The 112,371-nt window shown below is 66.4% G+C and carries 103 protein-coding genes and 1 pseudogene (2 of these 104 only partly in view); 46 read left to right on the top strand and 58 right to left on the bottom strand.

Features of this window, described 5'->3' with window-relative positions; translation table 11 throughout:
- A protein-coding gene (locus C1926_RS06925) for an NAD(P)H-binding protein (RefSeq protein ID WP_108758699.1) crosses the window boundary here: on the top strand, positions 1-36 show its end. 603 nt of this gene lie to the left of the window's left edge; 36 of the gene's 639 nt are visible here — the last part of the coding sequence; its start codon lies beyond the left edge, outside the window; its stop codon occupies positions 34-36.
- 93 nt (positions 37-129) lie between these two features.
- The gene (locus C1926_RS06920; RefSeq protein WP_108758698.1) at positions 130-1,032 is read left to right on the top strand and encodes an MBL fold metallo-hydrolase; all 903 of its coding nucleotides are present in this window, start codon (positions 130-132) and stop codon (positions 1,030-1,032) included.
- Between the two features lie 189 nt (positions 1,033-1,221).
- Here C1926_RS06920 and dinB read toward each other — a convergent pair whose 3' ends face one another.
- Positions 1,222-2,316 (bottom strand): DNA polymerase IV, encoded by a 1,095-nt coding sequence (dinB, locus tag C1926_RS06915; RefSeq protein WP_108758697.1) that lies wholly within the window; start codon positions 2,314-2,316, stop codon positions 1,222-1,224.
- A 191-nt stretch (positions 2,317-2,507) separates the two neighbouring features.
- Here dinB and fabA point away from each other — a divergent pair, with 191 nt between their 5' ends.
- Together fabA and fabB are read left to right on the top strand one after the other, a co-directional pair.
- Positions 2,508-3,023, top strand: coding sequence for a 3-hydroxyacyl-[acyl-carrier-protein] dehydratase FabA (gene fabA / locus C1926_RS06910; protein ID WP_079220498.1), 516 nt, complete (start codon positions 2,508-2,510; stop codon positions 3,021-3,023).
- Positions 3,023-4,231 (top strand): beta-ketoacyl-ACP synthase I, encoded by a 1,209-nt coding sequence (gene fabB / locus C1926_RS06905; RefSeq protein ID WP_079220497.1) that lies wholly within the window; start codon positions 3,023-3,025, stop codon positions 4,229-4,231. The genes fabA and fabB overlap by 1 nt, the downstream gene beginning before the upstream one ends.
- A gap of 165 nt (positions 4,232-4,396) precedes the next feature.
- On the opposite strand, the gene C1926_RS06900 is transcribed toward fabB, so the two are convergent.
- The 3 genes from C1926_RS06900 to C1926_RS06890 are packed head-to-tail and all read right to left on the bottom strand — an operon-like array spanning position 4,397 to position 6,845.
- Positions 4,397-5,080 carry an HAD family phosphatase gene (locus C1926_RS06900; RefSeq protein WP_108758696.1) on the bottom strand — a complete coding sequence of 228 codons (684 nt, stop codon included), beginning with the start codon at positions 5,078-5,080 and terminating at the stop codon, positions 4,397-4,399.
- The gene (locus tag C1926_RS06895; RefSeq protein WP_108758695.1) at positions 5,077-5,778 is read right to left on the bottom strand and encodes a pseudouridine synthase; all 702 of its coding nucleotides are present in this window, start codon (positions 5,776-5,778) and stop codon (positions 5,077-5,079) included. Before C1926_RS06895 ends, C1926_RS06900 begins: the two co-directional genes overlap by 4 nt.
- The gene (locus tag C1926_RS06890; protein WP_108758694.1) at positions 5,775-6,845 is read right to left on the bottom strand and encodes a class I SAM-dependent methyltransferase; all 1,071 of its coding nucleotides are present in this window, start codon (positions 6,843-6,845) and stop codon (positions 5,775-5,777) included. The genes C1926_RS06895 and C1926_RS06890 overlap by 4 nt, the downstream gene beginning before the upstream one ends.
- Before the next feature lie 159 nt (positions 6,846-7,004).
- Between C1926_RS06890 and C1926_RS06885 the strand changes: the two genes are divergently transcribed.
- Positions 7,005-7,268 carry a hypothetical protein gene (locus C1926_RS06885; protein WP_079220493.1) on the top strand — a complete coding sequence of 88 codons (264 nt, stop codon included), beginning with the start codon at positions 7,005-7,007 and terminating at the stop codon, positions 7,266-7,268.
- Between the two features lie 116 nt (positions 7,269-7,384).
- On the opposite strand, the gene C1926_RS06880 is transcribed toward C1926_RS06885, so the two are convergent.
- On the bottom strand, positions 7,385-7,678 hold the full coding sequence (locus C1926_RS06880; RefSeq protein WP_108758693.1) for a DUF3247 family protein: 294 nt from the start codon (positions 7,676-7,678) through the stop codon (positions 7,385-7,387).
- Between the two features lie 45 nt (positions 7,679-7,723).
- Positions 7,724-9,712 (bottom strand): ATP-binding protein, encoded by a 1,989-nt coding sequence (locus C1926_RS06875; RefSeq protein ID WP_108758692.1) that lies wholly within the window; start codon positions 9,710-9,712, stop codon positions 7,724-7,726.
- 244 nt (positions 9,713-9,956) lie between these two features.
- On the opposite strand from C1926_RS06875, the gene C1926_RS06870 reads away from it, so the two are divergent.
- Positions 9,957-10,523 carry a DUF3016 domain-containing protein gene (locus C1926_RS06870; RefSeq protein ID WP_079220490.1) on the top strand — a complete coding sequence of 189 codons (567 nt, stop codon included), beginning with the start codon at positions 9,957-9,959 and terminating at the stop codon, positions 10,521-10,523.
- Between the two features lie 54 nt (positions 10,524-10,577).
- Here the strand turns inward: C1926_RS06870 and alr are convergent, their stop codons facing one another.
- Both alr and C1926_RS06860 read right to left on the bottom strand, forming a co-directional pair.
- Positions 10,578-11,648: an alanine racemase gene (gene alr / locus C1926_RS06865; RefSeq protein ID WP_108745895.1), complete on the bottom strand. Its 1,071-nt coding sequence runs from the start codon at positions 11,646-11,648 to the stop codon at positions 10,578-10,580.
- A complete protein-coding gene (locus tag C1926_RS06860) occupies positions 11,627-12,931 on the bottom strand; it encodes a D-amino acid dehydrogenase (RefSeq protein ID WP_108758691.1) in 1,305 nt (434 codons plus the stop codon). Before C1926_RS06860 ends, alr begins: the two co-directional genes overlap by 22 nt.
- Before the next feature lie 149 nt (positions 12,932-13,080).
- Here C1926_RS06860 and C1926_RS06855 point away from each other — a divergent pair, with 149 nt between their 5' ends.
- Positions 13,081-13,560, top strand: a complete 480-nt coding sequence (locus C1926_RS06855; protein ID WP_108747755.1) for a winged helix-turn-helix transcriptional regulator — start codon at positions 13,081-13,083, stop codon at positions 13,558-13,560.
- Between the two features lie 99 nt (positions 13,561-13,659).
- On the opposite strand, the gene C1926_RS06850 is transcribed toward C1926_RS06855, so the two are convergent.
- Both C1926_RS06850 and C1926_RS06845 read right to left on the bottom strand, forming a co-directional pair.
- A complete protein-coding gene (locus C1926_RS06850; RefSeq protein ID WP_079220487.1) occupies positions 13,660-13,848 on the bottom strand; it encodes a lana protein in 189 nt (62 codons plus the stop codon).
- Positions 13,849-13,963: 115 nt separating this feature from the next.
- Positions 13,964-14,347: a classical arabinogalactan protein 4 gene (locus C1926_RS06845; RefSeq protein WP_079220486.1), complete on the bottom strand. Its 384-nt coding sequence runs from the start codon at positions 14,345-14,347 to the stop codon at positions 13,964-13,966.
- Between the two features lie 140 nt (positions 14,348-14,487).
- On the opposite strand from C1926_RS06845, the gene msrB reads away from it, so the two are divergent.
- The 5 genes from msrB to C1926_RS06820 all read left to right on the top strand — a co-directional run bounded on the left by msrB (position 14,488) and on the right by C1926_RS06820 (position 17,831).
- Positions 14,488-14,955, top strand: coding sequence for a peptide-methionine (R)-S-oxide reductase MsrB (msrB, locus tag C1926_RS06840; RefSeq protein WP_108745894.1), 468 nt, complete (start codon positions 14,488-14,490; stop codon positions 14,953-14,955).
- Between the two features lie 91 nt (positions 14,956-15,046).
- Entirely contained in the window at positions 15,047-15,901 is an 855-nt protein-coding gene (motA, locus tag C1926_RS06835; protein WP_079220484.1) for a flagellar motor stator protein MotA, read from the top strand.
- 3 nt (positions 15,902-15,904) lie between these two features.
- Positions 15,905-16,861, top strand: coding sequence for a flagellar motor protein MotB (gene motB, locus C1926_RS06830; RefSeq protein ID WP_079220483.1), 957 nt, complete (start codon positions 15,905-15,907; stop codon positions 16,859-16,861).
- A gap of 174 nt (positions 16,862-17,035) precedes the next feature.
- Positions 17,036-17,542, top strand: coding sequence for a hypothetical protein (locus C1926_RS06825; protein WP_108758690.1), 507 nt, complete (start codon positions 17,036-17,038; stop codon positions 17,540-17,542).
- Positions 17,543-17,555: 13 nt separating this feature from the next.
- A complete protein-coding gene (locus tag C1926_RS06820) occupies positions 17,556-17,831 on the top strand; it encodes a DUF4031 domain-containing protein (protein ID WP_108758689.1) in 276 nt (91 codons plus the stop codon).
- A 164-nt stretch (positions 17,832-17,995) separates the two neighbouring features.
- Here C1926_RS06820 and C1926_RS06815 read toward each other — a convergent pair whose 3' ends face one another.
- Entirely contained in the window at positions 17,996-18,538 is a 543-nt protein-coding gene (locus C1926_RS06815) for a hypothetical protein (RefSeq protein WP_079220480.1), read from the bottom strand.
- Positions 18,539-18,627: 89 nt separating this feature from the next.
- Between C1926_RS06815 and C1926_RS06810 the strand changes: the two genes are divergently transcribed.
- Positions 18,628-18,876: a DUF3297 family protein gene (locus tag C1926_RS06810; RefSeq protein ID WP_079220479.1), complete on the top strand. Its 249-nt coding sequence runs from the start codon at positions 18,628-18,630 to the stop codon at positions 18,874-18,876.
- Positions 18,877-18,977: 101 nt separating this feature from the next.
- On the opposite strand, the gene C1926_RS06805 is transcribed toward C1926_RS06810, so the two are convergent.
- From C1926_RS06805 to C1926_RS06790, 4 genes are all read right to left on the bottom strand, one after another.
- Complete coding sequence (locus C1926_RS06805) at positions 18,978-20,627, bottom strand: Na+/H+ antiporter (protein WP_108758688.1); 1,650 nt, start codon at positions 20,625-20,627, stop codon at positions 18,978-18,980.
- A 110-nt stretch (positions 20,628-20,737) separates the two neighbouring features.
- Complete coding sequence (locus C1926_RS06800) at positions 20,738-21,391, bottom strand: phospholipase (protein WP_108758687.1); 654 nt, start codon at positions 21,389-21,391, stop codon at positions 20,738-20,740.
- Positions 21,388-22,194 carry a class III extradiol ring-cleavage dioxygenase gene (locus C1926_RS06795; RefSeq protein WP_079220476.1) on the bottom strand — a complete coding sequence of 269 codons (807 nt, stop codon included), beginning with the start codon at positions 22,192-22,194 and terminating at the stop codon, positions 21,388-21,390. The genes C1926_RS06800 and C1926_RS06795 overlap by 4 nt, the downstream gene beginning before the upstream one ends.
- A gap of 31 nt (positions 22,195-22,225) precedes the next feature.
- Positions 22,226-22,636, bottom strand: coding sequence for a DoxX family protein (locus C1926_RS06790; RefSeq protein WP_108758686.1), 411 nt, complete (start codon positions 22,634-22,636; stop codon positions 22,226-22,228).
- A 95-nt stretch (positions 22,637-22,731) separates the two neighbouring features.
- Between C1926_RS06790 and C1926_RS06785 the strand changes: the two genes are divergently transcribed.
- Entirely contained in the window at positions 22,732-23,613 is an 882-nt protein-coding gene (locus C1926_RS06785) for a LysR family transcriptional regulator (protein ID WP_108758685.1), read from the top strand.
- 93 nt (positions 23,614-23,706) lie between these two features.
- Here the strand turns inward: C1926_RS06785 and C1926_RS06780 are convergent, their stop codons facing one another.
- A complete protein-coding gene (locus C1926_RS06780) occupies positions 23,707-26,658 on the bottom strand; it encodes an EAL domain-containing protein (protein ID WP_234458520.1) in 2,952 nt (983 codons plus the stop codon).
- 288 nt (positions 26,659-26,946) lie between these two features.
- On the opposite strand from C1926_RS06780, the gene C1926_RS06775 reads away from it, so the two are divergent.
- Positions 26,947-29,058, top strand: a complete 2,112-nt coding sequence (locus C1926_RS06775) for a M13 family metallopeptidase (RefSeq protein WP_108758684.1) — start codon at positions 26,947-26,949, stop codon at positions 29,056-29,058.
- 144 nt (positions 29,059-29,202) lie between these two features.
- Here the strand turns inward: C1926_RS06775 and C1926_RS06770 are convergent, their stop codons facing one another.
- Positions 29,203-30,132 (bottom strand): oxygenase MpaB family protein, encoded by a 930-nt coding sequence (locus C1926_RS06770; protein ID WP_108758683.1) that lies wholly within the window; start codon positions 30,130-30,132, stop codon positions 29,203-29,205.
- 309 nt (positions 30,133-30,441) lie between these two features.
- Between C1926_RS06770 and C1926_RS06765 the strand changes: the two genes are divergently transcribed.
- Positions 30,442-31,056, top strand: coding sequence for a hypothetical protein (locus C1926_RS06765; protein WP_079220468.1), 615 nt, complete (start codon positions 30,442-30,444; stop codon positions 31,054-31,056).
- A 74-nt stretch (positions 31,057-31,130) separates the two neighbouring features.
- Here the strand turns inward: C1926_RS06765 and C1926_RS06760 are convergent, their stop codons facing one another.
- The 8 genes from C1926_RS06760 to C1926_RS06725 form a co-directional block, all read right to left on the bottom strand.
- A complete protein-coding gene (locus tag C1926_RS06760; RefSeq protein ID WP_108758682.1) occupies positions 31,131-31,901 on the bottom strand; it encodes a LytTR family DNA-binding domain-containing protein in 771 nt (256 codons plus the stop codon).
- Positions 31,891-33,150 carry a histidine kinase gene (locus C1926_RS06755; RefSeq protein WP_108758681.1) on the bottom strand — a complete coding sequence of 420 codons (1,260 nt, stop codon included), beginning with the start codon at positions 33,148-33,150 and terminating at the stop codon, positions 31,891-31,893. The genes C1926_RS06760 and C1926_RS06755 overlap by 11 nt, the downstream gene beginning before the upstream one ends.
- A gap of 163 nt (positions 33,151-33,313) precedes the next feature.
- On the bottom strand, positions 33,314-34,963 hold the full coding sequence (locus C1926_RS06750; RefSeq protein ID WP_108758680.1) for a M28 family metallopeptidase: 1,650 nt from the start codon (positions 34,961-34,963) through the stop codon (positions 33,314-33,316).
- 311 nt (positions 34,964-35,274) lie between these two features.
- Positions 35,275-36,561 carry a sigma-70 family RNA polymerase sigma factor gene (locus C1926_RS06745; RefSeq protein WP_108758679.1) on the bottom strand — a complete coding sequence of 429 codons (1,287 nt, stop codon included), beginning with the start codon at positions 36,559-36,561 and terminating at the stop codon, positions 35,275-35,277.
- 45 nt (positions 36,562-36,606) lie between these two features.
- Positions 36,607-36,963: a DUF1428 domain-containing protein gene (locus C1926_RS06740; protein WP_108758678.1), complete on the bottom strand. Its 357-nt coding sequence runs from the start codon at positions 36,961-36,963 to the stop codon at positions 36,607-36,609.
- Positions 36,964-36,987: 24 nt separating this feature from the next.
- Entirely contained in the window at positions 36,988-37,398 is a 411-nt protein-coding gene (locus tag C1926_RS06735) for a VOC family protein (protein WP_079220462.1), read from the bottom strand.
- Between the two features lie 40 nt (positions 37,399-37,438).
- Entirely contained in the window at positions 37,439-37,861 is a 423-nt protein-coding gene (locus C1926_RS06730; protein ID WP_079220461.1) for a VOC family protein, read from the bottom strand.
- A gap of 61 nt (positions 37,862-37,922) precedes the next feature.
- Positions 37,923-38,336: a YciI family protein gene (locus tag C1926_RS06725; protein ID WP_108758677.1), complete on the bottom strand. Its 414-nt coding sequence runs from the start codon at positions 38,334-38,336 to the stop codon at positions 37,923-37,925.
- Positions 38,337-39,048: 712 nt separating this feature from the next.
- Between C1926_RS06725 and C1926_RS06720 the strand changes: the two genes are divergently transcribed.
- Positions 39,049-39,456 carry a YciI family protein gene (locus tag C1926_RS06720; RefSeq protein ID WP_079225071.1) on the top strand — a complete coding sequence of 136 codons (408 nt, stop codon included), beginning with the start codon at positions 39,049-39,051 and terminating at the stop codon, positions 39,454-39,456.
- Here the strand turns inward: C1926_RS06720 and C1926_RS06715 are convergent.
- Positions 39,434-41,518 (bottom strand): gluconolaconase, encoded by a 2,085-nt coding sequence (locus tag C1926_RS06715; RefSeq protein WP_108758676.1) that lies wholly within the window; start codon positions 41,516-41,518, stop codon positions 39,434-39,436. The two genes, C1926_RS06720 and C1926_RS06715, sit on opposite strands and share 23 nt — an antisense overlap.
- 240 nt (positions 41,519-41,758) lie before the next feature.
- Between C1926_RS06715 and C1926_RS06710 the strand changes: the two genes are divergently transcribed.
- Positions 41,759-43,168, top strand: coding sequence for a hypothetical protein (locus C1926_RS06710; RefSeq protein WP_108758675.1), 1,410 nt, complete (start codon positions 41,759-41,761; stop codon positions 43,166-43,168).
- Positions 43,169-43,171: 3 nt separating this feature from the next.
- Here C1926_RS06710 and C1926_RS06705 read toward each other — a convergent pair whose 3' ends face one another.
- The 3 genes and pseudogenes from C1926_RS06705 to cycA form a co-directional block, all read right to left on the bottom strand.
- Positions 43,172-43,936 carry a lytic transglycosylase domain-containing protein gene (locus tag C1926_RS06705; RefSeq protein WP_108758674.1) on the bottom strand — a complete coding sequence of 255 codons (765 nt, stop codon included), beginning with the start codon at positions 43,934-43,936 and terminating at the stop codon, positions 43,172-43,174.
- A gap of 128 nt (positions 43,937-44,064) precedes the next feature.
- A pseudogene (locus tag C1926_RS06700) lies at positions 44,065-44,244 on the bottom strand (D-serine/D-alanine/glycine transporter); the annotation flags it as partial.
- An 86-nt stretch (positions 44,245-44,330) separates the two neighbouring features.
- Complete coding sequence (cycA, locus tag C1926_RS06695; RefSeq protein ID WP_108758673.1) at positions 44,331-45,701, bottom strand: D-serine/D-alanine/glycine transporter; 1,371 nt, start codon at positions 45,699-45,701, stop codon at positions 44,331-44,333.
- Positions 45,702-45,926: 225 nt separating this feature from the next.
- Here cycA and C1926_RS06690 point away from each other — a divergent pair, with 225 nt between their 5' ends.
- A complete protein-coding gene (locus tag C1926_RS06690) occupies positions 45,927-47,546 on the top strand; it encodes an EAL domain-containing protein (RefSeq protein ID WP_108758672.1) in 1,620 nt (539 codons plus the stop codon).
- A gap of 308 nt (positions 47,547-47,854) precedes the next feature.
- Here the strand turns inward: C1926_RS06690 and C1926_RS06685 are convergent, their stop codons facing one another.
- On the bottom strand, positions 47,855-49,039 hold the full coding sequence (locus C1926_RS06685) for an MFS transporter (protein ID WP_108758671.1): 1,185 nt from the start codon (positions 49,037-49,039) through the stop codon (positions 47,855-47,857).
- Entirely contained in the window at positions 49,036-50,214 is a 1,179-nt protein-coding gene (locus C1926_RS06680; protein ID WP_108758670.1) for a serine hydrolase domain-containing protein, read from the bottom strand. Before C1926_RS06680 ends, C1926_RS06685 begins: the two co-directional genes overlap by 4 nt.
- 224 nt (positions 50,215-50,438) lie before the next feature.
- Between C1926_RS06680 and C1926_RS06675 the strand changes: the two genes are divergently transcribed.
- Complete coding sequence (locus C1926_RS06675; RefSeq protein WP_108758669.1) at positions 50,439-51,338, top strand: LysR family transcriptional regulator; 900 nt, start codon at positions 50,439-50,441, stop codon at positions 51,336-51,338.
- Positions 51,339-51,554: 216 nt separating this feature from the next.
- Positions 51,555-53,162, top strand: coding sequence for an ATP-binding cassette domain-containing protein (locus tag C1926_RS06670; RefSeq protein ID WP_108758668.1), 1,608 nt, complete (start codon positions 51,555-51,557; stop codon positions 53,160-53,162).
- A gap of 89 nt (positions 53,163-53,251) precedes the next feature.
- Here the strand turns inward: C1926_RS06670 and C1926_RS06665 are convergent, their stop codons facing one another.
- Positions 53,252-54,577, bottom strand: a complete 1,326-nt coding sequence (locus tag C1926_RS06665; RefSeq protein ID WP_108758667.1) for a GTP-binding protein — start codon at positions 54,575-54,577, stop codon at positions 53,252-53,254.
- A gap of 96 nt (positions 54,578-54,673) precedes the next feature.
- Entirely contained in the window at positions 54,674-54,958 is a 285-nt protein-coding gene (locus C1926_RS06660) for a metal-sensing transcriptional repressor (protein WP_079220449.1), read from the bottom strand.
- Positions 54,959-55,008: 50 nt separating this feature from the next.
- Between C1926_RS06660 and dmeF the strand changes: the two genes are divergently transcribed.
- Positions 55,009-55,995 (top strand): CDF family Co(II)/Ni(II) efflux transporter DmeF, encoded by a 987-nt coding sequence (gene dmeF / locus C1926_RS06655; protein ID WP_108758666.1) that lies wholly within the window; start codon positions 55,009-55,011, stop codon positions 55,993-55,995.
- Positions 55,996-56,091: 96 nt separating this feature from the next.
- On the opposite strand, the gene C1926_RS06650 is transcribed toward dmeF, so the two are convergent.
- Entirely contained in the window at positions 56,092-56,367 is a 276-nt protein-coding gene (locus C1926_RS06650; protein ID WP_108758665.1) for a hypothetical protein, read from the bottom strand.
- An 88-nt stretch (positions 56,368-56,455) separates the two neighbouring features.
- Between C1926_RS06650 and C1926_RS06645 the strand changes: the two genes are divergently transcribed.
- The 3 genes from C1926_RS06645 to C1926_RS06635 all read left to right on the top strand — a co-directional run bounded on the left by C1926_RS06645 (position 56,456) and on the right by C1926_RS06635 (position 58,093).
- Positions 56,456-56,872, top strand: a complete 417-nt coding sequence (locus C1926_RS06645) for a hypothetical protein (protein ID WP_108758664.1) — start codon at positions 56,456-56,458, stop codon at positions 56,870-56,872.
- A 66-nt stretch (positions 56,873-56,938) separates the two neighbouring features.
- Complete coding sequence (locus C1926_RS06640) at positions 56,939-57,172, top strand: hypothetical protein (RefSeq protein ID WP_108758663.1); 234 nt, start codon at positions 56,939-56,941, stop codon at positions 57,170-57,172.
- A 78-nt stretch (positions 57,173-57,250) separates the two neighbouring features.
- On the top strand, positions 57,251-58,093 hold the full coding sequence (locus tag C1926_RS06635; RefSeq protein WP_108758662.1) for an MnmC family methyltransferase: 843 nt from the start codon (positions 57,251-57,253) through the stop codon (positions 58,091-58,093).
- Between the two features lie 17 nt (positions 58,094-58,110).
- On the opposite strand, the gene C1926_RS06630 is transcribed toward C1926_RS06635, so the two are convergent.
- Genes C1926_RS06630 through C1926_RS06620 form a run of 4 tightly spaced genes read right to left on the bottom strand, consistent with a single transcriptional unit; the run spans position 58,111 to position 60,932 of the window.
- Complete coding sequence (locus tag C1926_RS06630) at positions 58,111-59,079, bottom strand: polysaccharide deacetylase family protein (RefSeq protein ID WP_108758661.1); 969 nt, start codon at positions 59,077-59,079, stop codon at positions 58,111-58,113.
- Positions 59,080-59,112: 33 nt separating this feature from the next.
- Positions 59,113-59,730 (bottom strand): hypothetical protein, encoded by a 618-nt coding sequence (locus C1926_RS21430; RefSeq protein WP_159095043.1) that lies wholly within the window; start codon positions 59,728-59,730, stop codon positions 59,113-59,115.
- On the bottom strand, positions 59,727-60,272 hold the full coding sequence (locus tag C1926_RS06625; RefSeq protein ID WP_108758660.1) for an RNA 2'-phosphotransferase: 546 nt from the start codon (positions 60,270-60,272) through the stop codon (positions 59,727-59,729). Before C1926_RS06625 ends, C1926_RS21430 begins: the two co-directional genes overlap by 4 nt.
- Positions 60,273-60,323: 51 nt before the next feature.
- On the bottom strand, positions 60,324-60,932 hold the full coding sequence (locus C1926_RS06620) for a hypothetical protein (protein ID WP_108758659.1): 609 nt from the start codon (positions 60,930-60,932) through the stop codon (positions 60,324-60,326).
- 177 nt (positions 60,933-61,109) lie between these two features.
- Here C1926_RS06620 and C1926_RS06615 point away from each other — a divergent pair, with 177 nt between their 5' ends.
- Positions 61,110-61,829: a hypothetical protein gene (locus C1926_RS06615; RefSeq protein WP_108758658.1), complete on the top strand. Its 720-nt coding sequence runs from the start codon at positions 61,110-61,112 to the stop codon at positions 61,827-61,829.
- On the opposite strand, the gene C1926_RS21660 is transcribed toward C1926_RS06615, so the two are convergent.
- Both C1926_RS21660 and C1926_RS06610 read right to left on the bottom strand, forming a co-directional pair.
- Positions 61,826-61,996, bottom strand: coding sequence for a hypothetical protein (locus C1926_RS21660; protein WP_174208929.1), 171 nt, complete (start codon positions 61,994-61,996; stop codon positions 61,826-61,828). The genes C1926_RS06615 and C1926_RS21660 overlap by 4 nt on opposite strands.
- 23 nt (positions 61,997-62,019) lie before the next feature.
- A complete protein-coding gene (locus tag C1926_RS06610; protein ID WP_108758657.1) occupies positions 62,020-62,832 on the bottom strand; it encodes an alpha/beta hydrolase in 813 nt (270 codons plus the stop codon).
- 301 nt (positions 62,833-63,133) lie between these two features.
- On the opposite strand from C1926_RS06610, the gene C1926_RS06605 reads away from it, so the two are divergent.
- The 4 genes from C1926_RS06605 to C1926_RS06590 all read left to right on the top strand — a co-directional run bounded on the left by C1926_RS06605 (position 63,134) and on the right by C1926_RS06590 (position 69,749).
- Positions 63,134-66,106, top strand: coding sequence for a type VI secretion system Vgr family protein (locus C1926_RS06605; protein WP_216822048.1), 2,973 nt, complete (start codon positions 63,134-63,136; stop codon positions 66,104-66,106).
- Positions 66,103-67,527: a hypothetical protein gene (locus C1926_RS06600; protein WP_108758656.1), complete on the top strand. Its 1,425-nt coding sequence runs from the start codon at positions 66,103-66,105 to the stop codon at positions 67,525-67,527. Before C1926_RS06605 ends, C1926_RS06600 begins: the two co-directional genes overlap by 4 nt.
- Positions 67,528-67,534: 7 nt before the next feature.
- Positions 67,535-68,578: a PoNe immunity protein domain-containing protein gene (locus C1926_RS06595; RefSeq protein WP_216822047.1), complete on the top strand. Its 1,044-nt coding sequence runs from the start codon at positions 67,535-67,537 to the stop codon at positions 68,576-68,578.
- Positions 68,579-68,876: 298 nt separating this feature from the next.
- On the top strand, positions 68,877-69,749 hold the full coding sequence (locus C1926_RS06590; protein ID WP_108758655.1) for a PoNe immunity protein domain-containing protein: 873 nt from the start codon (positions 68,877-68,879) through the stop codon (positions 69,747-69,749).
- A 98-nt stretch (positions 69,750-69,847) separates the two neighbouring features.
- On the opposite strand, the gene C1926_RS06585 is transcribed toward C1926_RS06590, so the two are convergent.
- Positions 69,848-70,990 carry a YncE family protein gene (locus C1926_RS06585; protein WP_108758654.1) on the bottom strand — a complete coding sequence of 381 codons (1,143 nt, stop codon included), beginning with the start codon at positions 70,988-70,990 and terminating at the stop codon, positions 69,848-69,850.
- Positions 70,991-71,306: 316 nt separating this feature from the next.
- Here C1926_RS06585 and C1926_RS06580 point away from each other — a divergent pair, with 316 nt between their 5' ends.
- Positions 71,307-72,440, top strand: coding sequence for a hypothetical protein (locus C1926_RS06580; RefSeq protein ID WP_159095042.1), 1,134 nt, complete (start codon positions 71,307-71,309; stop codon positions 72,438-72,440).
- A 492-nt stretch (positions 72,441-72,932) separates the two neighbouring features.
- Positions 72,933-73,580, top strand: coding sequence for a HEPN domain-containing protein (locus tag C1926_RS06570; protein ID WP_108758652.1), 648 nt, complete (start codon positions 72,933-72,935; stop codon positions 73,578-73,580).
- A gap of 19 nt (positions 73,581-73,599) precedes the next feature.
- Here C1926_RS06570 and C1926_RS06565 read toward each other — a convergent pair whose 3' ends face one another.
- The 3 genes from C1926_RS06565 to C1926_RS06555 are packed head-to-tail and all read right to left on the bottom strand — an operon-like array spanning position 73,600 to position 78,557.
- Complete coding sequence (locus C1926_RS06565) at positions 73,600-74,598, bottom strand: WYL domain-containing protein (RefSeq protein WP_108758651.1); 999 nt, start codon at positions 74,596-74,598, stop codon at positions 73,600-73,602.
- Positions 74,595-76,298 carry a LeoA/HP0731 family dynamin-like GTPase gene (locus tag C1926_RS06560; protein WP_108758650.1) on the bottom strand — a complete coding sequence of 568 codons (1,704 nt, stop codon included), beginning with the start codon at positions 76,296-76,298 and terminating at the stop codon, positions 74,595-74,597. The genes C1926_RS06565 and C1926_RS06560 overlap by 4 nt, the downstream gene beginning before the upstream one ends.
- A gap of 12 nt (positions 76,299-76,310) precedes the next feature.
- Complete coding sequence (locus tag C1926_RS06555; RefSeq protein ID WP_108758649.1) at positions 76,311-78,557, bottom strand: hypothetical protein; 2,247 nt, start codon at positions 78,555-78,557, stop codon at positions 76,311-76,313.
- Positions 78,558-79,367: 810 nt separating this feature from the next.
- Between C1926_RS06555 and C1926_RS06550 the strand changes: the two genes are divergently transcribed.
- From C1926_RS06550 to C1926_RS06520, 7 genes are all read left to right on the top strand, one after another.
- Entirely contained in the window at positions 79,368-81,422 is a 2,055-nt protein-coding gene (locus tag C1926_RS06550) for an AAA family ATPase (protein WP_108758648.1), read from the top strand.
- Positions 81,423-81,424: 2 nt separating this feature from the next.
- Entirely contained in the window at positions 81,425-82,726 is a 1,302-nt protein-coding gene (locus C1926_RS06545) for an McrC family protein (RefSeq protein WP_108758647.1), read from the top strand.
- A gap of 154 nt (positions 82,727-82,880) precedes the next feature.
- Positions 82,881-83,294, top strand: a complete 414-nt coding sequence (locus C1926_RS06540; protein ID WP_108758646.1) for an energy transducer TonB — start codon at positions 82,881-82,883, stop codon at positions 83,292-83,294.
- Between the two features lie 41 nt (positions 83,295-83,335).
- Entirely contained in the window at positions 83,336-83,551 is a 216-nt protein-coding gene (locus tag C1926_RS06535; RefSeq protein ID WP_174214084.1) for a hypothetical protein, read from the top strand.
- 209 nt (positions 83,552-83,760) lie between these two features.
- Positions 83,761-84,675, top strand: a complete 915-nt coding sequence (locus C1926_RS06530; protein WP_108758644.1) for a hypothetical protein — start codon at positions 83,761-83,763, stop codon at positions 84,673-84,675.
- Between the two features lie 101 nt (positions 84,676-84,776).
- Positions 84,777-84,992, top strand: coding sequence for a hypothetical protein (locus C1926_RS06525; RefSeq protein WP_174214083.1), 216 nt, complete (start codon positions 84,777-84,779; stop codon positions 84,990-84,992).
- A 486-nt stretch (positions 84,993-85,478) separates the two neighbouring features.
- Entirely contained in the window at positions 85,479-85,847 is a 369-nt protein-coding gene (locus C1926_RS06520) for a hypothetical protein (RefSeq protein ID WP_108758642.1), read from the top strand.
- Positions 85,848-86,168: 321 nt separating this feature from the next.
- Here the strand turns inward: C1926_RS06520 and C1926_RS06515 are convergent, their stop codons facing one another.
- The 7 genes from C1926_RS06515 to aceE form a co-directional block, all read right to left on the bottom strand.
- Positions 86,169-86,624 carry a very short patch repair endonuclease gene (locus tag C1926_RS06515; protein WP_216822046.1) on the bottom strand — a complete coding sequence of 152 codons (456 nt, stop codon included), beginning with the start codon at positions 86,622-86,624 and terminating at the stop codon, positions 86,169-86,171.
- A gap of 2 nt (positions 86,625-86,626) precedes the next feature.
- Complete coding sequence (locus tag C1926_RS06510; RefSeq protein WP_108758640.1) at positions 86,627-88,288, bottom strand: DUF2357 domain-containing protein; 1,662 nt, start codon at positions 88,286-88,288, stop codon at positions 86,627-86,629.
- Positions 88,289-88,291: 3 nt separating this feature from the next.
- Entirely contained in the window at positions 88,292-89,968 is a 1,677-nt protein-coding gene (locus C1926_RS06505) for a hypothetical protein (RefSeq protein ID WP_108758639.1), read from the bottom strand.
- The gene (locus C1926_RS06500) at positions 89,934-91,439 is read right to left on the bottom strand and encodes a DNA cytosine methyltransferase (RefSeq protein ID WP_108758638.1); all 1,506 of its coding nucleotides are present in this window, start codon (positions 91,437-91,439) and stop codon (positions 89,934-89,936) included. The genes C1926_RS06505 and C1926_RS06500 overlap by 35 nt, the downstream gene beginning before the upstream one ends.
- 616 nt (positions 91,440-92,055) lie before the next feature.
- Entirely contained in the window at positions 92,056-92,955 is a 900-nt protein-coding gene (locus tag C1926_RS06495) for a hypothetical protein (RefSeq protein WP_159095041.1), read from the bottom strand.
- A 3-nt stretch (positions 92,956-92,958) separates the two neighbouring features.
- Positions 92,959-93,987, bottom strand: a complete 1,029-nt coding sequence (locus C1926_RS06490) for a hypothetical protein (RefSeq protein ID WP_108758636.1) — start codon at positions 93,985-93,987, stop codon at positions 92,959-92,961.
- Between the two features lie 150 nt (positions 93,988-94,137).
- On the bottom strand, positions 94,138-96,825 hold the full coding sequence (gene aceE, locus C1926_RS06485; protein ID WP_108758635.1) for a pyruvate dehydrogenase (acetyl-transferring), homodimeric type: 2,688 nt from the start codon (positions 96,823-96,825) through the stop codon (positions 94,138-94,140).
- Between the two features lie 637 nt (positions 96,826-97,462).
- Here aceE and C1926_RS06480 point away from each other — a divergent pair.
- Positions 97,463-98,029, top strand: coding sequence for a PadR family transcriptional regulator (locus C1926_RS06480; protein ID WP_108758634.1), 567 nt, complete (start codon positions 97,463-97,465; stop codon positions 98,027-98,029).
- A 66-nt stretch (positions 98,030-98,095) separates the two neighbouring features.
- On the top strand, positions 98,096-98,893 hold the full coding sequence (locus tag C1926_RS06475) for a siderophore-interacting protein (protein WP_108758633.1): 798 nt from the start codon (positions 98,096-98,098) through the stop codon (positions 98,891-98,893).
- 224 nt (positions 98,894-99,117) lie between these two features.
- On the opposite strand, the gene C1926_RS06470 is transcribed toward C1926_RS06475, so the two are convergent.
- Complete coding sequence (locus tag C1926_RS06470; RefSeq protein WP_108758632.1) at positions 99,118-99,948, bottom strand: hypothetical protein; 831 nt, start codon at positions 99,946-99,948, stop codon at positions 99,118-99,120.
- Positions 99,949-100,110: 162 nt separating this feature from the next.
- Here C1926_RS06470 and C1926_RS06465 point away from each other — a divergent pair, with 162 nt between their 5' ends.
- Entirely contained in the window at positions 100,111-100,512 is a 402-nt protein-coding gene (locus tag C1926_RS06465) for a hypothetical protein (protein ID WP_108758631.1), read from the top strand.
- Between the two features lie 326 nt (positions 100,513-100,838).
- On the opposite strand, the gene C1926_RS06460 is transcribed toward C1926_RS06465, so the two are convergent.
- Positions 100,839-101,549, bottom strand: coding sequence for a YceI family protein (locus tag C1926_RS06460; protein WP_079220406.1), 711 nt, complete (start codon positions 101,547-101,549; stop codon positions 100,839-100,841).
- A gap of 83 nt (positions 101,550-101,632) precedes the next feature.
- Positions 101,633-102,223, bottom strand: coding sequence for a malonic semialdehyde reductase (locus tag C1926_RS06455; RefSeq protein ID WP_108745798.1), 591 nt, complete (start codon positions 102,221-102,223; stop codon positions 101,633-101,635).
- Between the two features lie 126 nt (positions 102,224-102,349).
- Here C1926_RS06455 and C1926_RS06450 point away from each other — a divergent pair, with 126 nt between their 5' ends.
- The 3 genes from C1926_RS06450 to C1926_RS06440 all read left to right on the top strand — a co-directional run bounded on the left by C1926_RS06450 (position 102,350) and on the right by C1926_RS06440 (position 104,879).
- Complete coding sequence (locus C1926_RS06450) at positions 102,350-103,309, top strand: mitochondrial fission ELM1 family protein (RefSeq protein WP_108758630.1); 960 nt, start codon at positions 102,350-102,352, stop codon at positions 103,307-103,309.
- 133 nt (positions 103,310-103,442) lie between these two features.
- The gene (locus C1926_RS06445; protein ID WP_108758629.1) at positions 103,443-104,006 is read left to right on the top strand and encodes a queuosine precursor transporter; all 564 of its coding nucleotides are present in this window, start codon (positions 103,443-103,445) and stop codon (positions 104,004-104,006) included.
- 285 nt (positions 104,007-104,291) lie between these two features.
- Positions 104,292-104,879, top strand: coding sequence for a hypothetical protein (locus C1926_RS06440; protein WP_216822045.1), 588 nt, complete (start codon positions 104,292-104,294; stop codon positions 104,877-104,879).
- Between the two features lie 483 nt (positions 104,880-105,362).
- On the opposite strand, the gene glnE is transcribed toward C1926_RS06440, so the two are convergent.
- The gene (gene glnE, locus C1926_RS06435; RefSeq protein WP_108758627.1) at positions 105,363-108,158 is read right to left on the bottom strand and encodes a bifunctional [glutamate--ammonia ligase]-adenylyl-L-tyrosine phosphorylase/[glutamate--ammonia-ligase] adenylyltransferase; all 2,796 of its coding nucleotides are present in this window, start codon (positions 108,156-108,158) and stop codon (positions 105,363-105,365) included.
- A gap of 380 nt (positions 108,159-108,538) precedes the next feature.
- Between glnE and C1926_RS06430 the strand changes: the two genes are divergently transcribed.
- Complete coding sequence (locus C1926_RS06430; protein ID WP_108758626.1) at positions 108,539-110,053, top strand: acetyl-CoA hydrolase/transferase family protein; 1,515 nt, start codon at positions 108,539-108,541, stop codon at positions 110,051-110,053.
- A 114-nt stretch (positions 110,054-110,167) separates the two neighbouring features.
- Here C1926_RS06430 and C1926_RS06425 read toward each other — a convergent pair whose 3' ends face one another.
- From C1926_RS06425 to C1926_RS06415, 3 genes are all read right to left on the bottom strand, one after another.
- Positions 110,168-111,532, bottom strand: a complete 1,365-nt coding sequence (locus C1926_RS06425; protein WP_108758625.1) for a VOC family protein — start codon at positions 111,530-111,532, stop codon at positions 110,168-110,170.
- Between the two features lie 138 nt (positions 111,533-111,670).
- Positions 111,671-112,159, bottom strand: a complete 489-nt coding sequence (locus C1926_RS06420) for a hypothetical protein (RefSeq protein WP_108758624.1) — start codon at positions 112,157-112,159, stop codon at positions 111,671-111,673.
- 31 nt (positions 112,160-112,190) lie between these two features.
- Positions 112,191-112,371, bottom strand: the 3' portion of a protein-coding gene (locus C1926_RS06415) for an HAD family hydrolase (RefSeq protein WP_108758623.1). It continues 572 nt past the right edge of the window; the window shows 181 of its 753 coding nt (coding positions 573-753); its start codon lies beyond the right edge, outside the window; it ends in the stop codon at positions 112,191-112,193.

Below are 112,371 nucleotides of genomic sequence, written 5' to 3'. Positions count from 1 at the left end.
AAGTACCCGAAGCAGATCATCACTGCGGCGTATTGATCGATACGTTTCCCCTGTAGAGCCGAGCCTGCGCTCGGCTCGAGGCAACCACTGCAGCCGAGCATGGGCTCGGCTCTACACGAGGAATCGTTGATGCGTACTGCTGCCCTGCTGCTTCCCCTCGCGCTGGCCGCGGGTTTCACCGGTGCACCGCTGCCGGCCGCCGCGGCCGCCACTGCGGCGAAACACTCACAATTGCACCTGCAGACTTTCCATCCCGGGCCGCAGGCGATGTTCTCCGTGTCCTCGGTGCTGATCGAAGGCCGCAATGACGCGATCCTGGTCGATGCACAGTTCGCGGCCAGCGATGCGGCTGCGCTGGCCGACAGGATCCGCGCCAGCGGCAAGCGGCTGACCACGATCTACATCAGCCATGGCGATCCGGACTACTACTTCGGCCTGGCCACGCTGCAGGATGCGTTCCCGCAGGCACGCATCGTCGCCACGGCGCAGACCGTTGCCCACATCACGCAGACCCAGGCCGGCAAGTTGGCCTACTGGGGCCCGAAAATGGGTGCCGACGTGCCTGCGCGCATCGTGCTGCCGCAGGTGCTGGACGGCGATGCGCTGCAGCTGGAAGGCCAGCGCCTGCCGCTGATCGGGCTGGACGGGCCGACACCCGAGCGCACGGTGCTGTGGGTGCCGTCGCTGCGTGCGATCGTCGGTGGCATTCCGGTGGTGGCCGGTGAGCACGTGTGGATGGCCGATACGCAGACGCCGCAATCGCATGCTGATTGGCTGCAGACGCTGCAGCACCTGCAGGCGCTGAAGCCGAAGGTGGTGGTGCCGGGCCATTACGCGCCGGGTGCGGCGCTGGATGCGAGCGCGCTGCGTTTCACTGCAGGCTACATCCGTGCGTTCGATGCGGAGGCGGGCGAGGCGAAGGACAGTGCGGCGCTGGTGAAGGCGATGCAGGCGCGCTATCCGGCGCTGGCGGGCGTGGCGTCGCTGGAGCTCAGTGCGAAGGTGGCCAAGGGCGAGATGCAGTGGCCGTGAGGTAGGTGGTTTCTTTTTGCAGGGCTGCGCCCTGCACCTGCTCAATGCAACGGCAACGGCAACGGCAACAGCTGGGTATCCGTGGGTTGGCGGACCCACCCCGCCTTCGACAGTTTCCCGCGATCTGTCGGAATGACAGGGGTCGGATCCGGTTGCTGCGCAACGGGCTCTGACCCCATTGTTTGATGATCAGATGTCTGTGGGATTGTTCGGTTCGTGCCCGAACAGTTCGCCCTGCACCACAGGTTCTTTATCGCGGAATCCCCCCAGGCCGACGCCAACGAGGCGGTAGCGGGTGTCGGCAGGCAGGTCGACGCGGGCGCGCAGGGCCAAGGCGATGTCGCGCAGTTCCTGCATCGATTCCGGTGGACGGTCCGGGGTGAAACTGCGGGTGAGGATGCGGAACTGGGCGGTCTTCAGTTTCAGCACGACGGTGTGGCCGATGCGTTCGGTCTTGCGCGTGGCATTCCAGGTCTTCTCGGCCAGCTGCACGATGGCCTCGCCCAGGTCTTCCAGCAGCAGGTCTTCGGCAAAGGTGTCCTCGGAGGAGATCGACTGCACCTGCTGGTCCGGCTCCACCGGCCGTTCGTCGATGCCGCGGGCGCGGTTGTACAGACTGCGGCCGAAGCTGCCGAAATTCTCTTCCAGGTCCGGCAGCGTCCAGTTGCGCAGGTCACCGCAGGTGACGATGCCGCGCTCGGCCAGCTTGCCTTCCATCACCTTGCCCACGCCCGGCACGCTTTTCACCGGCAGCGTCAGCAGGAACGCGTCCACGCGCTGCGGCGGGATGACGAACTGGCCGTCAGGCTTGCGCCAGTCCGAGGCGATCTTGGCCAGGAACTTGTTCGGCGCGATGCCGGCTGAAGCAGTCAGGTTCGTCTCTTCGCGGATCTGCGCGCGGATGGTGCGGGCGATCTCGGTGGCCAGTTCGATGCCGCTCTTCGGCGCGGTCACGTCCAGGTAGGCCTCGTCCAGCGACAGCGGCTCGACCAGGTCGGTATGGCGCAGGAAGATCTCGCGCACCTGGCGTGACACGGCTTTGTAACGCGCGAAATCCGGCGGCACGAAGATCGCATCCGGGCACAGGCGCTCGGCGCGCAGGGCGGGCATTGCCGAGCGCACGCCGAACACACGGGCCTCGTAGGAGGCCGCGCACACCACCGAGCGTGCCCCGCGCCAGGCCACGACCACCGGCTTGCCGCGCAGTGACGGATCGTCGCGCTGCTCCACCGACGCGTAGAAGGCGTCCATGTCGACGTGGATGATCTTGCGCAGTGCGTTCATGGTTGGCGGACATCATACCCGCACCGTACCGCTCCAGACGGCCAAGTATGGTCGTTGTGCATCAACGGGATGCGTGATTCCCGGGGAAAACACTACGCACGCGTACGGTGCGGCGGTTTGATTCCCGTTGCAACCGTCGTGCATCCTCGGGGACTTGTTGCCTTGTTTTCGCTTCCAGGAATGCGCTTTCCATGACTCGTCTCCACGCGTTCAACCGTGACCAGCTGCTGGCCAGCGCCCGCGGTGAACTGTTCGGCGCCGCCGCCGGCCGTCTGCCCAACGACCCGATGCTGATGTTCGACCGCATCACCGAAATCCGCGAGGACGGCGGACCGCATGGCAAGGGCATGGTACGTGCCGAACTGGATATCCGCCCGGACCTGTGGTTCTTCGGCTGCCACTTCATCGGTGACCCGGTGATGCCTGGCTGCCTGGGCCTGGATGCCATGTGGCAGCTGACCGGTTTCTACCTGACCTGGCTGGGTGCACCCGGCAAGGGCCGCGCCCTGGGCTGCGGCGAGGTGAAGTTCACCGGCCAGGTGCTGCCGGAAGCCAAGCTGGTGCGCTACGAGATCGACATCACCCGCGTCATCAACCGCAAGCTGGTGATGGCCCAGGCCGATGCCCGCATGTACGTGGACGACCGCGAGATCTACAACGCCCGCGACCTGCGCGTGGGCCTGTTCACTGAAACCGGGAGCTTCTGATGCGTCGCGTCGTCATCACCGGCATGGGCATCACCTCGTGCCTGGGCAATGATCTGGATACCGTTTCCTCGGCGCTGCGGGAAGGCCGCGCCGGCATCACCGCGCTGCCCGACCACGCCGAAGCCGGCCTGCGCAGCCAGATCGGTGGCCGCGTCGACCTGGACCTGGATGCGCAGATCGACCGCAAGCAGAAGCGCTTCATGAGCGATGCGGCGGCCTTCGCCTACATCGCCATGCGCGATGCGATCGCCGATGCCGGCCTGTCGCCGGAACAGGTGAGCGCGCTGCGTACCGGCCTGATCGCCGGTTCCGGCGGTGGTTCCAGCGAATGGCAGGTGGGTGCCGTGGACCTGCTGCGCGCCCGTGGCGTGCGCAAGGTCGGCCCGTACATGGTGCCGCGCACGATGTGCTCCACCGTGTCGGCCTGCCTGGCCACCGCTTTCCAGATCAAGGGCGTCAGCTACTCGCTGTCGGCTGCCTGCGCGACGTCGGCGCACTGCATCGGCGCGGCCGCGGACATGATCCGCCACGGCGCGCAGGACATCATGTTCGCCGGTGGTGGCGAAGACCTGCACTGGTCGATGAGCGTGATGTTCGATGCGATGGGCGCACTGTCGACCAGCTTCAACGACACCCCGGCCAGCGCATCGCGCCCGTACGACAAGGACCGCGACGGCTTCGTCATCGCCGGTGGCGGCGGCATGCTGGTGCTGGAGGACTACGACCACGCCGTTGCCCGCGGTGCGCGCATCCATGCCGAGCTGATCGGCTATGGCGTGACCTCCGACGGTGCCGACATGGTCGCGCCGTCCGGCGAAGGTGCCGTGCGCTGCATGAAGATGGCGCTGCAGAACGTCGACCGCCCGCTGGATTATCTCAACACCCACGGCACCTCGACGCCGCTGGGCGACGTGACCGAGCTGGGGGCGATCCGCGAAGTGTTCGGCGATGCCGTGCCGCCGCTGTCGTCGACCAAGGCGCTGTCGGGCCACTCGCTGGGTGCCGCCAGCGTGCACGAGGCGATCTACTGCCTGCTGATGATGCGCGATGGTTTCGTGGCCGGTTCGGCCAACATCACCGAGCTCGACCCGGCGGTGGAAGGTTTCCCGATCCTGCGCGAAAGCCGCGAGCAGAAGCTGGATACGGTGATGTCCAACAGCTTCGGCTTTGGTGGCACCAACGCGGCGCTGGTGTTCGGCCGGGTGTGATTGAAAGGCGTGCCGACCAACGGTCGGCACCCACCAGAACGGTAGCGCCGGGCCATGCCCGGCGGAAGCGGTGAAGCGTGCCGACCAACGGTCGGCACCCACCAGAGGGGTGGTCGGCACCCACCAGAGCGGCGGTCGGCACCCACCGGAGCGGTGGTCCCACCGTCAGGTTGGCAGCAGCGGCACCAGCAGGGCGTGGGCATCCACCAGCGAGCCGACGATGCGGTGGCCCAGCGCACGCAGTTCTTCATCCGGATGCACCAGGTCCGGCACCTGGATCACGGTCATGCCCGCCGCAACGGCGGCGCGCGTGCCGGCCGGTGAATCCTCCAGCGCCAGGCAACGTTCCGGTGTCTTGCCCAGCCGCTGCGCGGCCAGCAGGTAGATGTCCGGCGCCGGCTTCGGGTGGGCGACGTCGCCACTGGTGATGACCGCATCGAAATACGGCAGCAGGCCGGCGGCGGCCAGCTTGCGGTTGGCACGCGGCTGCCGCGTGGTGGTCGCCACCGCGCGCGGGATGCCGTGCGTCTTCAGCAGTTCCAGCAGCTCCACGATGCCCGGCCGCAGCGGCAGGCCGGTCTGCGTGCGCGCTTCGTACAGGTCGTGGCAGCGCGCGGCCATCGCCGCGATCACCGCGTCCGACACCCCCTGCCCGCGCAGCAGCGCCTGGCTGTCACGGTCACCCAGGCCAACCATGCGCACGAAGAACGTTTCATCCAGGGGCAGCCCGGATTCGGCGGCCGCCTGGCTCCAGCAGGCGATCGACACCCGCTCGCTGTCGATCATCAGGCCGTCCATGTCGAAGATGACGGCATCCGGAAGGAACGGCAGCGCAGCGAGTGAAGTCATGGAGCGAACAGGGTGTCCAGGTCGGTGGGGTTCAACATGCGCCATTGGCCTTCGTCCAGCCCCTGCAGGTCCAGGCCGCCGACGCGGCTGCGGTGCAGGGCCTGCACGTGGTTGCCGACGGCGGCGAACATGCGGCGTACCTGATGGTAGCGGCCTTCGTGCAGCACCAGGCGCGCCTTGCGCGGGCCCAGCACCTCGAGTTCAGCCGGCAGCAGGGGCGTCTTCTCCGCTTCCAGCATCAGCGTGCCGCTGGCGAACTGCGCCACTTCGTCGCCACGCAGGTCTTCGGCCAGTTCCACTTCGTAGACCTTGGGCAGCTTCGACTTGGGCGAGATGATCCGGTGCAGCAGGCCACCATCGTCGGTCAGCAGCAGCAGGCCACTGGTCTCGCGGTCCAGGCGGCCGACCGTGGACAGCACCGGGTCGCGGTCGCGGAAGCGCGGCGGCAGCAGGTCGTAGATCAGGCGGCCGGTGTCCTTGGTCGAGCAGGTGTAGCCGGCCGGCTTGTACAGCGCCAGCGACAGGCCCACCGGCGGGTCCAGCGGCTCGCCGTCGACCCGGATCGCCTCGTGCGGCACCTGGTCATCGGCGTACAGCACTTCGCCATCGGCATCGGTGACGCGGCCCTCGCGGAACATCCACTGCACCTGCTTGCGGCTGCCATAGCCGAGGTTGGCGATCAGCTTGACCAGCTTCACTTGCCCTTCCCCTTCGCCTTCACCGCTTCCACCAGCTTGAAGCCATCGCGCTCGGCCACCACGCGCACCGCGCCGAAGCTCTCGTTGAGCGTGTACTCGTAAGGCAGGTGGCGGTTGGCCACCACGTACAGGCGGCCACCCGGGCGCAGCGCCTGCGCGGCCACGGCGATGAAGCGCTGGCCGATGTCGGGGCGGTCGGCGCGCGAGGGCGTGTGGAACGGCGGGTTGCTGATGATGACGTCGTAGCCCGGCTCGATGCCGGCGGTGACGTCGCGCCACAGGAAGCGCAGCGGCAGCGCGCGCGGCGGCGGTGCCAGGTTCAGTTCGGCCAGGGCCAGCGCACGCTGCTCGGCTTCATACAGGTCCAGCGCGGTGATCTTCGGGCAGCGTTCCAGCAGCTCGCGCGACAGGTAGCCATAGCCCGCACCGAGATCGGCGGCGCGGCCGGCCAGGTCGGCCGGCAGGTGTTCGGCCAGCAGCGCGGAGGCCGGGTCGATGCGGTCCCAGGCAAACACGCCCGGGCGGCTGAGGAAGCGGCCGCCGACGATCGGACGCACCGCGTCCAGCGCGCTCCAGCGCTTGGCCAGGTCGGCATCGTGCTGACCCTGCAGCGGGGCGGTCCAGTACACGCGGCAGTGGTTCTTGGTCAGGCAGCCGCCCAGGCCGGTCAACTGCTTGAGGTCGCCTTCGCCGGAGCGGGCGCCCTCGTTGTTGGACTGGCAGGCGACGATGCGGCCGCCCTCGGCCACCAGGGCCAGGGCGCGGGCGAACAGCGCGCGGGCCTCTTCACGCTGGCGCGGCGGCAGCACCAGCACCAGCGGGTAGCGGCCCTTGCCAGCGGCATCGTCGATCTGGCCGCTGACGGTCCAGCCGGCGGCCTGCTGCAGCGGCTCGGCAAACGGGGCGAAGCTCTGCTCGCAATGCACTTCGCGGTTGCCGGCGATCTCGCGCAGCGGCCAGCCATCACGGGCACGGAGGAAGGCCACCGGGCCGTCGGGCCAGTGCAGGGTGCCGTTGCTGAACGGCAGGAGCAGGGTCTGCAGGGGGGCGTCGTTGCTGGAGGCCATCGGCGCGGGTACTTCAAGCGTAGGGCCGTCCATTGTACCGGCTTGGCCGTGCCCGCCCCGGTGGGCCGCTTTGCGAAACTTCAACGGGCTGTTGATGTGCCGACAACATCGAAGCGTTCAGGGTAGGGACTCACCCCCAGCAACCCCAGGAGAACCTGCATGCGCGCCTTGTTCGTCGGTGGAGTGGTCGACAACAGTGAAATGGACCTGGAAGGCAGCCATCCGCCCGTGCATTACCCCGAGGACACCGGCGGTGGGCATTCGCGCTACCGCCTGCACCAGGTCGGCCATGGCGCCGATGGCAGCGTGGCCTACGCGGTGTACGGCGCACCGGACCTGGCCGACGAGGAGGTGGCCCGCGTGGCCGACGAGCGTGCGTATGCGCGCCGGTTCGAAGCGACGCCGACCGTGTTCGAGCATTGATCGCCCGGTGATCAGACGAGCATGGGCTCGGCTCTACAGTAGCGCCCGAGCCCATGCTCGGGCGGCGGCGTAGCCGCACGGCAGACAGCCGAGCGCAGGCTCGGCTCTACATCGGATCAGGGCGCCTTGGGCGGCAGGCGGCTGACGCTGGCGATCTCGTCCAGCCAGACATGGTGCTGCTGCACCGGGCTGTCGTAGTCGTCCAGGCGCAACTGGCCGTTGCTGCCTTCATCGCCCGCCTCGTTGCGGTACTGCTGCAGCGTCGGGCGCACGGCGACGGTGCCCAGCAGGCGGCGGCCATCGTGCAGGGTCACCTGCACCTGCCATTCGCCATCAAGCTGCGGCAACAGGGCTTCCAGGCGCGCGATCTGCGCCGGGTCGGTATGGATGCGGGGAGCAATACGGGACATCGGTGAACCTCCTTGCAGGCAGGTTCGCGGATCCGCCGTGAATGCTCAGTGCAATGCGCTGCCCGCGCGCAGGGGCTGCACGCTGCGCACCGCCGAGACCAGCTGCGCTACTGAATACGGCTTGGCCACGTGCTCCTGGAAGCCGGACGCCAGCGCGCGGCGGCGGTCATCGGCGCGTGCCAGCGCGGTCACCGCGACGGCCGGCAGCTCCGCCGCCTCCACGCCCATGTCCTCGCGCAGCGTCCGCACCAGGCCATAGCCGTCCATGCCCGGCATGCCGATGTCGGTGAGCATCACGTGGTACTGCAGGTGGCCGCTGTCGGCCAGCAGCGCCAGCGCTTCACCGGCCGAACTGACCGCCGAGACACTGGCGCCCTGCTCCTCCAGCATGCGCCGCAGGTACTCCAGCACTTCGGGCTGGTCTTCCACGGCCAGCACATGCAGGCCACGCAGCGGATACGGCTCGACCACCATCGGTTCCAGGATCGGCCCGCTGAACACTTCGCGCAGCGGCCGGCGGTCGGCATCGGGGATGTACTGCGGCAGGCGCACGGTGAACGTGGAGCCGTGGCCATGGCCCTCGCTGGCCGCGCTGACCGTGCCGCCATGCAGTTCAACCAGCTGCTGCACGATGGCCAAGCCCAGGCCCAGGCCGCCATGGCGGCGGGTGGTGGTGCCATCGGCCTGGCGGAAGCGGCTGAACAGGTGATGCAGGAATTCAGGCGCGATGCCGTCGCCGGTATCGCGCAGGGTGATCGTCCAGTAGCCGCCATCGGCGCGCAGCTGCGCCTCGATGCGGCCTTCAGCGGGGGTGAACTTGATGGCGTTGGACAGCAGGTTCCAGAGCACCTGCTGCAGGCGCGTGGCATCGCCCAGCACCAGGCAGGGCTGTTCGGGCAGCTGCAGGGTGACGTCCAGCGCCTTGCCCTCGGCCACCGGTTCCTGTGCGCCGAGCGCCTCGCCCAGCTGCAGGCGCAGGTCCAGCACTTCCACTTCCAGCTGCACCTTGCCCAGCAGCATGCTGCTCAGGTCCAGCATGTCCGAGATCAGGCGCTTCTGTGCCGTGGCACTGCTGGCGATCACGTTCAGGCCCTTGAACAGCGGGCTGGTGTTGTCCACGCGCTGCAGCAGCAGTTCGCTCCAGCCAAGGATGGTGGTCAGCGGCGTGCGCAGCTCGTGCGACAGCGTGGCCAGGAATTCGTCCTTCAGCCGCGCCATGTTTTCCGCGGCACTGCGCGCGGCACGCTCGGACTGCAGCAGCTCCTCGCGTGCCAGCTCGATCTCGCGGCGCTCGGTCACGTCGGGGCTGCTGCCGGCCAGGCCGATGAAGCGGCCCATGCGCGAGAAGCGCGGCCGCGCGTTCATCTCCAGCCAGCGCCACTGGCCATCGGCACGCCGCGCGCGCACCAGCGCATGCATCGAGCGCTGTGCCTTCAGCGCTTCCTGCAGCTCGTACTCGAACACCGAGGCGTCGTCCGGATGCACCAGGCCGCGCCAGACATCTTCCGGCACGCGGGTTTCGTCGCCACCGAAGAATTCACTGAAGGCACTGTTGACGAAACGGGCATGGCCGCGCTCGTCCAGCACCCAGACCGGCATCGGCAGGCCATCGGCCAGCGCACTGAAGCGCGCCTCGCTCTCGCCCAGCTCCACTTCGATCTGCTTGCGCGCGGTCACGTCGAAGAACAGGATGCCGACCTTGTCCTCGCCCGGCTCGCCCACGCGCACCGCGTCCACGGCGAACGACCGGCCCAGCGCGCGCGCGTCCATCTCGAACTGCGCCGGCTGCCCGGTGCGCGCGACTTCGCCATAGATGCGGAACCAGTCGCTCTCGTGCTGCGGTTCCAGCGTGCTCATGCGCTTGCCCTGCGCGCCCTTCAGGCCGGTATGGCGCTCGAAGGCCTCGTTGACCTCCAGGAAGCGGTAGTCCACCGCCAGGTCGCCTTCGAACAGCACCTGGATCACGCAGAAGCCGGCATTGATGTGCTCGAGCACGCGATGATGCAGGTCGGGTCCGGGCGCCTTCGCCGTCAAGGGCGGGCGCTCCGCGATGGGCGGCTGGGTAGACAAGGGCGTGGGAGGCAGACCGGGTGGAGGTACAGCATGTTCCAGAACGCGTATTCACAGCGTCAAGCGCCGTCAGTCACGCTTGACGACCATGAATTGGCGACAACTGGTGACGCATTTGACGCAATCGGCCATTGCTGGCGGCCATGCGCAGGATCACACTCGGCCTGTAGCCCCAGACCGTCCCGATCACGGGACGCAGGAGACCGTCATGAACCGTTCGCTCTGCGCCGCCCTGCTGATGGCCGGCGCCCTGGCCGTGGGCAGCGCCACCGCTGCGCCGCGCACTGTCACCGATCCGCAGGCACCGCGGGCCCTGCAGGCCAATGGCCCGGTCAGCGTGAAGTGGGACGATCCGGCCACCTTCACCGAGATCCGCCAGAGCACCAACCGCTTCGAGGCGCAGCGGGGTGACTGGGTGCAGCAGCTGGCCCGCTACCTGCAGACCGCAGCGGCCAAGCCGCTGCAGCCCGGGCAGACCCTCGATGTGACCCTGGTGGACATCAAGCGCGCCGGCGATTACGAGCCGTGGCACGGCCCGCGTGGCGACGACATCCGGATCATGCGCGACATCTACCCGCCGCGCATCACCCTGCGGTACACGCTGAAGGACGCCAGCGGCGGCATCATCAATGAAGGCGAAGCCAAGCTGAGCGACAGCGGCTACCTGCACAACATCGGGGTGCGCAGCGACAACGATCCGCTGCGTTTCGAGAAGCGCCTGATCGATGACTGGGTGAAGCGCCAGCTGGCCACGCAGGCGACCGCCGCGCGTTGATCAATGGCCGCCGGGCATGCATTCCGGTAGTGCCGGCCGCTGGCCGGCATCACCTCACCCCTGGTAGACCCGCGCCACGCGCTTGACCGCGCACGGCAGCTGGTAAGCGCTGACGCCGCAACGCGGGGCGAGTTCGGCCAGGGTCGGCGCCGTGCCCCACAGCTCCACCACACTGCCGATACCGGCCTGCGCATGCGCGGTCAGGTCCACGGTCAGCATGTCCATCGAGACGCGGCCGATCAGCCCGCCGGGCTGGCCGTCGATCAGCACCGGGGTACCGTTCGGCGCGAACTGCGGGTAGCCGTCGGCATAGCCCAGCGCGACCACGCCCACACGGGTACGCGCCTTGGCCACGAAGCGTGCGCCGTACCCCACCGGCTCGCCGGCGTCGATCCAGCGCTCGGCAATCACTTTCGACTGCATGGTCATCACCGGGCGCAGGCGCTCGGTCAGCGCGGTGTCGTCCGGCAACGGGTTGGCCCCGTACAGCATCAGGCCCGGCCGCACCCAGTCGCTGCGCACGTCCGGCCAGCCCAGCAGCGCCGGCGAGTTGCATACGCTGGTCTCGCCCTGCAGGCCTTCGATGGCCGCCTTGAAGGTCGCGGCCTGTTCGTGGGTGCGCTCGCTGTCCAGCTCATCGGCGCGCGCCAGGTGGGTCATCATCACGATGCGCTCGACCTGCGGCAGCGCCGACAGCCGTGCGTGCGCGGCGCGGAAGCCCGCCACGTCCAGCCCCAGCCGGTGCATGCCGCTGTCCAGCTTCAGCCACACCGTCAGCGGGCGCGGGCTGTCGAAGGCGGCCAGCGCCTCCAGCTGCCACGCCGAGCCCACCGAGAACCACAGGTCGTGCTCGGCCACCAGCGGCAGTTCGCTGGCCTCGAAGATGCCTTCCAGCAGCAGGATCGGCGCACGGATGCCGGCCTGGCGCAGTTCCAGCGCTTCCTCGATCGTGGCCACGGCAAAACCATCGGCCTCGCCTTCCAGCGCCTGTGCACAGCGCACGGCGCCATGGCCGTAGGCATCGGCCTTGACCACCGCCAGCGCCTTGCCGCCGCCCAGCTCGCGGGCCAGCCGGTAGTTGCTGCGCAGCGCGCCCAGGTCGATCAGCGCGCGGGCAGGACGCATGCGCGGCTCTCCTGCTGCGGGGCGTGGCCGTACTGGCCGTAGCGGAAGATATCCAGGCCCTCGGTGCTGATCTGCGGCTGGCGCGCGCTCATCAGGTCGGCCAGGTAGCGGCCCGAGCCGCAGGCCATGGTCCAGCCCAGGGTGCCGTGGCCGGTGTTGAGGTACAGGTTGCGGAACGGGGTGGCGCCGATGACCGGCGTGCCGTCCGGGGTGGCCGGGCGCAGGCCGGTCCAGAAGTCGGCCTTGGCCAGGTCGCCGCCCTTCGGGTACAGGTCGCGCACCACCAGCTCCAGGGTTTCGCGGCGGCGCTGCGACAGTGACAGGTCGAAACCGGCCACTTCGGCCATGCCGCCGACGCGGATGCGGTTGTCGAAGCGGGTGACGGCCACCTTGTAGCTCTCGTCCAGGATGGTCGAGGTCGGTGCCATCGCCGGGTCGGTGATCGGCAGGGTCAGCGAATAGCCCTTCAGCGGGTACACCGGCAGGCGCATGCCCAGCGGCGCCACCATCTGCGGCGAATAGCTGCCCAGCGCGACGACGAAGCGGTCGGCGGTTTCCAGCCGGCCGCCGATGCGCACGCCGGTGATGCGGTCGCCATCGAACTCCAGGCCACTGATGTCCTGGTCGTAGCGGAATTCAACGCCTGCGTCGGCCGCCATCTGCGCCAGGCGGCAGGTGAACAGCTGGCAATCGCCGGTCTGGTCACGCGGCAGGCGCAGCGCACCCACCAGGCCATCGACGTGGGCCAGGGCCGGTTCGGCCTGGATGATGCCGGCGCGGTCCAGCACTTCGTAGGGCACGCCGTACTGGGCCAGGATCTCGATGTCCTGCGCCGAGGCGTCCAGCTGCTGCTGGGTGCGGAACAGCTGGGTGGTGCCCAGGTCGCGGCCTTCGAATTCGATGCCGATCTGCGCGCGCAGCTCGTTCAGGCAGTCGCGGCTGTATTCGGACATGCGCACCATGCGCGCCTTGTTGATGGCGTAGCGCTCGTGGGTGCAGTTGCGCAGCATCTGCCACAGCCAGCGGTACTGGGCCAGGTCCATGCCCGGCTTGATGGCCAGCGGCGCATGCTTCTCGAACAGCCAGCCGATCGCCTTTTTCGGCACGCCCGGGGCCGCCCACGGCGAGGTGTAGCCGAACGACAGCTGGCCGGCATTGGCAAAGCTGGTTTCCAGCGCGGGGCCGGGCTGGCGGTCGATGACCGTGACTTCAAAGCCGGCCTGCCGCAGGTACCAGGCACTGGTGGTGCCGATCACGCCGCTGCCGAGAACGAGGACTCGCATGGAAACTCTCCAACCCGATGATTCCCTGCGTTTGAGCACGCCGGGAGCATAATCGGGGAAGTATATTCTCCCGTTCCCAGACGATTTGCCTGATTTCAGGTTCACAGGCAGGATGTTTTCCTGTGATTCACCCCCAGAGGTTGACGGCCATGGCCACACGCCCCCGCGAGCTGGACAAGATCGACCGCAAGATCCTGCGCATCCTGCAGGCCGAGGGCCGCATTTCCTTCACCGAACTGGGTGAACGGGTCGGCCTGTCGACCACCCCCTGCACCGAACGCGTGCGCCGGCTGGAACGCGAAGGAATCATCACCGGCTACCACGCGCACCTGGACCCGGCCGCGCTGAAGGCCAGCCTGCTGGTGTTTGTGGAGATCAGCCTGGCCTACAAGTCCGGCGACATCTTCGAAGAATTCCGCCGCGCGGCGCTGAAGCTGCCCAACGTGCTGGAGTGCCACCTGGTCTCGGGCGATTTCGATTACCTGCTGAAGGCGCGCATCAGCGAGATGGCCAGCTACCGCAAGCTGCTGGGCAGCACCCTGCTGACCCTGCCGCATGTGCGCGAATCGAAGAGCTACATCGTGATGGAAGAAGTGAAGGAAACCTGGGCCCTGCCGATCGCGGACTGAGCGGCTGCGCCCGGATGGGGTCAGAGCCCGCTGCGCGGGATCCGACCCCTTGGGCGTCGGGGTCAGATCCCGCGCAGCGGGCTCTGACCCACGCGTCGGTCAACGCTGCTGCGGGTGCTTCTGCGACCCCTGCTGGCGCTGCTCCTGCTGCTTGCCGCCCTTCTGCGGCTGCTGCGCATCCATCTGCTGCTGTTGCTGCTGCGGGCTGCGGCTCTGGCTCTGCTGCTCCTTGCCGGGATGACGGTTCTGCTGGTTTTTCATGATCGCGATCCAATGGACGAAGGACATGCAACGGCGGTTGCCGGTGCAGGCCCACGGTGGTCCCGGAGCGGTTAATCGCAGGCGAAAAAACAGTGATCGGCAAGGCGTCGTTTTCGTGGGTTCAGGCCCGGGCGCGCGCGCCTTACGGTTTGATCTGCTGCCCGTCAGCGGCCGGTACGCTGTCGTAGTAACGGCCGGTGCGCGAATCGAACACGCGGTTGGGGCCGGCCGGCTTCACCCCGGGCACGATGCGGCCGTTGCGGTCATACACCTTGTCCGGCGCCCGCGTGGCCGGTGCCGGTGTCACCTGTGCCGGGCCGGTTGAACGGATCGGCTGTGCCTGCTGGCGCGGCACCTGCACCGGCAGCGCCGGGTTGGCCGGTGGCGGCGGCGACTGCGGCGCGACCGGGGGCGGGTTCACGCTGTTCGCGCTGCGCGTAGCGGTCGGGCTGGAGGACGTCGGCACCTGCGCCTGCGCGGCCAGGGGCAGCAGGACGGACAACAGAAGGACGAGACGCGGTTTCATGGCACGCTCCATCGTGTGAGACGTCCACCATGCGCCGGGGGCCGTGTGCCGGCCATGAATGGCCATCACACTTGCAACGGCGGGCCCGCACCCCCACGTTTGCCGGCATCCCCAGGCCACTGACCCCACGGAGAGCCGGCATGAGCGCTTTCGACCTGACGCCCCCCACCGCCCCCCAGGCCGACGCCCTGGTGGCCGGCCTGAGTACCGAAGAGCGCCGCGTGCTGCTGCAGCACGGTACCGAAGCCCCGTTCTGCGGCGTGTTCCTGGACAACAAGCGCGAGGGCGTCTACTGCTGCCGCATGTGCGGGCTGCCGTTGTTCCGCTCCAGCACCAAGTTCGATTCGGGCACCGGCTGGCCCAGCTTCTTCGCGCCCTACGACCCGGCGCACGTCACCGAGATCCGCGATACCAGCCACGGCATGGTCCGCACCGAGATCACCTGCGCCCGCTGCGGCAGCCACCTGGGCCACGTGTTCCCGGACGGCCCGCCGCCCACCTTCGAGCGCCACTGCCTGAACTCCGTCTCACTTTCCTTTGCCGGCAACGGCGAGCCGTGGCCCAATCCCCTGCAGCGTGAAGGCGCCGAGGCCGGCACGGCGGGCTGATCACCCCCGCTGACCGACTTCACAGAATTCCCTCTTCAGAAACACCGGTGTCAGGCCGACAAGGAGATATCCCCTCTCCTTGCGTCGCGCCATGCTCATCATCGTTGGATTCCTGGTCGTCATCATCAGCGTCCTCGGCGGCTACCTGGGCGCCCACGGCCGCCTGGGTGCCCTCTGGCAGCCTTACGAACTGGTCATCATCGGCGGCGCCGCACTCGGCGCCTTCCTGGTCGGCACCCCGGCCAAGACGGTCAAGCAGACCCTGCAGGCCATGGTGGGCGTGTTCAAGGGCCCACGCTACAAGCAGCAGGACTACATCGACGTCCTCAGCCTGCTGTACGAACTGCTCAACAAGGCCCGCCGCGAAGGCTTCATGGCGCTGGAAGACCACGTCGAGCGCCCGGCCGAAAGCGCGCTGTTCGCCAACTACCCCAAGGTGCAGGCCGACCACCACCTGATCGACTTCATCACCGATTGCCTGCGCCTGATGATCGGCAGCAACATCGAGCCGCACGAGCTGGAACCGCTGCTGGAGCTGGAGCTGGAAAAGCACCACGCCGAGGCGATGGCCCCCTCGCAGGTGATGAACAAGGTGGCCGACGGCCTGCCCGGTTTCGGCATCGTGGCGGCCGTGCTGGGCATCGTCATTACCATGGGCTCGATCGGCGGCGACATCGTCGAGGTTGGCGGCCATGTGGCCGGCGCGCTGGTGGGCACCTTCCTCGGCATCCTGATGGGCTACGGCTTCGTCGGCCCGATGGCCTCGGCGATGGAAGCCCGCGCCGAGCAGGACAGCCGCATCTACGAATCGGTGAAGACCGCCCTGCTGGCCTGCCTGCGCGGCTACAACCCGAAGATCGCGCTGGAATTCGCCCGCAAGACCCTGCCGTCGAACGTGCGCCCGGCGTTCTCCGATTTCGAGCAGCACCTGAAGACGGTCAAGTAAGCCATGGCCGAGAACAAGCCCACCGTCATCGTCCGCCGGGTCAAGAAGGGCGGCCATGCCGCCCATCACGGCGGTTCGTGGAAAGTGGCCTACGCCGACTTCGTGACCGCGATGATGGCCTTCTTCCTGGTGCTGTGGCTGATGGCCAGCACCAGCAAGCCCGAGCGCGCGGCGATCTCCGAGTACTTCCGCAACCCCAGCCCGCTGGCCGGGCAGAGCCCCACGCCCGCACCGGGCATGGCCGGGCCCGGTGGCGCCAGCACCTCGATGATCAAGCTGGGTGGCGCCACCGATGTGTCCCGCGGCAACAGCAACGACCCCTTCCAGAACCAGAAGGAAGCCGTGCCGCAGCCGGTGGACCAGCAGCAGCGCGACAAGCAGCAGCTGGAAGCGCTGATGAAGGAACTGCAGGAGGCGATCAGCCGCAGCCAGGCGCTGGAGCCGTTCAAGGACCAGCTGCTGCTGGACCTGACCCCGGAAGGCCTGCGCATCCAGATCGTGGACAAGCAGAACCGGCCGATGTTCGACCTCGGCAGCGCCACGCTGAAGCCGTATACCCAGCAGATCCTGCACGAGCTGTCCGAGTACCTGAACCACGTGCCGAACCGGATCAGCCTCACCGGCCATACCGATATCACCGCGTATTCGGCCGCGCGCGGCTATGGCAACTGGGAACTGAGCGCCGACCGCGCCAATGCCGCACGCCGTGCGCTGGTGGACGGTGGCATGGAGGACAGCAAGATCACCCGCGTGGTCGGCCTGTCCTCCTCGGTGCTGTTCGACAAAACCGACCCGCAGAACCCGATCAACCGCCGCATCAGCATCGTGGTGATGACCAAGGCCGCCGAAGAGGCCGCCCTGGCCGGCGCCGGCCCGCAGGTGGGGCTGTCGGCAGCCGTGGCCGACCCCGATGTGCAGGCCGCGCAGGGTGAAGCCGCCACACCGGCGGTAGCGCCCTGACGCTACGCCGGGCACGGCCCGGCGCTACCCCGGGGCGCTGCGATCCGCTAGCGCCGGGCCATGCCCGGCGAGCGCGCAGCGCGGCACCCTGGTAGCGCCGGGCCATGCCCGGCGAGCGCGCAGCGCGGCACCCAGTACAATGGCGGTCTTTCCCTTTCCAGGTGACCCCACCCCATGTCCCAGAACTCCAAGGCCAAGCGCGACAAGCGCAAGAAGCAGCAGGCCAAGCGTCCGTTCCTGCGCCTGAATGCCCAGCAGCAGGTGCAGAACCACGCCGTGCTGACCAACGAAGACGGCCAGGCCGTGGCTGCCATCGGCCTGCAGGGCCGCGAGTGGCTGCTGGCCATCGGCGGCCAGACCATGGGCAACGCTGACAACCCGGTGCCGATGCTGGCCATGCTCAAGCACCTGTCCAACGTGCAGGAAAAGGAAGGCCGCAAGGTCAACCTCGAGTATTCCGAGCTGATGCAGAAGCTGCTGGACACCCTGGCGGCCGAAGCCGGCCAGACCGCTGACGAGTACCTGGACAAGCTGGTGTCCGAGTTCGAGACCGTGGAAGCCGAGGAAGGCGAAGACGCCGCTGAAGCCGCTGAAGGCGACGTGGTTGAAGCCGCTGCCGACGCCGACGCCGAGGCCGCTCCGGCCGACGCCGCCGACACCGACGGCAAGCCGCAGGCCTGAATCGGCCGCGGCGGTGGCGGTCTACGTCGATGACGCGGTGCATCCCTGGCGCGGACAGCGCTGGGCGCACCTGATGGCCGACACCCTGGCCGAGCTGCACGCGATGGCGGCGCAGCTCGGCATTCCGCCACGGGCCTTCCAGAACAAGGCCAGCGGCGCTCACTACGATGTCAACGCAGACCTGCGCGCGCAGGCGATCGCACTCGGCGCCCGCGCCATTTCCCGGCATACCGACCGCGACCTGGTGAAGGCCGTGATCGCCAACGCACGGGCGCAGTACCGGCCGTAGACGGGTACGGGTAGCGCCGGGCCATGCCCGGCGAGCGCGCAGCGCGGTGAGAAGCCGCCGGGCATGGCCCGGCGCTACCGGTGGTACATGGTCGGACCGGGGTCAGAGCCCTTTCCGTGGGAAAGGGATCTGACCCCTCGCCGGCCAGCGGCCGGCGCTACCGCTCAGAACGGGTCGCTGCCCAGCCGCACTTCCACGTTCAGCAGCGAACACAGCGCCAGCAGCGCGTCGTCGTCGCGGGTCAACGCCATCCAGCCGGTGAAGCCGTCGCTGCCCGCGTCCACGCTCCACAACGTGTAGTTGTGCTCGCGCAGGCGGTCGAAGGCCGTGGACATCAGCTGCACGCCGTCCAGGTCGGCGGCGAAATCCTCGTCGTCCAGGTCACCGCCCCAGTCCAGCTGCAGGTTGAAGCGCGCCGACAGCTCGTTCACCGCCGACTGCAGCGATTCCAGGTCGTCACGCTCCACCTCGAAACCGGACTGCCAGGCGATGGCCGTGAACAGCGCCGGCACCCAGTCGCTGTCCGCTTCCAATGGCTGGCCATCCTCGGACAGGTGCTCGCGCCAGCGGTTGAACTGCTGCAGCGCCAGCTCCTCGTCGCCCGGGTTGATGAGAACCAGCAGGTTCCAGACCCGTGCCTCGAAGTCGTCTTCGTCGAAATCGTGGGCGTCTTCTTCGAAGTCGAAATAATCGCTGTTGTCAGGCATGGCGGGCACTCCTTGGGGCAGGCCGGCATTCTACGGTTTATCCTGTGCCGCTGAAGCCGGCCTTGTTGGCCGTCACTGTGAATGAAGCGATGAGCGATACCCCTCCCGACCACCTGGCGATCAACCCGGCCAGCCCCTTCCATGATGCCCAGGCCCTGGAGCGCGGCGTGGGCGTGCGTTTCAACGACATCGAGCGCGACAACGTCGAGGAATACTCGATCAGCGAAGGCTGGATCCGCGTGCAGGCCGGCAAGGCCCGCGACCGCCGCGGCAACCCGATGACCATGAAGGTCAACGGCAAGGTCGAGGCGTATTTCCTGGACCAGAAGCCGGAATAACCGGATCTTGTAGAGTCGAGCCATGCTCGACTGCTCTTTCCACAGGGCCGTGAGCCTGGAACGGAGAGCAGTCGAGCATGGCTCGACTCTACATTTCAGGGTCAATCGCGCTTGCGCGATTCCAGCAGGTCCAGGTTGCGGATCAGGCGCCGCGAGATCTCATCGGAGATCACCCCGCGCCGAGTCAGGCGGAACAGCTCCTCGCGCTCGGCGTTCAGGCCGGCACTGCGCAGCTGGCGGTAGCCCTGCTCCATCCGGTTGACCTTCTCCGGGTCCACGTCGGGGCCGTCGCTGTCCTTTTCCAGATGGCGCTGGTACAGCAGGCTGACCCGCGAGGCAGCATCGTTGTACAGCTGCACGTTCTCGGTGTTCTGGTTCATCACCAGCTGCTGGCGCATGCGCTCCACCCCGGCCAGCGCGGCCTTGGAGGACAGCTTGCGGGCCAGGTCCTCTTCCTTGCGTTCGCCCGAATCGGCCGGCAGCTGCAGGCCCTTCAGCAGCTGCGGCAGCGCCACGCTGGCGCCGACCAGCGAGAACAGGATGACCGCCGCCGCCAGGAAGATGACCAGGTCACGCGCCGGGAAGGCGCTGCCATCGGGCAGGAACAACGGCAGGGTCAACACGCCGGCCAGGGTGATGGCACCGCGCACGCCGGCCACCGAGGTCGCCACCACGATGCGCCAGCTCGGGGCCTCGCCCCGCTCCAGGCCACGACGGCGCGCGCGCAGCAGGTTCCAGCGCAGCGACAGCCACACCCACAGCAGGCGCAGTGCGATCAGCGTGGCGTTGATGACCAGCACGTACACCAGCAGCCACCAGGCGCTCTGGTGGCCGGTCTCGTTCATGGTGGTGGTGGCGCGCTCGACGATGCCCGGCAACTGCTCGCCCAGCAGCACGAACATGATGCCGTTGAAGCTGAACTGCAGCATGTTCCAGACCCCGGCGCGCTGCACGCGCATGCTGCCCGACACGCGGCCGGTCAGCTCGACGTAGCTCATCGCGATGCCGGCGGCGACCGCAGCAAGAATGCCTGAGGCATGGATCTCTTCGGCCAGCAGGTAGGCCGCGAACGGGATCAGCAGGTTGACCAGCATCGCCGCGCCGGGCTCTTCGCCGAAGCGGCGCCACAGCCAGCGCTGGAACGTGGACACGCCCAGGGTGACCGCCACGCCCACCGCCAGGCCGGCCACCGCCACCCACAGGAAGGTCAGCGAGGCGGTGGCAAGCGAGAAGCTGCCGGTCATCACTGCGGCCACGGCGAAGCGGAAGCAGACCAGGCCGGACGCATCGTTGAGCAGCGATTCGCCTTCCAGGATGTGCATCAGGCGCTTGGGAATGGGCGCCTTGGCGGCGATCGCCCCCACCGCCACCGGGTCGGTGGGCGAGACGATGGCGGCCAGCGCGAAGCACACGGCCAGCGGCATCACCGGAATCATCCAGTGGATCAGCAGGCCGGCGCCGATGACGGTGAACACCACCAGGCCGAAGGCCAGTTCGAGGATCGCACCCTTATCGCGGAACAGGCCCTGCTTGGGAATGCGCCAGCCATCAAGGAACAGCAGCGGCGGCAGGAACAGCAGGAAGAACACTTCCGGTTCCAGCGCATGGCCACGGTTGAACACGCCGGCAATGACCGCGCCCAGCGCGATCTGCACCAGCGGCAGGGGCAACGAGAATGGCAGGACGCGAACCAGGTAACCGCTGGCGACAACGGCTACCAGCATCGCCAGGACGACTTCGATGGTGTGCATGCTTCTTCCAGGAAGCGGCGCGTGGGGCCGGAAAAAACCGGTGTGCGCCGGAGACTGGAAAAAAAGTTAACACAGCAGGCCGCCGCTGCGGCCCGCTGTGTGAATGCGCGTCAGGGCAGCGACAGCAAACGCTGCTGGATCCAGCCGGTGATGTCCCGCTGCATGTCCGCCGACAGCGTGTGGCCAACCGGGTAGCCACGCAGCTGGTGGGCCACGCCCAGCGCCTGCAGGCGCTGGGCGGCCGACTCGGCCAGTGCATACGGCAGCTTGTCATCGGCATGGCCGTGCACCAGCAATCCGTCCAGCCCGGCAGCGGCGATATCGGCCGGCACGTGCGGCGCGATCTCCGGCAGGATGCGCCCGCACAGCACGCCGAACGACTTCACCCGCTGCGGCTGGGTCAGGGCGACGCTGGCACTCATGATGCCGCCCTGGCTGAAGCCGGCCAGCACGGTCTGCCGCGCGCCGACACCCAGCCGCTGCTGCTGCGCCGCCAGCCACTCGCCCAGCAGCAGGCGCGACTGTTCGGCCTGGGCCGGGTCGATCACCGGCCCCTGCGCGCCGAAGCGCACGGTGAACCAGCCGAACGCCTGCGGCCCGAACACCAGCGGCGCGCGCGGCAGCAGCACGTGCAGGCGCGGGTCCAGCGCCTGCGCCAGGCCGGCCAGCGACTGCTCGTTGCTGCCCACGCCATGCAGCAGCACGACCAGCCCCTGGGCCGCGCCCTGCGCGGGCCGCTCCAGCATCGGCAGCACCGCGCTCATGCGGCCACCGCGGCGGCGCTGCCATCGAAGCGATAGATGTCCATTGCCAGCATGCCGGCGTCGATGCCGGCATCGATGCGCTGCGCGCCGAAGCCACCCTCGCCTGCCGCGCCCATCGCGAAGTACAGCGGCAGCAGGTGCTCATCGGTGGGATGCGCGCGCTCGGCGAACGGCGCCTGGCGGCGGTAGTCGAACAGCGCGTCGCGGTCATCGGCGGCCAGGCGCTGCTCCACCCATTCGATGAAGGGGCGCACGTAGGGCGCTTCCTTGCCGTCCTGGTAATCGCGCCAGTCATGCAGGTTGTGGGTGATGCTGCCCGATCCGATCAGCAGCACGCCCTGCTCGCGCAGCGGCGCCAGCGCGCGGCCCAGCGCGTACTGGTGCTGCGGGCCGAGCATCGGCTGGATCGACACCGGCACCACCGGGATGTCGGCCTGCGGGCGCAGCAGGCGCAGCGGCACCCACGCACCGTGGTCGAGGCCGCGCTGCGGGTCGATGGCCACCGGCAGGCCAGCGGCGGCGATGCGGCCAGCCACCTCTTCGGCCAGCGCCGGGTCACCCGGGGCCGGGTACTGCAGTTCGAACAGCTCGCGCGGGAAGCCACCGAAATCGTGGATGGTGGGCGGCTGCGGATGCGTGCCCACCAGCGGCTGGCGGGCCAGCCAGTGCGCCGAGGCGATGACGATCGCGCGCGGCGTCGGCAGGTCGCGGGCCAGTTCGGCCAGGCGCACGCCGACCTGGCCCGGATGCAGGGCGGTCATCGGCGAACCATGGGAGATGTACAGCGAAGGCAGGCGGGACATGGGAACCTCCAGGAATTCTTTCAGGGGGCGATCAGCGCGAACGCAGGGTCCAGCGGCCATCGCCCAGCAGGAACAGCACGACCAGGGCCAGTGCCCAGAACGCCGGGTATTCCCAGCCGCCACCGGCATTGGCGAAGCTGAAACCGTTGGCGCCGTGCACGCTGGCGATGGTGCCCAGCAGCAGCGGCACGCCCAGCAGGCCGATCCAGCGCGCGTAGATGCCCAGCAGCAGGGCAGTGGCCAGGCCGAGTTCGGCAACAATCGTGAAATAGCCCAGCGCACCGGGCAGGCCCAGCGACTGAAAATAGGCGGCCGTGCCGGCCGGCGTGAACACCAGCAGCTTGGTCAGGCCGTGGGCCAGGAACAGGCCGCCCAGCGCCAGCCGCAGCAGGGTGGCGGCATAGGGGGCGAGCGGTGACAACGAGCGGGAAGGGGCAGACATGGCGGGCACCTCGGAAGGAGTGAGCACAGCTTATTGCGCTCACCATCGTCGATAAATACGATGATCCGACCGTATTTGTTTCAAAAGGCGAAACAATGGACACCCTGGATGCGATGCGTGTGTTCGTGGCGGTGGTCGAGCGCAATGGCTTCAGTGCCGCCGCCCAGGCCTTGGACATGTCCACGGCCGGGGTGACCCGGCAGGTGGCCGCGCTGGAAAAGCGCCTGTCCACCCGCCTGCTCCACCGCACCACGCGGCGGGTCAGCCCGACCAGCGCGGGCGCGGCCTACTACGCGCAGTGCGTGCGCCTGCTGGCCGAGTTCGATGCGCTGGAAGCGAGCATCGGCGCCCAGGCACTGGAGCCCTCGGGCATGCTGCGCATCAACGCGCCGGTCAGCTGGGGCATCGCCCGCCTCGGGCCGCTGCTGGCCGGCTACCGCCAGCGCTTCCCGCAGGTGGAGCTGGACCTGGCGCTGTCCGACCGCCTGGTGGACATGGTGGAAGAAGGCTATGACGTGGCCATCCGCATCACCCGCGAACCGAGCCCGGCGCTGATCGCCCGGCGGCTGGGCCAGGCCCGCATCACCCTGTGTGCTGCGCCGTCCTATCTGGCCGCGCGTGGCATGCCGCGCACCCCGCGGGACCTGGAACAGCACGACTGCCTCGGCTACAGCTACTGGGCCTCGGGCAACCAGTGGCCGCTGCAGGGGCCCGGCGGCGAAACGCGGGTGACGGTGAACAGCATCCTGCAGGCCAACAACGGCGATGTACTGCGCGAAGCGGCCATCGCCGGGATGGGCGTGATCCTGCAGCCGGATTTCCTGCTGGAGGACGCGCTGGCCAACGGCCGCCTGGTGCGCGTGCTGCCCGAGTGGGACGTGCCCGCCATCGGCATCTTCGCCGTGTACACCAGCCGCAGCCACCTGGCGCCGAAGGTGCGCAGCTTCATCGATTACCTGGTGGATGCGGGGGTGTGACGCCCGCGTTTCGCGCTCGCCGGGCATGGCCCGGCGCTACCGGGGCGGCTGCAGAACGGTAGCGCCGGGCCATGCCCGGCGGATCTACCACTGTCAGGCGACGACTTCATCCAGCGAATCGATGATCTTTTCCAGCGGCGCCGGCCGCCCCAGCAGGTAGCCCTGCACCTGGTCGCAGCCGTGCGCGGCCAGCCAGTTCAGCTGCCCCGGTGTTTCCACGCCCTCGGCGATGATGGTCAGCCCCATGCTGTGGCCCAGCGACAGCAGCGCGCGGCAGATCGAGGCGTTGCGCGGGTTGGTTTCCACATCCGCGACGAAGCTGCGGTCGATCTTGAGGATGTCTAGCGGCAGGTGCTGCAGGTAGGACATGCTGGAATAGCCGGTGCCGAAATCATCCAGCGACACGCAGATGCCCTGCTCGTGCAGGCGCTGCATGGTCTGCATCGCCTGTGCCGGCTTGCGCATCAGGCTGCTCTCGGTCAGCTCCACGTGCAGTGCGCCGCGGGCCAGGCCGAACTCCTTCTGCGCGCGGGTGAACTCAGCCACCAGGTCGCTGTTGAAGAACTGCACCGCCGAGACATTCACCGCGATCGACAGCTCGCCCCAGCCTGCGTCCACCAGGCGCCGCTGCGCCTGTGCGGCCGCGCGGATCACCCAGCGCCCCAGCGCGAGGATCAGACCGGTGTCCTCGCACAGCTGGATGAACTCGCTGGGCGGAATGAAGCTGCCGTCGGCCTGCGGCCAGCGCAGCAGGGCCTCCAGCGCCGCCGGGCTGCCATCGCTGGCATGGCGGATCGGCTGGAAATACAGCTGGAATTCGTTGTCGATGGCGGCATGGATGCGCGCGGCCAGGCGCAGGCGGTCGGCCAGGCGGGTGGTCACCGCGGTGTCGAACCATGCCACCACGTTGCCTTCGGCGCGCGCGGCGTGCGCGGCCTGCGCGGCCATGCCGATCACCTGTTCGGCACTGTGGCCATCGCCCACCGCATGCACGGCCACGCCGATGCGCGGCTCGAACTGGTGCAGGGAATCCTTGCCGCGCATCGGCGCCGAGACGATCTGCAGCAGGTCGTCCAGCGCACGCTGTGCGGTGTGCTCGCCGCCGATGGCCAGCACGAAATCTTCGGCCGGCTGGAAGGCCAGCGTGCCGAAGCGCGCGCCCAGCCCGCCCAGGCGCAGGGCCATCGACTGCAGCACCGCATCGCCGATCTCGCGGCCCAGCGTATCGGCCACCAACTGCAGGCCGCGCAGCTGCACGTAGGCGATGGTGTAGGCGCCTTCCTGCGCGTCCAGCTGCTCGGTCAGCGCGCGCACGGTCAGCAGGCCGGTATCCGGGTTGTGCCGCGCGCGGTAGGCCAGGTCGCGCTCGTAGGCCAGCCGCTCGCTGACATCCTCGGCCAGCACCAGGCAGGCCGGCTGGCCGTCGAAATCCAGCTTGGACAGGTGCGTGCGCACTTCGAACACGCTGCCGTCGCGGCGCCGGTGCATGCGCACGGTGGCATCCTGCATTTCGCCCACGCGGGCCCGCGCGATCGCACCCTTCACCTCGTCCCAGCCTTCGCGCGGGCGGATGTCGAGGATGCTCATCGCCAGGAATTCCTCGCGGCTGTAGCCGTACTGCAGCACCGCCGCGTGGTTGACCTCGAGGAAGCGCAGGGTGTCCGGGTCGAACACCCAGAACGGTGCCGGGTTGCGGTCGAACAACAGGCGGAAGCGGCGCTCGGCCTGGCTCATCTGTTCGCGCGCGCGGTAGCGCTCGGTCTGGTCGGTCAGCGCGCCGATCATGCGGCGCTGGCGGTCGGCCACTTCCACCCGCTGGCCGCGCGCCGCCACCCAGCGCACCTGGCCGCCGGGCAGCACCAGGCGGAATTCCTCGTCCAGCACTTCATCGCCGGCAAACGCCTGGTTGAATGCGCGCTGCAGGCGCTCGCTGTCCTCGTGGTGCACGCGGTTGAAGAACTCGGCCACCGGCATGGCGTCGGTGTGCAGGCCGAAAATCTCGCGGGCCAGCGGCGACCAGTGCAGCAGCGCCGCATCCTCGTCCACGTGCCAGGTGCAGACCCGGCCGGCGTGGTGGGCCAGGCCCAACTCGGCGTGGCCGGTACGCAGTTCCTCGGCCATCGACTGATGGCTGCGGGTACTGCGGCGTATCGCATACAGCAGTACCAGCAGCACGCCGGTGTAGGCCAGCATGATCGCCACCGCTGCCTGCAGGTACGGCCACCACGGCGCCAGCACGTCCTGGTCGGCCAGGCCCACCTGCACCGCCAGCGGGCTGCGTTCCAGCGTGCTGATGGTGGAAATCCGCGCAATGCCATCCACCACGCCAGGGATGCTGCCCAGTTCGACCACCGCCTGGTGGCCGACAAGATCGCGGCTGGGCAGCACGTAGCGATGGCCCACGGTGGAGGCCGGCTCCGGTACCCGCGCGAGCATGAAGCCCTGGCCGTCGCTGATCGACACCAGGCCGCGCGGGCCGACGTCCAGGCCGCCGACGATGCGCTGCAGCTCCTCGCAGCGCAGGCGCGCCAGCAACCAGCGGTCGCCCGCCATCGGCAGGGCCAGCGGCACCACCCAGCTGCCATCGATGGCCTGCTGCGGCGGGCCGAGATACAGCGCGCTGCCCTGCCCGCGCCGCTGCGGGTCGATCCACAGCGGCAGCTGCAGGTCGCCCTTGCCGGCGGTCAGCGCGCGGCCGTAGGTATCGAGCACGACGATGCTGTGCAGTTCGGCGTGGCGGCCCAGTACACCGTCGATGGACGCATCCAGCAGCGCGGGCGCCTGCGCCGGCACGCGGCGGAACAGTTCGGCGGCATCGGCGGCGATACCGCTCATGGCCCGTTCCAGGTTGCGCAGCTCCATCGCCAGCAGCCGCTCGGTGCCCACGGCCATGGCCCGGCTCTGCCGCTGCGCGGCTTCCAGCCGGCGCTGGTAATCGTTGGCCAGCATCACCCCCAGCACCACCGCCAGCAGCACGCCCACGGCAATGCCGCCCCAGGTGATGGCACGCAGTGGCCGGGCCAGGGCGCGCTTCAACGCTGGCATCGGTCGATATTCCCTGTGCAGACGACTGGCTTCATGCGCGAACGATTCCTCCACATCCCCGACCAGAGCGGCCGCAGATCGGCATTCTTGACGCCTGGGTCTGTCCGGCACGCCATCTTCCCCATGGCTGCGCCGGTATCCAGCCTGCAGCATGCACCACGCCGATGACGGCGTGAAGATCGGCGGCGCGTGTTCAGCCAGATCGGGCACAGCACGGCCCCCGCAGCAGAGCGTCCAGCACGCGCGCAGGGGATTAGACTTGGGGTTTTCCCGCCGCAAGAGAAGTCCATGTCCAAGCTGCGCCGTCCCACCCTGGCGCTGGCCATCGTCGCCAGCCTGTCCCTGGCCGCCTGCGACCGCCCGGCCGAACCGGCCGCCGGCACCCCCGCACCGGCCGATGCCACCCCTGCCCCGGCCAAGCCGATGCTGGGCAGCTTCGGCTTCGATGCCAGCGGCATGGACCGCAGCATCGCCGCCGGCGACGACTTCTTCGGCTTCGCCAACGGCACCTGGGTGAAGAACACCGAGATTCCGGCCGACCGCTCGCGCTTTGGCAGCTTCAACGTCATCGCCGAAAAGACCCAGGCCGATACCCGCGCGATCCTCGAGGGCGCGGCCGGCAATGCGCAGGCCAGCGGCGACGACAAGCTGATTGGCGATTACTACGCCGCGTTCATGGATGAGGCCGGCATCGAGAAGCGCGGCCTGGCCCCGGTGCAGCCGCAGCTGGCAGCGATCAGCGGCATCACCGACAAGGCGGGCCTGGCACGCGCGCTGGGCGGCGACATGCGTGCCGACGTCGACCTGCTCAACGCCACCAACTTCTACACCGACCGCCTGTTCGGCCTGTGGGTGTCGGTGGACATGCTGCAGCCGGACCGCAACGCGCCGTACCTGGTGCAGGGCGGCCTGGGCATGCCCGACCGTGATTTCTACCTGGGCGATGGCCGCATGGCCGAACTGCGCAAGCAGTACCAGGCCTACATCGCGCAGGTGCTGCAGCTGGCCGGCGTGGCCGATCCGGCCGGCAAGGCGCAGCGCATCCTCGCGCTGGAAACGAAGATCGCCCAGGCCCACGCCAGCCAGGAAGAAACCAACAACGTGACCCTGGGCGCCAACCCGTGGACCCAGGCGGACTTCAACGCCAAGGCACCGGGCATGGACTGGGCGGCGTTCCTGGACGCGGCCAAGCTGGGCCAGCAGCAGGACTTCATCGTGTGGCAGCCCAAGGCCGTGGCCGGCCTGTCCCGGCTGGTGGCCACCGAGCCGCTGGACGCATGGAAGGACTACATGGCCTTCCACGCGCTCGACCGCGCCGCCGCCTACCTGCCGAAGACGTTCGCCGATGCCCGCTTCGCCTTCCATGGCACTGCACTGAGCGGCACCCCGCAGCAGAGCGACCGCTGGAAGCGTGCGGTGGACGATGCCAACCACGCCGTCGGCGAAGCCATCGGCAAGCGTTACGTGGAAAAGCACTTCGACGCCAAGACCAAGGAACGCGCGGACGAAATGGCGAAGAACATCATCGCCGCCTTCGCCAAGCGCATCGACGCCCTGGCCTGGATGTCGCTGCAGACCAAGGCACACGCCAAGGCCAAGGTGGCCGGCCTGACCGTGGGCATGGGCTACCCGGACACCTGGCGCGACTACACCGGCCTGGAGATCCGTCGTGACGACCCGCTGGGCAATGCACAGCGCGCCGAGCAGTTCGAGTACGCGCGCAACGTCGCCAAGCTGGGCAAGCCGGTCGACCACAACGAGTGGGCGATGCTGCCGCAGACCATCAACGCGATGAACGTGCCGCTGGAGAATCGCCTGGTGTTCCCGGCCGCGATCCTGCAGCCGCCGTTCTTCGATGGCGCCGCCGACGACGCGGTGAATTACGGCGCCATCGGCGCAGTGATCGGCCACGAGATCAGCCATGGCTTCGACAACGCCGGTGCGCTGTTCGATGAAACCGGCAAGCTGCACAACTGGTGGACGGCCGAAGACCTCAAGCAGTTCAACGCGGCCGGTGATGCACTGGCCGCGCAGTTCAGCAGCTACGAGCCGTTCCCCGGCGTGCACGTCAACGGCAAGCTGACCCTGGGCGAGAACATCGCCGACGTGGCCGGCCTGGGCACCGCCTACGACGCTTACCAGATGTCGCTGCAGGGCAAGCCGGGCCAGACCCTGGAAGGCTTCACCCCCGACCAGCGTTTCTTCCTCGGCTTCGCCCAGGCATGGCGCAGCAAGAGCCGCGAACAGGCCCTGCGCAACGGCCTGCTGACCGACGTGCACGCCCCCGGCCAGTACCGTGCGCTGACCGTGCGCAACATCGATGCGTGGTACCCGGCCTTTGAAGTGAAGGAAGGCCAGAAGCTGTACCTGGCCCCGGACAAGCGGGTCAAGGTGTGGTGATGTAACGCGAACGGGCGCCGCAAGGCGCCCGTTTTTTCATGGGATGCGGCGTGCCATCCACGCATGGCGTGGATCTACGGTAGATGCCAACCTTGGTTGGCGCTTTTGCGGAACCGCGAAATGCGTGCCAACCAAGGTCGGCACCTACCGGAGCATTTCGGGCCACTCGCGCAGCACGTCCACCGGCACGCCTACGCGTGCACAGGCGCGCGTGGACAGGCCATCGGGCAGTGCGCGGCGGAACAGCGGCGCCATGCCCTGCATCAGCCTGGCCGAGGCCGCCGCCTGCGTGCGCTGCCCCGCGCTGCGTTCCAGCATCGCCTCGGCCCAATCGGGCAGCAGCGCGGCCCCGGCCCCCAGGAACACCGCGCGTGACAGGCCCGGAATCGGCACCGGCAGATTGACCGTCGACAGCACCGCCAGCACTTCGCGCGAACGCGCATCGGCCAGCAGCTCCGGTTGCCGCGCGCAGAAGTAAGCCGCCACTTCCGCCTCGCTGCGCGGCACGTCCACCGCACCCAGGGCCTCTGCAACGCAGCGGTACTCGTCGTAGTAGCGGTCGGCCATCGCCTCCGGCACGTCGCGCCCGTAGCGGCGATAGCCCTGAAGGAAGCCGAACGCCTCGGTCACGTGCACCCACGTCAGCAGCTGCGGATCGTCGGCGGCATAGGCCTCGCCCTGCGCCGTGCAGCCGCGGATCTGCGCATGGATGCGACGCACCTTGGCCACCAGCTTTTCCACTTCCCCTGCAGGTGCGTAGCTGGTGCCGGCGACGAAGGCCGTGGTCCGGCGCAGGCGGCCGACCAGGTCCTGGCGGAAGTTGGAGTGGTCATACACCCCGGCCAGCGCGCGCGGGTGCAGGGTCTGCAGCATCAACGCGCACAGGCCGCCGGCCAGCATCGAGGGCAGCTCGGCGTGCATGCGCCAGGTCACGCTGTCCGGGCCGAACCAGCCCGGGTCGCCCAGCGGGTGGTCGTAGTCGATGCCGCTCTGGCCGCGCGGGAAGGCATCAAGCACCCAGCGCCGGATCGGCGCGGTGACGGGGCGGGAAAGGCGGTGCAGCAGCGGCGGCATCTTCGGTCCAGGCGGTGGTGGAATCGGCCGCGGTCTGCGCGGTCAGCCTCGATTCTGGGCGATCACGGCGGATGCGGCGAGCCTGGCGGGTCAGCCGGAGTTTCATGTGCGGCCGCAGCACATTTCACCCTGCGACATCTTGACGCAGGCACCGAGCGCGATGATGCGCCGCAGCAACATTCACCCATTCAGACAAAACCCTTACGCCCCTAGGCATTTCACCCATTGCACGGCCCGCTGGAAGTGCTAGAACTGAATCCGCCACACCGTCCAATGCTGATCGACGCACGTTCCACAAGGGAGCCAGCCATGATTGCTTTGTTCAAGGGTTTGGGACTACTGCTTCGCGACAACGAGCTCTACCACAGCCCGTTCGACAAACAGGTCGCGCACTGGCGCAACCTCAGCGAGCAGCAGATCCGCGATGAAGTGGCAGTGCTGGCCCAGGCCAAGTGCCAATGGCTGATTGCCTCGATCATCGGCTGGCAGGCGGCGTCCCTGCTCATCCTCGGCCTGATTGCCAACTACCTCTGGCGCGACGATTACCACATCACCTTCACCCGCGTGGTCGTGGTGTTCGGGTCGTGGGTGTCGATCCTGTTCGTGATCTGGTTCATGGCCAACATGTTCGACCAGCAGGCCGGTTTCGAGCGCTGGATGAAGGCGTTCAACAGCCGCGCGCGCATCACGTCCAAGGCCGACAGCGTCGAGTGCGTGGCCGAGGCGCTGGACCTGGCCGAGCACTACCCGGAAGTGCTGGACTACAAGCAGGCCGTCACCTCCAGGCGCGAGCTGCGCCACGAGGACATCCGCATCATGACCGAGATCGGGCGCATGCGGCAGCACTCCGAACTGGTCGGCCGGCTCAACCATGTCGGCGAGACCGAACACCACCACGATCTGACCCTGCAGCCAGCGTACTGATACAGGCGCACCGATCCAGGGAAGTGGGGGGAGCCACAATGCCACCGTGCACAGTCACGGTGGCATTGTTCTTTCTACATGCCGCGGAACAGGCTCATGAACGGCTGGCTGACCACCAGCGTCTCCGGCCGCTGGCGCAGGCGCAGCACGCCGCGGCCAGTGTCATCGCGGCTGACCGCCGCCACCGCCTTCATGTTGACGATGGTCGAACGGTGCACCTGGCGGAAGTGCTGCGGGTCGAGCACTTCCAGCAGTTCGCGCAGCGGCGTGCGCAACAGGCTTTCGCCGGCGCTGGTGACCACCGTGGTGTACTTGTTGTCGGCGCGGAAATAGACCACGTCCTCGAGCATGATCAGCTGCGTGTCGCGGCCGTTGCTGGCGGTGATCCAGGCCAGCGGCGGGCGGTCTGCCGCCCCCTGTGAGGGGCCCAGCCGCTGCAGCAGGCGTTCCAGCACCGCATCGTCCTGGCGCGTGTGGGGCAGGCGCGAAAGGATGCGTTCGCGGGTGGCCAGCAGGCGCTCGTCGCTGACCGGCTTCAGCAGGTAATCCATCGCGCCCTGCTCGAACGCATCGATGGCGTACTGGTCATAGGCGGTGACGAACACCACCTGCGTGCGCGGGCTCAGTCCGGACAGCGCGCGGGCCACTTCGATGCCACTGATGCCGGGCATGCGGATATCCAGGAAGGCAATGTCCGGCTGCTTTTCGGTCAGCTGTTCCAGCGCACTGGCGCCGTCCTCGCATTCGGCCACCAGCTTCAGTTCCGGCCACAACCGGCCCAGTTGTTCCACCAGCGACTGCCGCAGCAGTTCCTCGTCTTCGGCGATCAGGGCTTCAAGCGGCATGGCTGCGTTCCTTGGCCGGCTGCGGCAGGGTCATGGTGGCGGCCACGCCGCTGGGGAAATTGGCGACGATCGCCACGCCCGCCTGCTCGCCGCAGGTCAGGCGCAGGCGCTCGCGCAGGTTCTTCAGGCCGATGCCGGTGCCACTGGTGCCCTGGCCGAAGCCCAGGCCATCGTCGGCCACGGTCACCGTCACGTGGTCGTCGAAACCACGCGCCAGGATCCAGATCGTGCCGCCGCCGGGCTTGGGTTCCAGGCCATGCTTGATCGCGTTTTCCACCAGCGTCTGCAGGGCCATCGCGGGCATGTGCACGCCGTGCAGTTCGTTCGGCACCTGCACTTCCACCGCCAGCCGCGCCCCCATGCGGATGCGCAGGATTTCCAGGTAGGCGCGGGTGCGCTCCAGTTCCACGCCCAGCGTGGACACCGATTCATCCACCTGCGGCAGGGAACTGCGCAGGTACTGGATGAGGTGGCCGAGCATCTGTTCGGCACGGCCCGGATCGGTGCGCGTGAGCACCTGCGCGTTGGCCAGGGTGTTGTAGAGGAAGTGCGGTTCCACCTGCGCGTGCAGCAGGTTCAGGCGGGCCACCGACAGTTCCTTTTCCACCTGGGTCTGTTCGGCGGCGGCCTGCTCGTCGCGGCGCTGGTCGGCCACCCGGCGGGTGATCGCACGGGTGACCGCTTCGGCGTTTTCGAAGTTGCTGCCCTCATCCAGCGCCAGCAGATCGGCCCACCAGCCGGCATCCGGTTCGAACAGCAGGGTGACCGTGCTGGTGCCCTGCCCCGGGGTGACCGTGGCCTGCACGCTGTTGCGCTTGATGGCCAGCCGCGCCGGCAGGTTCCAGCGCGACGGCTGGCGGCCATTCCACGGATCGACGCGGCGCACGTAGGCGCGCACCTGCAGGCTGCCGGCGGCGCTTTCCACGTCTTCCACCCGCGGCAGTTCGGCCACGGCGGCCTCGACCAGGGCAAAGGCCGGGCCGGCATCCAGCGGCACTTCGATCTGGCGGCGCTGGTGCCCGGACAGGGTGCTGCCATCCAGGCGCCCGGCGATCAGCCACACCCGGCGCACGTGGGTGATGGCGCTGCCCAGCGCGGTGATCATCAGGAACATCGCCAGCAGGCCGAAGATCCAGCCAGGGCCGTCGTTCATGCCGCTGAAGATGCCACTCCAGACCATGCCGGCCACCAGCAGTGCGACGGCCCAGGCCAACAGGTGACGGAGGATGAGAGTGAAGCTGGCGATCACGGCGGCGCCTTGGAGGAAGGGGGTGAGCCGAGCATAGGCCGGCCCACCGGGCAAACAAGCGGCCTGCGACGAAGCCCCGGAAAGCGGGGATGGAAGCTGTTACGGGAACGCCGGGCATGGCCCGGCGCTACCGGTGGGTGGCGGGGCAGCGCCCCGCAATCCCTTATTTGCGCTGGTCGGCGCTGCTGTCACGCACGGCGCGGAACGACTCGTCGGTGCTCCAGTTCGGCCAGCTGCGCGCGTTGGCCAGCTGGTTGCCCAGCGTATAGAGCACTTCCAGGTCGCGCGCGGCACCGGCAAACACCCAGTCCGGCTGCCACTCGTCGCCCTGCTGGTGGTAGCGCTTGGCGGTGTAATCCTCCGATGCCTTCCTGCCAGCGGCCACGCCACCGTTCACCCAGTCCTGGCCGGCCGACCAGGACAGCGCCGGTACGCCACGCTTGGCGAACGAGAAGTGGTCGGAACGGAAGAACAGGCCCGCTTCCGGCTTCGGGTCGGGGGTGTAGCGGATGTCCCAGCCCTTGGCGACGTCCTTCAGCTGGTCCAGCAGTTCGAAGCGCGCGGTGCCATAGATGCCGAAATCGCGCGACGGGCCGAACGGTGCCATGCCATCCATGTTGATCGCCGCCACGGTGGTTTCCAGCGGGTACAGCGGGTGGGTGGCGTAGTACTCCGAACCCAGCAGGCCCTTCTCCTCGGCGGTCACCGCCAGGAACAGCAGCGAGCGCTGCGGGCGCGGGCCCTTGGCGAAGCCGCGCGCCAGCTCGATCAGCGAGGCGGTGCCGCTGGCGTTGTCCAGCGCGCCGTTGAAGATGCGGTCGCCGCGTGCATCCGGTTCGCCCACGCCGATGTGGTCCCAGTGCGCGCTGTAGATGATGGTCTCGTCCGGGTGGCTGCTGCCCTCCAGGCGTGCGGCCACGTTGTGCGAGGTGATCACCTCGGTCTTCACTGCGTACTTCGCATCCAGGCTGGCGCCGGTCAGCGCCACCGGGGTGAAGTCGCGCTGCTGCGCCTTCTTCTTCAGCGCCTCGAAATCCTGCCCGGCCGCGCGGAACAGCTCGACGGCCAGGTCACGCTGGATCCAGCCTTCCAGCAGCGGGTGGGTTTCGGCCGGGTTGTCGCGCACCACGTCGAACATGGTGTTGGTGTTGGAGCCGGCCACGGTGGCCCAGCCGTAGGACGCCGGTGCGGTCTCGTGCACGATCAGCACGCCGAGTGCGCCCTGGCGTGCGCCCTCTTCGTACTTGTACGGCCAGCGCCCGTACCAGGTCATGCCCTTGCCGTCGAAGTCGCCCTTGCCGGTCTCGAAATCAGGATCGTTGATCAGCACGACGGCGATCTTTCCCTTCAGGTCCACGCCCTTGAAGTCATCCCAGTTGCGCTCCGGTGCCTTCACGCCGTAACCGAGGAAGACCAGCGGCGCCTTGCTGATGTCGACGTCGGTGGCGCCGTTCATGGCCGCGCGCACGGCGATCTGCTTGCCCTGGTCGAGGGTGAGGGTCTTGCCGCCCTGGTGCAGGGCCAGCTGCGGGGTGCCGACGATGTCGCCCTTGCGCAGCGGCACCGCCTGGGTCCACAGGCGCTTGCCATCCTGCAGGTCGCCACCCGGCTGCAGGCCGGCAGCGGCAAACTGCTTGCTGAGGTAGGCAATGGTCTTCTCTTCGCCCGCGGTGGCCGGCGAGCGGCCTTCGTAGGCGTCGGAGGCCAGCTCCTTGACGTCGGCGGAGATCCGCGCGCCGTCGAACTTCGGCGTGGCGGCCATCAGTGCGCTCGACACCGACAGGGCCAGGACGCCCAGTACTGCTCGTTTCATTGCTCTCTCCAGCAGGAAAATCCTTCCGGAGTGTAATGGGATTCGGCAGGGCTGCGCCCTGCACCTGCAGAGGCGGTAGTGCCGGCCGCTGGCCGGCAGCTTCTAAAGCAAATGCCTGCATTACGTGGGATGCCGGGGTGGTGTGGGTTTGCGGGGACGCCGTGAACCCATCCATGGGGGCTTGGTCGCCGCATCCATGCGGCTCACACCCCGCAAACCCACACCACCCCGCCTTCGACAGATTCCCGCGGTCTGTTGGAACCGCGTTCTACTCTGGTAGGTGTCGAACTTGGTCGACACTCACGAAGGGGTCAGAGCCCTTTTCCGGTGGAAAAGGGCTCTGACCCCGATGCTTGGGCACGCGCCAGCAGCAGCGCGCGCTCGCGGGCATTGCCGGTCATCGCGGCGGCCTGCTGGAAGGCGCTGGCGGCATCATCATGCCGGCCCAGCTGCTGCAGCAGGTCGCCACGCACCACCTGCAAGGGCGCATAGCCCTGCAACCGTGCATCGACCAGCAACGGTTGCAGCAGCGCCCAGGCCGCAAACGCGCCGTCGCTGCGCGACACCGCCACCACCCGGTTGAGGGCCACGACCGGCGACGGCATCACCTGCAGCAACTGTGCATACAGTGCGGCGATGCGCGCCCAGTCGGTATCGTCGGCGCGGCGCGCAGTGGCATGGCAGGCCGCGATACGGGCCTGCAGCACATAGGCGTCGTCGCCACCGCCGGCCTCCAGCGCACGCTGCAGCACCTGCTGCCCACGCTCAATCTGCAGCCAGTCCCAACGCGCGCGGTTCTGCACGTCCAGCAATACCGGCTGGCCCTGCGCATCGACGCGCGCCGCGGCACGCGAGGCCTGCAGTTCCATCAATGCCAGCAGCCCCAGCACCGGCGGTGCAGGCAGCCGATGGGCCAGGATGCGGGCCAGTCGCAGCGCCTCCTCGCACAGCGCCGGGCGCATCCAGTCATCGCCGGCACTGGCCGCGTAGCCTTCGTTGAAGACCAGGTAGATCGCCTCCAGCACCGACGCCAGTCGCTCAGGCAACGCCTCGGCGCGCGGCACTTCATAAGGCACCTGCTTCTGCACCAGGGTGCGCTTGGCGCGCACGATGCGCTGGGCGATGGTGGGCTCGGGCTGCAGGAAGGCGCGGGCAATCTCGGTGGTGGTCAGCCCACCCAGCAGGCGCAGGGTCAACGCCACCCGCGCATCGGCTGGCAGCACCGGGTGGCAGGCCACGAACATCAGCCGCAGCAGGTCATCGCCGAGGTCATCTTCCAGGGCCTGGGTATCATCGGGCGCAGGCAACGCCGCCGGGTGCAGTTCATCGCCCCATTGCGCATGCTGCTGCGCCACGCGCTGGTGCTGGCGCAGCACATCGATGGCACGGTTGCGCGCAGTGGTCATCAGCCAGGCTCCGGGATTGTCCGGGATGCCCTGCGCCGGCCAGCGCTCCAGCGCGGCCAGCCAGGTGTCCTGTGCCAGCTCCTCGGCACGGCCGACATCACCGCCGAGCAGCCGCGCAAGGCGCGCGATCAATACCGGCGATTCCATCCGCCAGAGGGTTTCCAGGCGCTGGCTCAGGGCGGGCTCGGTCATGCGCCGATCACAGCACGCAGGCCGTGCCCGCACAAGCGCCAGCACTCATGCCTGGACAATCGGCTTGAAGCCGCCCCAGAACATGCGCCTGGTATCGAACGGCATGTCCTTGGGGCCGATGCTGGCCAGGCGCGGGTCGGCCATCACCTTGGCGTTGATACGGTCGCGCGCAGCGCGCGAGCGGAACACCACGAACGCGACGATGACCGTTTCCCCCGGCTTGGCCTTCACCGCGCGCGGGAACGAGGTGGACTTCCCGGGGTCGACATCATCGGCCACGCATTCCATGTACTGCAGCGCGCCGTGATCCTTCCAGACCGTGCCGGCCTTGCGGGCAAGGCGGCGGTAGTCGGCCACCCTGTCCTGCGGGCACGGCAGCACGTAAGCGTCCACGTAAGCCATGGTCTTCCTCCTCGAGGCGCGCCGTCAGCCCGGCTCGCCCTCCATGTGTGCGATTTCCCACAGGTGGCCATCCAGGTCCTGGAAGCCGCGCTGGTACATGAAACCGTAATCGCGCGCCGGTTGCGGTTCGCTGCCACCGGCGGCCACCGCCTTGTCCACCATCACGTCCACCGCCTTGCGGCTGTCGGCCGACAGGCAGGTGATCACCTCGGTCTGCGCATGCGCATCGGCGATGCCCTTGTTGGTGAACTGCTGGAAGAACGGCTTGACCAGCAGCATCACGAAGATGCTCTCGCTGATGACCATGCAGGCGGCATCTTCGTTGGTGTACGCCGGGTTGAAGCTGTAGCCCAGCGCGCTGAAGAAGTCCTTGGACTGTTGCAGGTCCTGCACGGGCAGGTTGACGAAGATCATCTGCGGTTGCGGTGCGCTCATCGTTGCGGTTCCTGTGCGGGTGATGGGTGATTGGATGGGATCAGGGCTGCTTCATGCAGTTGACCATCCACGGCTTGCCGTAGCGGTCGATCAGCATGCCCCAGCGATGGGCCCAGAAGGTTTCGGCAATCGGCATCTGCACCTGCCCGCCCTCGGCCAGCGCGGCAAACACGCGCTCGGCTTCCTCGATGCTGCCGACATCGACATTGATGGTGGTCGACCCGCCCTCGCCGCCACCCGGGCCATCAGCCGCCATCAGGATCGCGCCGTCGATCTCCAGCTGGCTGTGCGCCACATGGTCGAGGGTTTCGGCCGGCATCTCGTTGCAGCCCGGCGAGCCATCGGACGGCGGCATGTCGCGGTATTTCATCTCGGACGTAACCTGGCCACCGAGGGCCTTGGCATAGAAGGCCATCGCATCGTGGGCCTGGCCGCTGAAGCCAAGGAAGGGAATCAGTTTCATGGCAGTGCTCCGTTGGGTGGAAGCGCCGGGTCATTCCCGGCGAAGGGTCGGATCAATCCGATCAATCTGCGAGCTGTTCCCGCAGACGCTGTTCCTGCTGCTGTAATTCGGGAGTGAAGGCTTCGCCGAAATCCTCGGCGGTGATCAGCGGGCGCAGCTCGAGGGTGCCGCCGGCGCCGAACGGAGCACGGCTGGCCCATTCGATGGCCTCTTCCAGCGAGCGCACGTTCCACAGCCAGAAGCCGGCGATCTGCTCGCTGGGCGGCCCGAACGGCCCGGCCTGCACCTGCGGGGCGGCGGCGCCAAAATGAATGCGGCGGCCGCGTGCGGTAGCGTGCAGGCCTTCGCCGGCGAGCATGATGCCGGCGGCGACGAGTTGTTCGTTGTAGGCGCCCATTTCGGCCAGTTCCGCTTCGCTGGGCAGGCGGCCGGCTTCGGAATCGGTGTTGGCTTTGACGATGACCATGACTTTCATGCGGGTCTCCCGTGGGCGGCGTTCTGCGTGCCCTTCATCTGGTACGACGAACCGGGGGGACGGGAATCGACAGGTCAGTTGGAAATTTTTTTCCCGCGCGGAAGGCGCGCCTGCGGCGGGGGATCGGCGAACGGCGGAGCCCCTCCGTGGTGGGTCGCTGAAAGCCCGGGACCTGAGGGTTGGCCGGGAGGGTGGGTTGGCTGGGGGACGCCGTGAATCCGTCCATGGAGGCTCGGTCGCCGCATCCATGCGGCTCACGCCCCCAGCCAACCCACCCTCCCGGCCACGGACACGTTCCCGCGCGTCCACCCCGGAAGATCAAAGGAAAAAGGCAAAAGCAGAAGCAACGGCCAAAGCAGTGCGCTGGCGGCCTCGGCTTTGCGAGCGAAGCGACCCGCTTTTGCTCTTTTCTGTTGATTTTCCGTGGTGGAGGCCGCGGGAAACTGTCAGGGGCCGGTCGGGGTGGGGGCGCGGGACCGCAGGCGCCATGGATGGCGCCTACGAGCCCCCAGGGATGGGTTTACGGCGTGTCCCGCGCCCCCACCCCGACCGGCCAAGCCCGGAGAGCCCCGCTTCTGGCGACCAACCCAACCCCACCACGGAGGGGCCCCGCCGTTCGCCGATCCCCCGCCGCAGGCGGCCTTTCGCGCTGCAGCATGCCCGCAGGCAAACCTGCGCCATCATGGAACCCTGCCCCCACCAGGACCGTGCCATGCAGCAGTACCTGCTCCTCATCTACATCGAACCCGCCCTGCTGCAGGCCCTGCCCAGCGAAGAATTCAATGCCCTGATGCGCGACTGCCTCGCCCACGCCGATCAGCTGCAGGCCGAAGGCACCCTGCTCGCCGCGCAGAAACTGCAACCCGTCGACACCGCCCAGACCCTGCGCGTGCGCGATGGCCACAGCCGCGTGCTCGATGGCCCCTTCGCCGAAACCCGCGAACTGCTGGCCGGCTTCAACCTCATCCGCGCACGCGACCGCGACGAAGCCATGCGCATCGCCCGCGATTTCCCGTGGGCGCGCTTCGGCAGCATCGAGGTGCGGCCACTGGAAGACATGGACGCCGAGCGCGAACGCTGCGGCGCACCGGCGGCGGCTATGGCAGCAGCCGCACCCTGATCTCGCGCTTGCCGATGCCTTCATTACCGCTGTAGTCGCGCGCACTGCCGCGGATGATGTACTCGCCCGGCGGCAAGGCAGCCGGCTGCCAGCGCCCGGTTTCCATCAGCCCGTCGCGCACGGTGTTGGTGGCCAGGTAACGGAACCGCGTGACCGCACTGCCATGCACGGTGATGCCACTGTCCGGCGCATAGGCCACCTTCACCGCCTGCTTCTGCGGCGGCATCCGGTTGAACACGATGTTCCAGCGCGGCTGCTCGTAGCCCTGCAGCGGCTGCCCGGCGGCATCGAGGATCTGGTAACCCACCTGGTACGGCCCCAGGCGGCGGCGCGGCAGGTTGTTGTCCACCTGGTCCCACGCTTCCACCACGATCTGCACGCCACGCCCCTGCCGGGCCAGCATCACCACGCCATCGCTGCCGGCGGCCAGCGGCTGGTCGTTGTCATCCAGCAGGCCGACATCGGTGATGCGCGGTGCGAAGTGATCGGCGTAACCGGTGAAGCCCAGCGCCACCGCATTGGTCTCGAAACCGCTGGTGCCCACCTGCAGGTGCACGTGCGCCTGGCTGTTGATGCTGCCCAGGCGGTCGCCGACGTGGATGCGCGTGCCACGACGCACGCGGATGCGCTCCAGCTTGCCGTCCTCGCTGTACAGCGGCTGCCAGCGCGCGTCGAACGGCTGGCCGGCGGGCGTGCGGCCCACCCGCATGTGGATGTAGTTCAAGCGCCCCACCGCCAGCCCTTCGGCCTGGCCGCCCAGGTTCCAGGCTGCGATCGGGCTGCTGATCTTGCCGTCGGCGATGGCCAGCACGGTCTGGCCGACGTCGCCGCGCACATCGAAGCCGCCGTGCAGGTGGTGGCGGCTCTCGCCAGTGAAGGTGCCGCGCACTTCGCCCAGCGTGCCGACCACTTCATGCCAGCCCTCCTGCGGGGCCAGCGGCCAGCGACCGCCGGTGTCGGGCAGTGCGGCATCCGCAGCCGGGCCCACCAGCGCAGGCGCGGGCAGCGCGCCCACCGCCAGCGGGCGCACGCGGTGCACGCGATAGCCGGCGGCGTCGGCCACCAGCAGGCTGCCATCGTCTTCCACGGCCAGCCCGCTGGGCCGGGCCAGGCGTGGCAGGCGGTCGTTGCCGAGCAGCGTCACCTGGTGGCCCTGCGGGGTCACCTGCACCAGGCGCCCGGCAAAATCACCCACGTACAGCACGCCATCGTGGGTCGTGGCCAGCGACAGCGGTCCGTTGATCACCCCATCGTTGCCGACCACGGTGCTGACCGTGCCATCGGCGCCGACGCGGCGCACCGCGTTGTTGAAGAAGTCGGCCACCAGCAGCGCACCGTGCGCATCGAAGGCCAGCGCCACCGGGGTGTCGAAGCGGGCCTCGCCCGCCACCGCATCGGCGAAGTCGGGGCGATCGCCACCGGCCAGGGTACGCACGTTGCCATCGGTGCCGATCACCCGGATGCGGTCGTTCCAGGTATCGGCCACGAACACCTGGCCCTGCGCGTCCACGGCAATACCCATCGGGCCATCGAAGCGCGCCTGCGCCGCCGGGCCATCAGCGAAGCCCTGGGTGCCACCGGCCACGGTCTTCACCTGGCCATCGGTGCTGATACGGCGGATCGCGTGGTTGCCGGTGTCGGCCACGTACAGGTTGCCCTGCGCATCGGCGGCGATGCCCGACGGCGTATTGAAGCGGGCCTGCAGGCCCGGCCCATCGGACAGGCCCTCGCCCTGCCCGGCCACCGTTTCAACGCGGCCATCGGCCAGAAGGCGGCGAATGCGGTTGTTGTCGCCGGCATCGGTGAAGTACACGCTGCCATCGGCGCTGCGCAGCAGTGCATAGGGTTCGGCGAAACGTGCCTGCGCCGAGGCGCCGTCGCGGTCGCCGGGGTAGCCATCACCGGCCAGCGGCTCGATCTGCGCGGTCCAGGCCAGCGGCGTGGGTTGCGGGCCAACGGGCGTGTCCGGCGCCTGTGCGGGGCGTTCCCACCAGGTCGCGGCCAGCGCAGCTGCCGTTGCCACCACCACCACACCCACCGCCATCCATTGCCGCCGTGCCATCGCTCGCGTTCGCCCTTCCCTGAAAGAGGCCACGACGATAGACGCTGGTTGCAACGGCGTCGAGCACGGCGCTTGTGCTCGTCCTGCAATCGGGCTTCAATCAGCGCACTCCATGGAAGGGTTGCCTGCATGCCAGTTCGTGTGTCCGCTCCGTTTCCCCGCGCCCTGCTGGCACTCTCGTTCTGCTTCGTGCCTGCGATATGGGCCGCGAATCTTCCGCCACAGACGCTGGCCAGCGCGATGTCCGAGGCCACCCCGTCCGAGCAGTTGGCAATGGGCTGGGCTGCCGCCCAGCAGGGCGATTACACGCGCGCCCGCGGACTGCTGGCACGCCTGCGGGCCTACCCGCAACTGGCGCGCAGCGGCAACGAAATGCAGGCCAACGCCTACGAACTGGAGGCCTGGCTGACCCTCGTGGACACGCACACCGACGAGGCGCTGGCTCTGCTGCGCAAGGCGCAGGTGCTCACGCCGGAGCGGACCTATCCGCGCGACACGCGATCGCTGTTCTATGCGCGCGCCGGCCGCCCTGCCGACGCTGCGCGCGCCCTGTGCGAAGCCCTGGCGTGGAACGGTGACAATGCCACTGCACGCTTCGAGCCAGTGCTGGTCAACCATCTGACACAGGCCCTGCGGGACGACAATGCAGCGCTTCAGCCGCTGCTGCAGGCGCTGTTTGATGCGCAGTGGACCGATGAGGGCCAGGATCCCCAGCACCGCTGGCAACGGCTGGCCGAACTGCAGGCCGACGCCGGCCAGACCGAGGCCCTGCAGCGCACGGTCGCGCGTATCGATCAGCCGATGCCACTGCTGCACCTGAGCATTGACCGCCGCTTCGATGTCGCGATGGCGGCCCGCGCCACACCGCTCTCCGCCGAAGCTGCGCTGCCCGCCTACGTGGCTCTGCTGCGCGGCAACGTGCAGGCACATCCCGACCAGCTGCCCCGCGTCACTGCGTTGCTGACCGCCCTGCTGCAGGCCGGCGACAACACGGGCCTGCTCGAGGCCAGCGCGCCGTTCGCCGACGCCACGCCCGCGTTCTTTGTGCACGACGATGAGGCCATGATGGAGATGGCCTGGCTGCTCAACCTGCGCGCGGAGGCGCAGCGCCGGCTCGGCCAGACCGACGCGGCGGTCGCCACGCTGCGCCACGCCATGTCCTTCGGTCCAGATGGCCATGCCGCTGTCGGCCAGCAGTTGAACCTGGCCCTGTGGCTGGCCGATGACCGGCAGCCCGCGCAGGCCCTGGCCCTGATGGAAGAACTGCACGACATCAGCGACTACGGAAAGAGCGTGGCCGATCTGGTCCGGGTGGTGGCCTACCAGCAACTGGGTGACGCGGCGGCCGTGGCGCGCGCGACCGCCGCCATTGCCGGTCGCAAGGGCAATGATCGCGATCCTTACCTGCATGCGCTGCTGGCCCAGGGCCGCCAGGACGACGCCGCAGCAGAGATCATCCGACGTCTGCGCAGTGTGGATACCCGGCAGAACATGCTGCAGGAAGCACAACAGTACGGTGATATTCCGAGGTGGCCACTGGCCGCCGAACGTGACGTGCTCCTGCAGCAGCTGCTGCAGCGCGGCGATGTACGCGAGGCCATCGCCGCCGTCGGCACGCGCGGGCGGCATGCGCTCTACCCCTTCGAGTAAGCGCTACTTCGCCGGCACTTCGCTGCGGATGCCCATCGCTTCCCGGTAGCGCGCGTACAACGCCATCACCTTGTCCACGTAGGCCTGGGTTTCGGCATACGGCGGCACGCCCCTGTAGCGGGTGACCGCACCGATGCCGGCGTTGTAGGCGGCCGCCGACAGCGCGCGATCGCCGTTGTAGCGCCGCAGCAGCGCACGCATGTAGCGGGCACCGCCGTCGATGGACTGCTGCGGCGAGAACGGATCGCGCACGCCGTACTCCAGCGCGGTATCGGGCATCAGCTGCATCACCCCCTGCGCGCCCTTGCTGGAGACGGCCAGCGCATCGAAGTTGCTCTCGGCATGGGCGATCGCGCGCAGCCAGGCGTCGTCGACACCGGTGGCCTTGGCGGCCGCCTTGAACTGCTTGGCATGCTGGGCCAGCTGCGGCTTGCCGACCCTGCCCAGGCCTTCGTGGGCCGGCTCACCGGGCGGGGTGGCGACGGTGAATTTCAGGAACACGCGCGAACCGGGCAGGTTGCGGGTGGAATAGACCAGTGCTCCGTCCTGCTCGCGTTCGTACAGCACGCCGCTGAAGACGCCCATGTTGCCCCACAGGTTGGGGGCCTGGATGGCGTTGTCGTCGATCTCCTTCGGCGTACAACGGGAGCCCGGCTCCGGCGCGGTGGCCAGGCTGACCGTGTTGCCCTGCACGCAACGGTAGACCGTGCGGGCACTGGCCAGGCCCGGCAGCAGCAACAGCACAATGAGGACGAGGCGGAGGGTCATGGCGGCCGGATGATCCGGCCGCGCCTGCGAAATTCTGGTGAATCCCGGTAGAGTCGACCGTTGGTCGACTGCTCTCCCGATCAGAACGCGAAACTCCGCGCTGCGCGATAGTCGACCAACGGTCGACTCTACCCCGCCCGCCTCCGCAGCCAGTACCCCGCGCCCAGCAGCACGAACCAGACCGGGCTGGCCACCAGGGCCTGGCGCGTGTCGGCCTGCAGGCTCAGCAGCACCAGCACGCCGGCGAAGAACACCAGGCACGCCCAGCACATGGCGACGCCGCCGGGCATCTTGAAGATCGACGCCGCCGGTAGAGTCGACCGTTGGTCGACTGCTCTCCCGATCAGAACGCGAAAACCCCGCGCTGCGCGCGATAGTCGACCAACGGTCGACTCTACCCCGCCCGCCTCCGCAGCCAATACCCCGCGCCCAGCAGCACGAACCAGACCGGGCTGGCCACCAGGGCCTGGCGGGTGTCGGCCTGCAGGCTCAGCAGCACCAGCACGCCGGCGAAGAACACCAGGCACGCCCAGCACATGGCGACGCCGCCGGGCATCTTGAAGATCGACGCCGCATGGCGTTCCGGGTAGCGGCGGCGGTAGACCATGTAGGCCACCAGGATCAGCGACCAGACGAAGATGAAGAGCACCGTTGCCAGCGTCGTCACCAGGGTGAAGGCGGTCACCAGGTTCGGGATCAGGTAGATCAGCAGGGTGCCGCCCAGCAGGCACAGGCACGAGAACAGCAGGCCGCGGGCCGGCACCGCCGCGCGCGACAGGCGCGACAGGCCGCGCGGGGCGTGGCCCTCTTCGGCCAGGCCGTACAGCATGCGGCTGGTGGAGAAGATGCCGCTGTTGGCCGACGAGGTGGCCGAGGTCAGCACCACGAAATTGATCAGGCTGGCCGCGGCGGGGATGCCGGCCAGCACGAACAGCTGCACGAACGGGCTCTTGTCCGGCACCACCTGGCGCCACGGCGTCACCGCCATGATCGCCACCAGGGCCAGCACGTAGAAGATGAGGATGCGCACCGGGATCGAGTTGATCGCCTTGGGCAGGTTGCGCTCCGGGTCAGCGGTTTCGGCGGCGGTGGTGCCCACCAGCTCGATGCCGACGAAGGCGAACACCGCGATCTGGAAACCGGCGAAGAAGCCGACCAGGCCCATCGGGAACATGCCGCCGTCATTCCACAGGTTGGACAGCGAAGCGGTATGCCCGCTGGGCGAGGTGAAGCCCCACGCGACCAGGCCGGCACCGGTGATGATCAGCGCGCAGATGGCCACGATCTTGATCAGCGCGAACCAGAATTCCATTTCGCCGAACAGCTTGACCGTCACCAGGTTCAGGCCCAGCAGCAGCATCACGCACAGCAGTGCGGGTATCCATGCCTGCAGTTCGGGGAACCAGAACTGCGCATAGGCGGCGATGGCGATGACATCGGCGATGGCGGTGACGATCCAGCAGAACCAGTACGTCCATCCGCAGAAGAACCCGGCCCAGGGGCCGAGCAGATCGGTGGAGAAATTGATGAAGGATTTGTACTGCAGGTTGGACAGCAGCAGCTCGCCCATCGCCCGCATCACGAAGAACAGCATCGCGCCGATGATGAGGTAGACGAACAGGATGGACGGGCCGGCCAGGCTGATGGTCTTGCCCGACCCCATGAACAGGCCGGTACCGATGGCACCGCCGATGGCGATCAGTTGCAGGTGGCGGTTGGACAGGCTGCGGCTCAGGTGTTCGGGGGGCGTGGCGGGCTCGGTCATGGGCGCGGGAAGGGGCGGGTGAAGTCCCCGACGGTAGTCCTCTGCGGCGCCGGGCGCCAGCGTCCCGCTGGGTGAACGCGTCAAATCGCAGCGCTTTCATCCCAATGCGCCCCCTCCATGGCCCCGCCCATTTCCCCCGGCGCTGCAACATGCTCAGATAGCGCATCCGACCAAGGACCGGCCCGCCATGCGCAGCGCCCTGCCCCGCCCGCTGGAAACCCTGCCATGAGCCGCCTGGGCGTCATCATCGGGGCGACCGTGCTGTCGATCCTGGTGGCCATCGTGCCGATCGCCGCGATGGTCTATGCCACCTGGAACAGTGCCGTCGGCCTGGAACAGCGGCGCCTGCACGAGATCGCCGAACGCACCCTGCGTCGCGCCGACGTCTCCTACCAGGAATCGCTGGCCGTGTTGAAGTCAGCCGAAGCGTCGCGCCTGCCCCCGTGCAGCGCCGCGCACGTGCGGCGCCTGCAGACGCTGGTGATGACCACGCCCTCGGTCGACCAGATGGGCTATTTCGAGGCAGGGAAGCTGCGGTGCACCTCGTGGGGTGCGTTCGAGGGGGAGGTCGCCCAGCCCACCCCGGACCATGTCACCAGCGATGGCGCCGGCATCAAGGTGGACGTGCGCCCGCAGGCCACCGAGCAGCGCAAGGTGCTGTCCATCCAGTACGGCTCATACGACACGCTGGTCGACCCGCGCCGTTTCGTCGATGTCATCGCCGACCCGCAGGTGCGCCTGGCCCTGGCCAGCCCCGACGGCCGCCTGCTGTCCAAGCAGAGCGGCATCGACGAGGCCCTGCTGGCGCGGCTGCTGCGCGAGCCCGGCGAGGGTCTCGATAACGACACCCTGTACGCCACCGCCCGCAACAACGAGTGGCTGGCCATCGCCACCGGGCCGCGTACCGCGCTGGCGGCCACCTTCCGCCAGCAGGCCTGGCTGTTCGTGCCGGTGGGGCTGCTGCTGGCGGGCATCGGCACCGGCGTGGTGATCTGGTTGTCGCGCCGCCGCCTCTCGCTGCGTGGCGAGCTGGCCATCGCCATCCGCCGCCGCGAGCTGTACCTGCACTACCAGCCCATCATCGAGCTGGAGACCGGCATCTGCGTCGGCGCCGAAGCCCTGGTGCGCTGGCAGCGCCCCGACGGCACCCAGGTGCGGCCGGACATCTTCGTGCCGCTGGCCGAGGAACACGGCCTGATCACCGCGCTCACCGACCTGGTGATCGAGAACGTGGTGTCGGACATGCGCGATCTGCTGGTGCAGGACCGCAGCGCGCACATCGCCATCAACCTCGCGGCCGAGGACATCATCAGCGGCCGCGCGTTGAAGTCGATCACCCAGCGCATGGCCGGCAGCGGCATCCTGCCGCAGCAGATCTGGCTGGAAGCCACCGAACGCGGCTTCCTTGATGCCGACCGTGCACGCACCATGCTGGCCGCCGCGCGGCGCGCCGGCCACAGCATCGCCATCGACGATTTCGGCGTCGGCTATTCCAGCCTGCAGTACCTGGAACAGCTGCCGCTGGATGCGCTGAAGATCGACAAGTCGTTCGTCGATGCCATCGGCACGGAGAGCGCCACCAGCCCGGTCACCCCGCACATCATCGACATGGCCAGGGAACTGGGCCTGTGGGTGGTGGCCGAAGGCGTGGAAACCGAACCGCAGCTGGCCTACCTGCACAGCCAGCAGGTGCAGTTCGGGCAGGGCTGGCTGTTCTCGCGCCCGTTGCCGCGCGATGCGTTCATCGCCTTCCACCACCAGCGCCAGCAGCGCTACGGCGCCGCGCGCGAGGACATGCAGAACCCACGCAGCGTGCCGATCGAACAGGCCGGCGCGGAAGAATGACGGCCAACGGCGGAGCCCCTCGTGGCGGGGCGGCGTGCGCAATGATCGCGTGCTTGGCCGGGGCGGTGGGGCTCGCGGGGGACGCCGTGAATCCATCCATGGAGGCTTGTCCGCCGCATCCATGCGGCAGACACCCCCGCGAGCCCCACCGCCCCGTCCTCTGACACATTGCTGCGGCGTCACACCACGGAATCAACAGAAAGAGCAAAGGCAAACGCGGGTCGCTGCGCTCAGTAGATCCACGCCATGCGTGGATGACGCAGCCCTGGTAGTGCCGGCCGCTGGCCGGCAACCCCATGCAACAGCCGCTACACCCAGGCCTTCGGCCGCGCCCACAACCACGCCGCGCACACGGCCAGCAACAGCAGCGGCAACCACGCCAGCTGCCCTGCGCCAACCGACTGCAGCACCACGCCACCCGCCACGCCGCCTGCGGCAATCGCCAGGTTCCAGCCGGTCACCAGCATCGACTGCGCCAGGTCGGCCGCGGCACCGGCACGGCGGGCGACGGCGGTCTGGAACAGCGTCGGCACCGCGCCAAACGCCACGCCCCACAGCACGCTGGCCAGCAGCAGCACCTGCGGCACGCCCGGCCACAGCAGCAGCGCCGCCACCGCCAGCACGAAACCGGCCACCGCCGCCCACACCAGCGCGCGCAGGTGGCGATCCACGCCCCAGCCGGCAATGCCGATGCCGGCAACGGCGGCCACGCCAAAGGCCAGCAGCACGCGGTCCAGCCAGTGCTGCGCGTTGGCCAGGATCGCCAGCGGCTCGATGTAGGTGTACAGCACGTTGTGCGCCAGCACGTACAGCGCCATCACCAGCAGGGTGCTGCGCACGCCGGGCAGGCGCCACACCGTGCCCAGCGGCACCCGCTGGCCGCCGCCCGCCGCCGGCAGTGCAGGCACCGCCCAGCGCACCCAGCCCAGCAGCAGCACCGCCAGCAGCGCCATCAGGCCGAACGCCCAGCGCCAGCCGATCTGCTGGCCCAGCAGCGTGCCCGCCGGCACGCCCAGCGACAACGCCAGTGGCGAACCCACCATCGCCACCGCAATCGCCCGTCCCTGCAGCGCCGGCACCACCATGCGCGCGGCATAGCCCGCCACCAGCGACCACAGCAGGCCCGCACCCACGCCTGCCAGGAAGCGCACCACCAGCAGCAGCGTGTAGTTGCTGGTCAGCGCCGTCAGTGCGTTGACCACAACGAAGCCGGCAATCGCCGCCAGCAGCAACGGCCGGCGGGGCAGCCGCTGGGTCAGCGCGGTCATGGGCAACGCCGCCAGCACCGACCCCAGTGCATACACGCTCACCAGCTGGCCCACGGCCGCATCGCTCACGCCCAGGCTCTGCCCCATCGGCCGCAGCACGCCCGCCGGCAGGGTCTCGGTCAACAGCGTGATGAAGCTGCCCCCGGCCAGGGCCAGCAGGCCGTTCCACGGCAACCGCGTGGCTTCACCCGCAGGCGACGATGCATCAATTGCATGGCCGCTCATCGCGCCGCCTCCAGATCGCGGTACACCGCATCGCGCAGGTCATCGACGAACGCGCCGTGCATCCCCTCGTAGAGAGTGTTGGTGAGCGCCACCACGCTGAGGCCACGCGCCGGGTCGACGAACCAGCTGTGGCCGTAGGCACCGCCCCAGCGCCACGTGCCCACGCCCTGCGGCGTGCCTGATGCGGCGGGGTCGCGCAGCACCGCAAAGCCGAGGCCGAAGCCCCAGCCCGGCGGATCGGCAGGCCCCTGCCCGCCCACCTGCGGGCAGCCCATCTCGCCCACCAGCGCCGGCGGCAGCACGGCGGTCGCCTGCACATCACGCAGGGCCTCCAGCACGGTCATCACGTCATCGGCGCTGCCGATCAGGCCAGCGCCCGCCGAGGCATAGCGGCTTGCATCGGTGGCACGCGCCAGGCTGTACTCGATGCCCACGGTGCCATCGAACGGCGCGACGATCTCGCCCTCCTGCAGGCGGTGCGGCTGCGGCACATCACTGGCATAGGCGGTGGCCAGCCGCGCGCCCTGCGCGGTGCTGAAGCCGGTATCGCGCAGTCCCAGCGGCTGTGCCAGCAGGCGATCGAACAGCTGCTGCAGCGTCTGCCCGCTCGCCGCTTCGGCCACGGCACCGGCCACATCCACGCCCAGCGAATACAGCCACTGGCTGCCCGGTGCGAACAGCAGCGGTACCTGGCCGATGCGCTGCACGTTGTCCTGCAGGCTCACCGGATTGGCGTCCATGCCATCGCTGACGCCGGCACGCGCATACGGCCCTGTGGCGTCGGCTTCGAGGAAGCGGTAGCCCAGGCCACTGCTATGGCTCAGCAGCTGCCGCAGGCTGATCGGCGGCACGCTGCCGTCGGCCAGCGCCGGGCGGAACGCCGGCAGCCAACGCTGCACCGGCGCATCCAGATCGAGCACGCCGTCGGCCACCAGGCGCAGGATCACCGTGGTCAGCAGCGGCTTGCTCACCGATGCCAGGCGGAACAGCTGGTCGCGCTGCATCGGCGTACCCGCCTCGCGGTCGGCCAGGCCGCTGGCGCTGGCATGGCGCAGCACGCCGTGTTCGCGCACCAGCACCACCGCACCCACCAGGCGCTGCGGGTGGGCCTGCTGCAGCACGTGGGCCACGCCGGGCAGTGTGGGCGTGGATGCGTCGACAGGAAGAGCATTCATGGGGCAATCCTTGGGGGGAGGGCCGCCACCTTAGGCAGCGCGCGCCGCTGCAAAAAGCGGGGCGGCGCTCCGCGCTTCGCGGACCGGCAGGTCCGCAATCGGCGCCCCGCACGGACAGCACGGGCGGGCTGCCAGCGCAGCGGTGTTGAACCGCAGTGTTGCAACGGCCACCTAGCCGCACGCTGCAACTGGCCCTACCCTGCGGTTTTCCCGCTGCGCCGCCCATGTCCGTCCTCGACAACCTCGCCAACCTGCAGACCTTCGTGCATGCCGCCGACACCCGCAGCTTCGTCGAGACCGGCCGCCTGCAGGGCATCTCCGCCTCGGCTGCCGGCAAGTGCGTGGCACGGCTGGAGCACGCGCTGGGCGTACGCCTGTTCCACCGCAGCACGCGCAGCATCACCCTCACCGCAGAAGGCCAGCTGTTCCTGGCGCGCTGCCGCCGCATCCTCGCCGAGCGCGATGCTGCACGCACCGAACTGGCCCAGCCGCACGCCGCACCCAGTGGCACGCTGCGCATCAGCCTGCCGCTGGTGGGTGACCTGACCCTGCCGTTGCTGGCCGATTTCATGGCTGCCTATCCGGACATCCGCCTCGACCTGGATTTCAGCGACCGCCTGGTCGATGTCATCGAGGAAGGCTTCGATGCCGTGCTGCGTGTCGGCGAACCCAGCGATTCGCGGATGAATGCCCGGCGCCTGGGCGTGTTTCCACGGCGCATCGTCGCCTCACCCTCCTACCTGCAGCGGCGCGGCGTGCCCAAGGTGCCGGCCGACCTGCTGCAGCACACCCTGCTGCACTACAAGTTCCCCAGCAGCGGCAAGCTCGAGCCGTGGCCGGTGCAGTGGCCGGACGAACAGGCTGCGCAGGACCTGCCGGTGCACATGGTCGCCAATACCATCGAAGCACGGGTGGAACTGGCCCTGCGCGATATCGGCCTGGCCTTCGTGCCGGTGCACTCGGTGCGCGATGCCCTCGCCGAGGGCCGCCTGGTCACCGTGCTCGATGAGCACGTGCATTCCTGCGGCACCTTCCACCTGCTGTGGCCCTCCGGCCGCCACGTGCTGCCGAAGCTGCGGGTGTTCATCGATTTCATCAGCGCGCGGCTGGATACCGTGCCCTGACCGCCTTTGTAGAGTCGAGCCATGCTCGACTGCGCTTCGAGAGCAGTCGAGCATGGCTCGACTACAGTTCGCATGCCTGCGGGCGTTATAATCCCCCCTCATTCCTCCAAGAGGCTCGCGACCGATGCGCCAGTGATGCCGCCGTCTTTCCACTAGACGGCCCGACTCTTCCCGCCCCTGTGCGCAGGGGAGAACCAGGCATCCCATGGAGGTCGCATGACCACGCATTCCCTCGCGCTCGATCGCGTGTCCTATCGGTTGGCCGATGGCCGATCGCTGTTTTCCGAACTGTCGTTTTCCTTTGAACCGGTGGCCACCGGCCTCGTCGGCGCCAATGGCGCCGGCAAGAGCGTGCTCGCGCGCCTGCTGGGCGGGCAACTGCTGCCCGACAGCGGCCAGGTACGTAGCAGCGGCCGGGTCTTCCTGCTGCCCACGCCCGGTTATCCGCCACGCGGCTCGGTCGGCGAACTGGCCGGCGTCGGTGATGCACTGGCAGCGCTGGTGCGCATCGAAGCCGGCAGCATCGACGAAGCGGACTTCGCCTGCGTCGGCGACCGCTGGGACCTGCGCGAACGCCTGCAGCAGCAATGGCATGCCCTCGGCTTGCCCGATGACCTGCAGCCCACCCAGCCAGCCGCGCGCCTCAGTGGCGGCCAGGCCATGCGCGTGGCCCTGTCCGGCGCATGGGCCAGCGGTGCCGACTGGCTCATCCTCGACGAGCCCAGCAATCATCTGGATGCGCGCAACCGCCAGCAGCTGTACCAGCAGCTGCAGCGCTGGCCGGGCGGACTGCTGGTCATCAGCCACGACCGCGAACTGCTGGCCAACATGCAGCAGATCGTGGAACTGGATGCACGCGGGCTGCACCGCTATGGCGGGCCCTGGCAGCACTATGCCGACGCGCGCGCGGCCGAGCGCGATGCCGCCGCCGCGCAGCTTGACCATGCCCGCGCGCAGCACCGCCAGCAGCAACGCAGCGCGCGCGAACAGCACGAACGCCAGCAGCAGCGGCAGGCGCGCGGCAACCGCGATGCCAAGCAGGCCAACCAGGCACCGATCCTGCTGGGCGGGCAGAAGCAGCGTGCGGAGGCCACCCAGGGCCGCGCGCAGCAGATCCAGGCCGACCGCCTGCAGGCCAGCGCGCAGCAGCTGCGCAGTGCGGCGGCAGCCGTGCAGGCCGCCCCCGAACTTGCCCTGTTTGCCAGCGATGGCGAGCGTGGCAGCGCGCGCCTGCTGCAGGCACACGATCTGGTGCTACCGCACGGTTGCAGCGCACCGCTGCAGCTGGAGATCCGCCGTGGCCAGCGCATCGCCGTGGTGGGCGACAACGGCAGCGGCAAATCCACCCTGCTGCGCGTACTGGCCGGGCAGCTGCAGGCGCGTGCGGGCGAGGTGCAGCGGCATGCACCGCTGGCCCTGCTCGACCAGCAACTGCTGGCCCTGGCTGGCGAGCGCAGCATCCTCGATACCGTGCAGGCGGCCAACGCGGCCGCAGACCCGGCCGAGCTGCGCACACGGCTGGCCCTGCTCGGGCTGGATGCACACCGCATCCAGCGCCCCGCCAGCAGCCTCAGCGACGGCGAGCGGGTGAAGGGTGCCCTGGCCAGCGTGCTCTACGCGCAACCCGCGCCGCAGCTGTTGCTGCTGGACGAGCCCGGCAACGCGCTGGACCTGACGGCACTACAGGCACTGGAATCGCTGCTGGGTGCGTGGGAAGGCGGACTGGTGATGGTCAGCCATGACAACCACCTGCTGCGTGCGTTGCGGCCAACGCAGGTGCTGCAGGTGGGCGGCGATGGCTGGCAGTGGCGCGACGCGTTGTAGCAGACCCGGGGTCGGATCCCTTTTGCCACGCAAAAGGGCTCTGACCCCGGCCCGATGACCGCGACATCCACGCATGGCTGCTTCTGCCCTCATCGCTTCCACACCGGAAACGCCTGCGGCAACTGCTGCCACAACAACGGCCCCGCGCGCAGTTCGCTGTCGTTGAGCAGGCACGCATCCAACGCCGCGCGCACCGCACGCTCATCCATGTGCACGCCAATCACCACCAGCTCCTGCCTGCGGTCGCCCCAGAGCGGGTGCCAGAGGCGGGCCATCGCCGCGTGTGCCTCGCCATCCGGGAATTCCTCCCGCCCCGGCAGCGGCGCGCTCCAGCAGTCGGCCTGCTGGCGTGCCCAGCCCAGGTCGCTGTACGGCAGCGGTGTCGGCGGCAACAGCGGCGTGGTGTCCTCATTGCCGGCACGCACGCGCTCGCGCGCCGCGTACCAGAAGCCAGCCGCCTGCGTACGCGTCGCCGCACCCACGCTGCTCAGCTCGCCCACCCAGTCCATGCGGTTGGCTAGCCAGAACCAGCCCTTGCTGCGGATCACCCCGGGCATGCCCTCCTGCAGTGCGCGGGCGAAACGCCCCGGGTGGAAGGGCCGGCGCGAGCGGTACACGAAGCTGCCGATGCCGTACTCCTCGGTTTCCGGCGTGTGCTCGCCGCGCAGTTCCTTCACCCAGCCTGGTGCCTGCTGTGCACGGTCGAAGTCAAAGCGTCCGGTATCCAGCAGCTCGCGCAGCGGCACATCGCCAAACGTGGACAGCAGCAGCTTCGCATCGCGGTTCAGGCCGCGCAGCACCGCCAGCGTGTCCTGCAGCACGTCCTCATCGGCCTGGTCGACCTTGCTCACCACGATCACATCGGCAAACTCCACCTGCTCGCACAGCAGGTCCACCACGCCGCGGTCATCGTCCGGGCCGGCCTGCTGGCCACGCTCGGCCAAGCGCAGGGTCGATCCGAAATCAGCGAGGAACGCACTGCCATCGACCACGGTCACCATCGTGTCCAGGCGCGCGATGTCGCTCAGGCTGAAGCCCTGTTCGTCGCGTACGGCGAAGGTGGCAGCCACCGGCATGGGCTCGCCGATACCCGTGGATTCGATCAGCAGGTAGTCATAGCGCCCGGCATCGGCCAGGCGCCGTACTTCCTGCAGCAGGTCGTCGCGCAGGGTGCAGCAGATGCAGCCGTTGCTGAACTCCACCAGCGTTTCCTCGGTGCGGCGCAGCTCGGCACCACCGTCGCGCAGCAGCTGCGCATCGATGTTGACCTCGCTCATGTCGTTGACGATGACTGCCACGCGCAGACCATCGCGGTTGCGCAGGATCTGGTTGAGCAATGTGGTCTTGCCGGCCCCCAGGAAGCCGGACAGCACGGTGACCGGCAGGCGGCGGTCGGCGCGGGAAACAGGGTTCATGCGGGGCGAAGGGCTGCGGATGGAAATGTTACTATATAACATTAAATGGCCACGACGCAGCCGGCGGACTGCCGGCCAGCGGCCGGCACTACCGGGTCATTTGCCGTAGCGGCGCAGCAGTTCCACCAGTACTTCGGCTTCAGCCGCCCGCTGCTGCGGGTCCTCGGCGGCCACCACGTGTTCCTGCAGGTGCTCGTGCAGCAGCTCCATCAGCAGGCTGTGCGCCGCGCCACGCACGGCGGCCACCTGCACCAGCACGTCCGCGCAGTCGCCCGCCGCGCCCTCCGGGCGGTCCAATGCCTGCTCCAGCGCCGCCACCTGGCCGCCGATGCGGCGCACCCGGGTCAGCAGTTGTTTCCGGTTCTTGTGTACATGTGCCATGGACGTATCGTATACCCTATGGGGGTATCCTTCCACTCATGAATGCCCCCATGCACCTGGACGCCCTCGCCGCCTCCCGCCGCCACGACCATCGCTTCGACGACGGCAATCCACTGGCCGAACGCAATACCCGCCGTGCCATGTGGCTCACCGTCAGCATGATGTTCATCGAGATCTTCGGTGGCTGGTGGTTCAACTCCATGGCCGTGCTGGCCGATGGCTGGCACATGAGCTCGCACGCCCTGGCGCTCGGCCTTTCGGTGTTCGCCTACCGCTGCGCACGGCGCTACGCGCACGACCCGCGCTTTGCCTTCGGCACGTGGAAGATCGAGATCCTGGCCGGCTACACCAGTGCCATTGCCCTGCTCGGCGTGGCCGCGCTGATGGCCGTGCAGTCGCTGCAGCGCCTGTGGGTGCCTGCGCCCATCCACTACGACGAGGCCATCCTCATCGCCGTGGTCGGCCTGGGGGTGAACCTGTTGTGCGCGTGGTGGCTGCACGACAGCCCGGGCCATGCCCACCACCATCACGGCCACGGGCATGGCCACGACCATGGACACGACCATGACCATGACCACCACGATCACGCGCATGGTCCTGCCCATGGCCACGACCTCAACCTGCGCTCGGCCTACATGCATGTGCTGGCCGACGCCGCGACCTCGGTGCTGGCCATCGTTGCGCTGCTCGGCGGCAAGCTGTGGGGCGCCGCTTGGCTGGACCCGGTGATGGGCCTGGTTGGCGCCGTGCTGGTGACGGTCTGGGCCGTCGGCCTGCTGCGCGACAGTGGCCGCGTGCTGCTCGATGCGCAGATGGACGCGCCGGTGGTCGCGGAAGTACGCGAAGTGATCGAACAGGGGCCCTGGCCGGCACGCCTGGCCGATCTGCATGTGTGGCAGGTGGGCCGTGGCAAGTACGCCGTGGCTGCCAGCGTGGTCACCAGCGATGTCGATCTGGATGCCGACCAGCTGCGCCAGGCGCTCGCCGTGCACGAAGAACTGGTACACGTGACGCTGGAAATCCATCGCACGGCGTGATGCCGCAGTGCGCCAGATCGTAGAGTCGAGCTTGCTCGACTGCTCCTGCCCGAAGCCAAAGCAGTCGAGCAAGCTCGACTCTACAAATGCGGGCGGCTACAGCTTGAACAGCATCCGCAACAGGTAGAGCTTCAACGGCAGCGCGCTCAACAGCGCGCCGCCGATGCCCAGCCACGCATGGCGCTCATCCCGCGCCCGCGCCGCCACGGCCAGCCCCAACCCGACCACTGCCGAGGCCAGCACCCCCACGCTCAGCCCGGCCGCCGGTGCGCTGCCGCCAAAGGCCAGCGCCGCCAGCCAACCAGCGACCCACCCGGCCAGCAGCCCCAGCCAGCTTGCCAACCCACACCACGGTGCCTTGCCCTGTGCCATCGCAGCTCCCCGGTTCTTGCCGATTATCGGTACGGGCAGGCCCTGCCCTCGCCCTACACTAGCGGCACCTGCCCCGTCGGGACATCCCATGCGCGCGCTCCGCCTGCTGCTGCCCGGCACCTTCCTGCTGCTGGGCGCCTGTTCCGGCGATACCCAGCTGCCGTTCTCCTCCGATCCCCTGCAGGGCTGCTTCACCACCAGCACGCGCAAACCCGCCGAGTTCCGCATCGACAAGGAAGGCGGGCAGTACTTTGTCTCCTTCGAGCGCGACGGCCACTGGCAACGCGAGCCCAACGCACTGACCCTGGCCAGCCGCACCGACATCGCCCGCTACTTCCGCGACGATGCCGAACAGATCGACAGCGCCCTGATCCGTCGCGCTGGCGGCTTCGGCCTGTTCCACACCAAGCGGGGCGCCTCGCTGAAGGCCAAGGCGGGCGACAGCGACTACATGGCCCTGCTGCTGATCGGTGCAGGGCCGGTGTATGCGGTGAAGTGCGACTGATCTGCAACTTTCCTGATGGTGTTGCGCTGCTGCAGACCCGAGGCTGGCCGCTTTTGGGGCCACGCCATGCTGCTGTCGCTGCTGCTTGCCGTCGTGCCGGTCACCACCACCGGTGCCTATGACGAAATGCGCCTGACCGACGATGGCAGCATGCTCTACGAATACGTGCGGCAGCCACCCGCGACCCAGGCCGTGCATCGCCGCGCCTGCGCGCTGCAGGGCGGTAGTCCTTCCGAAGGTGTCAGTTTTCTCGCCGGCCCGGGCACCACGCACGGCTCTGGCTGCAGCAGTGCCCCCTGAAAGATACCCGGCCCGTCCCTGCCGGGCTCACGGCCGGTCGGGTACCATGCCCTCCCCCGCCCAGCCCCGGTATCCGCCGTGACCCATTACACCGGCCCCCTGCTCACCCGCGACAGCGCCGATGCCCTGCGCCGCGCGCACGACAAGGGCGCTGCCGACTGGCAGGGCTCGCTCGACCTGGGCCGCAGCCAGGATGCCGTCGGCCTGGACGCCGCGGGCTTCAGCTTCCGCGGCCGGCCGTACCCGTGGCCGGGCAAGCTGAAGGACCGCACGCTGTACTACTGGGATGGCGAGGACTTCGCGCCGATCTCGCGCTTCAGTGGTTCGCTCATCAAGCTGGTGCCCACCGAGTGGGGCGCGCCCACCTTCGAGATCGATGGCATCAAGATGCTGCCGACCTCCAAGCTGTCGCCGTTCGAGGACGCCCGCCGCAAGGTCGAACTGGTCGCCCCGGCAGGTAAATCCATCCTCGATACCTGCGGTGGCCTGGGCTACTTTGCCGCCTGCGCGCTGGAAGCCGGCGTCGGCCAGATCCGTTCGTTCGAAAAGAACGCCGACGTGATGTGGCTGCGCACGCTCAACCCGTGGTCGCCCGACCCGGAGTCGGCCGCCGCCGGTGGCCGCCTGCAGTTCGGCCAAGGGGATGTCTCGCAGCAGATCGAACAGGTGGCCAGCAACAGCGTCGATGCCATCCTGCACGACCCGCCGCGCTTCGGCATCGCCGGCGAGCTGTATTCGCAGGCGTTCTACGACCACCTCGCGCGCGTCATCCGCAAGGGTGGCCGCCTGTTCCACTACACCGGTGCGCCGAACAAGCTGACCAGCGGCCGCGACGTACCGCGCGAAGTCGCCAAGCGCCTGGAAAAAGCAGGCTTCAAGGCCGAGCTCGCGCTGGACGGCGTGCTGGCCGTCAAGCGCTGACGGCTAGCGGCCGGCCGTCATTCGTAATCGACCCTGGCCAGCGTCTTCACCCATTGCGGCACTGCCGGCTCGTTGCCGTAGTAGTCCTTCGGCTTCTTCTCGGCCATCGCCCAGCGGTGCAGCCAGCTGGGGCCATAGCGGCCATCGTAGCCCTGGGTGCCGCGCGCATACGCCGGGTCGCGCAGCGCCTCTTCCAGCGAAACGAAGCGATAGCCGCGGCGCTTGGTGGCGGCCACCAGCTCGGCAAACGTTGCTGCATTGAGTTCGTTGGCATGCATCAGCCACACCTGCGGCAGGGCATATCCCAGCAGTGTCTGCGACTGCTGCTCGTAGTAGTCCAGCTTGTTCAGCATGTAGGGCACGTAGCCCTTGCGCAGGCGCGCCAAGGTGGCCGCGCGCTCGGGTGAATCCGGCTGTTCGTTCATCACGTTGGCGTAAGCGAACGCCCAGACCCATTCGCCGTTGTCGACGGTCACCGGCGCAATGCGGTACCCGTGCTCGGCGAAGAAGGTATCCATCACCGCACGGTCCTGCGGCGTGCGGCCCGCCCGCAGGTACGGATGGCGCATCCACTGCGGCACCTGGCCGCGCTCGGCCAGCAACGGCTTCAGTACGTCCTCACCGCGCAGGAAATCCTGCTGGAACGCGGCCACGCCCTTGGCGTTCAGATCCATGTGCGACCAGGTGTGGTTGCCCAGCACGTAACCGGCATCGCGCCAGTCGCGCAGCATCTGCACCCGCGCCGGCTGCACCACGCCATCCACTTCCAGCTTGTTGCCGTTGACGAAGCCCACCACCGGCACGCCCGCCTGCTGCAGCTGCGCCATCAGCGCCTCATGACGTGCCTGCAGATCAGGCGGCACGATCTCGTCCAGGCGCGCCCACGGCAGGTCGTCGATGGTCACCGCGATACGGCGATCCACCTCAGCGGCCTGCGCCACCAGCGAAAGCAGCAACAACGGCCCGGCACGCAGCAACGAACGCATCAGTACATCCGGTTTCCGGCGGGAACCGACACTCTACCTGCGCTCACCGCGCCACAGCCACACCCCCATCACCAGCGCGACCAGCAGCACTGCCGCCAGCACCATCGCCAACCGCCCGGGGTTGTGCAGCAGGCCCGCGCTGCTGCCCATGAACAGCGCGAAGGCCTGCTGCGGCACCTGCGCAATGGGCACATCCGGATTGGCCGGGTCCAGCGCGCAGACCACCGGCGCCAGCTTCACCATGCGTGCCCAGGCGGTTTCGGCGCGGTACAGCGCCCAACCGGCCAGCCCCAGCGCGCCCGCGTGCAGCAGCACGTAAGCGATGGCGACCCTGCGCACCCGGCCCGCTGCGTGGCGCACTGCAGACACGCCGGCCAGCACGGCCGCCAGCAACGCCAGCAGCACACCCGAAATGGGAATCCAGCGCAGCTCCACCCAGGGCTGCAGCGCCCGGCCCCGCTCCACCATCGCCATCACCACGGCACTGCGCGAGGCCAGGTCCGGGTGCGCGCAGGCGCCCGCTGCGGGTTCCAGCAGGTACTGCACACGGAAGTGCAAGCCGCCCTCGGCCAGCGCCAGTGCACACAGGGCCAGCACCGGCAGCAGGAACAACGGCGGGCCCAGGCCACGGGCAACAGCGAGGCGCTTCATCCAGCGATGTACTTCGGCGGCACGTGCGCAGTCAGCCACACGCCGTTTGCCGACTGGTGGAACACATGGCCATCGGCATGCATGCGACCGGCATCGATGCTGAGCACCACCGGAGTACCCCGCCGCGCACCCACCTGCAAGGCGGTGTCGCGGTCCAGGGACAGGTGCACGTGCTGGCGCTGGCCAGGGCGCAGCCCCTCGGTGGCAATGGCTTCCAGGAAGCGCGGCACCGTGCCGTGGTACAGCCACGGCGGAGGCACGAGCGGCGCAAGCCCAAGGTCCACCGCAATCGAGTGCCCTTGGCTGGCGCGGATACGCAGGCCATCGTCGCTGATGGCAAAGCGCCGCTTGTCGTTCTCCTGCACCAGCCGATCCAGGCTCGCACGGTCCAGCGGCAGCCCATGCAGGCCCAGCCGCTGCAGCAGGTCATCAATGCCGGCCCAACCCTGTGCATCCAGCTGCAGGCCGATCTTCTGCGGTTCGTGCCGCAGCACCAGGCTCAGGAATCTGCTGGCCTGGTCAAGGGAAATGTCCTTTTCCATGGGCATAGCCTGACGCACTGCAGCGGCGAATGCCAGCGCCCATCCGCCGCATCACTCCACTGCCGACAGCGGCAGCGTCCGCCACAGCCATATCCCCACCACCGTCGCTGCCAGCAGCAGCGCGCTTACCACCATCGCCAGGCCATCCGGCAGCTGTGGCACCGGCAGGCCAGCGCCGGCCAGCATCTGCGGCACGGTGCTGTGCCCCCCGCTCGTCGCGTCCTCCTCCAGGGCGGTGGGGCCGGCCATGCATGCCGCCGGCAGGCCGGTCACCATGCCTGTCCACACCTGTTCGTACAGGCGCAGCAGCTGCATCGCCAGGGCCAGCACCAGCAGATGCAGGCCAAACAGGCCCCACGTCCCCCGCGACGGCTCGCCCCGTGTCCGGCGCAGCAGGTTCACGCTCACCGCGAGCGCGCCCAGCAGCGATGACAGCAGGGCGCTCACCACCACCCAGCACACAGGCTGCCAGTCATCCAGCGCACCCGCGCGTGCCAGCAGCAGATCCGCCACATGCAGGCGCGCCACCGGGTCGTGGCCGCCACATGCTGGCAGCAGTGGCGTCGGGAAGGGTTCCAGCAGCAGCTGCGTGCGGTGGTGGAAGTGCCTAACCGCCAGTCCCAGCGACGCCAGCGCCAGGCCGTGCAACAGGAACAGCATCAGTCCAGCGCCACAGAGGCGCCTGAGGCGGGCAGTCATGAAGGCCACGCGGTGCATCCCAGCAAAGGTTGGGCATCCTAGCGGCACAGCGCGGCGCTGTCGGCAGGCAGAAGCGACACCGGCCGCCATCTCGGCCATCATGTACGTCCTGCACAGGACGGCAGCACGCACCACGCAATGAGCGACTCACAGATCTACGCGCTGTACCTGCTTGCCTGCCTGGTCACCTGCGGCATTCCCTTCGCACTGGCCGCGTATGGCTTCATCAAGGTGGTCGATGCGCGGCTGGCCAAGCTGCCGCCCCGCGTGCTGGTCTCCCCGCTCGGGCCACACAGCCCCACGCGCCGGCAACGCAAACGGTACTGGCGCGCCATGCGCAGGAACCCGGAATCGCTGACCTACAAGGTTCAGGCGAAAGCGCCACGGTGGTGGTCATTCGTGGGCGCAGCCCTGTTCATCACCATCATCGCCGTGTGGGCGTGGCTGATGCCCAACCCGGCACGCTTCAACGTGATGGTTCGCAACGCCTTCGGCTACACCGCCAACGTGGCCGAGGTGCGCATCGTGCAGCATCAGCACGGCGAACTGCTGCTGCGCTGGGCGCCCGTGGTCGTGCGCACCCCGCAGTACATCGTCCTGCCGCGCTATTCACGCGGGCCCATGTCCCGCATCGTCGGTTACCACGCCGATGTCCTGCCCCCGCTGGCGCGCCAACAGGGTGATGTGCTGCAGGTCGCCATGCCCATCCGCGCCGATCCCGCCGTGCTGCGGCGCGAACTGGCCAGGGCCAGTGGCCTGCCCGAGCAGGACATCCACATGCAGCAGCGCACGTTGGTGCCTTGGCGGGAAGACGGCTGGGAATCCTGGCCGATGGAGGAAGACGAGCCCGCGCGCTAGCCCCGCGGCAGCTTGGCGGCCCACATGTTGTCCACCAGGTTCGGGTAGCGCCGGCCGTTCTCCTCGGCCCGCTGCCGCGCCGCCGCCTTCTGCGCGTCAGACAGCGGCTGCTTCTTCTGCCCCTTCGGGTTGGGCTTTTTCCAGGGCGGCGTGCGTGCGGTGGGCATGGTGGCAGTATGCGCGTGCCGGGTTACTTCTTCAGGAAGTTCAACAGCGCCAGATTGAAATCATCAGCATGGCTGGTGTTGCAGCCGTGCGGCGCATCCTTCAGCAGCACCAGCTCGCTGCCGGCCAGCGCCGCATGCGTGCGCTCGCCTGAGCCTTCGAACGGCACGGTCGCATCCGCGTCGCCGTGCAGGATCAGTGCAGGCACCGTCACGCGCTTCAGGTCAGCCCTGAAATCGGTGGTGGCAAACGCTTTCATGCACCCCAGTGCCGCCGTCTGGTCGGACTGGTGGCACAGCGCGATCGCTGCCTGGCGTTCCTCTTCGGTCACCTTCAGCTTGCCGTTGGCACTGAAGAAATCGCGGGTGAAGCCGTCGAAGAATTCCTCGCGGTCCTTCTCCAGGCCTTGGCGCATATCGTCGGCCTTTGCCTGCGGCAATGGGCCATCCGGATTGTCATCCGTCTTCAACAGGTACGGCGGCACGGCTGACGCGAAGACCACGCTGTGCAGGCGGTCCTCGCCATGGTTGTTGATGTAGCGCGCGACTTCGCCGCCGCCCATCGAAAAGCCGACCAGGCTGACATCCTTCAGATCGCGCTCTTCGATCAGTGCTGCGAGGTCGGCAGCCAGGGTGTCGTAGTCATAGCCTTCGGTGGGCTTTTCCGAGCGGCCAAAACCGCGCCGGTCGTAGCTGATCACGCGATAGCCGGCGTCGCGCAGGATCGGCACCTGTGCCTTCCAGGCCTCGGCCGAGAGCGGCCAGCCGTGGATGAGGATGACCGGGCGGCCGGTGCCGCCGGTGTCTTCGATGTGGAGGCGGACGGAAGAAGCAGTCATGGGAGCTCCCAGGGGAAGGAAGGCCCAAGCCTAGGGAGCCGGGGCGTCAGACCCCGTGAGAGATTTGGCGGGCGCGCTGACGCGGCCTACACGTGCGGCGGCGGGCGGATCGCGAGGTCAATCCACGCCAGCTTGTCGCGTTCAGCCGGATTCCCAGCCAGATCCGGCATCGCCGATTGTCGCTATCCGCACGTTCGTGCGCGGCGATCTGCGTATCTGCACACACTTCGAACGGTTTCAACAAGGCCCTCCCCGCAGCCTTGCCGGACAGTGACCGCCTGACCTTCGCTGACCCCTCATCATGGCAATGGACGCCATCCATGCACTGGCACGCGCCATTGCACTCAGCAGCCGACACCCTCGCCAACTCACGCTTCATGGCCTGCATGAAGCGTGGGTGGTCGAACGCTTCGAAGGCACCGAATCGGTCTGCGGCGACAACCGCCTGCAGATCGACTGCCTGGCGACTGACGCCTTCCTCGACCTCGCGCCCTGGCTGGAACAGCCGCTGACCCTGCAGCTGCGCCAGGCCGACGGCGCGCTGCGGCAGTGGCATGGCCTGTGCACCGAGGCCGCGCAGCTGGGCAGCGATGGCGGCCTGGCCCGCTATCGCCTGATCCTCGAACCCTGGACCGCCCTGCTGCGCCTGCGCCGCAATGCGGTGATCTTCCAGGACCAGGATACGCGCGCCATCTGCGAGCAGATCTTCGGCGACTACCCGCAGTCGGCGTTCCGCTTCGACGTGCAGGCCGAACTGCCTGTGCGAGCGATCACCACCCAGTACCGCGAAACCGACTGGGCCTTCGTCACCCGGCTGCTGGCCGAAGCCGGCCTGGCCTGGCGCATCGAGCAGGCGCAGGGCGATGAGGCCGCGCACACCCTGGTGGTGTTCGAGCCGGGTGCGGAGCTGCCGGACAGCGGCACGTTCCGCTTCCACCGTGCCGACATGGCCGAAGCCAGCGACGGCATCACCGCCTTCGCCGAGCGCCAGCAGCTGGTGCCCAACGCCAGCACCGTGGCCAGCTGGCACAGCGAGCAGGTCAACGCCGTGGCCGCGCAGTCCAGCGCCGATGCCGGCACCCTGCCCGCGCTGGAGGTCTACGTGCAGCCGCGCGCCGGCCGCTTCGCCCAGCCCGGCTGGGCCGACGCCGAGGCGCAGGCGCGGCTGGATGCGCTGCGCGTGGGCCAGGTGCTCTACAGCGGCAGCGGCAGCGAGCGCCAGCTCGGTGCAGGTGCCACCTTTGCCCTGTCCCAGCACCCGCAGCATGCCGGCCAGACCTTCCAGCTGCTGGCCGTGCAGCACGTGGCGGTGAACAACCTGGACCAGGGCATCGCCGAACTGCTGGGCAACACCGCGCTGGAACGCGGCGCCTATCGCAACAGTTTCATCGCCACCGGCGCCGACGTGCCGCTGCGCGCCCTGCCGCTGGACCGCCCCACCCTGTACGGCCCGCAGACCGCGCGCGTGGTGGGCGTGGCCGATGCCGCGCTCAGCCCCAACCGCGAACACCAGGTGCGCATCCAGTTCGGCTGGCAGCGCGGCAGCAAGCCCAACCCGGGCGGCCTGAACGACACCGGCAGCGCGCAGCCCGGCCATGCCCCCGGTGACCACACCAGCGGCAGCTGGGTGTCGGTGGCCGAATGGGTGGCCGGCCCCAACTGGGGCACTGCCTTCCTGCCGCGCGTGGGCGCCGAGGTGCTGGTGGAATTCCTGCACGGGGATATCGACCAGCCGCGCATCACCGGCCAGCTGTACAACGGCGAAGTCGCCCCGCCCTTCGGCGGCGGCATCGACGAGAACGCCCGCCATCCCGGCGTGCTCAGCGGCCTGCACACCCAGGCCCATGACGGCAGCGGCACCCAGCAGTGGGTGATCGACGACACGCCCGGCCAGCTGCGCACGCGCCTGCACAGCTCGCTGGCCGACAGCCGGCTGGAGCTGGGCTACCTCATCGCCCACCAGGACACCGCCCGCGGCGCCCTGCGCGGCGAAGGCTTCGAGCTGGCCACCCAGGGCTGGGGCAACGTGCACGCCGGCGAAGGCCTGCTGCTGTCGGCCAGCCTGCAGCAGCGCGCCGGCTCCACGGTGATGGACAACGCCAGCGTGGTGTCGCAGCTGAAAGGTGCCGAGCGCAGCCTGGAACAGATGCAGCAGACGCTGGGCCAGCAGCAGGTGCCCGGCCTGGCCGAGTTCGAGCGGACCAAGCAGCTGCGCGAGCAGATCGATCCGCAGGCGCAGGGCCGCTACAGCGGCGACGTCAACGGGCAGAACGCGATGAAGCCCGGCAGCGATGGCCGCAGCCCCGGCGAGCAGCCGGTGGAACGGCTGGGCAAACCGCTGCTGCTGGCCGAAGCCCCGCACCATGTGGCCTGGACCACCCCGGCCAGCGCCGTGGCCTACGCCGGGCAGAACCTGCAGATGACCGTGCAGCAGGATCTGCACGTCAGCGCCGGCGAGACCATCGCCACCGTTTCCGGCGAGCATGTTTCGCTGTTCGCGCAGAGCGGTCCACTGCGGGTGATTGCCGCGCAGGGGCCGGTCAGCCTGCAGGCCAACGACGGCGAGCTGGAGCTGCTGAGCGACCAGGCATTGACCATCACTGCAACCGACGACCGCATCGACGTGCTGGCCCAGACCAAGGTGGTGCTGCAGGCCGGCAGCAGCGCGATCACGCTGGAAGGCGGGAACATCACGTTCAGCTGCCCGGGCGAGTTCAAGGTCAAGGCGGGTGAGCATCCGTTTTTGGGTGGGGAGTTCAATGCGCCTGCACTCACCGCACTGCCGACCGGCCTGTCGCCCCGCGTGCTCGAGCTCAGGTACACGTACTCCGATCTCAAGCCCATCAACGGTGCACCGTTCCGGGTGCAGTTCGACAATGGCACCTGTGCCGAGGGAACGCTCGACGAGCAGGGCGTGGCTCGCGTGCACAATCCGCCCGGGCCCGGGCAGCTTTTCCTGGGGTATGACCAGAGCGACGTCGTAGCGCGTCATCCTCGACCTGCCAATCCCTTGTTCGGCTTTGTACCTGCTTCTGCGGAGGAGGCATGCGCCTCGCTGGCCCAGTACGCCCAAGCAGAAGACGACTATATGGAAGACAATTTTTTCCCGGATGAAGTGGCGGCAAGCAGCGCCGACGATGTTCCCTACGAAGATCGCCTCGACAGCTATGCATACGACGAAGATGTTCCTGTCAGCATTGACGATCGCAACGATCCGGGGCAGCACGCAGAGGTCATCCTCCCCGAATCTCTGTCGGGCGGGAGCAACGCATGAGCGACGCGCCCACACTGCAACAGGCCGAGCAGGACACGCTGGCCGAAATTCTCACCTGGATACAGGAAGTAGTGGAGGGGCGCGGTGCCTCCATCGCCCAGATGGTGGTGTCGGTGGTTCTTGGCTTCATTCCCTACGTTGGTCAGGCCATTGATGTCTACAACATCCTGCGCAGCCTCTGGATGCTGACCAAAAATCCCGGTGACACCGAGCACTGGATTTCACTGGTACTGTCACTGGTTGCGATCATTCCCGGCTTCGGTGATGCCATAAAAAATGCATTCATCATGATGCGCTCCGGCAAAAGGATGGGGCGCATCCTCGACAGTCTGCCCAACTATCTTCGCGGCAACGTCGATACCTGGTTCCGCACGCTGGACTGGGCAACATATACACAGCAGACCAAGAACAACGTCACCGGCATCATCAACGGCATGATCGAGGTGCTCGAGCGTCGTGCAACCCAGTACATCCTCGATCGCAAAGGACTGCAGGCACTGGTGGCCCGCCTCCGGCAGATAGGTGATGCGGCCAGCAGGCAGGTGGATGCCGCGATGGCAGAACTGCGATCGCTCCACACCACGGCACTGCGTGACCCGTTGCCCAGCACCGCCGCCAGCGCACCCATCAGCCCCGGTGCAATTCGTATCCCCACACCGCGTACGTCCAGTAGTGGCGCGGTGCGGCAGACATCGGCCGGCACGCCCACCCCGGCCAGCGGATCAGCCACGGCGACCAAGCGACAAAGTGATCGGTCCCCTGGGCCAAAATCGCGCACTGGCGCGTCGGGTGAGCACATTGCCGATTACTACTACGTACGCCGGCAGGGCAGCCGCGGCAAAGTGAACCATAAAGGCGTGCTGTACGAAATGCATCAGCCGGGACATAACGGTATCGACCATGTGTGGTACGGCCGCCGCCTACCGAACGGCTATCGCATCAGCGATACAAAGGGAACATCCGGGCCAATGCACAAGCTGGAAACGGCCCGCGCGGTGTTTGAAGCGCTGGAGTACGGCATTGATGCCTATCTGGGCGAGGAGGATGAATCCAAAGCGCGTGGCGCGGTCAATCATCGGGAAACAAAGTCCGGCGTGCAGATGAGTCACATGTGGATTGCCGAGAGGATTGGTGACGCGAAGTTGACGGATCCGCATGCACCGAAGTTGGTGCCAGCGATCAAGAAGTGGGAGGACAGCGAGTTCAAGCTTGGCGCCGAATCAGTAGTGAATGACGAAGGTGGATTGTCCAAAACATTGGTCAAGTGTCCCTACGACCGAAGCATCATCACCGTGGTGGGGCCCAACCACAATTTGCACGACCGTGCACGTGGGCCGGCTACCGGGCGGTGCGGCAAAAGCACGGCCAGCCACCAGATCGCGACCGAGTTCATCCTGCCCAACTCCCTCTTGCCAAAATGAGACACCTATGACCTTGTCTATGCCTGACTGGAAGCACTGGCACTGCTGGAAGATTCCCGAGTCCGCGTTTTTTGCCCGGCGAGAGCCCTACCTGCGCTATGAGATGTATGCCACGCTCTTTGCCGACGAACTGGGCGGTATCGCGATGGTGACCACGGATCTGCCCAGGTTCGTAGATCGAGCGCGCAAGGGAGGAATGATGACGTCCACCCGCCGACGCCTGTGGCGCACCTTGGACTGGATGAGTCTGCAGTACTCCGCCGGTGCGCCCGTCCAGCAGTTGGCAGACGTCTGGCAATATGCCTTGGAATGGGCCGAAGAGTACGGGCGCATCGATGCAGCCTACGACGAGTCACCGGAGAACACCTCGGGTAGACGGGTTCCGCACGCTCCGCTCGTGTCACCGAGTTACTGGATCGTCGCGCTCCGCTTGGTCTGTTTCGGCCTGCTGACTGGCAACGCCGAGAAGATGCCACGCGTGATGGCATTCCTGGACTACGTCAACGCCGAGCTGGGCATTCACGATGGTCTGCTGGAGCGACTGGTGGCCCAGTGGGCACCCGGTCGGCCCATCCCAGACAAAGCCACCCGCCATCTGCCGTACCGGCGCCTGTTCAAGGTCTTTGCCGCCGAGCCTGCGCAGCGGCCCGCGCTGATGGTCGACTATCTGGACAACTGGTACCACCACAGCCGCCGCGAGCCTTACATCGACCAGCACGAAGGCAGTGGTGTCATGTTCTACGGCTACTGGTCCTGGGAGGCTGCGGCCACCACAGTGGTTCTGGGCATTGACGACGCCAGCTACCGCGACATGCCGTTCTATCCCAAGGATCTGGTCGACTTTGCGCGGGAGTGCGCAGCACCGCAGCCGCAACGACCTTCGCGGGTTCCCGCGGGGCAACTCTGCCCGCAATCGGGATGGTGGTACAGCCCCGCCCAAGGCATGAGGCGCTTGTTCGAGGAAGGTGATGTGCTTCCCGACGTCAACGGCGACTGGGGTGACACCTTCTGGATCTGGGCCGCAGGTCAGACGCCCCCGGCGCTAGGCTGAATCACCACAACAAGCATCGCTACTTAAAGCATCGCTGGCGTTCGCGATCCAGGTATAGGGAGATAACGCCTCCATGTTCGGCGCCGAATCAGTAATGGATGACTAGGGCGGGCCGTCCAATGCATTGGTCCAATGTCCCTACGACCGCAGCATCATCACCGTGGTGGGGCCCAACCACAATCTGCACGACCAAGGCGCGTGGTTCCTCTGCTGGCCGATGTGGCAAAAGCGCCGCGAGCCACCAGATCGCGACCGAACTCATCCTGCCCAGCACTTTGATACTTGAGTGACTCTGACCATGAACCTGCCTATCCCCGACTGGAAGGAATGGAATCGTTGGAAGATTTCCGAGACTGCGTTTGACGCCCGACGCGAGCCGTATCTGCGCCACGAAATGTACGCATCCCGTTTTGCTGACAAGCTGGGGGGGATTGCGATGGTGACCACGGATCTACCCAAGTACGCAGATCGGGCGCGCAAGGGGGGAATGATGATGTCTACGCAGCAACGTCTGTGGAGCACGCTTGATTGGATTAGTCTGCAATACTCGGCCGGTGCGCCGGTCCAGCAGCTGGCCGACATCTGGCCATATGCCTTGGAATGGGCCGAAGAGTATGGCCGCTTTGATGCAGCCTACGATGAGTCACCGGAGAATACCTCCGGGCGGCGCGTTCCGCATGTTGGACTGGTAGATGAGGAGTTCTGGATCGTCGCCCTGCGGCTGGTCTGTTTCGGCCTGTTGACCGGCAACGCGGAGAAGATGCCACGCGTGATGGCATTCCTGGACTACGTCAACGCCGAGCTGGGCATTCACGATGGTCTGCTGGAGCGACTGGTGGCCCAGTGGGCACCCGGTCGGCCTATCCCAGACAAAGCCACCCGCCATCTGCCGTACCGGCGCCTGTTCAAGGTGTTTGCCGCCGAGCCTGCGCAGCGGCCCGCGCTGATGGTCGACTATCTGGACAACTGGTACCACCACAGCCGCCGCGAGCCTTACATCGACCAGCACGAAGGCAGTGGTGTCATGTTCTACGGCTACTGGTCATGGGAAGCTGCCGCGACCACGATCGTGCTCGGCATTGATGATTCAAGCTACCGCGACATGCCGTTCTACCCCAGGGATCTGGCCGATTTCGCCCGGCAGTGCACACCGGCGCCAATCGCTGGATGACCGCCGATCGTCGGTACAGCTACGCCACGTAGAAGCCGCCGGGCGTGGCCCGGCGCTACCCATTCCTTCATCACCAGGCATGGCCTGGCGCTACCGCCTTACAGCTGGATGCGCGCCACGCTCTCTTCCGAGCCCTTGGCATCCTTCTCGCCGTTCTTGATGCTCACGAACAACACGTTGTTCTTTGCATCCAGCGCCAGGCTGTTCGGGTGCGTCGGCACCGCATAAGTGGCCACCTTTTTGTAGCTGGTGCTGTCATAGGCGGTCACCGTGCCGCCTTCGCGGTTGGTCACGTACAGGCGCTTGCGCGGTGCATCCAGCAGGATGCCCAGCGGGCCGGCATCGGTCGGGAGGCTGGCCAGTTCCTTGCCGGTGCTGCGGTCGAGCACCAGCACGCGCTGGCCCGGGTGCTTGCTGACGAAGCCCTCGCTGCTCTTGGTCACGTAGTCGCGGATCATCGCCGAGCCCTGGTCGGTCACGAACAGGCGCTTGCCGTCCGGGTCCAGCGCGATGTTCATCGGCTGCTCGGCGGCGATCTTGTGCTGGGCCACCACCTTCTTCGAATCGGTGCCCACCACCACCAGGTCGGCCAGCAGGTTGCTGGTGTAGACGCGCTTGTTGGCGGCATCCAGCGCCAGGCCCGGCGCCTTCGCCTTGCCCAGGCCCGGGATGGTGTCGATCAGCTTCAGCGTGGTGGTGTCCACCACGAACAGCACGCTGCCCTCGCCGGAATGGCCGGTGACATACAGGCGGTTGGCGGCGCTGTCGACCACCAGCTCGCGCAGGTCATGGGTGTAGCCGGCCTTGCCGTCCTTGCCCACCTTCTTTTCCATCAGCTGCACGGTGCCGATGGCCCTGTTCTGCGCGGTGTCGACCACGGTCACCGAGGTGTCCACGGTGTTGCCCACATACAGGCGGTTGTGGGCGTCATCCAGCACCACGCCGAAGCCCTTGCGCTCCAGCGGGATGCGGGCCTGCACGGCCAGCGTGGCCGGGTCCAGGCGCAGCACCTGGGACGGGCCGGCGTTGTCGCCGAAGCCGCCGGACGAGGCCACGAATACGGCGTTCTGGGTGGGGCTGTAGGCCAGCTCGTAGAGGCCCTGGGCAATGGCCTGGCGCTGCACGGCGGTGCTGGCGGCGGGTGCCGCGGTCGCGTTATCGGCAAATGCGGCCGGGGCGCCGACGCTGAGCGAGATGGCTACGGCCAGAGCGGCCGAGCGGAAAGCGGAATGACGGGTCATGCGAGCATCCTTGAAAGGGCACGGGAGGGTGTCCTGGCTCGCTGGGCCGTTCTGCGACGGCCCGCCCTGCAACTGTCTGCGCAGGGTGGGCTGGCTGGGTAGCGGGGGAATGGTAGCAGGTGGGCGGCGTGGAGGGGCGTGCCAGATGCCAGCGGGTGCCTGCGGCCTGCGCTGGTGAACCGTGGCCCACAGCCCGCGCTGCCCGCTGCAAACCCATCGCTAACAATTTGCCGGTGACGGTCGATCTTGTTCCTGAAGCTGCGCCCCTGCGCAGCTCGGCACAGATTCGCCCTATGAACTCTTGAAAGGACGCGCCATGACGGATGAACCGCAATCTTCACCCAACCCCACCCCGAACTCCGATGCAGCACCCCGTCTCTGGACTCAGCAGCTCGCTGAAGCATTTTCGTGGGCCGAGAAGCATCCAGTGAAGCTCACCGCAGCGTCCATTGCCCTGCCCAGCGTCAGCCTGTCTTGTTACCTTCAATCCGAGCACATTCCACTCAGCGTTCTCTCATCTGATGTCATTTCAGGTTTGCCGTCGCTGCTGGTCATGATCTGCGTGATCACTCTGGCGCTGTTTGCTTTTGCACTCATGCCACTCATGGTGATGTTCGAGGAAGCACAGACGGCAAGCGATGGCAGCTTAAATGTGCTGAAGCTCTCGGAGAATATGGTCGCCAACATCGCTAAGTGGATCCTGAGGCTCATGCTACCTGGAGCGATACTTGCGATCTCAGTCATGCTACTGGCGGCCTATCCTGGCAACGACAAATGGGGTATTCCGGTTGCCATTATCCTGGCAGGCGGCGTGTTCACTGTCTTCGCCTTCTGGCCGGACCCCGACCGCAAGATTCGCCATTGGGCTGAGCGAACCTGGTCTTCCATTGCCTCAAACCTGATTCAGATGATGCTGGCGCTGTTCGTCATGAAGGGCGTGCTGGAACGGTCAACCCACATCGAGAACGCCGTTTGGATCTTTCTGTTGCTTCTGCTCTCAATGGGAATGATGGCGCTGGTACAAGTTGTGTTGCTCCGGCTGATCGAAGCAGGCAGCAAGGACGGCAAGATTGTCGAGAGAGCCTTCCGTGCAAGTTTGATCATAATTGCCGTCGTCTGCATCTTTCCCCCAACCGGAGGCTGGTTGGCCGGGCGGGTAGTTTCCAACAGCGCGTCAGGCGGTATGAATTGCCTGCGCCTGGTGGTCACTGGCGACAAGTCAGATTTCGGCAGCTTCATTGATCCTGGTGACAAGTCCCAGCAGATCACGAAGGAGCTGAGGATGCGCGCGGCCACCTCCTCGCGGTACTACGTTCGGCTGAAGAGCGAATCGAATGGCATTGGAACCATTCCAAGCGACCGGGTTTCGAAGTTCGTCGAGTGCGCTCCGAAGGGCACAGCGGCCAAAGCCTCCCCTGCCCCAGCTGCGCCGGGAGCCCCACAAAGCTGACCTTCAACCAGAATCACGCGACGCAGCCTGTCGCAGCGCTCCGCACAATGAACAACGACGGATCGACACGGGGCACGGATGCCCCAGCTACCCACCCACGAAAGGAATTCCATGTTCAAGATCATTGGTGCAACGGTGGTTTACGGCTTCGCCCTGTATGGACTGGGCCGCTGGCTGGTGGAACAGCAGCACGTTGGCGTAGATGACTGAGGCCCGGCTGACCATGTGGGGCCGAGCACAGAAGTTGACGTATCACTGCAAGGACTGCGGCTGGAAGCGCGTCACGCCGCCCACCGGCGACGTCCGCATCGAGGGGCTTACCTGGTTCCGCAGCTGCCCCGAGTGCCGTTCGACCGCACTGGAGTGCGGCAATGCAAACGCGCTCGACACCCTCTGGCAGGGGCTGCCCGAGGCATGGCGCAGGGCACGACGTCTGGAGTAGTTCCCCTGCCACGATCGCCCCGCATAATGGTGGCGATAACAGGGGGAAACATGGATTCAACTGCTCTGAAGGAAGCGCATCGCCTTGTCCGCGATGCGCAGCCGGATTCCACGCGCGTGCGCCTGCACCGCGCCATCAGTTGGCTCAACCGCGCTGAACAGGAAGACCAGGATACGGATGCCCGTTTCCTGTTTCTGTGGATTGCGCTCAACGCAGCCTATGCTCAGGAATTCGGCTTCGAGAACGCCGAGCGCGAACAGCTGCGCAGGTTCTTCGAGGCACTGCTGGCACATGACCGGCAGGGCAGCCTGCAGGACATCCTGTTCAAGCAGTTTCCCGGGCCCATCCGCACGCTTATTGGAAACCGTTTCGTGTACGCATGGTTCTGGAAGGCGCTGCGCGAACACGACAGCAGCAACCGCTGGGCGGAGCGCTTCGCCACGGATCAGCGCTCGGCGCTGCAGGCCGTCGTTGAGCGGCGCACCGAGGTCGTGCTCTCCATCGTGCTGGACCGCCTGTATGTGCTGCGCAACCAGCTGGTGCATGGCGGGGCCACCTGGGACAGCCAGGCCAACCGCGCACAGCTGCGCGACGGTGCCGCCATCCTGGGCCAACTGGTGCCGGCCATCCTGCAGTTGATGCTGCAGGATGGCGCGCCGGAGCTGGGCGAGGTGGCCTACCCGATGCTGCCGGGGTAACCGGCAGCCGTCACATGCTTCAGCTGTACCGATGAGCTGCTGCGTTCACCTGGTCCGCAATCTCGGCGCGCAGCTCAGCCGGCTCCAGCACTTCAACCCGGCTGCCGAATCCCAGAAGCCACCAGCGCAGCGTCTGGTCATCCTCGACCGTCGCTGTGAGCTCGACATCCGCGCCACCCTCGTCGCCGGTAATCTGCTGGTCGGCCGACAACGGCGTATCCCGAAGATGCGCCGCGGCTTCGGCGGCAAAGCGGGCCTTCAGCTTCAGCGGACCGGCGGGCCGGTACTTGGGGCCCTCGTGGGCCACATAGTCCTGCAGGTTGAATCCCTCCGGCCGCTGGCAGTCTTCCGCCGTCACGGACAGGTCGCTGAGGCGGTGCAACGCCAGCTTGCGGATGTCGCCGTAGTCGCGAAGCGTACAGATCAGGTACTGCGCCGCACCGCGCATGACCAGACCCAGCGGATGGATCTTCATCCGCTTGGCCTCGCCTGCCGCCCGCGACTGGTACGCGCCTTCCAGGCATCGCCCCAGGCCGAGCGCGGAATGCACGGCTTCCAGTACCGCCGGCTCAACCAGCGGCGCAATCAACGGCATGCCCGACGGCATGATCGCCGTGCGACGGTGCCAGTCGTGCCAACCGCTCGTGGCCAGCTCGCGCTCTGCCATGTCAAACAGCGGCCAGAGATCGGCCATGGCCAGGCGAGGCAGCAGATTGCGCAGATGCATGCGTGCCGACAGCAGCGTCACTGCCTGCGAAGTCGTCAGGCGTGCACCAAAGGCGAAGTTGGCATCCCGTGCCCAGCTCCATCCATAGGGGCGGCTTGATTCGTCCGATGCCAGCGGAAAGCGTTCGGAGAGCTCCTTCAGGTCGCGCTCGATGGTGCGGCTGGTGGTGGTGAATCCCTCCACCGCCAACCGCTCCCTCAGCTCCCGCACCGTGATCTTCCACGGTGCGGGCCGGATCATCCGCAGCATCTCCCACTGGCGCGCGAGCGCGTCATGGGTGGCCGTGCTCATCCCGCACGCAGCCGTTTGTATTCGCCCTTCAGCACGTCCGCCTTCTGGTGCCAGCCGTCGAAGCGTACCTTCTTCGTCGACATGTCCTGCAGTGCAGCCTTCAGCGAGGCCAGCATGTCCTGGAGCTCGCGCAGATCCGGGAAGTAGGTACGGACGAACTGACTATCGCTGCCAACCCCATCAAGCTCATCGTTCAGCGACTTGCGCTGGGCCTCCAGCGTTGCCACGAACTCTTCCACGCCCGCCTTGAACTTCTTTTCCTTCTCGATCTTCTGGTAGGAATCCCACACTTCCATCGCGATGCCCAAGCCTGCGAGCGCACCATTCACGCCGCCGGCCAGCTTGTGCGCGCCCCACGGTGCGAACTTCAGGTTCTTGCCCAGGTCGAAGCCGACCATCTTGCCCGCCGACACAACACCGTCGCGCATCATCAGGATGGATTTGTTGTTCACCAGCTTGGCATCCAGCAGGTACTTGACGCCCTGCTGGCCCATGGAAGAGACCACCGTGTTGAAGTGATTGATCTCGTCCACGAAGCTGCCCTGCACGGCCTCCAGGTTAAGCTTGGCGGTGCGCAGCGACTTGGCGTATTCCTCCTGCAGGCGCATGCGGATGATGATGCCTTCCGCCCCGACTTCACGCTCGAAGAAGGTCGGCCAGGTCTGCATGTCCGCGCCTCGCGCCTGCAGGATCAGATCGGCGAAGTACTGCCCCAGGAAACGGCGGATCTGGCCCTTCGCATCCTCCGCCTGCTGCGTGGCGAGAGTCACCTGCCCGGACAGGTCCTGGACCGTGTCGGTCATGCGCTCCAGTTCCGCGCTGATCAGCACCCCGCGCTCGACGGCGATCGGGAGGTGCTTGTTCAGCACGTCGGCAATGATGGCGGTACGCGTGTCGGCCACCAGCCGCTCGGTGCCACCACTGGACTGGATGCGGTCCACGGTTGCCTGCTGCAGCGAGGGAATGCGCGAGAGCTTGCGGTGCTCGTCCTGATTCGCCAGCCAGTAGTCGATGCCCTGGTCATACGGGTTGGCCGACACGGCCACGATGCTCAGTGCTTCAGCCTCTGCCGACGAGAGCCCGATCAGCTCCACCAGGCGCTGTCGCACGGCGCTCCGCTTCACTTCCAGCAGGCGCTGGTACTCGTCCTCGTCCTCGAGGTCGGCCACCGCGTCGAAGCGGCTGAGCACGAACACCGTGCGCGACAGCAGCGCCAGGTCGCGGAACAGCCAGCTCAGTTCCGTCTTGTGGCTCTCCTTGATCGGGTTGGTCGGGTCCATCACGTACAGGACGAGATTGGCTTCGCTGACGTACTTGCGGGTGAGTTCCCTGTAGGTTTCACCGTCGATCTCGCGCTCGCCGAACAGCCCGGGAGTGTCCACCAGCAGCAGATCGTCGCCCACCGGATACTCCAGCACGTGGTCGGTCGACTCCGCCTGCGAGATCTTCATGCCCTGGCGGTCCAGCCGGTTCATCCACGCAGCGGCGATGGACGTCTTGCCTTCCGAGAACCCGCCCACCAGCGCCACTTTCAGCCGTTCGCCGGTCACCGCGCCAATGGCGGATTCGAGCTTGTGCTCGAATGCATCGTCCATCGTCACGCCAAAATCGGCGCCGGCCTTCAGGAACTCAAGCAGCTCCCGCAACATCCCTGCAGCGCGTTCCTGCTGCGCCTTGAATCGTTCAAGCGTGTTATCCATGGTGATGCCCCCTCAAGCCAGTGTGGTGTCGATCCGGGCGCTGAGCGCGTCCAGTCGTGTGGTGGAAAGCCGCAGCACGGCGGCCTTCGCCTTGATGTCCTTCTGCGGAAGCCCCAGCCGCGCCTTGGCCTCGGTGCAGGCGGTTTCGAGCGCTTCCATCACCGCGCGCTCGCTCTTCTCCAGGTCGTCCTTCAGCGAGGCACGGGCCTTCTCGAGGTTCTCGTCCACCGCCTTGCGCTGCTGGGCCTTCTTGTAGTCTTCGCTCAGGAAGCCCATCGCCGCCTTGACCACACTGATCACGACGCCAAGCGCGCCCAGCGTGAGGAATACCCAGCCTGCCGGTCCGCCGAGCAGCAGTAACACGCCGCTGACAGCAGAAGCGGCGAGTCCTATGACGCTGATGCCGTTATCAATCTTCAGATCCAGCGAGAAGCCCGTATCCTGCACGCCGCGCATCTGCTTGTTTGCAAGCTCACCCAGGTCCTTCAGGTGCTTCTGGAAGCGCTCGGTGGTCTTGGCGATCGAGTCATGGAACGTTTCCATCGACTTGCGCGACGCCTGGCCCAAATGCTCCTGCAGAGCCGTCGCATTGCGGGTCATGCTCGCCTGCAGGCGTTCCTTCAGCGCATCGTTGGAAAGGCCATCATTGATCTGCCCGTAAACCTCCTGGCGCACGCTCGTCTCAAACGTCCGCAGCGCATCAGAGGCGTCACTGCGAAGGCTTGAACGCAGGCGCGTTGCGGCCATGTCCACCTGCCCCTGTGCGGCCTTGGTCTCGGTGACCACCTTGCGCGCGTGGGTTTCCAGGCTGGTGGCGTGGAGATCCAGCTCTTCCACCACGGTGCGCAGCGACTGGTTCGCCTTGAACACGTTGGCCTGGCGGATCTTGCGCGGCGCATCCATTGCCATGCTGGCAAGGTGGCTTGCCATTGCGGCAAAGCCGGTCTTGTCCAGCAGCTCGTCAGCCTCGAACTCGGCAAGGAACTTCGCCCGCGCCCCGCGCCGGTCCTGCGCAGCGTCGGCCAGTGCCTCCGGCGGCGGCAGGCGGTCTGCAAGGGCCAGGAAGGCCGGATAGGCACTGACCGGCAGCACGCCCTTGTAGTTGCCCGCCAGCGCTTCGCGCAGGCCCGTGTCCAGATCGGCGATGCCATCGGCATCGGTGGCAAACAGGCCTGCCGGCTTTCGCAGCGGCACCGCGGCGGTCACGCGCTTGTTGAACACCGCCCAGACCTCGGTCTGCGGCCCCAGGTGGCGCTTGATCTTCTCCAGCGTGCCGTCTTCCTTGTCGCCGTGCTGCGGGCGTGCCGCCTTGCCAGTGACATAGAACACGGCGTGCGCCGTCTGCACGGCACGGTCGATGTGCGCCTTTACGCCGGCTTCGCCGCCTTCGATGCCCGGCACGTCCAGCAGGACGATCGGCGCACCGCCGTTGTCGAACACATAGCGCTGCGTTTCGCGGGTGAAGTCAGGGCGGCCATCGCCGATGATCGCGCCGTCAGCGTGTTCCACCAGCAACGGCAACGAGCGCAGGCGACGGCCCAGCTCATTCTCGGCACTGGCCAGTGCGGCGTCGGCGGCCGCCTTCTCCTTTTCAAGCTGCTGGCGCTCCTGCGCCTGGCGCGTGCGGAGATCATCCAGGCGCGCCTGCAGGGCGGCCGTCGCGGCCGTCTGGGGGTCGCGCTTGAACCTGCCCAGCATCCGCTGCCACCACGTGCGGCTGGCGGCAGCAAGGGCCACGGCCTGCTTCTGCTCGTCCAGTTCGCGCTCGAGCGCCTGCAGTTCGCTCTGCGCCTGCGTTTCCAGTTCCGTGCCACGCTGCAAGGCAGCGGCCGCCGAGTCGCTGGCGCGGGTGATCGACCGGCGCGAGGCCTCGATCGATTCCTCGTCCAGCCCGTGCGATGCCATCAGCGCGTCGTAGCGGCCGCGCTGCGCACGCTTCTCCGCTTCGCCCAGATGGATCCGCAGCGATTCGATGATGGTGGACTTGCCCGCATTCGTTTCGCCATACAACGCGACAGTGAAGTCCTTCCAGTCAGCGGCGGCGCGGAGCTCCTCCTGCTTGCCGGCCACACGGGCCTGCATCAGGCTGAGCGCTGCGAGGATCTCGCTCTGCACCGGTTCATCGTCCGCATCGGCAGCCTGCGTCTCCAACGCGTGGATCACATCCCGAACGCCGTTGGTCACATAGCTGTAGATCTGCTCCGGCGAACCGGCATCAAGATCGGCTACCCCCACTACCCCCACATCACTGGCGCGCATGGTTCACCCGCGCTGCTGGCATGTTGCGGTCACTCTGGCTGCTCATGTTTTCCCCCTGTTCCTGGTTCGCTGGCTGTACTCAGCCGGGTGGTGTCAAAGGCCCTGTGGGGCGTGTGTCTGAAAGGTCATCCCCGGCGCGCGCGCATTGCCGAAGCAACACTGGCAAGCGTGGCTTGCAGCTGGCAGGGCGGTGGGGTTATCGAGGGGCTTGCGCCAACGCAGGCACGGGCAGGCATTGCCGGCGGGTGCGGGGTAATGGCGTGATGGGCACAACATCCTCGTCGTCTTCTCCTGCATCCATGCATGGCCTAAATCGTGCGAACTGCGTCACAGTTTGTCGCAGCCGAAGCGGAGTATAGGCACAGACCGCCCGGTGTAAACAGGTCACCCACGCACCCGGCCGACACCGCCTTCTTCTGCAGCCCTCAGGGCAGCCGATGGAACAGCGCCAGCCATCCCGCCAACGCCAGAATGGCGACGGCCTGGAACACGGAGCGTCGAATGAAGGTCATGCCGAACTGCCTCGGTATGGAAGATGGAATCCATACTCCCAAGCGATGCGACATCTCGTGTCGCGTCAATTTCCCGACTCACGTTCTGCACCGCCAATGGCCAGAAGTCTAGCAACGAGGCACTGCTCGGGAATCTACAACGAATCAGAAAATTGCCAGGCCGCGCTGCAAATCACTGTCCCAGAAACGTAGGCTCAAAACGCTAAAGTTTCTGCAGCCGTGGCCGCCCAGCATTGGGTGCCACAACCACATCGGGTCGGAATGATTCTGCCCGCATACCCACGAGACGGAAGCCTCAATGTCCCAGTTCTATACCCACGAACACTTCAATCTTCTGCAGACACTGGGCGGTACCCGGCATGATCCTGCCAACCCCAGGCTGCAGCGCGGCTACCAGACGCTGCGCGACGCGTACAACGTGACGCTCGAGTGGGCCACGCAGCTCCAACAGGCCCGGTTCCCCTCCGGCCGGCTCAGCATCCGCCGCCGCCCGACCACCCAGGGCAACACCTTCGCCTCCTACAACTGGGCGAAGATCTATCCCGAGCCCGACTCTCCCTCGTCGCTGGCCTACACGGTCGGCCTGAATGGCAGCGAGGGCTTTGTCGTCAAGATCGATACGGTGATGCTGCACGACGGGAACCCGGTGCGCGATGCCTATCGCGCCCTGCGTGACGCGGGCACCGCACGCCCCTTCGTGGCCGTGCTGCCGATCGAGGAAGGCCTTGCCATGACCCTGGACGAGCTGACCGCATGGAGCATCCAGGCGATCGAGCGCTTCGAGATCAGTTATGACGAGGTGGCCCAGCGCATCGGCCTTTCAGGCCATGTGGAAGCAGACGCGGTACTGAAGCACTTTGACATCAGCGAGGCCTTCCGGAAGCTGCGCAGCGGCTGGTCCGCGCAGGAAACCGCGCAGTTCTGCCGCCTTGCCCGCCTGGTCCACGAGGCCGACATGGACTGGTGGTTTGCGGGTACGCGCCTGCATCTGCGCTTTGGCCGTAAGAATCCCAACAGCGGGCGCGCCGTGGCTGTGGTCGGCGCGGTACGCGGCACGCGCACGTGCCAGGTAACGTGGCGCCCGGAACTGGAAAGCATTGCCCGGTTCGTGAGAGAGCCCATCACCGAAGAGATCGTCGACCGCATCGAAGCGGCATTGAATGCAGACGAGGAGATTCTCGAGGATCTCGTTCGCACGGACGACGGACGGGGCGGCTTGTGGCCCGCCCAGGTGGGCGACGACCTCGATACGGACGAGGGCGCCCCCGAAACGGCTGCCAGCCACGGCGCGGATCCGCACGCCAGGCCCCGCAAAGCGGTAGCCACCGAGCTGGCCATCAACCGCATCTATTTCGGCCCGCCCGGCACCGGAAAGACCCATGGCCTTGGCGCTGTGCTCAAGGAGTTCTTCACTGCCGACGAAGAAGATGCCTCCTTCGCCGAAGGCCCGGCCGAGCGCTTCAGCTTCGTTACCTTCCACCAGTCCTATGGCTACGAAGAGTTCGTAGAAGGCCTGCGCCCGGTCATCGACGCAGGCAACGACCAGGGCAATGTCCGTTACGAGATCCGCCCAGGTGTTTTCAAGCAGCTGTGCGAGCGTGCGCGCCGCTTCCCGGACGAGATGTTCGCCATCGTCATTGACGAGATCAACCGCGGCAACATCAGCAAGATCTTCGGCGAGCTCATCACGCTGATCGAGCTGGACAAGCGCACTGGCAGGGAGGGCTGCCATGCCGTCGTACTGCCCTACTCCCAGGAGTCGTTCTCGGTGCCCGCCAACGTCAGCATCATCGGCACCATGAACACCGCCGACCGATCGCTTGCGCTGCTGGACACGGCCCTGCGCCGCCGGTTCGAGTTCGAGGAAGTGCTGCCCAACACCTCCGATGAGGGCGTAGCCCCATTGGCGGGCCTGCGGGTCAACACCAAGGGTGCCTGCATCCACATTCCCAACATGCTGTCGGCCATCAACCAGCGTATTGAAGCGCTGTACGATCGCGACCATCTGATCGGCCACTCGTACTTCACCGAGCTGAAGGACTACGAAGATGGCATCGCGCGCATGGCCAAGCTGGGCAAGATCTTCGACAAGCAGATCCTGCCGCTGCTGGAAGAGTACTTCTTCGATGACTGGCAGAAGATCCGCCACGTGCTGGGCGACAACCAGAAGCCGAGAGATCTGCAGTTCGTGCAGGAATCCAGCGACGAGGACGAATCACTGACGCGCCTCTTCGGCGAAGGATCCGTGGGCGAATCGCACGGCGTTCGCGCCCGCTACACCCGCAATACCCGCGTCCTGCTGGATCCGGAAGCCTACGTCCGCATCTACGCCTCGCTGCTGGGTCACGCGTAAACGTGGCGACTTCCCTTACGCTGCACGAGTACGATGTGCTCGTGCCCGCACCGTTGCTGGGCCCTGCGCCCAGCAACGTCCGCGTGGTGTCGCCCGAGCTGTACGCGTGGCTGGAAGCGCAGTCCATCGCGCTGGTGGGTGGCAAGCAGATGCCCTGGGTGCGCCGCAGCCGCCGCGGCGTGCAGGTCACCAGCTACGTGGGCGTCGTGGCCGCACCTGGCGGTACCCTCATCGAGATCCTCCCCAAGGTTGGCCGGGCACGGGCAGCCGGCACCGGGGAGGCGCGCGCCCTCCTGTTGAAGATGCTGCGTTGCCAGCCGCATATCTCGCGCCTGCGGTTCAACAGCGCACACCTTGCGGCCGACCGCATGCCGATGCTGGAGGTATTCATCGGCGAATTCCTGCGGGCGGTGGTGGCGGTCACGCGGGGCGGGCTGAGGAGCACCTACCAGCTACGCGAGGATGATCTGCCTACGCTGCGTGGGAAGCTGCTGGTCTCGCAGCAGCTCCGCCGCAACCTGACACGCGCTGATCGCTTCCACACCGCGCACGACGAGTTCAGCGCAGACCGGCCCGAGAATCGCCTGATCCATGCGGCGCTGCGAAAGGTGCTGGGTGTTTCGCGCGATGCAGATCATCAGCGGCTGGCCCGAGAGCTGGCGTTTGCATTCACCGATGTACCGGTCAGCCAGGACCCGGAAAAGGACTTCCAGCGCGTGCAGCTGGATCGCAACATGCGCAGCTACCGCGATGCGCTGGACTGGGCGGGCATGGTGCTGAGGGACTTCACGCCCACCTCGGCCATTGGCGACCAGCAGGCACCCTCGCTGCTGTTCCCCATGGAAAAGCTGTTCGAGGCGTACGTTGCCCACCATCTGCACAAGCAGCTGCCCGGCCCCTTCCGGCTGCATGCGCAGGCAAAGCGCCACCACCTGGTACGGCATGAAGGCGCCCACTGGTTCCAATTGCGCCCGGATCTGGTGGTCAGCCGCCAGGGGACCGACGTGCTGGTGATGGACACCAAGTGGAAGCTGCTGGATTCGACGGAGGAAGGCGGACCGCGCAGGTATGACCTCAGCCAGGGCGACTTCTATCAGCTGCATGCCTACGGCCGCAGCTATCTGGGCGGCCAGGGGGCTGTTGTGCTGATCTACCCGCGTACCGATCAGTTCGATCAGCCGCTGCCGGTGTTCGACTTCCCCTCCAGTGAAGGGTTGCAGTTGTGGGTGCTGCCGTTCTGCCTGGAGCGCAGCGAGCTGGTGCTGCCTGAAGGCTGGGTGTGGCCCGGGGGTGGTGGCGGCTGAGGGGATGTCGGCCAGGCCGTTTCGGGGCCGGGTTAGTCGGGTCTTTGCCCGCAGCTCGCCCCGTCCCAGCCCGTGAGACACCCCCACGTCATCCTCCCCTGCCCCAGTCGGTACTTCACTCTTCCCGCTCAGTTTCTTTCACTGGAAAGCTGCAATGGCGCGTTGGCAACACACGCTGGCCCTGATGTTTGCCCTGGGCACACCGGTTTCCACCGCTGTTGCGGACCCAAGCGTTTCCACCCACGTAGTGATGGAAGCCGCCGACAATCCCGGCCGGCCGTCATTCCAGGTGCCCAAGGCGCTGTATGCACCCCTGCCCCGCATCCCGCCAGACGTCCTCTCCCCCTCCCCTTCGGAGGTGGTGGTGTTTGCCGACGTAGCGAGCAATGGGGAGGTGCAGAGCGTCTCCATCGCCGTCTCCAGCCGCCTGCGCGATCTCGACCGCGCCGCGCTTGCGGCGGTCAGGCAATGGCGGTTCGAGCCCGCCCCGTCAGGTGGTCAGGCCATGTCTGTTCGGGTTCGCGTGCGCGTGGTCTTTGCCCGCAGCTCGCCCCGTCCCAGCCGGTGAGACACCCCCACGTCATCCTCCCCTGCCCCAGGAGGATGACCATGACCAAGATCGACGCGGCGTGGCTTGAAGAGTTTGACGAGGCCTTGCTGGGCCTGTTTGCCGTGGACCACAGCGATGCGGGCATGGATGAGTACCTGCTCACCTGCTACGCGGATCTGGAGCCGCGCGAGGCGGCGATGGCGTTTGGCAATGACTACGATCTGGCCCGCACGCCGTTGCTGTGGCCGATGCCGGGATTGGCGATGCATAGTTGAGTGGTGTCGCGATCGAGATATTTTGCATTTCGATGCTGTGGCGCTACGGCGGGCCTTCCGCAGTTTGGGCTACGAGACATGACTGGGATCGGCTCAGAGTTTTCCTACATTCGCTGTAGGGATCGCCCGGACATTATCGGCTGGCGCGTCATGAAACACTGTCTGCGGAATGGAAGGATCACACCCTCTACTACGAAGGAGCTGTAGTCATGCATGCGTTGGTTCCAAAAGTGGTCTATCTGGCCGACTGCGCAACGCGCGTGGACCTGTACCAGCAATCGATTGCTGACGAGCGCGCGTATGTTGCCGCGTGGCTGGCCCGCGCGCGCGACATGTGGAAGACCCAGGGTGGCACCAGCTACTTCACGGCGCGCCAGCCTAACCAGATCCAGGAAATAGCCAATGGCATTGATGCCATCCTGGTCATTCAGGTAGACGAGTTCTACAAGGCCGTAGGTATAGAAGCGAAGCGACCTGGTTTTATCACGCCCCTGCCATGGGACAAAAAGCGCCCTCCGCCGAAGTTTTCGCGCTTTCACAACCAGCTCAACAGGCAGAACGGCTTGGCGAGCAAGGGTTGGGCCATGGGTGCGCTGTTCATCAACGAGATCTGTCCGGGTCTTGCGGGCCCACCCGGCACCGATACGCACGGCGCAACGTTCATGGATCGAGATCCGTTGCTGAATGCATCGCTGCCCATCGTGACGGCGCCCGCGCATCGCTGGCAGACCTCAGACCTGCTCCCCCTTCTGGCCACCGGCCCAAGCTACAACCTGGAGGAACTGCTGGAGGAGGTCGTCGCCTGCAGGTCCGGCAGTGCAATGAGCGGCAGTCAGTTGCTGGAGTCTGCACTGGTCTATGCAGCCGATCTGGCGCGCGAGGAGGACAAACCGCGCGTCACTGACGACAATCCGGACGACTCTTCGTTCGAGATGCACCCCAGCACGCGATTGCTGAGGAACCTCTGCCGTTACACAGGTGCGACCAGCGCACTGTTGCTGGATGCCTCAGGGCCTGAGCAGGCGGATGACGGCATTCGGCAACGGTGGCGCCAAAGTGCTCTCGAACTGGGTCTGCCGGCTGCCTCGGAGGAGGCTACGCGCAGGGTTCGGCCTAGACTCTGATCCTCGTTCAGCGGCGATGGAGTGGGATGGCCGGCCGTTCGCCATCCCAGCTTATGAGACATCTCCACACCATCCTCCCCTGCCCTTCTGTGAGGATGGCCATGACCCCGATAGACCCCACCTGGCTGCAGACCTTCGACTACGAACTACGCGATCTGTTCGGCATCGATCACGGCGATGCGGGCATGAATGCGCAGTTGCTGCGTCTGTATGCAGACCTGCCACCGCGTGATGCGGCACTGGCGTTTGGCAATGACTACGACCTGGAGCGCGATGATGCGCTGTGGCCGCGGCCAGGAATTCCTCCTCGCAGTTAGGTAGTGTCGCAATCGGCACCTTTCGCGCTTTGGTGCTGCGATGGGACTGTCGTAATTGGGCTTACAAGTGTTTGTAAACCGGGCATTTTGGGGTGCATTCGGGTGGCAACTTAACAACGGCGGAAACCATTGCACGGCAAAGCATTCGGCCGATGGACAGCGTGCAACAATGCCGTAAGCGTCAGCACTTGCGGCCTCTTCGGACTTCGGTTTCTTGGCATCCCGCTGCCAAGCGAGTAAACCTTGGCCTGCCACCTCAAACGGGTGGCGCGGGCGTCGAAAACCCGCTGCTCTATAGCGATGTGTAAGCGCTGGTCAGCCGGCGTCACCTTCGGGTGGCGTCGGCTGACAATCCGTTCGCGTTCTATGGCGGGCGGTGCGTGGGGGTCTTCGGGCCCGCCGGATTCGCTATAGACCGGTTTTCGAGCCACGCATCGCCCGCCACCTTATGGGTGGCCCTGCTGTCTTTCTGCATGGAGCATTGCCATGAGCGCAACGAAAGCCCCCGTCCTGAAGATCCAACCCGAACCGGCCATCGACGATCACGAAGAAGACCCGTTCCCCGATCCCAACAGCTTTGTCGCCACGCTGCGGCGTATTGGCGCAGGTGCCGCCGCCGATGGGCAGCCCTGGCCCGAGCTGCACCTGAGCCTGGGGCGCCGCATGCAGATGGCCGACGCGGACTGCGCCCTGTGCGGCCTGCGCACGGTGGCGGAGATGGCGCTAGCTGGTGAGCGCTCGCGGCAGAACGGCGCGCGGGGGGATTGCCTGGACGACCGTTCGATGGAGGGGCTGCTGATGGCGGTGTTGTCGCTGACCATTCTGGCTACTGAGCGGGCGCAGGGCCGGGTTTAAGTACCCCGAAGACTGTAGCGCCGGGGCTTTCCCCGGCACTACATACTATCTCCATAGGATACACGCGATGGGTAGCATGCCAGCCCGACGCTACCGCACAATCATCGAGTACGCACAGTGAGATGCGGGCCACCGGCAGACCTCAGTTGACTCCGGCTATATGGATCACGCGGCTTACGTCGACTCTTTATCGCGCAGCGTCGGAGAGGTTGTAGTGCAGCTATCTGCTAGCCGCTGATGAGACGCGCGATTAGGCCTTATCCGCTAGGCGACGACCTGCAGAGCTAGAACTACTCCGACTTATTGGACATGGAAAGTCGTTCACTTGCCGCCGCGAACTTCGAGCGACTGCTGACTTTGAGACAGCAGAAAAATCCGGCAGAGCCCTACAATCTCATCCAGGCCCAATCGTTCCCTCCCCTTGAGGCTGCACTCCCATATTACAACGACGCGCCATCCCAACTGTAGAAGAGCTTCATGAGCCCGTTGGTCTCGAGCTCTATTCAACGCGACCTTGTTCTGCCAGAAATCTCGACGAGTCTCTGGAATCTTAAATAAACTGCAATCGTGGCCATGCCAAAAGCACCCATGAACGAAAATGACCGTCCGATACCGAGGGAGAATCAGATCAGGACTACCAGGAAGATCTCGGCCGTGGAGCCTGTAGCGGAATCCGGCTGCATGCAAGCCTTTTCTCACAATCAGCTCCGGCTTAGTATCCCGAGCCCGAACGTTTTTCATGTTACGACGTCGTTGTTCGGGCGTAAGTACGTCCACGGTCAAGCCTGACCAGTCGAATCCGCAACTATCATGCGCAACGCATTCCGCATCTCGTCCGAGCGCATTCCCGGTCTCAAGGTGATTGCTCCGAACTTGAACTTCTCTCTGTAGCCTGGATGGAAGAGACGCCCTGGAACGGCAGCATCCTTGTAGTCCTCGCCGAACTGCGGGACGTGCGGCGTTAGCAAGTACGCTGCTCTTACGATGCCAGCGACTCCACCATCAGAGCTCTCGCGAACGAGTGCGTCGCGATAAGTGTGAATTGAACCAAGGGCCTCGTTCAGACCAGCATCAATTCTATACTTTGCGTCAAGCACGATGACGGATCTACCGGACTCTGCATGAGCATCAACGTGGGCGAGGACGACATCCGGAATCATTGTTCGACTGAAACTACCTGCTCCATCTGTTTCGTTCCAGTACTCCCGGTAGCGCCTCTGAAAGCTGACGACCATGCCATCTCCAATCACTACGGAAACAGCGCCAGACGCAAGAGTCAGCCCACCGGAGGCGTCACCAGTGAATAGCTCGGTGAGATCAACCCCTTCCGCGCCGTACTCTTCTACGGCCGCTCGGGTCAGTCTCAGGAAGCACCACAGCTCGTAGAGCTCGTAAGTTCTGGCGAGAGGCATTTGTAGGAAGTCACCGAACAGGGCCGCTAGCCCCAAGTTCATGTCCTGCCAAAGGCGATAGAATTTCACGTATGCGGGTGCACTGCGAAACAGCGGCGAGAGCTGTAGCGCAGGTGCATCCATGCCAACCCCTCTGAAGAACTCTGAATTCTGACTGGCAAGCAACTTCCTTGCGGTTCGCCGAGAGCGCACCGCCCAGCTCCGATATGAGCTTGCGGAATCCCGATCCAGCCTGCCTGAAGTGGCTTCAAGCGTATCCGAAACACCAGTAAGCCACGCAGCCCATGATCCAAGGCACGCCTTTATCTGCCGGTGCTCGGTAATGTCTGAACTAGCACGTTGTTTCCTGACAATGAGCTCGGCAGGAAGTCGACCGCTGAGCAAATTTGGCAGTCTCGATGGAAGCCGAGTCTCTTTCAGGATCGCGCTACTCCGGAAGGCGCGAGCAACCTCAGGACCAGTTGTTCGTCGGACTCGATAGAAGGGCACCTTAGTCTGCTCAGACCTAAGAAAACTCCTGGGAGCGCGACTGATCTCTTCAACGGCCTTTATAACTTCCTCAACACGCGAAAGAAGGAACTGGAGCCTAGCCAAAGGCGGCGGCCGACCTGTTCGTTGCTTGGCAATTCCCTTGCGAAAAGAACTCAGAGAGAAAAGCGAGAATGTGTCCTCAAGAATTTCACGAACCATCGAATCAAAATCATCGCGCGTGAGCTTTCTGAGATCAGGGTCAGTAGTTATTTCAAAGCGCTGACTGGCAGACCCTGGCAGGCGCAAGACGACCTCCACAGAACCCGCATGAAAGCCTGGTGTCCAGCGCCATCTAGCCGTACCAGGCTCCTGGGATCGAAGCGCTTCTGCAGGTACGTCGTCGATAGAGAGATCCACCTCCTGCGCTCGTTCACAGTCATGCAACTCAAAGAAGTAGGATGCCGCCTCTCGAACTCCCCCAGGAGGAATCGGCTCGGCAAGCGGCCATACCCTCCAGCGCTGTCCGTCAACGTCACTTCGGATGAATAGCGACGCCATGAATCACCGCATAGCCTGGAATGAGCCGAATTCGTCCAGATCGTCCTTCAACCGCCTGAGATACTGAGTGCTACGAGGAAGCCCCTCGCACACTTTTTCAAGTGCATTGAGCAGTGATCGATGCCTTTCTGATCCACGCAACTTCACAAAGACCTTTTGCACAAGAAGATCATCTGTCACTTTGCTCGAAGAACTGTGCATATGAATATCTACGTAGGCGTGGTACCGCAAAGACTCCTCAAGCAAGCGGTATCCAAAGCCCTGGCCACTCTCCTGCATGATCCGATGCACCTCTAGGAGTTTTGATCCAGTCGAATTCGCTGCGGCTTGGAGAGCAGGGTACCTACCAACGAGTGAGGTTATGAATCCGGCGGCATCCACTTCAGACATATCGATTACTGTTGCGCGATCCAAAACCTTGTCACTGATAGGATTGGTCGTCTCATCAATATTGATGGTTCCAATGATGAACAGATTGGGCGGAAGCGGCACTTCTGCGCGAATAGAGGTGCCAGTTGTACCCTCGAGAGGAACGCTATTCGAGTGAAGCTGGAGAGTGCGCCCAGTCTCTATAGCCGAAAGGATATCTGAGAAGTAATACTCCACGCGCGCGAGATTCATCTCGTCCAGAATCACGAACACAGGCGATTCACGGTGCGCAATGGCTACAAGCACAGCCTCAAGAAACGGCGGAACTACATATCTATTGCTAAGAACGTCGTGATAACCGGTAAGTCCTGAAGGATCCGTCCACTCCGGGCGAACAGGACACACAAACAGAAGTGGATCGTCGGCACCACTCTGATCAACACCATGAACTGCATGCGCATACTTCAGTGCAAGCTGCGTTTTTCCGGTACCGGAAAGCCCAGAAAGAATTACGAAATGCTTAGTCTCAAGAAAGTTCAAAGCTGCATGGAAGCGCCCTATCTCACCATTCGGATAGTGCCCACCGAGGTGATTTATTGAGTTCTCGATTTCCTCAATCGAAATTGATGACGGCAGACGACGCATACTCTCGCTGAGAGAGGCCACGTCCGACCAGACAGCGAGCTCATGCGTCTTTTCGGTTCCAACTAGATTGCCGAGCCATCCGATAAACTCGCGCGCCAGGAGACTACGCCTTGCTGACGCAGCCGGCGGATACAACGCTACAACGATCTCGTCAGGTTCGATCGCAGGACCGAACGGGGACAGATCGATTTTCAGGCTGTTCCAGAATCCGGAATTGCGGAGCCATAGGCGGCCGTCAGCTGCCAAGTAGATTGGCACCAGGTTATTACGGTGGCTGTACTTGAACTCTGAATCGCCCGCTTCATCCTCATCTTCTATCGAAGACGAGGTGGAAGAAGAATCCACGGCTGCTGCGCGAGACTTGGCAGCAACCCCTAGATCCTTCATTCGTTTCAAACGGGAAAGAAGGCTGTTCTTGTCCTTACGGACCAGGACCGCAAAGTAAACCTCATCTTCGGGTGGAAACTTAAGGACACAACCAAAGATCATGCCATCTGTGTCTTCCCTAACAGCATCTAGGTTAGCCACGCCAATTTGAATACCGCCTTCCAGAATCTTGGCCCCATTGGATACCCCGAACAGCTCGCGGGGTTTTATGGATTTAGGGGTGTCAAAATACTTCTGTGCCGCTTCAAGAAATTGCTTCTGCCGTTCGACGAGACTCATCTTGTGCTTCCCTATCCGTGGCCTCTGGCCTGATTGTCTTGAGGATATGCGAGGCCAACGCCTTGGCCATTAAGGGAGGAACCGCGTTACCGATTTGCTTGAATGCGGGATTCATCGTACCGCTGAAGACAAAACCATCGGGGAACGACTGAAGCCGTGCCGCTTCACGAACCGAGATTGTTCTTGCCTGAGAGCTATCGTAGTGAATGTGACTATAGCTATCCTTCCCAAGGTGAGCCATCAGCGTCCGCGCTGGCTGGTCTCTCCAGATTTTCCGCCACTTGTTGGGAAATTTGCTTGCGTCGTAAGGGGGAACAATTGAATCCCAGAGTGCCTTGTACTTTGCGGAGCCATCCGAGATCTTCTCACCCGCATTGCGGGCAGCGGAGAGTCGTCCCTCAAACATTCGCACCGCATGGGCGTGTGCCTGGGGATATTGGTCTCCCTCGTTCATCTGGGCGAACAGCTCGTAGTCACGCGGGAGATAGCGGATGACGTGATCGTTAGGGCCATCCGTGCGGGCTTCGTGGCCCGACCATTCACGCATAAGCATGCCGTATGCGGAGGGCTTCTTTCGACCGTACCCAGAGGCTGCATCGAACCGACGAGCGCCCCTGGACAGCTTACCCGTTGCCAGCAACTGCCTTGCATCGATCGATGGGAGATCGCGGAGTGCGTCTTCGGCGGTCACGGCAGGAGGCAGCTCCATGCTCGCTACGGGAGGCGAGATGTAGGAATGCGCCTGTCCTGCAAGACTGCGCAGCGTTTTCAGAGCCACTGAACGCGACCCCTCGTAGCCTGGCGGCAGCACAAGCCAATTAGTTGGGGCAGGGAAGGAAACATTTACATTGAGTTCTTTGCGATAGGCAATGAGGAACATTCGCTCACGCATTTGGGGTACGCCATAGAACGCCGCGTTGAGCAGCGTATACCCGCAAACGTAGCCTTTATCGGCAAGGACCTCACAAGTCTCCTCTGCGATATTCTGACCACCGTGATTAAGAATATCTGGGACGTTCTCCATCAGCACAGCAATCGGCTGAAATGCGTCGACGTACTCGAGATACTTTTTGTACAGCTGAGCACGCGGGTCATGGATGAAGGCCTCAGGATGCTCTTCAATTTCGCGAAGCTTGGAGCGACCGACACGAGCAAAGGCTTGGCAGGGCGGCCCACCAACAACGATATCGAACGCATCTTCAACATTGCCTAGGCGCAATTTTTCGCAAAGCGCTTCCGGCGTGGTCTTGGTGATGTCGATGGCCTGACTGTGCTCAGGCGCGCCCTCATGGAAATTCAGTCCATGGGACCGTGCGGCATCAGCATCAAACTCGACGGCGGCCCGGAGATCGAAGCCGGCAGCTTCAAACCCAAGTGAGATACCGCCACATCCAGCGAAAAGATCCAGAACACGGGGAGCAGCACCAGAACGCAAGCGCTCAAGTTTCTGGAGAATTACGTTGTTACTCATGAATCAGATCCTTGACGCGACATACGAAGGGGCAAAATATCCTGGCCATGTAGTTCGTCCAGGAACCGCTGTACCGCCATCCGAATCACCCAGGCTGAAGATACTTGATTTGTGTCAGCCAAGGCCTGTATCTGTATATGGACGTCTTCCGTCAGCATTACAGACGTCCGGATGGTTTTTTGATCTGGATCGAGTGATTGTCGAGCCACGGCGGCACCAGCATTAGGACTGACACTATTGTGCATCACAATGCATACATTTGCATCACAATCGCCTACACCGATCAGACCAACACTCAGCGAGCAGGTTAGCCTCAGACAGTCTCAGAAGCTCAGACTGGACTGAGGCAGTGCAACTGGCCCTTAAATGCTGTGCGGCGCACCCTGCCTCCCTCCCTCCGCCCCCCCCCCGGTGGGACCTCTCGCGCCGGCCTGTTTTTCACCAGCCCTACATCAGAGTACCTGGGCCCAGCAATACCCTTGCGCAGCCGGGAAACTGGGGCAGCCAATGCAGCTTCAGGTTTCGCGATGGGGCACGTCGCTCGCTTTCCCGTCCACGCAGCCCAATGGGGACAGCCCATAGGCAACGATAGGGTCACGAGACGAGACAGGATCAATCAGATCTCAGCTGCAATCATCTTCCCCAAAATTAGCGCAACCAAAGAGATAGCAACTTGATTGATGGGCTTAAAGAACTCATCTGCATCCTGTATCTGACGCGACGACGCACTCTGATTACTACCTGACAGGTGATGGAAGAACTTATTTCTCACATCCACGACAAATCCGAAGGCCTTCAAGAAATCAACCTCCACATGGGTCGGCGTGACAACACAGTGTTTACTATGAACCGACTTCAAGTACTTCATGATCTTCTCGCTATAGGGGTCGGAGAAGGTCATCTCGAATTTATAAGTGGCAGCGACAACGTCACCATCATAGATGTGTGCGATAAATTTCTCACAGAACTTCAGCTCACCGTCGCCCTGACTAATCAAGCTCCTCAGATCATTAAAAGCCTTTAGATAGTTCGAGGAATGCCTTGCATGAAAGAAAGGCAACGCGTAGCTCATATGCTCAATCGCGCGATAAATGTAGACAAACGCGGACAGATTATTACCCTGGCCGGCGGCGACGAGCGACCTGGAAACCTCATTCAATATGACTTCAAAGAACCCCTTATTAGTGGAGGTTGATCTGAAATACTTATCCAAAGACCGCTGAACTGTATAGGATAGAAAGTTTCCATCCCTATCCTGAAGTCCCAAGCCGGGAAAGGCCTGGAGAATACTATTGCTAATCGAGAAACCGCGAATTTCAGGGCATCCAAGCACCAGGAAGTTCTTAAGCTGGCGTGCCTCTCGCCCGCTTGGAAGGAGCACATCAACTCCGCCGAGCAAGATGCGAAATATAACGAGAGCTGGCGGAGAACCCTTATGGAGCTTGAGCTGGATCGAGGCAGACTCATCCCTGAGAGGAAGACAATTTTTTACCGTTACGATTCCATTCTCAAACACGAATCAGACCTCCTGACTGATTTCATCCAAAATCTCATCGGAATCACGTTTGCTCAAGCGCTTTATATTATCAATAAAGTATTTAACAGCCCTCCGCCTAGCATTTCCCAGCTTAATCTTCGAAACATTAATACCAGCAAATGCCAACTCGAATTCAGTGATCGATTTCTGCATCGCGACTTCATCCAGATTCTTCAATGCGGAAACGGAAGAGCGCGCACCAGCACAGAATCCAATCAAATTATTCTGGGCCATAATCCACTCCCTACATTCAGGAATTTCATAAAGCCTTTCAATCTGCACTAGGACGTCTTCAAAATTGGTCTCAGATGATGTAAGCCCTGAATTCATTATCTTCGAGGCAAGAAGATCATCCATCTTCTCCTGAATAATTTTGTCGTTATCCACATTGACACTCTCACTCAGGAATGCAAGATACGCTTTAATCATATCTGCTTTCTTGAATACACCCCGCTTCCTCTTCTGGCCGCCAACACGCTTCTCTGCCTGTAAATTAACGCCAGCCGATTCAAAATCGTAAATATTTGAAGCGATAATCTCGATCTGATGACGCGCCGTCATAGGCTTCTGACCGTTATTCAGAGTGATCATCCTGTACAGAAGCAGGTCCATAGAATTACAGATCAGGGCATTGAGGAAGATAGGCCTTAAGAGTGGAAAATCATCAGGATGACGCTTTTTAGCGCGATCCAGGGTACTCAAACGCTGCATGCCGTCGAGGACGAAGAAGTTCTTTATGTTCTTCTCAAGAAACTCAGAGGCCGCTGTGGAATCTTCGGGAAAGTTATCATCATCGATAACGATAGCCAGCGTGAGCGGGGGCATTATGCAGCCCGCAACAATATCTCGAGCCAACCGATCATAGAACTTTGGATTCTGCACCTCGCGCTGTATATCCAGCTTTCCAACAAGCGGAACCAACTCATTCAGTGCAAAATCATAGTCAGCCTGAGCACTAATGAACGCGCTTTTGACAACCTTGTCAAACTCAACACTGTGAACCTTCAGCATTAAAAATCTCCTTCAGATGGAACGTTTGATGCGCTATTTATCTACACGAAAGCGGGCAAGGGCAGTGAACGTGATCGCAGCACCTTATATGCTACTAAAAAAAAGGGCAGCCAATGGCCGCCCTTTTTTCGCGTCAATTAATTGACCAGATCAAACCCCAACAGGGTTAGCCTTCTCCGGATCAATCTTGTACTGCTTGATCGCCCGGGCCACATCTTTCCCGGTCATCTTCCCGTCCTTAGCCAGCGCCGCAATCGCGGCATGCGCGATGTAGTACCGGTCAACCTCGAAGAAGCGACGCAGGTTCGCACGGGTATCCGAACGACCGAAGCCATCCGTACCCAGCACGGTGTACGACATCGGCACGAACGCGCGGATCTGGTCCGCATACGCACGCACGTAGTCGGTGGCGGCAATCGCCGGGCCCTGGCGGCCTTCCAGCAGCTCGGTCACATAGGCCTTGCGCTGGTCGCCTTCCGGGTGGAAGCGGTTGGCACGCTCGGCGTCAAAGCCATCGCGACGCAGCTCGTTGAAGCTCGGGCAGGACCAGATGTCGGCGGTCACGCCGAAGTCCTTGTCCAGCAGCTCGGCGGCGGCAATCACTTCACGCAGGATGGTGCCCGAACCCAGCAGCTGCACGCGCAGGTCGCCCTTCTTCGGCTTGCCGGCGTCGGTCAGCAGGTACATGCCCTTCACGATGCCTTCGGCTGCACCTTCCGGCATTTCCGGGTGGGTGTAGTTTTCGTTCATCAGGGTCAGGTAGTAGTACTCGTCTACCTGGTCTTCCATCATGGCCTTGGTGCCGTGCTGCAGGATCACCGTCACTTCAAAGCCGAAGGTCGGGTCGTAGCTGCGCACGTTCGGGATGCCGCCAGCCACCAGGTGGCTGAAGCCATCTTCGTGCTGCAGGCCTTCACCGTTCAGCGTGGTGCGGCCAGCGGTGCCACCCAGCAGGAAGCCGCGGGTACGCATGTCGGCAGCCTGCCAGGCAATGTCGCCCACGCGCTGGAAGCCGAACATCGAGTAGTAGATGTAGAACGGCAGCATCGGCACGTTGCTGACCGAGTAGCTGGTACCGGCAGCCATCCACGAGCTGATGGCGCCCGGCTCGCTGATGCCCTGCTGCAGCACCTGGCCGCTCTGGTCTTCACGGTAGAACATCAGCTGGTCGGCGTCGACCGGCTTGTACTTCTGGCCGAACGGCGCGTAGATGCCGATCTGGCGGAACAGGCCTTCCATGCCGAAGGTACGGGCTTCGTCGGCCACGATCGGCACGATGTGCGGGCCCAGTTCCTTGTCGCGCAGGGTGATGTTGAGGCTCTGCACGAAGGCCATGGTGGTGGAATAGCTGCGCTCGCCGCTGCTCTTCAGCAGGCGCTCGTAGGTTTCCAGCTTCGGTGCATTGAAGCTCTTGTCGGCCTTGCGGCGGCGCTGCGGCAGGTAACCGCCCAGGGCGCTGCGGCGCTCCTGCAGGTACTGCACTTCCGGCGAATCCGGGCCCGGGTGGTAGAACGGCACCTGGCCATCGGCCAGCTGCGCGTCGGTCACCGGAATGTTGAAGCGATCGCGGAAGTGGCGCACCGCTTCGTCGTCCAGCTTCTTGGTCTGGTGGGTCGGGTTCAGTGCCTCACCGGCGCTGCCCATGCCGTAACCCTTCACGGTCTTGGCCAGGATGACGGTCGGCATGCCCTTGGTGTTCACGGCCTGGTGGTAGGCGGCGTACACCTTGTGCGGGTCGTGGCCACCACGGTTCAGGCGCCAGATGTCGTCGTCGCTGAGGCCGGCGACCATCGCAGCGGTTTCCGGGTACTTGCCGAAGAAATGCTCGCGGGTATACGCGCCGCCGAAGGCCTTGCAGTTCTGGTATTCGCCGTCGACGGTTTCCATCATCAGCTTCTTCAGGACGCCATTGGTGTCCTTGGCCAGCAGGGCATCCCAGTAACCGCCCCACAGCAGCTTGATGACATTCCAGCCGCCGCCACGGAACACGCCTTCCAGTTCCTGGATGATCTTGCCGTTGCCACGCACCGGGCCGTCCAGGCGCTGCAGGTTGCAGTTCACCACGAAGATCAGGTTGTCCAGGCCTTCACGGCCGGCCAGGGCGATGGCACCCAGGGTTTCCGGCTCGTCGCTCTCGCCGTCGCCGATGAAGCACCACACCTTGCGGTCGGACTTCTCGATCAGGCCACGGTTTTCCAGGTAGCGCATGAACTGCGCCTGGTAGATGGCGGCCAGCGGGCCAAGGCCCATCGACACGGTGGGGGTCTGCCAGAAGTCCGGCATCAGCCACGGGTGCGGGTAGGACGACAGGCCACCGCCGTCCACTTCCATGCGGAACTTGTCGAGCTGTTCTTCATTGATGCGGCCTTCCAGGAAGGCGCGCGAGTAGATGCCCGGGGCGCTGTGGCCCTGGATGAACAGCAGGTCGCCCGGGTGGCTGTCGCTCGGGGCGCGCCAGAAGTGGTTGAAGCCCACGTCGTACAGGGTGGCGCCGGAGGCGAAGGAGGCGATGTGGCCGCCCAGGTCGCCCGGCTTGCGGTTGGCACGCACGACGGTGGCCATTGCGTTCCAACGGATGATCGAACGGATGCGCCATTCCAGTTCCGCGTTGCCCGGGCTCTTGGCCTCCAGCTGCGGATCGATGGTGTTGACGTATTCGGTAGTGGGAGAGAACGGCAGGTACGCACCCGAACGACGGGTCAGTTCCACCATGCCTTCCAGCAGCTGATGCGCGCGCTCGGGGCCCTCGACATCAATAACGGCCTTCAACGACTCGATCCACTCCTGGGTTTCCACAGGATTGGTGTCGTTGTTCAGCACTTCGTTCAACCAGTTCATTAGCGCTCCCATTACCGCACGCACGCGCGCGACTGTTGTATAGATTTCTAGACCGCAAAGTGTAGCGCACCAAGGGCTTTCGTCGTTTGGCTACGCTGCCGTATGGATGCAGGCGGCCAGTGTCCGCAAGGCCTGTCCCGGGCCAGCGGGGGGCGGGACAGGCGGCCGCAACCCTCTGTTTTTTCCGCCGTATCGGCCCGCGCCGGCTGTCGTTTCCGGCCAGCTGCGTCCACGTGCAGGACGCAGTGTTACCGCCACGGATGACCGTAGTGGGGCAGCCCGGGCCCTTGTAAGGCTTGCCTGACGGTGCGCGGCTGAATTTCTGACAACCCGTCGCGTCTGGCTCTGGACCGGGGCGCCCGCAGGTGCGCACTTTGGCCGCGAGCAGGCCCCTTCCCGCGGTTCGCCGCTTGTCTGCCCGCCCCGGAGCACCGGGGCACCCCCGCAACCGCTGTTGCGTGGCCTGGCACGGATGCCGGGCCACGCAATGGTGGCCTGCAGCGCGCGCACGCCCTGCCCTGTGCCCTTGCCCTGCCTGGCCCCGTGGCCGAAACCGCACATCGGTCTGGCCGAAACCGTACTTGTCCGGTTCGGCTTATCGATATATCGTTTGCACACTCGTTACCGATATATCGAAATGGCCCGGACCTCTACCGCCAAGGTGCGCAAGGAAGACGATGCACCCGCCGTTCCCCGCCGCAACGGCCAGCCCCGCGTGCTCAGCCGCGGCGACCTGCGCCTGCTGGTGCTGGCGCTGATCGGCGAGCAGCCGCGCCACGGCTACGAGCTGATCCAGCACATCAGCGGCTTGTTCATGCAGGCCTACACGCCCAGCGCCGGCACCATGTACCCGCTGCTGGCCAGCTTCGAGCAGGCCGGCTGGGTGGCCTCGGAAGAAGAGGATGGCCGCCGGGTGTTCCGCATCACCGCCGCGGGCGAGTTCGAGCTGAAGGTGCAGCGCACCCAGGTGCGGCTGGCCCAGCGCCGCGCGTTCGACCGTGCCCGCGAGATCACCAAGGCCTCGCTGCCGCCGCCGCTGGCCGCCGCCCTGCGCGAGTTCAAGCAGGCGCTGGTGCGCCACCACGGCCGCTGGAGCGAGGGCGAGGCCGAAGCCGTGGCCGCGCAGCTGTCGCGTGCGTCTGCCCTGCTGAACGGCGCGCTGGGCGATGGCCCCTACCCCGTTACCCCGACCGAGCCAGACTGAAGCCCGCCAGGTCGTTCACCCCTTCCACGCGCGCGACCCCGCGCGCCTACCTGCACAGGTACTGCAATGACCCAACATGAAAATTCGCGCCTGCGCCTGGATGTGCGCTTCCGCCAACTGACCGTGCTGCGCACCGAGACCGTTACCCCGCACATGCGCCGCGTGGTGCTGGGCGGCGCCGATCTGGCCGGTTTCGATTCGCCCGGCCCGGATGACCACATCAAGCTGTTCTTCCCCAACAGCAGCGGCGAGATGGTGCTGCCGGTGATGACCGCCGAGGGCCCGCGCTACCCAGAGGGCAAGGAGCACTCGGTGGCGCGCGATTACACCCCGCGCTGGTGGGGCCACGAGGCCGGCGAGCTGGCCATCGATTTCGTGCTGCACGACCAGGGCATCGCCGGGCCGTGGGCCGAGCGTGCGCAGCCGGGTGACAGCCTGGCCATCGGCGGCCCGCGCGGCTCGTTCGTGGTGGCCGACGACTACGACGCCTACGTGCTGATTGGCGATGAAACCGCGCTGCCGGCCATCGCCCGCTGGCTGGACGTGCTGCCGGACGGAGCCGAGGTGCAGGCGTACATCGAAGTGAGCGACGAGAACGAGCGCCAGGACCTGCCGCAGTACGAGAACGTGCGCATCCACTGGCTGGAGCGCAATGGCTTCCCCGCGGCCAGCAGCACGCTGCTGGAAGACATGCTGACCGACTTCGAAGCGCCCGACGGCGACACGTTCTACTGGATCGCCACCGAATCGCGCCGCGCGCGGATGATGCGCAAGTTCATCGAAGGCCACCTGGGCGTGCCGCGCGATTGGATCCGCTCGACCGGCTACTGGAAGGCGCACCCGGACGAAACTGACGGCGATTGATGCTCGGAGGGTGAGAACCGCACCACCTTCGGTGGGTGCGGACCGTTGGTCCGCACTGCCTTGCCCTGTAGAGCCGAGCCCATGCTCGGCTGCTTCACCGGCAAGCCGAGCATGGGCTCGGTTCTACAAGGGCGGCGCTACCCGGCGCACCCAGCCGAAACCGACGGCGATTGAGGCTCGGTGGGTGAGAACCAGGTAGTGCCGGCCGCTGGCCGGCAACCTCATCAACCCTCGGCCGGATCCTGCAGTTGCCGGCCAGCGACCGGCACTACCGCGCTGGGCATTGCCCGGCGCACCCAGCCAAACCGGTGCGCGGCCCAGATCTCCAGCCCCATCAGCAGCACGATGGCCAGCCACGGCAGCAACAGCCCGAAATACACGCCGGGCATCATGCCGTTGATCTGCGCCTTGACCAGCCGCACCACGCCGCGCGTGTGCAGCAGCTCGTCCACCTGCATGGTCAGCGCCTCGCGCACGACCTTGGGCTCCACGCCCACCACGCCGGCCTTGTCCGCCAGGGTGTCTTCCACCAGGCCGCGCAGCACGCCTTCGCGCACCTTGCCGATGACCCAGCCGCTGGCGCGCCCCACCCGGCCCTCGCCCAGGCGGTCGGCCATCGGCAGCGGGTGTTCGCTGAGGTAGGCCGACGCCACTGCATCGGCGATATCCCCCACCGTGCCCTGGCTGCGCAGCGCCTCGCGCATGCGCGGGTCATCCAGCGAATCGGTGAAGCCGTGGCTCCACGTGCCCACCAGGGTCTGCAGGTGCGGCTGGAAGTGGTCCAGCTGCTTGAGCAGCGCGTGGTGGGCACCGGCGGTGAATCCCAACTGCAGGCCGAAGAACGCCGTGCCCAGCGGCAGCAGCACCATGTAGCTGGCCAGCAGCCAGTGGTGCCAGCGCCGTTGCCGGTGCAGCCAGCGCCGGCGATGCAGGGCATACCAGAGGCCCAGGCCGGCCAGCAGCCCCAGCAACGTGCCCAGCACGCTGCCCAGGGCCAGGTCGAACACGCTCAACCCGGCCCAGAATTCGTTCAACCAATACTGTGCTTCCTGCATGGTGTTGCCTTCCGTGGTGTGAAACAGCGGTCCATTGTAGGGCCGCGCCCATGCTCGGCCGCTTTTGGCGAGGCAAGCCGCGCATGGGCTCGGCGCTACAGGAACGCGTTGCAACGTTCTCTGCCACAATCGCGCTCCTTTCCTGCACCTGTGAGGCCCTCCATGGGCAAACTGACCCTGGCTGGCGTCGACAAGCTGCGCACCCGCCTCGCCGATGACGCGGCCTGCGATACGGCCCTGGCCGCCTTCGCCGACCCGGCCGCCCTGCGCGCACCGCTGCGCGAGCTGCTGGAGGCCGAGCACCGTTTCCTGCAGGCCGAATTCGAAGTGGCCCAGGTGGCCGACATCCTGCGCCGCGACCAGAAGTACGCGCCGGCGGGGCGTCCGTCGGTGCATATCGTGCAGCTGCGCAAGCAGCAGGCGGCCACCAAGCAGGCCGCGCTGATTGCCCGCAACGTGGTGGCCCAGGCCGCACAGACCTTCGCGCGCGCCAGCGGCATGACGGTGAAGGCCAAGCAGAGCCCGAGCGAAGCCTGCGCGGCGTGGCTGATTGCGCTGCGCTGAGGGCGGTAGTGCCGGCCGCTGGCCGGCAGAATTCCGGATATCCCGGCAGGGTTCTGGAAGCAACGACGGGTTCTGGAAAACAACGACGGGGTAGAGTCGACCGTTGGTCGACTAACGCGCGCAGCGCGGGATCTTGGCGCACCGCGAAGAGCAGTCGACTGACAGTCGACTCTACCGAAAGCAGGTTTCCGCGCAGGCCCAACCCAAGCGGGTTTCCGCGCAGCCCCGCCCCAAAGCAGGTTTCCACCCAGGCCCATCCCCCCAAAAAAAGAAGGCCCGCTTTTCAGCGGGCCTTCTGCCTTCTCACGACGAGTGAGCGGGTTACATCAAGCGGCCGGCTTTTCGCCAGTCGCTTCGGTGGTGATGCGGATGTTCACTTCATCGCTGACGTTCGGGGCGTAGGCGCCGACGCCGAAATCGCTGCGCTTCAGGGTGGTGGTTGCATCGAAGCCGGCGGCCGGGACCTTGGCCATCGGGTGCTCGCCGCCGCCGTTGACGGTGACGTCCAGGGTGACCGGCTTGGTGATGCCCTTGATGGTCAGGTCGCCGGTGACGGTCAGCTTGTTGGTGCCGGCCGCTTCAACCTTGGTGCTCTTGAAGGTGGCATCGGCAAACTTGGCGGCGTCGAAGAAATCGGCGCTCTTCAGGTGTTCGTCGAACTTGGCGGTGAAGCTGTTCAGGCCGCTCAGCGGCAGCTTCACTTCCACGGTGGACTTGGTCACGTCGGCGGCGTCGTACACCAAGGTGCCTTCGGCGTTGCCGAAGTGCGCGCTCGGGTGCGAGAAGCCGAAGTGGCTCCACTGGGCCAGCACGTCGGTGTGGCTCGGGTCGAGCTTGTAGGTGCCCGAGGCGATCTGGATCGCTTCGGCGGCCGGGGCGGCGGCAGCGGCATCAGCCGACGGGGTGGCGGCAGCCTGCTCGGTGGCCGCCGGGGCGGCAGCATCGGCGGCCGGGGCAGCGGTGTCGGCCGGCTTGGAGCAGGCGGCGATGGCCAGGGTCAGGGCCAGCGGCAGCAGCAGTTTACGGGTGGCGCTCATCTGAGGAACTCTCCGGAATCGTAGGGTGGGTACAAGGTGCAGCAGAGGCCGCCAAGGCGGCGGCCCGAAACCGATACAGCGACTTACGCGATGCGCGCCGCTTCGTCGAACGACAGGCGCGGCAGACGGGGGAACAGGCCCGAAGGGTCACCGTACCCCAGGTTGACCAGGAAATTCGACTTGATGTTGGTGCCGGCGAAGAAGGCTTCGTCGACCTTGGCGTTGTCGAAGCCGGACATGGGGCCGGCATCCAGGCCCAGCGCGCGTGCGGCCAGGATCAGGTAGGCGCCCTGCAGGCTGCCATTGCGGAACGCGCCTTCGTGGCGGCCTTCACGCGGGCCGTCGAACCAGGCCTTGGCATCGGTGTGCGGGAACAGGTACGGCAGCTTTTCGTGGAAATCCTGGTCAAAAGCGACGATCACGGTGACCGGTGCGGCCAGGGTCTTGTCGTGGTTGCCTTCGGACAGCGCCGGGGCCAGCTTGGCCTTGGCTTCGGCAGACTTCACGAACACGAAGCGCGCCGGGCTGCCATTGGCGGCGGTCGGGCCCCACTTCACCAGCTCGTACAGGGCATGCAGCTGGGCGTCTTCCACGGGCTTGTCGAGGAAGGCGTTCTGGGTACGGGCAGTGCGGAACAACTGGTCCAGTGCAGCAGCGTCGAGCGCGTGGGACATCGGTGGATCTCCAGGGCAACAAAAGGGAGTGAGTGCCCGCGGGCGACGCGGGGCGAAACGACGATCAGGAGTGTAGAGTGTCGCGACTGTTGCAACACCCAGCAGGGCTGAAACGAATTAATGCCAATGGTGAAACGATCGAGCGCGCCGTGGACGGTCACTGACGGCCGTGCCGGCAATGTCCGCCAAGCGGTCGCGCTGGCCTCGGCGCTGCGCCAGGGCACCCACCGCCCGCTGGTCCTGCAGCCCCGTGCGCCGTGGCGCTGGCTCTCGCCGCGACGCCTGCCCGGGGATGTGAACGGCTACGGCGAGGACTTCACGGAGCTGGCCGCGCAGGCCCCTGCGCTGGCGATCGGCTGTGGCCGCCAGGCCGCCGGTGCGCTGCGCGTGCTGCGTGCGCGCGGCAGCCGCACGGTGCAGATCCTCGACCCGCGCCTGCCCTCGCGCCATTGGGATCTGGTGGTGGTGCCCGAACACGATGCCCTGCGTGGCAGCAACGTGCTGACCCTGGTGGGCAGCCTGAACCCGGTGGACGATGACTGGCTGGCCTGGGGCCGTGCCGCGTTTGCCGGTTTCAGCACCCTGCCCGGCCCGCGCACCGCGCTGCTGGTGGGCGGTCCGACACCGCTGGCGCCGTGGGACGAGGCGGCGATGGTGGCCGTGTTCGACGCACTGGCCGAGCAGATCCGCAGCGAAGGCGGCAGCCTGCTGGCCACCACCTCGCGGCGCACGCCGCCGGCGCTGGCCGAGATCCTGCGCGCAAAGTTCGCGCATCTGCCGCATGTCATCTGGGGCGACGGCGGCGACGGCGTGAACCCGTATGCCGGCCTGCTGGGCTGGGCCAACCGGGTGGTGGTATCGCCGGATTCGGTGAACCTGCTCTCTGAAGCCAGCGCCACGCGCATGCCGGTGATGGTGGCCCTGGCCGGCACCGCGCAGGGGCGGCTGGCCCGCTTCCAGCGCCAACTGCATGAACGCGGGCGGCTGCAGGCGCGCTGGCTGGACTGGCAGTACGACCGCATCGAGCCGCTGCGCGAAACCGCGCGGGTGGCAGCGGAAGTGCACGCGCGCCTCGCCCTCGGGTAGCGCCGGGCCACGCCCGGCGGCCCTTTACCGCGAACCGCCGGGCATGGCCCGGCGCCACCGGGTTACGGGCGGTTTTGGCTTTGCCGGGCACCGGGCGGATAATGGGCGATTCCCTCGTCCTCCCTGGCTCGCCATGTCCGTGCGTCCTGACCCTGTGTTTGCCCCGCTGACCCCGCGCGCGCTCGTGCTGGCAGTGCTGGCCATGGGCGCGGTGGTGCTGCTGTCCAACGTGCTGGTGCAGTACCCCATCAACGACTGGCTGACCTGGGGCGCGTTCAGCTACCCGGTGGCGTTCCTGGTGAGCAACCTGATCAACCGCCGCTTCGGCCCGGGCCCGGCCCGCCGGGTGGCGTGGACCGGTTTCCTGTTGGCGGTGGTGCTGTCGGTATGGGTGGCGACCCCGCGCATCGCCATTGCCTCGTGCTCGGCGTTCATCGTGGCCCAGTTGCTGGACATCACGGTCTTCGACCGCCTGCGCCGTGGCAGCTGGTGGCGCGCACCGATGGTGGCCACCACCTGCAGCGCGACGGTGGACACCACGATCTTCTGGTCGATCGCCTTCGCCGGTTCTGCATTGCCGTGGGTGAGCTGGGCCGCAGGCGACCTGGCGGTGAAGCTGGCCATCGGCGTGTGCCTGCTCGCACCGTTCCGCGCGTTGCTGTGGAAGATGGCGCCGCTGCGCAGCGAGATGCGCTGAACCCCGGTTGGTGCCGAACATTGCCCTGGTGGGTGCCGACCGTTGGTCGGCACGATCCTTCAGGATTCATCGCAGCTGACAGAGTGTGCCGACCAACGGTCGGCACCTACCAACAGCGGGGCATCGCCCGACCATCGCTCCGGTGGGTGCCGACCATTGCTCTGGTGGGTGCCGACCGTTGGTCGGCACGTCTGCACCTCGGCACGCTGGACACCGCCACATCACCTGCTCCACGCTGTGCCGATGGAAACGGACGCTGCTTACAAGATCGCCGTGGAACGGCATGTGCGTGAACACCTCAGCGCCGTAGCGGCCCAGCACGAGGGCCTGCGAGCACGCGGGCTGGGCCTGGTACTGCGTGACGGCCGCACCGAGATCGCCAGCGTGTCGCTGCAGCCACTGCGCGGTGCAGGTGGCTGGGCAGCAACCCTGGCGGTGCAATGCCCGCAGGCGCTGGCGTTCTGCCAGCAGTGGGCCGATGGCACGCCGACGGCGTTGCTCAATCCACAGCTGCTGATGGCCACCACATCATCCGGTGGCGGCATGCCGGGTTTTGCGGACCAGAGCGGCGCCATCGTGCGCGCCGGCACCCACGACGCCGACGCGTTGGCCCTGCACTTGGTCGAGCGTCTCTCGGCCAGCGGCCTGGCGCGGGCGCTGGCCTGGCGTACGGCATCGCTCTCCCTCATCGACGACGTGGTGGCCCACGCCGCGTTCTATGCGTGGCCACTGCAGACGGTGCTGTACATCGCCCACCGCAACGGCCTGCACGCCGATGACCCGCGCCTGCACGATGCCCTGCAACGCCGCGCGATCATGCGCCGCGGGCAGCGCGATCGGGCGTTGGTGGAACAGGTGTTGCCCGCCCGATAGGTGCCAGCGCTGATGGTGCCGACCAACAGCGGGACATCGCCCGACCATTGCCCTGGTGGGTGCCGACCGTTGGTCGGCACGATCCTTCAGGGTTGATTGCAGCTGACAGAGTGTGCCGACCAACGGCGGGGCATCGCCCGGCCATTGTTCTGGTGGGTGCCGACCGTTGGTCGGCACGATCCTTCTGGGTTCATTGCACCTGACAGAGTGTGCCGACCAACGGTCGGCACCTACCAACGGCGGGCATCGCCCGGCCATTGTTCTGGTGGGTGCCGACCGTTGGTCGGCACGATCCTTCTGGGTTCATTGCAGCTGACAGAGTGTGCCGACCAACGGTCGGCACCTACCAATAGCGGGGCATCGCCCGATCATTGCTCTGGTGGGTGCCGACCGTTGGTCGGCACGATCCTTCTGGGTTCATTGCACCTGACAGAGTGTGCCGACCAACGGTCGGCACCTACCAACGGCGCACGTGGTACCCCATCAGCCGAACGGCAGCTCTGCGGCCACGCAGGCGGCACTGATCGCTGCACATGCGCCCTCAATCGCAGGCGTGGTGGCCGCCAGCCGCGGGCGGCGGTCCAGCGTGCAGGCCAGGCCGACATCCAGCAGGGTGGCGTGCGCGCCCTGCAGCGCACGTGCGGTGTCTTCGGGCAGGAATCCCGCCGCCGCCAGTGCGTCGATCAACGACGGCGTGTCGCGCGGTTCCAGCAGCGCCGCAACCTGCGCGCTGCGTGCCAGCACGCCGGTCTGCAGCAGGAATTCCAGATCCACCACGCCACCGGCGCCCTGCTTCAGGTCCAGGCGCGCGGCATCGCTACGGTCCAGTTCGGTGCGCATGCGCCCGCGCATCTTCAATACGTCGGCATACAGCGTGGCGTGGTCGCGTTCGCGGCCCAGCGTCTGCGCGCGCACCTGTTCGAAATCGGCCAGCAGGCTGGCATCGCCGGCCACGCCGCGTGCGCGCACCAGGGCCTGGTGTTCCCAGGTCCAGGCGCGTTCCCGCTGGTAGTCGGTGTAGCTGGCCAGCGAGGACACCAGCGACCCCTTGCCGCCATCCGGGCGCAGGCGCACGTCGATGTCGTACAGGCGGCCAGCGGCAGTGACCGCGCCCAGCAGGGCCATCACCTTCTGCGCCAGGCGCGCGTACCAGCGGCCCGGTTCCAGCGGGCGGGCGCCATCGCTGGCTTCCACGCCGGCGGGATGGTCGTGCAGGAACACCAGATCCAGATCGGAACCGAAGCCCAGCTCCAGCCCACCCAGGCTGCCGTAACCGATGATGGCGAAGCGCCCGCCCGGCACGGCACCGTGCGCGGCGTGCATGTCCGCCTCGGCCAGCTTGAGCACGGTGATGACCACCGCCTGCGCCAGCTCGGCCAGCTGGCGGGTGCTGTCCACCGCGCCCTGGCGGCCGTCCAGCGTGGCCATCGCCATGCGGAAGCTGAGCGCGAGCCGCGTTTCATTGAGCCAGCGCAGCTGCGATTCGGGATCTTCCACCGGCAGCACCTGCTGGCACTCGGCCAGCATGCCGGCGAAGTCGGGCATCGGCCCGGACACGCGCACGTCCAGCAGTTCGTCCAGCAGCAGGGGGTACGCCGCCAGGCGTTCGGCCAGCAGCGCGCTGCGCGCCAGCACGTCCACCAACCGCGCCAGGGCGCTGGGTTGCTCGTCCAGCAGCGCCAGGTAGCTGGTTCGGCGCAGCACGGCCTGCAACAGGCCGAGCACGCGCTTGAGTGCGGCATCGGGCTGCGGCGAGCGCGTGGCCGCATGCAGCAGCGCCGGCAGCACGCGGTCCAGTCGCGCACGCGCGGCATCGGACAGTGACTTCACGCCGGTGCTCTGGGCGAAATCACGCAGCGACTGGTCGGCGCCGTTGGCATCGAGGAAACCGGCTTCGGCCAGCAGTTCGGCGTTGCTGCCTTCGGGCAGGCTGCGCCAGTAGCTGGCCAGCGCATCGGGGGCGGCCTGGCCCTTGCGCGGGGCCAGCAGCGCGGCGAATTCGGTGCTGACCCGCTGCTGCTGCACGGCCAGGGCCGCGCGCAGTTCATCCCATTCGCCATAGCCCAGGCCGAGGGCGATGCGCTGGCGGTCCAGCGGGTCGCTGGGCAGCACGTGGGTCTGCGCATCGCGCAGCATCTGCAGGCGGTTTTCCAGGCGACGCAGGAACAGGTAAGCCTCGCGCAGCGCGGCACCATCGTCCGCTGCAATCTGGCCGGCGTTGACCAGCGCCTGCAGGGCCACCAGCAGGCGGCGCTCGCGCAGCACCGGCTCGCGCCCGGCGCGGATCAGCTGCAGGGCCTGGCAGAGGAATTCGATTTCGCGGATACCGCCAGCACCGCGCTTGATGTCTTCGTGCAGTTCGCGGCGGGCGACCTCGGCGGTGATTGCCGCCTTCATCTCGCGCAGGCCGTCGAGCGCGGTGAAATCCAGGTAGCGGCGGTAGACGAACGGGCGCAGGGTCTGCAGCCACGCTTCGCCGGCGGCGATATCACCGGCCACCGCGCGCGCCTTCAGCCAGGCATAGCGTTCCCAGTCGCGGCCCTCGCGCTGGAAGTACTGGTCCATCGCCGCGAACGACAGCGCGACACGGCCAGCGCTGCCGAACGGGCGCAGGCGCAGGTCGACGCGGTGGCTGAAGCCATCGACGGTGGTGTCGTCCAGCAGCTTGGCCAGGCGCTGGCCGAGGCGGGCGAAGTACTCCTCGGCCGCCAGCGGGCGCGGGCCGTCGGATTCACCACCCTGCGGGTAGGCGTAGACCAGGTCGATATCGGAACTGAAGTTGAGCTCGCCACCGCCCAGCTTGCCCAGGCCGAAGACCACCAGCTGCATGGGCTGGCCGTGGTCATCGCGGATGACCCCGTGGCGCTGGGCGAACTCCTGCTGCAGGGCCTCCAGCGCCAGGCGCAGGCAGTCCTCGGCCAGGGTGGTGGCGCCGGCCAGGGTCTGCGGCACGTCATCCAGGCCGGCCAGATCGCGCCAGACCAGGCGGGTGGACATGGCCGCACGCCAGCGCCGCAGCTGCGCCGGCCAGTCGCTGGGCTGCTGCGGGTCGAGCACCGGCGCCGGCAGCGGCGGGCAGCCCGGCTGCGCCAGATGGGCCAGCAGCGCCGGCTGGCGCACGAGGGTGTCCAGGGCGAAGTCGCTGGCCACCGCCAGGCGCGCCAGTGGCGGCTGCAGCTCGGCGGGGATGGGCCCGGGCAGGACGTGGGCCAGGCGCGCCAGGGCGCGGTCGACCAGGGGCTGCAGGGTGGCGGGCAGTTCAGCGGGGGCGAGGGTCATGGGTCGATTGTATCGACCCGGCCGGGGTCGGATCCCTTTGCTCCCGCAAAGGGCTCTGACCCCTTTGGTCCCGCGGTTGGGGTCAGAGCCTTTTGCCCGTGGCAAAAGGATCCGACCCCCGCGCCCTGCGTATTCAGCTTGGGCAGCAGGCAATAAAAAAGCCCGCTTGCAGCGAACTGCCAGCGGGCTCTGCTCCCTCCCCCACGTCGGGATGCAGGGCCATCCTGCGGGCTGCGGAAGGACATTGCACGCTGCACTGCAAAACAGAACTGGTGGGTATGGTAGCCCGCAGCCCGGAAAAGCCATTCCACGAAGGTAGAACGCCCCGTACGCCGGGGGATGGCCGATAATCGGGATTCCCCCCTGAAACACGTGTCGTCATGTCTGTTGATCGCATCGCCAACGCGCGTCTCCGTGACCGCGTGGTCTCCGCTGAGGCCGCAGCCGCGCTGATCCAGCCCGGTGAAACCGTCGCCATGAGTGGCTTCACTGGTTCCGGCTACCCCAAGGCCGTTCCCGTGGAACTGGCGCGCCGCATCGAGACGGTGCACGCCCAGGGCCTGCCCTTCCAGATCAAGCTGATGACCGGCGCCTCCACCGCGCCGGAACTCGATGGTGCGCTGGCCAAGGCCGATGGCATCGCCATGCGCATGCCGTTCCAGAGCGACCCGGATGCGCGCAACCGCATCAACGAGGGCAAGCTGGATTACATCGACATCCACCTCAGCCATGTCGCCCAGCACGTGTGGTTCGGCTTCTACGGCGATATCGATACCGCGGTGATCGAAGTCTCGGCCATCCGCGAAGATGGCTCGCTGGTGCCCTCCACTTCTGTGGGCAACAACAAGACCTGGCTGGACCTGGCCAAGAAGGTGATCGTCGAGGTCAACGAATGGCAGCCGGCCGGCGTCGACGGCATGCATGACATCTACTACGGCACCGCGCTGCCGCCGCACCGCAAGCCGATTCCGCTGGTGAACGCCAACGACCGCATCGGCGATACCGCGCTGCGCTGCGACCCGGACAAGATCGTGGCGGTGGTGCGCACCAACGGCCCGGACCGCAACAGCCCCTTCAGCCCGATTGATGCGACCAGCGAGCAGATCGCCTCGCACCTGATCGAGTTCCTCAAGCACGAGGTGAAGAAGGGCCGCCTGCCGCCGAACCTGCTGCCGCTGCAGTCGGGCGTGGGCAACATTCCCAACGCGGTGCTGGCGGGCCTGGCCAAGAGCGGTTTCCGCGATCTGGCCGCGTTCACCGAAGTCATCCAGGACGGCATGCTCGACCTGCTGCGCGACGGCGTGCTGAGCTATGCCTCGTGCACCGGCTTCGCGCTGAGCCCGCAGGCCAACGAGACGTTCAAGGAGCACATCGATTTCTACCGCGAGCGCATCATCATGCGCACGCAGGAAATCTCCAACCACCCGGAACTGGTGCGCCGCCTGGGCTGCATCGGCATGAACGGCATGATCGAAGTGGACATCTACGGCAACGTCAATTCGACGCACGTGATGGGTACGCGGATCATGAACGGCATCGGCGGTTCGGGTGACTTCGCCCGCAATGGTTTCCTGTCGGCCTTCCTCAGCCCGTCCACGGCGAAGAACGGCACGATTTCGGCGATTACGCCGATGGTGAGCCATGTCGACCACACCGAGCACGACGTGTCGGTGATCGTGACCGAACAGGGCCTGGCCGACCTGCGTGGGCTGACCCCGCGCAAGCGTGCGCAGGTACTGATCGACAACTGCGCGCATCCGGATTTCCGCCCGCAGCTGCAGGACTACTTCGACCGCGCCAGCCGCGATAGCTACGGCAAGCACACCCCGCACCTGCTGCCGGAAGCGCTGTCGTGGCACCAGCGTTGGCTGGATACCGGCACGATGAAGGGCTGATTGCGTTCAAGGGGTCAGAGCCCTTTTCTGCCGAAAAGGGATCTGACCCCGGTCATGCGCAACGTCGGGGTCGGATCCCTTTCCACCGGAAAGGGCTCTGACCCCAGGCACGGATCACGCGATACGCAGCGCCGCCAGCGATTCGGCCTGCAGCCGCTCGTAGATCTCGAACTCGTCGTTCACCGCCACGCCCATCGCCTGCTCGAACGCTTCGCGATTGGCGTGCGCGGCATAGGCACGCTGCTCTTCGCCGCCCAGGTTGGACTGGAAGATGCCCGCGGCGCTGACCGGCAGGAAATCCTCGTAGACGATCGGGTCGGCCGTGGCCAGGCCGGCGGCCACCAGCACTTCGGCCGGAAGATCGGCCACGCGTTCCGGCGCGGCGCGGCCGGCCTCGGTCAGCTGGTAACGGTAATAGCCCAGCCCTTCCTGGCGCAGGGTGTCGTGGTCATCCGGGAAACTGGCAAACACCGCCTGCAGGCGCTGGCCGTAGTCACCGCCGGTGCTGCCTTCGCCGCCGGCATCGCGGGCCTGCGACAACAGCTGGTCGTACAGCGCGCGGCCCTTCGGGGTCAGGGCCAGGCCACGCTGCTCGATCTCGCCGAAGCGCGCGGTATGCGTGCCGGCAGCGCCGCCTTCACCGCCCGGGAAATGCACGGCCTCTTCCAGCGCCTTGAAGCTGGTCTGCCGTAGCAGGATCGGGCAGGCGCGGCGCGGCGGGCCTTCGATGACTGCCTTGGCCGCCATGCCGTGCTCGATCATCGCCGCCTGTGCGGCGTCGATATCCAGCGTGCGCGGGGTGAGGTGGTTGATGTGCGGGCCACGGAAGCTGACCACGTCGGCCACCAGCCGATGCGCATCGTGCAGCGCGTGGTAGGTGGGCAGGTCGACCGTGGCATCGCCATGCCAGCGGAAGGTTTCCAGTGCTTCGGCAACGAAGCGCTCGGCATGGGCCTGCGACAGGCCACCCGCACGCTCGGCCTGGTCGATCAGCGCCAGCGCGCCTTCGGTGAAGATGCGGCGCCGTTCGAGGATGCGCGCGGACTCGGCACGCAGGGTTTCGTCCTCGATCAGCTCCAGCCGCAGCAGCGAGGTGAACACGCGGAACGGGTTCTGCGCCAGCGCCGCGCCGGTGAGCGGGCGGAAGGCCGTGGAATGCACCGGCACGCCGGCCACCGACAGGTCGTAGTAGGCGACCGGGAACATGCCCATCACCGCGAACAGGCGGCGCAGCGTGGCCAGCTCCTGTGCGGTGCCGACGCGGATCGCGCCGTGGCGTTCTTCGTCCAGGCGTGCGCGCTCGTCGTTGCGCTGCAGCTGCGCGGCCAGCGCCGGGTCCTGGGCAAGCACCTGTGCATTGATCCGCTCCACCAGTTCCACCAGCGTGCCGTACAGCGGCACTTCGGTGCGGTACATGCGGGACATGGCCTGGGCGAACAGGCGGCGGATCACATCAGGCGAAACGAAAGAGGCGCTCATCAGTCACTCGAATGCGGGAACGGGGAACGGCAAGGGCCGTATTGTCGCCGCCGCTCGCTGGGAACACCATCGGTAGCGCCGGGCCATGCCCGGCGGACTCCGGGGCCGCGCGTCGCGCTCGCCGGGCATGGCCCGGCGCTACCGCTTGAGCTGGCGCTTCAGGGTGGCATCGAGGGTGATCGGCCGGTCCCAGTGCTCGTAGCTGGCCACGATGGCGTGGCGCACGGCGCGGACGTGCAGGTTGTCCGGCTTCACCGGCATCCGCGTGACCACCGCCTCCCAGCCCCCTTCCGGGTTCTGGCTGAAGGCACGGACGCTGTCGCGGCAGGTCTGGCCGCTGGCCTTGGCCCAGAAGCAGGCGAAGTAGATATCGCCGGCCTGCCAGCCGTGGGTGGTGAACAGCGCGCTGACATAGCCGTGCGGCACGTTGGCGTAGCGCGATACCTCATCGAGGAAGGCATCGGGGTAACGCTCGGCGTAGTGGTTGATGTCCTGCAGCTGGGCATCCAGCCAACGGTCACCGGTTTCCACCGTGTAGGCCGCCGAACGTTCGGCGGTCTGCTGGGCCAGCACGGTGGCTGGCGCCAGCAACAGGAGCGACAGCAGCAGGGTCGGAAAGCGCTTCATGCCCCGATTCTGCCGCAGCCGCCGGGCCCTGTCAGGCCGCTGCAGCGGCCTTGGCCTCGATCGCGGCCAGCGCGGCCGGCCAATCCCAGGCGGTATCGGCGGTGACCATGCGCGGTTCGTCGTCGGCCACGCCATGCTGGGTTTCATGCGCCCAGGTGACCGCGTACGGGGTGTGGATGCCCCAGCCGCCAAGGGTGACCACCGGCTCGATA

The sequence above is a fragment of the Stenotrophomonas sp. ZAC14A_NAIMI4_1 genome (genome assembly GCF_003086915.1).
GTDB lineage: Bacteria > Pseudomonadota > Gammaproteobacteria > Xanthomonadales > Xanthomonadaceae > Stenotrophomonas.
Note: the sequence above shows the minus strand (reverse complement) of the source record. Positions and strands in the feature narration are given on the sequence as shown.

Coding starts and splice junctions, on each gene's coding strand:
- C1926_RS06565 (WP_108758651.1), bottom strand. CDS start 74,598: ATGAGCACGGCCACCCATGACGCGCTCGCGCGCCAGTGGGAGATGCTG.
- C1926_RS06740 (WP_108758678.1), bottom strand. CDS start 36,963: ATGGCTTACGTGGACGCTTACGTGCTGCCGTGCCCGCAGGACAGGGTG.
- C1926_RS06535 (WP_174214084.1), top strand. CDS start 83,336: ATGACCAAGATCGACGCGGCGTGGCTTGAAGAGTTTGACGAGGCCTTG.
- C1926_RS06855 (WP_108747755.1), top strand. CDS start 13,081: ATGGCCACACGCCCCCGCGAGCTGGACAAGATCGACCGCAAGATCCTG.
- C1926_RS06885 (WP_079220493.1), top strand. CDS start 7,005: ATGCGCGCCTTGTTCGTCGGTGGAGTGGTCGACAACAGTGAAATGGAC.
- C1926_RS06480 (WP_108758634.1), top strand. CDS start 97,463: ATGGCCCGGACCTCTACCGCCAAGGTGCGCAAGGAAGACGATGCACCC.
- alr (WP_108745895.1), bottom strand. CDS start 11,648: ATGCGTCCTGCCCGCGCGCTGATCGACCTGGGCGCGCTGCGCAGCAAC.
- C1926_RS06890 (WP_108758694.1), bottom strand. CDS start 6,845: ATGGCCTCCAGCAACGACGCCCCCCTGCAGACCCTGCTCCTGCCGTTC.
- C1926_RS06675 (WP_108758669.1), top strand. CDS start 50,439: ATGTCCGTCCTCGACAACCTCGCCAACCTGCAGACCTTCGTGCATGCC.
- glnE (WP_108758627.1), bottom strand. CDS start 108,158: ATGACCCTCGCCCCCGCTGAACTGCCCGCCACCCTGCAGCCCCTGGTC.
- C1926_RS06585 (WP_108758654.1), bottom strand. CDS start 70,990: ATGACCCGTCATTCCGCTTTCCGCTCGGCCGCTCTGGCCGTAGCCATC.
- C1926_RS06785 (WP_108758685.1), top strand. CDS start 22,732: ATGGACACCCTGGATGCGATGCGTGTGTTCGTGGCGGTGGTCGAGCGC.
- C1926_RS06425 (WP_108758625.1), bottom strand. CDS start 111,532: ATGAGCGCCTCTTTCGTTTCGCCTGATGTGATCCGCCGCCTGTTCGCC.
- C1926_RS06645 (WP_108758664.1), top strand. CDS start 56,456: ATGCGCGCGCTCCGCCTGCTGCTGCCCGGCACCTTCCTGCTGCTGGGC.
- C1926_RS06670 (WP_108758668.1), top strand. CDS start 51,555: ATGACCACGCATTCCCTCGCGCTCGATCGCGTGTCCTATCGGTTGGCC.
- C1926_RS06715 (WP_108758676.1), bottom strand. CDS start 41,518: ATGGCACGGCGGCAATGGATGGCGGTGGGTGTGGTGGTGGTGGCAACG.
- C1926_RS06505 (WP_108758639.1), bottom strand. CDS start 89,968: ATGAGTCTCGTCGAACGGCAGAAGCAATTTCTTGAAGCGGCACAGAAG.
- fabA (WP_079220498.1), top strand. CDS start 2,508: ATGACTCGTCTCCACGCGTTCAACCGTGACCAGCTGCTGGCCAGCGCC.
- C1926_RS06775 (WP_108758684.1), top strand. CDS start 26,947: ATGTCCAAGCTGCGCCGTCCCACCCTGGCGCTGGCCATCGTCGCCAGC.
- C1926_RS06610 (WP_108758657.1), bottom strand. CDS start 62,832: ATGACTGCTTCTTCCGTCCGCCTCCACATCGAAGACACCGGCGGCACC.
- C1926_RS06705 (WP_108758674.1), bottom strand. CDS start 43,936: ATGACCCTCCGCCTCGTCCTCATTGTGCTGTTGCTGCTGCCGGGCCTG.
- C1926_RS06790 (WP_108758686.1), bottom strand. CDS start 22,636: ATGTCTGCCCCTTCCCGCTCGTTGTCACCGCTCGCCCCCTATGCCGCC.
- C1926_RS06750 (WP_108758680.1), bottom strand. CDS start 34,963: ATGAAACGAGCAGTACTGGGCGTCCTGGCCCTGTCGGTGTCGAGCGCA.
- C1926_RS06580 (WP_159095042.1), top strand. CDS start 71,307: ATGACGGATGAACCGCAATCTTCACCCAACCCCACCCCGAACTCCGAT.
- C1926_RS06850 (WP_079220487.1), bottom strand. CDS start 13,848: ATGTCCTTCGTCCATTGGATCGCGATCATGAAAAACCAGCAGAACCGT.
- C1926_RS06600 (WP_108758656.1), top strand. CDS start 66,103: ATGAGCGACGCGCCCACACTGCAACAGGCCGAGCAGGACACGCTGGCC.
- C1926_RS06685 (WP_108758671.1), bottom strand. CDS start 49,039: ATGAGCGGCCATGCAATTGATGCATCGTCGCCTGCGGGTGAAGCCACG.
- C1926_RS06845 (WP_079220486.1), bottom strand. CDS start 14,347: ATGAAACCGCGTCTCGTCCTTCTGTTGTCCGTCCTGCTGCCCCTGGCC.
- C1926_RS06475 (WP_108758633.1), top strand. CDS start 98,096: ATGACCCAACATGAAAATTCGCGCCTGCGCCTGGATGTGCGCTTCCGC.
- C1926_RS06780 (WP_234458520.1), bottom strand. CDS start 26,658: ATGCCAGCGTTGAAGCGCGCCCTGGCCCGGCCACTGCGTGCCATCACC.
- C1926_RS06550 (WP_108758648.1), top strand. CDS start 79,368: ATGTCCCAGTTCTATACCCACGAACACTTCAATCTTCTGCAGACACTG.
- dmeF (WP_108758666.1), top strand. CDS start 55,009: ATGCACCTGGACGCCCTCGCCGCCTCCCGCCGCCACGACCATCGCTTC.
- C1926_RS06650 (WP_108758665.1), bottom strand. CDS start 56,367: ATGGCACAGGGCAAGGCACCGTGGTGTGGGTTGGCAAGCTGGCTGGGG.
- C1926_RS06620 (WP_108758659.1), bottom strand. CDS start 60,932: ATGCTGTTCCTGTTGCACGGCCTGGCGCTGGCGTCGCTGGGACTGGCG.
- C1926_RS06920 (WP_108758698.1), top strand. CDS start 130: ATGCGTACTGCTGCCCTGCTGCTTCCCCTCGCGCTGGCCGCGGGTTTC.
- C1926_RS06630 (WP_108758661.1), bottom strand. CDS start 59,079: ATGCGTTCGTTGCTGCGTGCCGGGCCGTTGTTGCTGCTTTCGCTGGTG.
- C1926_RS21430 (WP_159095043.1), bottom strand. CDS start 59,730: ATGAAGCGCCTCGCTGTTGCCCGTGGCCTGGGCCCGCCGTTGTTCCTG.
- C1926_RS06760 (WP_108758682.1), bottom strand. CDS start 31,901: ATGCCGCTTGAAGCCCTGATCGCCGAAGACGAGGAACTGCTGCGGCAG.
- C1926_RS06560 (WP_108758650.1), bottom strand. CDS start 76,298: ATGGATAACACGCTTGAACGATTCAAGGCGCAGCAGGAACGCGCTGCA.
- C1926_RS06445 (WP_108758629.1), top strand. CDS start 103,443: ATGTCCGTGCGTCCTGACCCTGTGTTTGCCCCGCTGACCCCGCGCGCG.
- C1926_RS06455 (WP_108745798.1), bottom strand. CDS start 102,223: ATGTCCCACGCGCTCGACGCTGCTGCACTGGACCAGTTGTTCCGCACT.
- C1926_RS06465 (WP_108758631.1), top strand. CDS start 100,111: ATGGGCAAACTGACCCTGGCTGGCGTCGACAAGCTGCGCACCCGCCTC.
- fabB (WP_079220497.1), top strand. CDS start 3,023: ATGCGTCGCGTCGTCATCACCGGCATGGGCATCACCTCGTGCCTGGGC.
- C1926_RS06720 (WP_079225071.1), top strand. CDS start 39,049: ATGCAGCAGTACCTGCTCCTCATCTACATCGAACCCGCCCTGCTGCAG.
- C1926_RS06680 (WP_108758670.1), bottom strand. CDS start 50,214: ATGAATGCTCTTCCTGTCGACGCATCCACGCCCACACTGCCCGGCGTG.
- cycA (WP_108758673.1), bottom strand. CDS start 45,701: ATGACCGAGCCCGCCACGCCCCCCGAACACCTGAGCCGCAGCCTGTCC.
- motB (WP_079220483.1), top strand. CDS start 15,905: ATGGCCGAGAACAAGCCCACCGTCATCGTCCGCCGGGTCAAGAAGGGC.
- C1926_RS06795 (WP_079220476.1), bottom strand. CDS start 22,194: ATGTCCCGCCTGCCTTCGCTGTACATCTCCCATGGTTCGCCGATGACC.
- C1926_RS06460 (WP_079220406.1), bottom strand. CDS start 101,549: ATGAGCGCCACCCGTAAACTGCTGCTGCCGCTGGCCCTGACCCTGGCC.
- C1926_RS21660 (WP_174208929.1), bottom strand. CDS start 61,996: ATGCCCACCGCACGCACGCCGCCCTGGAAAAAGCCCAACCCGAAGGGG.
- C1926_RS06765 (WP_079220468.1), top strand. CDS start 30,442: ATGATTGCTTTGTTCAAGGGTTTGGGACTACTGCTTCGCGACAACGAG.
- C1926_RS06745 (WP_108758679.1), bottom strand. CDS start 36,561: ATGACCGAGCCCGCCCTGAGCCAGCGCCTGGAAACCCTCTGGCGGATG.
- C1926_RS06555 (WP_108758649.1), bottom strand. CDS start 78,557: ATGCGCGCCAGTGATGTGGGGGTAGTGGGGGTAGCCGATCTTGATGCC.
- C1926_RS06710 (WP_108758675.1), top strand. CDS start 41,759: ATGTCCGAGGCCACCCCGTCCGAGCAGTTGGCAATGGGCTGGGCTGCC.
- C1926_RS06590 (WP_108758655.1), top strand. CDS start 68,877: ATGAACCTGCCTATCCCCGACTGGAAGGAATGGAATCGTTGGAAGATT.
- C1926_RS06825 (WP_108758690.1), top strand. CDS start 17,036: ATGTCCCAGAACTCCAAGGCCAAGCGCGACAAGCGCAAGAAGCAGCAG.
- C1926_RS06500 (WP_108758638.1), bottom strand. CDS start 91,439: ATGAGTAACAACGTAATTCTCCAGAAACTTGAGCGCTTGCGTTCTGGT.
- C1926_RS06450 (WP_108758630.1), top strand. CDS start 102,350: ATGGTGAAACGATCGAGCGCGCCGTGGACGGTCACTGACGGCCGTGCC.
- C1926_RS06810 (WP_079220479.1), top strand. CDS start 18,628: ATGAGCGATACCCCTCCCGACCACCTGGCGATCAACCCGGCCAGCCCC.
- C1926_RS06510 (WP_108758640.1), bottom strand. CDS start 88,288: ATGGCGTCGCTATTCATCCGAAGTGACGTTGACGGACAGCGCTGGAGG.
- C1926_RS06665 (WP_108758667.1), bottom strand. CDS start 54,577: ATGAACCCTGTTTCCCGCGCCGACCGCCGCCTGCCGGTCACCGTGCTG.
- C1926_RS06640 (WP_108758663.1), top strand. CDS start 56,939: ATGCTGCTGTCGCTGCTGCTTGCCGTCGTGCCGGTCACCACCACCGGT.
- C1926_RS06870 (WP_079220490.1), top strand. CDS start 9,957: ATGAACCGTTCGCTCTGCGCCGCCCTGCTGATGGCCGGCGCCCTGGCC.
- C1926_RS06660 (WP_079220449.1), bottom strand. CDS start 54,958: ATGGCACATGTACACAAGAACCGGAAACAACTGCTGACCCGGGTGCGC.
- C1926_RS06570 (WP_108758652.1), top strand. CDS start 72,933: ATGGATTCAACTGCTCTGAAGGAAGCGCATCGCCTTGTCCGCGATGCG.
- C1926_RS06815 (WP_079220480.1), bottom strand. CDS start 18,538: ATGCCTGACAACAGCGATTATTTCGACTTCGAAGAAGACGCCCACGAT.
- C1926_RS06860 (WP_108758691.1), bottom strand. CDS start 12,931: ATGCGAGTCCTCGTTCTCGGCAGCGGCGTGATCGGCACCACCAGTGCC.
- C1926_RS06880 (WP_108758693.1), bottom strand. CDS start 7,678: ATGTCCCGTATTGCTCCCCGCATCCATACCGACCCGGCGCAGATCGCG.
- C1926_RS06725 (WP_108758677.1), bottom strand. CDS start 38,336: ATGAAAGTCATGGTCATCGTCAAAGCCAACACCGATTCCGAAGCCGGC.
- C1926_RS06805 (WP_108758688.1), bottom strand. CDS start 20,627: ATGCACACCATCGAAGTCGTCCTGGCGATGCTGGTAGCCGTTGTCGCC.
- C1926_RS06525 (WP_174214083.1), top strand. CDS start 84,777: ATGACCCCGATAGACCCCACCTGGCTGCAGACCTTCGACTACGAACTA.
- C1926_RS06430 (WP_108758626.1), top strand. CDS start 108,539: ATGTCTGTTGATCGCATCGCCAACGCGCGTCTCCGTGACCGCGTGGTC.
- C1926_RS06530 (WP_108758644.1), top strand. CDS start 83,761: ATGCATGCGTTGGTTCCAAAAGTGGTCTATCTGGCCGACTGCGCAACG.
- C1926_RS06605 (WP_216822048.1), top strand. CDS start 63,134: ATGGCAATGGACGCCATCCATGCACTGGCACGCGCCATTGCACTCAGC.
- C1926_RS06730 (WP_079220461.1), bottom strand. CDS start 37,861: ATGAAACTGATTCCCTTCCTTGGCTTCAGCGGCCAGGCCCACGATGCG.
- C1926_RS06540 (WP_108758646.1), top strand. CDS start 82,881: ATGGCGCGTTGGCAACACACGCTGGCCCTGATGTTTGCCCTGGGCACA.
- C1926_RS06690 (WP_108758672.1), top strand. CDS start 45,927: ATGAGCCGCCTGGGCGTCATCATCGGGGCGACCGTGCTGTCGATCCTG.
- aceE (WP_108758635.1), bottom strand. CDS start 96,825: ATGAACTGGTTGAACGAAGTGCTGAACAACGACACCAATCCTGTGGAA.
- C1926_RS06900 (WP_108758696.1), bottom strand. CDS start 5,080: ATGACTTCACTCGCTGCGCTGCCGTTCCTTCCGGATGCCGTCATCTTC.
- dinB (WP_108758697.1), bottom strand. CDS start 2,316: ATGAACGCACTGCGCAAGATCATCCACGTCGACATGGACGCCTTCTAC.
- C1926_RS06625 (WP_108758660.1), bottom strand. CDS start 60,272: ATGGAAAAGGACATTTCCCTTGACCAGGCCAGCAGATTCCTGAGCCTG.
- C1926_RS06595 (WP_216822047.1), top strand. CDS start 67,535: ATGACCTTGTCTATGCCTGACTGGAAGCACTGGCACTGCTGGAAGATT.
- C1926_RS06490 (WP_108758636.1), bottom strand. CDS start 93,987: ATGCTGAAGGTTCACAGTGTTGAGTTTGACAAGGTTGTCAAAAGCGCG.
- C1926_RS06735 (WP_079220462.1), bottom strand. CDS start 37,398: ATGAGCGCACCGCAACCGCAGATGATCTTCGTCAACCTGCCCGTGCAG.
- msrB (WP_108745894.1), top strand. CDS start 14,488: ATGAGCGCTTTCGACCTGACGCCCCCCACCGCCCCCCAGGCCGACGCC.
- C1926_RS06615 (WP_108758658.1), top strand. CDS start 61,110: ATGAGCGACTCACAGATCTACGCGCTGTACCTGCTTGCCTGCCTGGTC.
- C1926_RS06520 (WP_108758642.1), top strand. CDS start 85,479: ATGAGCGCAACGAAAGCCCCCGTCCTGAAGATCCAACCCGAACCGGCC.
- C1926_RS06470 (WP_108758632.1), bottom strand. CDS start 99,948: ATGCAGGAAGCACAGTATTGGTTGAACGAATTCTGGGCCGGGTTGAGC.
- C1926_RS06800 (WP_108758687.1), bottom strand. CDS start 21,391: ATGAGCGCGGTGCTGCCGATGCTGGAGCGGCCCGCGCAGGGCGCGGCC.
- C1926_RS06420 (WP_108758624.1), bottom strand. CDS start 112,159: ATGAAGCGCTTTCCGACCCTGCTGCTGTCGCTCCTGTTGCTGGCGCCA.
- C1926_RS06770 (WP_108758683.1), bottom strand. CDS start 30,132: ATGCCGCCGCTGCTGCACCGCCTTTCCCGCCCCGTCACCGCGCCGATC.
- motA (WP_079220484.1), top strand. CDS start 15,047: ATGCTCATCATCGTTGGATTCCTGGTCGTCATCATCAGCGTCCTCGGC.